General features: G+C 60.3%; 110 protein-coding genes and 4 pseudogenes (2 of these 114 only partly in view). 64 read left to right on the top strand and 50 right to left on the bottom strand.

What is annotated here, in order from left to right; genetic code table 11:
* Positions 1-267, bottom strand: partial view of a LysR family transcriptional regulator gene (locus tag ATY80_RS03875; RefSeq protein WP_088691126.1) — the 5' end (the start) only. 639 nt of this gene lie to the left of the window's left edge; only the first 267 of its 906 coding nucleotides appear in the window; it begins with the start codon at positions 265-267; its stop codon lies beyond the left edge, outside the window.
* Positions 268-397: 130 nt separating this feature from the next.
* On the opposite strand from ATY80_RS03875, the gene ATY80_RS03870 reads away from it, so the two are divergent.
* Together ATY80_RS03870 and ATY80_RS03865 are read left to right on the top strand one after the other, a co-directional pair.
* The gene (locus ATY80_RS03870) at positions 398-1162 is read left to right on the top strand and encodes an SDR family oxidoreductase (protein ID WP_088691125.1); all 765 of its coding nucleotides are present in this window, start codon (positions 398-400) and stop codon (positions 1160-1162) included.
* 128 nt (positions 1163-1290) lie between these two features.
* Positions 1291-2040 (top strand): SDR family oxidoreductase, encoded by a 750-nt coding sequence (locus ATY80_RS03865; protein WP_088691124.1) that lies wholly within the window; start codon positions 1291-1293, stop codon positions 2038-2040.
* A 111-nt stretch (positions 2041-2151) separates the two neighbouring features.
* Here the strand turns inward: ATY80_RS03865 and ATY80_RS03860 are convergent, their stop codons facing one another.
* Both ATY80_RS03860 and ATY80_RS03855 read right to left on the bottom strand, forming a co-directional pair.
* Positions 2152-3522, bottom strand: a complete 1371-nt coding sequence (locus tag ATY80_RS03860) for a PepSY domain-containing protein (RefSeq protein ID WP_088691123.1) — start codon at positions 3520-3522, stop codon at positions 2152-2154.
* A 65-nt stretch (positions 3523-3587) separates the two neighbouring features.
* Positions 3588-3995, bottom strand: a complete 408-nt coding sequence (locus ATY80_RS03855) for a DUF2946 family protein (protein WP_088691486.1) — start codon at positions 3993-3995, stop codon at positions 3588-3590.
* A 124-nt stretch (positions 3996-4119) separates the two neighbouring features.
* On the opposite strand from ATY80_RS03855, the gene coaBC reads away from it, so the two are divergent.
* Positions 4120-5328, top strand: a complete 1209-nt coding sequence (gene coaBC / locus ATY80_RS03850) for a bifunctional phosphopantothenoylcysteine decarboxylase/phosphopantothenate--cysteine ligase CoaBC (RefSeq protein WP_088691122.1) — start codon at positions 4120-4122, stop codon at positions 5326-5328.
* Here the strand turns inward: coaBC and ATY80_RS03845 are convergent.
* Complete coding sequence (locus tag ATY80_RS03845) at positions 5318-6127, bottom strand: class II glutamine amidotransferase (protein WP_088691121.1); 810 nt, start codon at positions 6125-6127, stop codon at positions 5318-5320. The two genes, coaBC and ATY80_RS03845, sit on opposite strands and share 11 nt — an antisense overlap.
* A 263-nt stretch (positions 6128-6390) precedes the next feature.
* On the opposite strand from ATY80_RS03845, the gene ATY80_RS03840 reads away from it, so the two are divergent.
* The 6 genes from ATY80_RS03840 to otsA all read left to right on the top strand — a co-directional run bounded on the left by ATY80_RS03840 (position 6391) and on the right by otsA (position 13634).
* Complete coding sequence (locus ATY80_RS03840) at positions 6391-7302, top strand: pirin family protein (protein ID WP_088691485.1); 912 nt, start codon at positions 6391-6393, stop codon at positions 7300-7302.
* A 450-nt stretch (positions 7303-7752) separates the two neighbouring features.
* Entirely contained in the window at positions 7753-8430 is a 678-nt protein-coding gene (locus tag ATY80_RS03835; RefSeq protein WP_088691120.1) for a FadR/GntR family transcriptional regulator, read from the top strand.
* Complete coding sequence (locus ATY80_RS03830; protein WP_088691119.1) at positions 8427-9719, top strand: MFS transporter; 1293 nt, start codon at positions 8427-8429, stop codon at positions 9717-9719. Before ATY80_RS03835 ends, ATY80_RS03830 begins: the two co-directional genes overlap by 4 nt.
* A gap of 147 nt (positions 9720-9866) precedes the next feature.
* Positions 9867-11318 (top strand): carboxypeptidase, encoded by a 1452-nt coding sequence (locus tag ATY80_RS03825; protein WP_245306768.1) that lies wholly within the window; start codon positions 9867-9869, stop codon positions 11316-11318.
* Positions 11319-11420: 102 nt separating this feature from the next.
* The gene (gene otsB / locus ATY80_RS03820; RefSeq protein WP_088691117.1) at positions 11421-12215 is read left to right on the top strand and encodes a trehalose-phosphatase; all 795 of its coding nucleotides are present in this window, start codon (positions 11421-11423) and stop codon (positions 12213-12215) included.
* A gap of 42 nt (positions 12216-12257) precedes the next feature.
* Positions 12258-13634: an alpha,alpha-trehalose-phosphate synthase (UDP-forming) gene (otsA, locus tag ATY80_RS03815; RefSeq protein ID WP_088691116.1), complete on the top strand. Its 1377-nt coding sequence runs from the start codon at positions 12258-12260 to the stop codon at positions 13632-13634.
* 12 nt (positions 13635-13646) lie between these two features.
* Here otsA and ATY80_RS03810 read toward each other — a convergent pair whose 3' ends face one another.
* Positions 13647-14549, bottom strand: a complete 903-nt coding sequence (locus tag ATY80_RS03810; RefSeq protein WP_088691115.1) for a LysR family transcriptional regulator — start codon at positions 14547-14549, stop codon at positions 13647-13649.
* Between the two features lie 190 nt (positions 14550-14739).
* Between ATY80_RS03810 and betC the strand changes: the two genes are divergently transcribed.
* Positions 14740-16254, top strand: a complete 1515-nt coding sequence (gene betC / locus ATY80_RS03805; protein WP_088691484.1) for a choline-sulfatase — start codon at positions 14740-14742, stop codon at positions 16252-16254.
* A gap of 62 nt (positions 16255-16316) precedes the next feature.
* On the opposite strand, the gene tsaA is transcribed toward betC, so the two are convergent.
* On the bottom strand, positions 16317-16838 hold the full coding sequence (gene tsaA / locus ATY80_RS03800) for a tRNA (N6-threonylcarbamoyladenosine(37)-N6)-methyltransferase TrmO (RefSeq protein ID WP_088691114.1): 522 nt from the start codon (positions 16836-16838) through the stop codon (positions 16317-16319).
* Positions 16839-16887: 49 nt separating this feature from the next.
* Positions 16888-18471 (bottom strand): peptide chain release factor 3, encoded by a 1584-nt coding sequence (locus ATY80_RS03795; RefSeq protein ID WP_088691113.1) that lies wholly within the window; start codon positions 18469-18471, stop codon positions 16888-16890.
* Positions 18472-18561: 90 nt separating this feature from the next.
* Here ATY80_RS03795 and dut point away from each other — a divergent pair, with 90 nt between their 5' ends.
* Both dut and ATY80_RS03785 read left to right on the top strand, forming a co-directional pair.
* On the top strand, positions 18562-19032 hold the full coding sequence (gene dut / locus ATY80_RS03790; protein ID WP_088691112.1) for a dUTP diphosphatase: 471 nt from the start codon (positions 18562-18564) through the stop codon (positions 19030-19032).
* Complete coding sequence (locus ATY80_RS03785; protein ID WP_088691111.1) at positions 19029-19931, top strand: GNAT family N-acetyltransferase; 903 nt, start codon at positions 19029-19031, stop codon at positions 19929-19931. Before dut ends, ATY80_RS03785 begins: the two co-directional genes overlap by 4 nt.
* On the opposite strand, the gene ATY80_RS03780 is transcribed toward ATY80_RS03785, so the two are convergent.
* Positions 19932-20393, bottom strand: coding sequence for an Lrp/AsnC family transcriptional regulator (locus tag ATY80_RS03780; RefSeq protein ID WP_189637077.1), 462 nt, complete (start codon positions 20391-20393; stop codon positions 19932-19934).
* A 112-nt stretch (positions 20394-20505) separates the two neighbouring features.
* Here ATY80_RS03780 and ATY80_RS03775 point away from each other — a divergent pair, with 112 nt between their 5' ends.
* On the top strand, positions 20506-21402 hold the full coding sequence (locus ATY80_RS03775) for a DMT family transporter (RefSeq protein WP_088691109.1): 897 nt from the start codon (positions 20506-20508) through the stop codon (positions 21400-21402).
* Positions 21403-21417: 15 nt separating this feature from the next.
* Here the strand turns inward: ATY80_RS03775 and ATY80_RS03770 are convergent, their stop codons facing one another.
* Positions 21418-21936, bottom strand: coding sequence for a DNA starvation/stationary phase protection protein (locus tag ATY80_RS03770; protein WP_088691108.1), 519 nt, complete (start codon positions 21934-21936; stop codon positions 21418-21420).
* 216 nt (positions 21937-22152) lie between these two features.
* Between ATY80_RS03770 and ATY80_RS03765 the strand changes: the two genes are divergently transcribed.
* Entirely contained in the window at positions 22153-22770 is a 618-nt protein-coding gene (locus ATY80_RS03765; RefSeq protein ID WP_088691107.1) for a LysE family translocator, read from the top strand.
* Between the two features lie 132 nt (positions 22771-22902).
* A complete protein-coding gene (cysK, locus tag ATY80_RS03760) occupies positions 22903-23865 on the top strand; it encodes a cysteine synthase A (RefSeq protein ID WP_088691106.1) in 963 nt (320 codons plus the stop codon).
* A gap of 55 nt (positions 23866-23920) precedes the next feature.
* Here the strand turns inward: cysK and ATY80_RS30110 are convergent.
* Positions 23921-24257 (bottom strand): annotated as a pseudogene (locus ATY80_RS30110) (ATP-binding protein); the annotation flags it as partial.
* Between the two features lie 233 nt (positions 24258-24490).
* Between ATY80_RS30110 and ATY80_RS03750 the strand changes: the two are divergent.
* Positions 24491-25468 (top strand): HWE histidine kinase domain-containing protein, encoded by a 978-nt coding sequence (locus ATY80_RS03750; RefSeq protein WP_088691105.1) that lies wholly within the window; start codon positions 24491-24493, stop codon positions 25466-25468.
* A 7-nt stretch (positions 25469-25475) separates the two neighbouring features.
* Positions 25476-25850, top strand: a complete 375-nt coding sequence (locus ATY80_RS03745) for a response regulator (RefSeq protein ID WP_088691104.1) — start codon at positions 25476-25478, stop codon at positions 25848-25850.
* Positions 25851-26550: 700 nt separating this feature from the next.
* Here ATY80_RS03745 and ATY80_RS03735 read toward each other — a convergent pair.
* On the bottom strand, positions 26551-26961 hold the full coding sequence (locus ATY80_RS03735; protein ID WP_088691102.1) for a GFA family protein: 411 nt from the start codon (positions 26959-26961) through the stop codon (positions 26551-26553).
* A 1047-nt stretch (positions 26962-28008) separates the two neighbouring features.
* Between ATY80_RS03735 and ggt the strand changes: the two genes are divergently transcribed.
* The 3 genes from ggt (at position 28009) to ATY80_RS03715 (ending at position 32791) form a co-directional block, all read left to right on the top strand.
* On the top strand, positions 28009-29592 hold the full coding sequence (ggt, locus tag ATY80_RS03725) for a gamma-glutamyltransferase (RefSeq protein ID WP_088691101.1): 1584 nt from the start codon (positions 28009-28011) through the stop codon (positions 29590-29592).
* A 161-nt stretch (positions 29593-29753) separates the two neighbouring features.
* On the top strand, positions 29754-31490 hold the full coding sequence (locus tag ATY80_RS03720) for an adenylate/guanylate cyclase domain-containing protein (RefSeq protein WP_088691100.1): 1737 nt from the start codon (positions 29754-29756) through the stop codon (positions 31488-31490).
* Between the two features lie 968 nt (positions 31491-32458).
* Positions 32459-32791 (top strand): hypothetical protein, encoded by a 333-nt coding sequence (locus ATY80_RS03715; RefSeq protein WP_189637076.1) that lies wholly within the window; start codon positions 32459-32461, stop codon positions 32789-32791.
* 174 nt (positions 32792-32965) lie between these two features.
* Here the strand turns inward: ATY80_RS03715 and ATY80_RS03710 are convergent.
* Positions 32966-34089 (bottom strand): annotated as a pseudogene (locus ATY80_RS03710) (IS630 family transposase).
* Positions 34090-34122: 33 nt separating this feature from the next.
* Here ATY80_RS03710 and ATY80_RS03705 point away from each other — a divergent pair.
* Positions 34123-34431, top strand: coding sequence for a helix-turn-helix domain-containing protein (locus ATY80_RS03705; RefSeq protein WP_245306745.1), 309 nt, complete (start codon positions 34123-34125; stop codon positions 34429-34431).
* Between the two features lie 255 nt (positions 34432-34686).
* Here ATY80_RS03705 and rpsU read toward each other — a convergent pair whose 3' ends face one another.
* From rpsU to rsmI, 11 genes and pseudogenes are all read right to left on the bottom strand, one after another.
* Positions 34687-34929 (bottom strand): 30S ribosomal protein S21, encoded by a 243-nt coding sequence (rpsU, locus tag ATY80_RS03695; protein ID WP_088691099.1) that lies wholly within the window; start codon positions 34927-34929, stop codon positions 34687-34689.
* A gap of 28 nt (positions 34930-34957) precedes the next feature.
* Positions 34958-35248 carry a cold-shock protein gene (locus ATY80_RS03690; protein WP_088691098.1) on the bottom strand — a complete coding sequence of 97 codons (291 nt, stop codon included), beginning with the start codon at positions 35246-35248 and terminating at the stop codon, positions 34958-34960.
* A 112-nt stretch (positions 35249-35360) separates the two neighbouring features.
* Entirely contained in the window at positions 35361-35570 is a 210-nt protein-coding gene (locus ATY80_RS03685; RefSeq protein ID WP_088691097.1) for a cold-shock protein, read from the bottom strand.
* Positions 35571-36002: 432 nt separating this feature from the next.
* Entirely contained in the window at positions 36003-36947 is a 945-nt protein-coding gene (gene gshB / locus ATY80_RS03680) for a glutathione synthase (RefSeq protein ID WP_088691096.1), read from the bottom strand.
* Positions 36948-37043: 96 nt separating this feature from the next.
* Complete coding sequence (locus ATY80_RS03675) at positions 37044-37553, bottom strand: cupin domain-containing protein (protein WP_088691095.1); 510 nt, start codon at positions 37551-37553, stop codon at positions 37044-37046.
* Between the two features lie 103 nt (positions 37554-37656).
* Positions 37657-38754 (bottom strand): sn-glycerol-3-phosphate ABC transporter ATP-binding protein UgpC, encoded by a 1098-nt coding sequence (gene ugpC / locus ATY80_RS03670; protein WP_088691094.1) that lies wholly within the window; start codon positions 38752-38754, stop codon positions 37657-37659.
* Positions 38755-38765: 11 nt separating this feature from the next.
* Positions 38766-39608 (bottom strand): sn-glycerol-3-phosphate ABC transporter permease UgpE, encoded by an 843-nt coding sequence (gene ugpE / locus ATY80_RS03665; protein ID WP_088691093.1) that lies wholly within the window; start codon positions 39606-39608, stop codon positions 38766-38768.
* Between the two features lie 9 nt (positions 39609-39617).
* A complete protein-coding gene (locus ATY80_RS03660; RefSeq protein WP_088691092.1) occupies positions 39618-40499 on the bottom strand; it encodes an ABC transporter permease subunit in 882 nt (293 codons plus the stop codon).
* A gap of 76 nt (positions 40500-40575) precedes the next feature.
* Positions 40576-41874: an extracellular solute-binding protein gene (locus ATY80_RS03655; protein WP_088691091.1), complete on the bottom strand. Its 1299-nt coding sequence runs from the start codon at positions 41872-41874 to the stop codon at positions 40576-40578.
* Positions 41875-41961: 87 nt separating this feature from the next.
* Positions 41962-42301, bottom strand: a pseudogene (locus tag ATY80_RS03650) (YraN family protein).
* Between the two features lie 42 nt (positions 42302-42343).
* Positions 42344-43246 (bottom strand): 16S rRNA (cytidine(1402)-2'-O)-methyltransferase, encoded by a 903-nt coding sequence (gene rsmI, locus ATY80_RS03645; RefSeq protein WP_088691481.1) that lies wholly within the window; start codon positions 43244-43246, stop codon positions 42344-42346.
* A gap of 270 nt (positions 43247-43516) precedes the next feature.
* On the opposite strand from rsmI, the gene dnaN reads away from it, so the two are divergent.
* The 6 genes from dnaN to ATY80_RS03610 all read left to right on the top strand — a co-directional run bounded on the left by dnaN (position 43517) and on the right by ATY80_RS03610 (position 48045).
* Positions 43517-44635, top strand: a complete 1119-nt coding sequence (dnaN, locus tag ATY80_RS03635) for a DNA polymerase III subunit beta (RefSeq protein ID WP_088691089.1) — start codon at positions 43517-43519, stop codon at positions 44633-44635.
* A gap of 122 nt (positions 44636-44757) precedes the next feature.
* Entirely contained in the window at positions 44758-45351 is a 594-nt protein-coding gene (gene pmtA, locus ATY80_RS03630) for a phospholipid N-methyltransferase PmtA (protein WP_088691088.1), read from the top strand.
* A 4-nt stretch (positions 45352-45355) separates the two neighbouring features.
* Positions 45356-45943: a histidine phosphatase family protein gene (locus ATY80_RS03625; RefSeq protein WP_088691087.1), complete on the top strand. Its 588-nt coding sequence runs from the start codon at positions 45356-45358 to the stop codon at positions 45941-45943.
* Position 45944: 1 nt separating this feature from the next.
* The gene (gene pyrF / locus ATY80_RS03620) at positions 45945-46640 is read left to right on the top strand and encodes an orotidine-5'-phosphate decarboxylase (protein ID WP_088691086.1); all 696 of its coding nucleotides are present in this window, start codon (positions 45945-45947) and stop codon (positions 46638-46640) included.
* Positions 46641-46664: 24 nt separating this feature from the next.
* A complete protein-coding gene (locus ATY80_RS03615; RefSeq protein WP_088691085.1) occupies positions 46665-46952 on the top strand; it encodes a DUF1330 domain-containing protein in 288 nt (95 codons plus the stop codon).
* A 112-nt stretch (positions 46953-47064) separates the two neighbouring features.
* Complete coding sequence (locus ATY80_RS03610) at positions 47065-48045, top strand: complex I NDUFA9 subunit family protein (RefSeq protein WP_088691084.1); 981 nt, start codon at positions 47065-47067, stop codon at positions 48043-48045.
* Positions 48046-48590: 545 nt separating this feature from the next.
* Here the strand turns inward: ATY80_RS03610 and ATY80_RS03600 are convergent.
* Positions 48591-49388, bottom strand: coding sequence for an undecaprenyl-diphosphate phosphatase (locus tag ATY80_RS03600; RefSeq protein WP_088691083.1), 798 nt, complete (start codon positions 49386-49388; stop codon positions 48591-48593).
* A 249-nt stretch (positions 49389-49637) separates the two neighbouring features.
* Here ATY80_RS03600 and ATY80_RS03595 point away from each other — a divergent pair, with 249 nt between their 5' ends.
* The 3 genes from ATY80_RS03595 to ATY80_RS03585 are packed head-to-tail and all read left to right on the top strand — an operon-like array spanning position 49638 to position 52363.
* The gene (locus tag ATY80_RS03595; protein ID WP_088691082.1) at positions 49638-50330 is read left to right on the top strand and encodes a glutathione S-transferase family protein; all 693 of its coding nucleotides are present in this window, start codon (positions 49638-49640) and stop codon (positions 50328-50330) included.
* 12 nt (positions 50331-50342) lie between these two features.
* Positions 50343-51491 (top strand): tRNA epoxyqueuosine(34) reductase QueG, encoded by a 1149-nt coding sequence (gene queG / locus ATY80_RS03590; protein ID WP_088691081.1) that lies wholly within the window; start codon positions 50343-50345, stop codon positions 51489-51491.
* Complete coding sequence (locus tag ATY80_RS03585; RefSeq protein WP_088691080.1) at positions 51491-52363, top strand: SDR family oxidoreductase; 873 nt, start codon at positions 51491-51493, stop codon at positions 52361-52363. The genes queG and ATY80_RS03585 overlap by 1 nt, the downstream gene beginning before the upstream one ends.
* 7 nt (positions 52364-52370) lie before the next feature.
* On the opposite strand, the gene ATY80_RS03580 is transcribed toward ATY80_RS03585, so the two are convergent.
* Entirely contained in the window at positions 52371-53585 is a 1215-nt protein-coding gene (locus ATY80_RS03580) for an MFS transporter (RefSeq protein WP_088691079.1), read from the bottom strand.
* A 602-nt stretch (positions 53586-54187) separates the two neighbouring features.
* Here ATY80_RS03580 and ATY80_RS03575 point away from each other — a divergent pair.
* The 7 genes from ATY80_RS03575 to ATY80_RS03545 all read left to right on the top strand — a co-directional run bounded on the left by ATY80_RS03575 (position 54188) and on the right by ATY80_RS03545 (position 61688).
* Positions 54188-54550: a septal ring lytic transglycosylase RlpA family protein gene (locus ATY80_RS03575; protein WP_088691078.1), complete on the top strand. Its 363-nt coding sequence runs from the start codon at positions 54188-54190 to the stop codon at positions 54548-54550.
* A gap of 153 nt (positions 54551-54703) precedes the next feature.
* Entirely contained in the window at positions 54704-55993 is a 1290-nt protein-coding gene (locus ATY80_RS03570; RefSeq protein ID WP_088691077.1) for an RsmB/NOP family class I SAM-dependent RNA methyltransferase, read from the top strand.
* A 128-nt stretch (positions 55994-56121) separates the two neighbouring features.
* Positions 56122-57402, top strand: coding sequence for an imelysin family protein (locus ATY80_RS03565; RefSeq protein ID WP_088691076.1), 1281 nt, complete (start codon positions 56122-56124; stop codon positions 57400-57402).
* 46 nt (positions 57403-57448) lie between these two features.
* Positions 57449-58987 carry a di-heme oxidoredictase family protein gene (locus ATY80_RS03560; RefSeq protein WP_088691075.1) on the top strand — a complete coding sequence of 513 codons (1539 nt, stop codon included), beginning with the start codon at positions 57449-57451 and terminating at the stop codon, positions 58985-58987.
* Entirely contained in the window at positions 58987-60081 is a 1095-nt protein-coding gene (locus tag ATY80_RS03555) for an imelysin family protein (RefSeq protein WP_088691074.1), read from the top strand. The genes ATY80_RS03560 and ATY80_RS03555 overlap by 1 nt, the downstream gene beginning before the upstream one ends.
* A 4-nt stretch (positions 60082-60085) precedes the next feature.
* Positions 60086-61174 (top strand): DUF1513 domain-containing protein, encoded by a 1089-nt coding sequence (locus ATY80_RS03550; protein WP_088691073.1) that lies wholly within the window; start codon positions 60086-60088, stop codon positions 61172-61174.
* Between the two features lie 61 nt (positions 61175-61235).
* Entirely contained in the window at positions 61236-61688 is a 453-nt protein-coding gene (locus ATY80_RS03545) for a TspO/MBR family protein (RefSeq protein WP_088691072.1), read from the top strand.
* Positions 61689-61720: 32 nt separating this feature from the next.
* Here ATY80_RS03545 and ATY80_RS03540 read toward each other — a convergent pair whose 3' ends face one another.
* Together ATY80_RS03540 and ATY80_RS03535 are read right to left on the bottom strand one after the other, a co-directional pair.
* Positions 61721-62296, bottom strand: a complete 576-nt coding sequence (locus ATY80_RS03540) for a dienelactone hydrolase family protein (RefSeq protein ID WP_088691071.1) — start codon at positions 62294-62296, stop codon at positions 61721-61723.
* A gap of 44 nt (positions 62297-62340) precedes the next feature.
* Positions 62341-63402, bottom strand: a complete 1062-nt coding sequence (locus ATY80_RS03535) for a GH25 family lysozyme (protein ID WP_088691070.1) — start codon at positions 63400-63402, stop codon at positions 62341-62343.
* Positions 63403-63649: 247 nt separating this feature from the next.
* Here ATY80_RS03535 and ATY80_RS03530 point away from each other — a divergent pair, with 247 nt between their 5' ends.
* The 4 genes and pseudogenes from ATY80_RS03530 to ATY80_RS29395 all read left to right on the top strand — a co-directional run.
* On the top strand, positions 63650-64099 hold the full coding sequence (locus ATY80_RS03530; protein ID WP_088691069.1) for a PaaI family thioesterase: 450 nt from the start codon (positions 63650-63652) through the stop codon (positions 64097-64099).
* Positions 64096-64734, top strand: a complete 639-nt coding sequence (locus ATY80_RS03525) for a 5'-methylthioadenosine/S-adenosylhomocysteine nucleosidase (protein WP_088691068.1) — start codon at positions 64096-64098, stop codon at positions 64732-64734. Before ATY80_RS03530 ends, ATY80_RS03525 begins: the two co-directional genes overlap by 4 nt.
* Positions 64735-64827: 93 nt before the next feature.
* The gene (guaA, locus tag ATY80_RS03520) at positions 64828-66390 is read left to right on the top strand and encodes a glutamine-hydrolyzing GMP synthase (protein WP_088691067.1); all 1563 of its coding nucleotides are present in this window, start codon (positions 64828-64830) and stop codon (positions 66388-66390) included.
* Between the two features lie 146 nt (positions 66391-66536).
* Positions 66537-66866: pseudogene (locus ATY80_RS29395) on the top strand (integrase); the annotation flags it as partial.
* Positions 66867-67448: 582 nt separating this feature from the next.
* On the opposite strand, the gene ATY80_RS03505 reads toward ATY80_RS29395, so the two are convergent.
* Both ATY80_RS03505 and ATY80_RS03500 read right to left on the bottom strand, forming a co-directional pair.
* On the bottom strand, positions 67449-68696 hold the full coding sequence (locus ATY80_RS03505; RefSeq protein WP_088691066.1) for a HipA domain-containing protein: 1248 nt from the start codon (positions 68694-68696) through the stop codon (positions 67449-67451).
* The gene (locus ATY80_RS03500) at positions 68689-69024 is read right to left on the bottom strand and encodes a helix-turn-helix transcriptional regulator (RefSeq protein WP_088691065.1); all 336 of its coding nucleotides are present in this window, start codon (positions 69022-69024) and stop codon (positions 68689-68691) included. The genes ATY80_RS03505 and ATY80_RS03500 overlap by 8 nt, the downstream gene beginning before the upstream one ends.
* Positions 69025-69384: 360 nt before the next feature.
* Here ATY80_RS03500 and ATY80_RS03495 point away from each other — a divergent pair, with 360 nt between their 5' ends.
* Complete coding sequence (locus tag ATY80_RS03495) at positions 69385-69675, top strand: LysR substrate-binding domain-containing protein (RefSeq protein ID WP_210190809.1); 291 nt, start codon at positions 69385-69387, stop codon at positions 69673-69675.
* Positions 69676-69713: 38 nt separating this feature from the next.
* On the opposite strand, the gene ATY80_RS03490 is transcribed toward ATY80_RS03495, so the two are convergent.
* On the bottom strand, positions 69714-70274 hold the full coding sequence (locus tag ATY80_RS03490; protein ID WP_088691063.1) for a methylated-DNA--[protein]-cysteine S-methyltransferase: 561 nt from the start codon (positions 70272-70274) through the stop codon (positions 69714-69716).
* 342 nt (positions 70275-70616) lie between these two features.
* On the opposite strand from ATY80_RS03490, the gene ATY80_RS29390 reads away from it, so the two are divergent.
* The 4 genes from ATY80_RS29390 (at position 70617) to ybaK (ending at position 73042) form a co-directional block, all read left to right on the top strand.
* Positions 70617-70979, top strand: a complete 363-nt coding sequence (locus ATY80_RS29390) for a hypothetical protein (RefSeq protein WP_245306744.1) — start codon at positions 70617-70619, stop codon at positions 70977-70979.
* A gap of 179 nt (positions 70980-71158) precedes the next feature.
* Positions 71159-72214, top strand: coding sequence for a succinylglutamate desuccinylase/aspartoacylase family protein (locus tag ATY80_RS03480; RefSeq protein WP_088691062.1), 1056 nt, complete (start codon positions 71159-71161; stop codon positions 72212-72214).
* Positions 72215-72565, top strand: a complete 351-nt coding sequence (locus ATY80_RS03475; protein ID WP_088691061.1) for an ArsC family reductase — start codon at positions 72215-72217, stop codon at positions 72563-72565. It begins immediately after the preceding gene.
* A gap of 3 nt (positions 72566-72568) precedes the next feature.
* The gene (gene ybaK, locus ATY80_RS03470; RefSeq protein ID WP_088691060.1) at positions 72569-73042 is read left to right on the top strand and encodes a Cys-tRNA(Pro) deacylase; all 474 of its coding nucleotides are present in this window, start codon (positions 72569-72571) and stop codon (positions 73040-73042) included.
* Positions 73043-73044: 2 nt separating this feature from the next.
* Here ybaK and ATY80_RS03465 read toward each other — a convergent pair whose 3' ends face one another.
* On the bottom strand, positions 73045-73494 hold the full coding sequence (locus ATY80_RS03465; protein ID WP_088691059.1) for a MarR family winged helix-turn-helix transcriptional regulator: 450 nt from the start codon (positions 73492-73494) through the stop codon (positions 73045-73047).
* A gap of 77 nt (positions 73495-73571) precedes the next feature.
* On the opposite strand from ATY80_RS03465, the gene ATY80_RS03460 reads away from it, so the two are divergent.
* Together ATY80_RS03460 and ATY80_RS03455 are read left to right on the top strand one after the other, a co-directional pair.
* Positions 73572-74288 (top strand): glutathione S-transferase family protein, encoded by a 717-nt coding sequence (locus ATY80_RS03460; RefSeq protein WP_088691058.1) that lies wholly within the window; start codon positions 73572-73574, stop codon positions 74286-74288.
* A 118-nt stretch (positions 74289-74406) separates the two neighbouring features.
* Positions 74407-75660, top strand: a complete 1254-nt coding sequence (locus ATY80_RS03455) for an aminopeptidase (RefSeq protein ID WP_088691057.1) — start codon at positions 74407-74409, stop codon at positions 75658-75660.
* Here the strand turns inward: ATY80_RS03455 and ATY80_RS03450 are convergent.
* Positions 75608-76516, bottom strand: coding sequence for an EamA family transporter (locus ATY80_RS03450; protein WP_088691480.1), 909 nt, complete (start codon positions 76514-76516; stop codon positions 75608-75610). The two genes, ATY80_RS03455 and ATY80_RS03450, sit on opposite strands and share 53 nt — an antisense overlap.
* 100 nt (positions 76517-76616) lie before the next feature.
* Between ATY80_RS03450 and ATY80_RS03445 the strand changes: the two genes are divergently transcribed.
* Positions 76617-77099 (top strand): MarR family transcriptional regulator, encoded by a 483-nt coding sequence (locus ATY80_RS03445; protein ID WP_088691056.1) that lies wholly within the window; start codon positions 76617-76619, stop codon positions 77097-77099.
* 77 nt (positions 77100-77176) lie between these two features.
* On the opposite strand, the gene ATY80_RS03440 is transcribed toward ATY80_RS03445, so the two are convergent.
* Together ATY80_RS03440 and xseA are read right to left on the bottom strand one after the other, a co-directional pair.
* On the bottom strand, positions 77177-78286 hold the full coding sequence (locus ATY80_RS03440; RefSeq protein WP_088691055.1) for an endonuclease/exonuclease/phosphatase family protein: 1110 nt from the start codon (positions 78284-78286) through the stop codon (positions 77177-77179).
* Between the two features lie 85 nt (positions 78287-78371).
* The gene (gene xseA, locus ATY80_RS03435; RefSeq protein ID WP_088691054.1) at positions 78372-79961 is read right to left on the bottom strand and encodes an exodeoxyribonuclease VII large subunit; all 1590 of its coding nucleotides are present in this window, start codon (positions 79959-79961) and stop codon (positions 78372-78374) included.
* Between the two features lie 548 nt (positions 79962-80509).
* Here xseA and ATY80_RS03430 point away from each other — a divergent pair.
* On the top strand, positions 80510-80746 hold the full coding sequence (locus ATY80_RS03430) for a hypothetical protein (protein WP_088691053.1): 237 nt from the start codon (positions 80510-80512) through the stop codon (positions 80744-80746).
* Between the two features lie 2 nt (positions 80747-80748).
* Here the strand turns inward: ATY80_RS03430 and ATY80_RS03425 are convergent, their stop codons facing one another.
* On the bottom strand, positions 80749-82590 hold the full coding sequence (locus tag ATY80_RS03425) for a hypothetical protein (protein ID WP_088691052.1): 1842 nt from the start codon (positions 82588-82590) through the stop codon (positions 80749-80751).
* 154 nt (positions 82591-82744) lie between these two features.
* On the opposite strand from ATY80_RS03425, the gene ATY80_RS03420 reads away from it, so the two are divergent.
* Genes ATY80_RS03420 through ATY80_RS28845 form a run of 4 tightly spaced genes read left to right on the top strand, consistent with a single transcriptional unit; the run spans position 82745 to position 85233 of the window.
* Positions 82745-83746: a glycosyltransferase gene (locus ATY80_RS03420; RefSeq protein WP_088691051.1), complete on the top strand. Its 1002-nt coding sequence runs from the start codon at positions 82745-82747 to the stop codon at positions 83744-83746.
* A 29-nt stretch (positions 83747-83775) separates the two neighbouring features.
* Positions 83776-84480 (top strand): class I SAM-dependent methyltransferase, encoded by a 705-nt coding sequence (locus ATY80_RS03415; RefSeq protein WP_088691050.1) that lies wholly within the window; start codon positions 83776-83778, stop codon positions 84478-84480.
* On the top strand, positions 84477-84854 hold the full coding sequence (locus ATY80_RS03410; RefSeq protein WP_245306743.1) for a transporter: 378 nt from the start codon (positions 84477-84479) through the stop codon (positions 84852-84854). The genes ATY80_RS03415 and ATY80_RS03410 overlap by 4 nt, the downstream gene beginning before the upstream one ends.
* A complete protein-coding gene (locus tag ATY80_RS28845; RefSeq protein WP_189637074.1) occupies positions 84847-85233 on the top strand; it encodes a GtrA family protein in 387 nt (128 codons plus the stop codon). The genes ATY80_RS03410 and ATY80_RS28845 overlap by 8 nt, the downstream gene beginning before the upstream one ends.
* 2 nt (positions 85234-85235) lie before the next feature.
* On the opposite strand, the gene ATY80_RS03400 is transcribed toward ATY80_RS28845, so the two are convergent.
* On the bottom strand, positions 85236-86222 hold the full coding sequence (locus ATY80_RS03400) for a Gfo/Idh/MocA family oxidoreductase (protein WP_088691048.1): 987 nt from the start codon (positions 86220-86222) through the stop codon (positions 85236-85238).
* Positions 86223-86401: 179 nt separating this feature from the next.
* On the opposite strand from ATY80_RS03400, the gene ATY80_RS03395 reads away from it, so the two are divergent.
* On the top strand, positions 86402-87349 hold the full coding sequence (locus ATY80_RS03395) for an aldo/keto reductase (RefSeq protein ID WP_088691047.1): 948 nt from the start codon (positions 86402-86404) through the stop codon (positions 87347-87349).
* Positions 87350-87362: 13 nt separating this feature from the next.
* A complete protein-coding gene (locus tag ATY80_RS03390) occupies positions 87363-87806 on the top strand; it encodes a GNAT family N-acetyltransferase (protein ID WP_088691046.1) in 444 nt (147 codons plus the stop codon).
* Here the strand turns inward: ATY80_RS03390 and ATY80_RS03385 are convergent.
* On the bottom strand, positions 87796-88413 hold the full coding sequence (locus ATY80_RS03385) for a hypothetical protein (RefSeq protein WP_088691045.1): 618 nt from the start codon (positions 88411-88413) through the stop codon (positions 87796-87798). The genes ATY80_RS03390 and ATY80_RS03385 overlap by 11 nt on opposite strands.
* A 69-nt stretch (positions 88414-88482) precedes the next feature.
* Positions 88483-89373 carry a LysR family transcriptional regulator gene (locus ATY80_RS03380; protein ID WP_088691044.1) on the bottom strand — a complete coding sequence of 297 codons (891 nt, stop codon included), beginning with the start codon at positions 89371-89373 and terminating at the stop codon, positions 88483-88485.
* Between the two features lie 126 nt (positions 89374-89499).
* On the opposite strand from ATY80_RS03380, the gene ATY80_RS03375 reads away from it, so the two are divergent.
* The gene (locus ATY80_RS03375; RefSeq protein WP_088691043.1) at positions 89500-90495 is read left to right on the top strand and encodes an aldo/keto reductase; all 996 of its coding nucleotides are present in this window, start codon (positions 89500-89502) and stop codon (positions 90493-90495) included.
* Between the two features lie 99 nt (positions 90496-90594).
* Positions 90595-90954: a nuclear transport factor 2 family protein gene (locus ATY80_RS03370; RefSeq protein ID WP_088691042.1), complete on the top strand. Its 360-nt coding sequence runs from the start codon at positions 90595-90597 to the stop codon at positions 90952-90954.
* A 51-nt stretch (positions 90955-91005) separates the two neighbouring features.
* On the opposite strand, the gene pheT is transcribed toward ATY80_RS03370, so the two are convergent.
* The 5 genes from pheT to infC form a co-directional block, all read right to left on the bottom strand.
* Positions 91006-93429 (bottom strand): phenylalanine--tRNA ligase subunit beta, encoded by a 2424-nt coding sequence (pheT, locus tag ATY80_RS03365; protein ID WP_088691041.1) that lies wholly within the window; start codon positions 93427-93429, stop codon positions 91006-91008.
* 15 nt (positions 93430-93444) lie between these two features.
* Positions 93445-94527: a phenylalanine--tRNA ligase subunit alpha gene (gene pheS / locus ATY80_RS03360; RefSeq protein ID WP_088691040.1), complete on the bottom strand. Its 1083-nt coding sequence runs from the start codon at positions 94525-94527 to the stop codon at positions 93445-93447.
* 262 nt (positions 94528-94789) lie between these two features.
* The gene (gene rplT, locus ATY80_RS03355) at positions 94790-95194 is read right to left on the bottom strand and encodes a 50S ribosomal protein L20 (protein ID WP_007529269.1); all 405 of its coding nucleotides are present in this window, start codon (positions 95192-95194) and stop codon (positions 94790-94792) included.
* A 39-nt stretch (positions 95195-95233) separates the two neighbouring features.
* A complete protein-coding gene (gene rpmI / locus ATY80_RS03350) occupies positions 95234-95437 on the bottom strand; it encodes a 50S ribosomal protein L35 (RefSeq protein ID WP_007529267.1) in 204 nt (67 codons plus the stop codon).
* Positions 95438-95730: 293 nt separating this feature from the next.
* Positions 95731-96267 carry a translation initiation factor IF-3 gene (gene infC, locus ATY80_RS03345; protein WP_088691478.1) on the bottom strand — a complete coding sequence of 179 codons (537 nt, stop codon included), beginning with the start codon at positions 96265-96267 and terminating at the stop codon, positions 95731-95733.
* Between the two features lie 179 nt (positions 96268-96446).
* Here infC and ATY80_RS03340 point away from each other — a divergent pair, with 179 nt between their 5' ends.
* The gene (locus ATY80_RS03340; protein ID WP_088691039.1) at positions 96447-97247 is read left to right on the top strand and encodes an alpha/beta hydrolase; all 801 of its coding nucleotides are present in this window, start codon (positions 96447-96449) and stop codon (positions 97245-97247) included.
* A 151-nt stretch (positions 97248-97398) separates the two neighbouring features.
* Positions 97399-97998 (top strand): transglutaminase-like cysteine peptidase, encoded by a 600-nt coding sequence (locus ATY80_RS03335; RefSeq protein WP_088691038.1) that lies wholly within the window; start codon positions 97399-97401, stop codon positions 97996-97998.
* A gap of 95 nt (positions 97999-98093) precedes the next feature.
* Here ATY80_RS03335 and mbfA read toward each other — a convergent pair whose 3' ends face one another.
* Positions 98094-99077, bottom strand: coding sequence for an iron exporter MbfA (mbfA, locus tag ATY80_RS03330; RefSeq protein WP_088691037.1), 984 nt, complete (start codon positions 99075-99077; stop codon positions 98094-98096).
* Positions 99078-99393: 316 nt separating this feature from the next.
* Here mbfA and ATY80_RS03325 point away from each other — a divergent pair, with 316 nt between their 5' ends.
* The gene (locus tag ATY80_RS03325; RefSeq protein WP_088691036.1) at positions 99394-99762 is read left to right on the top strand and encodes a helix-turn-helix transcriptional regulator; all 369 of its coding nucleotides are present in this window, start codon (positions 99394-99396) and stop codon (positions 99760-99762) included.
* 7 nt (positions 99763-99769) lie between these two features.
* On the opposite strand, the gene ATY80_RS03320 is transcribed toward ATY80_RS03325, so the two are convergent.
* From ATY80_RS03320 to ATY80_RS03300, 5 genes are all read right to left on the bottom strand, one after another.
* Complete coding sequence (locus ATY80_RS03320) at positions 99770-99979, bottom strand: hypothetical protein (protein ID WP_088691035.1); 210 nt, start codon at positions 99977-99979, stop codon at positions 99770-99772.
* Between the two features lie 146 nt (positions 99980-100125).
* Complete coding sequence (locus ATY80_RS03315) at positions 100126-102018, bottom strand: tetratricopeptide repeat protein (RefSeq protein WP_088691034.1); 1893 nt, start codon at positions 102016-102018, stop codon at positions 100126-100128.
* Between the two features lie 212 nt (positions 102019-102230).
* A complete protein-coding gene (gene dnaJ / locus ATY80_RS03310; protein ID WP_088691033.1) occupies positions 102231-103358 on the bottom strand; it encodes a molecular chaperone DnaJ in 1128 nt (375 codons plus the stop codon).
* A gap of 85 nt (positions 103359-103443) precedes the next feature.
* The gene (dnaK, locus tag ATY80_RS03305) at positions 103444-105360 is read right to left on the bottom strand and encodes a molecular chaperone DnaK (protein WP_088691032.1); all 1917 of its coding nucleotides are present in this window, start codon (positions 105358-105360) and stop codon (positions 103444-103446) included.
* A 235-nt stretch (positions 105361-105595) separates the two neighbouring features.
* The gene (locus tag ATY80_RS03300) at positions 105596-107944 is read right to left on the bottom strand and encodes a transglycosylase domain-containing protein (RefSeq protein WP_088691031.1); all 2349 of its coding nucleotides are present in this window, start codon (positions 107942-107944) and stop codon (positions 105596-105598) included.
* A gap of 234 nt (positions 107945-108178) precedes the next feature.
* On the opposite strand from ATY80_RS03300, the gene ATY80_RS03295 reads away from it, so the two are divergent.
* Together ATY80_RS03295 and ATY80_RS03290 are read left to right on the top strand one after the other, a co-directional pair.
* Positions 108179-108505, top strand: a complete 327-nt coding sequence (locus ATY80_RS03295; protein WP_088691030.1) for a hypothetical protein — start codon at positions 108179-108181, stop codon at positions 108503-108505.
* A 181-nt stretch (positions 108506-108686) separates the two neighbouring features.
* A complete protein-coding gene (locus ATY80_RS03290; protein ID WP_088691029.1) occupies positions 108687-108869 on the top strand; it encodes a hypothetical protein in 183 nt (60 codons plus the stop codon).
* A gap of 517 nt (positions 108870-109386) precedes the next feature.
* Here ATY80_RS03290 and ATY80_RS03285 read toward each other — a convergent pair.
* A complete protein-coding gene (locus ATY80_RS03285; protein ID WP_088691477.1) occupies positions 109387-110775 on the bottom strand; it encodes a M20/M25/M40 family metallo-hydrolase in 1389 nt (462 codons plus the stop codon).
* A 201-nt stretch (positions 110776-110976) separates the two neighbouring features.
* On the opposite strand from ATY80_RS03285, the gene ATY80_RS03280 reads away from it, so the two are divergent.
* A protein-coding gene (locus tag ATY80_RS03280) for an EAL domain-containing protein (protein ID WP_088691028.1) crosses the window boundary here: on the top strand, positions 110977-112293 show its 5' portion. 1068 nt of this gene lie beyond the right edge of the window; 1317 of the gene's 2385 nt are visible here — the first part of the coding sequence; its start codon is at positions 110977-110979; its stop codon lies beyond the right edge, outside the window.

The raw sequence follows: 112293 nt of genomic DNA, 5'->3' as shown, positions 1-112293 counted from the left end.
CGTGCCGCGGCGTACCGCCATCTCGGCGGTGGCTTCCTCGATTTCCTGAACGATCCGCGTCGCGCGTTTCAGAAAGGCCGTGCCGTCTTCCGTCAGGGTGAGTTTTCGCGTGGTGCGATGCAGGAGCACACCGCCAAGCGATCGTTCGAGCTCCGCCAGCCGCTCGCTGACGACGGACTTTGACAGCCGCAGGCGCCGGGCGGCCTCACTGACCGAGCCGGATTCCACAATCGCCACGAAAGCCGTTATTCCCTCAACCCTGATCATCGTTCGGCAAATCCGAATTCGAGTTCCACCATTTGGAGACTAATCCGAACGAATGGAAAATGCCATCTTCTGCCCATCGAAAGGGACGGCAATCGCCATCCCAACCCAACCCACCACTGGAGATGGAACAATGAACCGTTTGAATGGAAAAATCGCCATCGTCACCGGCGCGAGTGCCGGCATTGGCCGTGCAACCGCCAAGCTCTTTGCCGCCGAAGGCGCAAAGGTCGTTGTCGGCGCGCGCCGCCAGGCCGAACTTGATAGCCTCGTCGAAGAGATCAAAGCAGCTGGCGGACAGGCCGTGGCTGTTGCCGGCGATGTACGCTCGGAAGACTATCACAAGGCGCTGGTTGCTACCGCGGTTGGCCGCTACGGCAAGCTCGATGTTGCCTTCAACAATGCCGGCATCCTTGGCGAAGCAGGCCCCAGCACCGGCGTTTCGGAGGCTGGTTTCGCTGAGGCGCTGACGATCAACCTGACCGCGTCTTTTCTGGCTGCCAAGCACCAGATCGGGCAGATGGAAGAGAACGGCGGCGGCTCAGTCATCTTCACCTCGACCTTCGTCGGCTACAGCTTCGCCTTCCCGGGCGTCGCCGCTTATGCCGCCAGCAAGTCGGGCCTCATCGGCCTGACGCAGGCGCTCGCTGCCGAGTTCGGCCAAAAGAACGTGCGCGTCAACGCGGTTCTGCCGGGTGCTGTCGACACCGACATGTATCGTGAGATGAACGACACTGAGGACAAGCAGAGCTTCATCACCAATCTGCATGCACTGAAACGTGTCGCAGCGCCTGAGGAACTTGCCCGCTCCGTGCTCTACTTCGCATCCGACGACTCCAGCTTCGTCACTGGCACGGCTTCGCTGGTCGACGGTGGCGCATCGATTACCCGCACCTGAGGCCACGGATTATCCGCTCTGACTGTGGACGCTCTCCGAAAGAGCGGATTATCGTAGCCGACTTTTCGTCTCATTCTCCCAGACATCAAAGGGCCGCTGGCCCGCCCAAATCACAAGGACCCACGACAATGGCACGCCTACAAGACAAGACGGCCCTCATCACTGGTGGCACCAGCGGCATCGGCCTCGAAACTGCCCGTCAATTCATCGCCGAGGGCGCTCGTGTCGCTCTCACCGGCAGCAGCGCAAAGAGTGTCGAGGCGGCCCGCGCCGAGTTCGGCGATAAGGCGTTGGTCATCCAGGCGGATGCCGGCAATGCCGCCGGCCAGAAGACCGTCGCCGGCGCGATCAAGGATGCCTTCGGACATCTCGATATCCTCTTCGTCAATGCCGGCGTGGCCGAATTCGGCCCGCTCGAACAATGGAGCGAGGAAGCCTTCGACAAGTCGATCGCGATCAACGTCAAGGGCCCGTTCTTCCTGATCCAGGCACTGCTGCCGCTGTTTTCGAAGCAGGCTTCGATCGTCCTCAACACGTCGATCAATGCCCATATCGGCATGCCGAACTCAAGCGTCTACGCCCTGACCAAGGGCGCGCTGCTGACGCTTGCAAAGACGCTCTCCGGCGAACTGATCGGCCGCGGCATTCGCGTCAACGCGGTTAGCCCCGGTCCGATCGCGACACCGCTCTATGGCAAGTTCGGCATGTCGGAAGCCGACTCCAGGGCGATGGCTTCGCAGATCCAGTCACAGATCCCGGTCGGCCGCTTCGGCGATGCCGGCGAAGTTGCCAAGACCATCATCTTCCTCGCCTCCGACGAGGCTGCCTACATCGTCGGCAGCGAACTCGTCATCGATGGCGGGATGAGCAACCTCTAGGACAGGGCAGCTATCAGAGGTGCGTGAAAAAGGCTGCGGATCCTCTCATCCGCAGCCCTTCTGCTGTCTATCGACCGGAGGCGACGCGAGCGTGTCCGCCTCCCAGCGATGTCAGGTCGATCGTAATTTTCTGCACCTGATGTAGAGCCAATCCAAGCCGAGCATAACGATGAGCAACAGGCCAACGAGCGGGAAGATCACCCCGCCGACAGCGAGTATCGCGATCAGACCGCGAAACACGCGCTTGTCAGCAGGTAAAGGCGGGACGCCGAGCGAGCCCGCCGGGCGCCGCTTCCACCACATGATCGCAGCCGAAACCGCAAGCAGGATGATCGCCGCACAAGCGGCAAGCAGCACGAGCTGGTTCGCAAGCCCGAATTGCTGGCCGAGATGGGTATTGATGCCCCACTCGAGCGACTTTCCGAGCGGGCCGTAGTCGGCGTAGCTCATGTCGATCAGCGGCGTTCCGGAATACTGGTCGAGATGTACGACCCGCTGCTTGGTAAGGTCATCGGGATAGACCGATCCGGTAAACACGCCATCCGCTGTGGTCGGTATGTTGACGGCGTAGCCACGATGCAGGTCAAGACGGTCGAAGGTGGCGACGGCGGCGTCGAGACCGATCGGCTGTGCATGATGCGCGTGCCCGGGAGACTGCGGGACCTGCGCCGGCTCCAGCGACCACGAGGTCTTGGCAATGTGATCGAGGTGCTCGTCGGACATCGGTACGGCGACGCGGACGCCGGCGGGATAGCCGAAGTTATTGCCGTTCGCCCATTCATTGACCTTGCCGCCCCAGATGCCGGACCACGGCATGCCCGTGATGGCCAGGAAGACGATGAAGAAGCCGACGAAGATGCCGGTCACGGCATGCATGTCCCGCCAAAAGACCCGCCGCTTCGGCGTGCCGCGAACGGAAAAAACGCCCCCGGTCTGCCGACGAGGCCACCACAGATAGATGCCCGTGGCAACCAGCAGGATCGACCATCCGGCGGCGATCTCGATCAGCATGCGTGCGTAGCTTTCGAAATATTTGAAGCTGTGAAGGTAGCGGATCGTCCACATGACGGTGCCGCGATCCGGCAATGCACCCAGCACTTTAGCGGTGTAGGGATTAACGTAGACGGCAAGTTTGCCTTCCGCCTCGGTGCCGACGGTGATTTCGGCAGAGGCGTCGGGCGTGGCCGGGTCGGTGAACTTGACCGCGATCCCGGGGTGGGCAGCAAGGGCGGCAGCCACCATCGCTGAAGGCGCTGCGCAGTTTACGCCCGGCTGCACTGCGACGCGCTTGAGATCGGAATGGATCGCCGCATCGATCTCATCCTTGAAGAGATAAAGGCCGCCGGTGATTGCCAGCGTAATCATGAAAGGCAGGACGAGAAGGCCTGCGTAGAAATGCCAACGCCAGACAGCGCGGTAGAGGTCGGAGGCGGAGCGCACCGAAGCGCCAACACTCTCGCGACCGATAATAAGATCGGACATGGAGGACTCCCAACGTAAGAAAATCGACCTCTGCGCAACAGGCGTGGAGGCGGACGACGACGACGTCAGGCCATGATGGGAGGCGCACGCGGTTCGGCGATTCGTCCGCGTAGAGCAAGAGAAACGACCTCATCCGCTCGGATCGTTGTGTCGATCGCGGTCTCGACCGCGACATAAAGAGGACCCGCCTGCCCGCCGAGAATTGCCGGCATGGCTGCAGATGCCAGGCGGCAGAGCGTGCCGCACGGGCATTCCGGCGCTTTCTTCGCCGGCAAATTACCGTGTCCGGCATCATTGACGGAACCGTGTCCGTCCGAGGAGCAAATGACGGTGAAGGGATCAGCGGCGGACGCCGCCATGGCACCTTGGGCAGTACCGCTCAGCAGCCCCTGGATCAAAAGCAGACAGGCGAACAACAGCGCGACGGCGCTGGCCGACACCCGATCGCGCAAGATGCTCCGCATGGTCCCCATGCTTCGCTCCATGCCACAGAAGGGCGGCATTGTCACTGCGACCGATAACGCTTCCGGTGCCGATTGCTTATTGTTCCCCAAAGGCTTAGGGTTTGATGCAATCAGATAGTCGATGGAAAAAGCCATGGTTCTCAGCGGCAAACGCATCCTCCTCATCATATCAGGCGGGATCGCGGCCTATAAAAGCCTGGACCTGATCCGGCGGCTCAGGGAGCGCGGCGCGTCGGTGCGACCGCTGATGACCAAGGGCGCCCAAGAGTTCGTGACGCCGCTTGCCGTCGGCGCGCTTGCTGCCGACCATGTGTTCACCGACCTTTTCTCACGGCAGGACGAGCAGGATGTCGGCCATATCCGGCTGGCGCGCGATTGCGACCTTGTCGTGATCGCGCCGGCGACGGCAGACCTGCTCGCCAAGCTGGCAAACGGGCTTGCGGACGATCTTGCCTCAACCGTTCTGCTCGCGACCGACCGACCGGTGCTTGCGGCACCCGCCATGAACCCGCATATGTGGGCGCATCCCGCGACGAAGCGTAATGTCGAGACCCTGCGCGGCGACCGCATTCGCTTCATCGGACCCATGCCAGGCGAGATGGCGGAGAGCCGCGAAGCGGGTGTGGGCCGCATGGCCGAGCCGCTGGAGATCGTTGCTGCGGCAGAAACTTTGCTCAGCGATCGGCCGAAGCCGCTGGCCGGTCGTCGGGCCATCGTCACTTCCGGGCCAACGCATGAGCCGATCGACCCTGTGCGCTACATCGCCAATCGCTCCTCCGGCCGTCAGGGACATGCGATCGCCGCAGCACTTGCGACGCTCGGCGCGGATGTGACGCTTGTTTCCGGACCGGTCTCCATTCCGGATCCGGTCGGCGTAAAGGTGATCCATGTCGAGCGAGCGGACCAAATGCGGGATGCCGTGCTTGCCGCGCTGCCGGCCGATGTTGCCGTGATGGTTGCGGCCGTCGCTGACTGGCGCGTTGCATCAGCCGCCGACCAGAAGATCAAGAAGCATCCGGGCGAATCCATTCCGACGCTCGCGCTGACTGAAAATCCCGATATTCTAAAGACGGTCGGCCATCACACGATGCGGCCAAAACTGGTGATCGGCTTCGCGGCCGAGACCCAGGATGTCGAGAGTAACGCCAGGGCAAAGCTTGATCGTAAGGGTGCCGATATCATCGTCGCCAACGATGTTTCGCCGGCAACAGGCATCATGGGCGGTGTCCGCAACAGGGTGAAGATCGTCACCCACAGTGGCATCGAGCTGTGGCCGGATCTTGCGAAGGAAGAGGTCGCAACGAGGCTGGCGGCAATGATTGCCGAAAGACTCAAGCAGTGATCGCCAGCGGGCCGGTCCTTGCCACCGCCTGTACTGGACGAAACGGTGCGATATCGAGACCATTGTCGCCGAGCGTAACCGCGCTGCCGTCCGGGATTTCCGCCCAGGCATCGACGTCATCATTGAGCGGTTCCGACACCAGGCAATAACCCTTGCCGAGCGGTGAGGCGTAAAGCGTCGGCGCCTTGCAGTCCGTCGCGTAGCGGATCGCATAGAGCGCCTTGCCATCGGAGAAGGCCGCGGTATAGCGCAGCAGCACCGATCCAAGCAGCTTCTCGGCAAGGCCTTCAACGCAGCGGATCATCTCCGCCATCGCGGCCACCGGCGTCTGCTGCAGACCGAACTGCAGGGCGAGCAGGAACATCAGTTCGGAATCGGTCGTCCCGCCGCGGGCGGTGAAGAGTTCGTCATCCAGCATGGCCTCCATGGGACGGCGCAGCCGTTCGAAGCCCGAAATCTGGCCGTTGTGCATGAAGGACCAGTTGCCGAAGGTGAAAGGGTGACAGTTGTCACGACGGGTGCCGCCACCCGTCGCCGCGCGCACATGCGCGAGGAACAAAGGTGAGCGGATCTGCCGCGCAAGGCTCTTCAGATTGCAGTCGGACCATGCCGGCAAGGTATCGCGATAACGGCCCGGTTCCGGGCGGTCGCCATACCAGGCGATGCCGAAGCCGTCGCCATTGGTTGGGGTCTTGGCCCGGGTGGCGCAATGCGACTGCTCGATCAGGGAGTGCGCGGGCGAGGACACCAGCTCCTCCAGATAGAGGGGGTCTCCGCGATAGGCTGCCCAGCGACACATGCTCTTTCCACTCCGGAATCCGCTCCGTTGGAGGCGGAAGAAATGCTGAAACGCGACAACAATTGTCGAATCTGATGGTTAATAAGATCTGAACCGCGTTGTGGCTTGCAAGCAGAAGATGACAAATTTCTGACGGTTGGCGTGATCACATTGCGCGATGCCGCATCTTCTTTTGTGAACAGTGCGTTCCCGCCTCCGCTGGTTTCGCAGAGGCCGGATCGATGGCTATATTTCCGGTCAAGTTGAACCTTCGAGAGGATGCCATGTCGATCCGTCCCGTAAAGCATATGAGCACTGCAACTCCGACCATGGAAGGCGCCGGCGTGAAGCTGCATCGCGTCTTCGGCTTCGGAGATCCGTCGATGACCGATCCGTTCCTGATGATGGACGATTTCCGCAACGACAATCCGGCGGAATATATCCGCGGCTTTCCCTGGCATCCGCACCGCGGCATCGAGACGATCACCTATGTGCTCGCCGGCACGGTGGAGCACGGCGACAGCCTCGGCAATCGCGGTCTGCTGGGCGCCGGCGACATCCAGTGGATGACGGCCGGGAGCGGCATCATGCACCAGGAAATGCCGAAGGGCGATTTCGCCGGACGCATGCACGGCTTCCAGCTCTGGGCCAACCTGCCCTCGTCGCTGAAGATGACGGCGCCGCGCTATCAGGACGTCAAATCCGCCGACATTCCCGTTGTGGTCGATGACGACGGCACGGCCGTTCGCGTGATCTGCGGCGACTTCTGGGGCAAGGCAGGCCCGGTCGATGGCGTGGCAGCCGAACCGATCTATCTCGATGTCTCGGTGCCGCCAGGCAAGAAGAAGCGCCTGCCGGTCGACACCTACCGCAACGCTTTTGCCTATGTCTTCGCAGGCTCCGGCACGTTCCGCGACGCCTCCAAGCCGTTCGGCGTCCGTGTCGAGAAGGAAGTCAACGGTGAAGAGTTGAACATCCGCGATATGTCCGGCAACCGGACGCTCGTCGTCTTCGACAGCGGTGACGAGGTAACCGTGCAGGCCGGCGACGAAGGCATTCGCTTTCTGCTCGTCTCAGGCAAGCCGATCGAGGAGCCCGTCGCCTGGCACGGGCCGATCGTCATGAACTCCCGCGAGGAGATCATGCAGGCGATGCGAGAACTGCAGAACGGCACCTTCATCAAAGCAGCACATTGAGCCGGCTTAATCCACAGGCCTTGATGTTGAAGCCGCACTTCGATGCAATACGGCAATATACCATTGTAAACATTGCAGTATTGCCAGCGGCGCGGAGATGAAATCGCGTAGCCCGAAAGTTGTGGCGAGACCTTGGTCGGGATTTTTTCTTGCATCGCGGGCGAATCATCCTACCTTCTTCTCATCTACAACAGAACGAAAGGAAGGTGATCCAATGTCTAATGAGATTTCAGACCTCGTAAAAGGCATGGAAGTGGTGATGAAAGCGAGGCAGCCCTCGCTCTAAGCCAACCTTCCTGGGATCGCTTTGACGGTCCGGCCATTTACAGGGCCAGAACTCATGGAAAGGGTCGCTTCACGCGGCCCTTTTCCATTTTCAGCACTGCATTGACGAAGGCCATACTCCGGGAGTATTCGTAAAGTCATCAGATGACCTTACGAATACGGGCGATGGAACCACTTGCAAAAACGAAGCTTGCGGACACGGCCATTGAGGCAATCCGCGCCGACATTCTGAAAAAGCGGTGGGCCGTTGGCGAGAAATTGCCCAACGAGGCAACGCTATCGTCCATGCTCTCCGTCAGTCGCGGCACTGTCCGCGAGGCGGTGCGGGTGCTGGTGTCGCAAGGGCTGCTCGAGACGCGCCAAGGCTCTGGAACCTACGTGCTCTCGACCACGGATACGAGGCTGCCGCTCACGATGGCGCGCCGCGCTGGTCTGCGCGACCTCTTCGAAGCCCGATGCGCGCTCGATGTTGAGGCCGCGAGACTGGCGGCGGTACGACAAACCCCTGAGATCATTGCGGAGTTACGGGTACTTCTCGCCAAGCGAGGCAATTTCGAAGGTGGCGACAAGAGCGCCTTCGTCGAACGAGATCTTGCCTTCCACAAGGCGATTATTGCTGCCAGCGCCAACCGCGCGATGATCGAAATCTATCAGTTCTTTTCCGCCTCGATTGCCGAAACAATTGAGGCGACGTTGGATGCCGAGATTCCCGAACCTGATATGCGGGCGCATGCCGACATCATCGACGCGATCGCCACCGGCGATCCGCAACGGGCCGATGCAGCCGTTCGCCGCTTCATGGCCCCCATCATCAGCGCTCTCGACCGGATGCTTCATTCATGACAACACCCCTTCAGGATTCCGCCTACGCCTACGATCTGGCGGACGAACAGCTTATCGACGCCGAAGCCGATAGCGTCCCGCAGCCGCAACCGCCGGTTGGCAGTAGCACCGCGGTGCGATTTCTGCTCGGGGCAAGCCTTGTTCTGATTGCTTTCAATTTGCGTCCTGTCTTTTCCAGTGCCTCCGCTCTGTTGCCCGAAATCAAGACCGAACTCGGCCTCTCGTCGCTCGGCGCCAGCCTGCTGACCACGCTGCCCGTCGTCTGCCTCGGCGCCTTCTCGCCACTGGCGCCGCGGCTTGCTCAGCGGATCGGCGCAGAGCGCACGCTTCTCGGCGTGCTCGTTCTGCTGGCGCTTGGGACAGCGCTGCGTGGCTTTTCCTCGATTCCGCTGCTCTTCGCCGGCACCGCTCTCGCCGGCGCTTGCATCGCTGTCGGGAACGTGCTGCTGCCGGGCCTGGTCAAGCGTGACTTTGCCGATCGTGCCGCATTGATGACCGGCTTCTACACGATGGCACTGTGCGCCGGCGCGGCAAGCGCCGCGGGCTTTACGCTGCCGCTCGAGCGCATTCTCGGCGGCTCTCTCTCCGGTGCGCTGGCAGGATGGGGACTACCTGCGCTGATCGTCGCGATCATCTGGTTGCCGCAAGTGCTGTCCACCAAAAATCAGGTCAAGCGCGGCGGCTTTTCCGTCCAAGGGCTCTGGCGCGACCGCCTGGCCTGGCAGGTCACGCTCTTTATGGGGCTGCAATCAGCCCTGGCCTATTGTGTCTTCGGCTGGCTCGTTCCGATCCTGCGTGAGCGCGGGGTTGACGCTGTTACCGCCGGAGCGATCGTTTCAGTATCGGTAATGGTTCAGGCCGCGGCATGCTTGGTTGCCCCGCAGGTCGCGGTACGCGGCAAGGATCAGCGCGTGATCAACGCGTCGCTTTGCGCCGTTGCCGTCGTTGCATTGTTCGGCCTGCTGTTTGCGCCGCTCTCAACCGTCTGGGTCTGGGCCGTGCTGCAGGGCATCGGTCAGGGCGGCCTGATCGCTGTCGCCATGACGACGATCGTGCTGCGCTCGCGCGATCCGCATGTGGCCGCCCACCTTTCGGGCATGGCGCAGTGCGTCGGCTACCTGCTTGCTGCGATCGGTCCGCTCGTGGTCGGGCTCATCCGGAGCTGGACCGGCAGCTTTGCATGGTCGGCGGTGCTTTTCGTGGTGCTTGGTGCCGGCGCCGCCATCAATGGCTGGAACGCTGGTCGGGCGCAATATGTGAATGCGCGCACGATTGAGAAGGCGGACTGACGTCCGCCTCACCATCTGTTGATTTCCTCCCCAATCGCGCGATGCTAGGTTGACGCCTCCCATGCCGCTTCTGCTGGAGGAGAAGTCTTGCGTTTCCTGTCCGCCATTCTGCTTGCAATAGCGCTGCTTGCGCCGCTGGCTCCTGCTATGTCGCAGGACGGTCGGGACGAACCTAGCACACAAGCCTCACCGGGCGTGCTGAAGTTGCTGCCTGATGACTCGGTCACCCACCACACAATAAAGCTCGGCGACCGGCCCCTCGACTATGTGGCCACAGCCGGGACGCTTGACCTCTTCGCACAAGACGGCACCAAAACAGGCGCCATATTCTACACGGCCTATGTCGCCAAGAACGGCGCCCCCGACCGCCCGCTGACCTTTGCCTTCAACGGCGGCCCGGGTGCGGCGTCGGCATTCCTGCATCTCGGCCTTATGGGGCCGCGTGTCCTCGATTTCGGCCCGAAAGGCGACGACGGGGCCGACGCAAGATTGATCGACAACCCGCACACTTGGCTCGACTTTACCGATCTTGTTTTTATCGACCCGATCGGAACGGGTTGGAGCCGGACCGCCAAGGCCGACGACGCCTCCAAATACTACAACGTCAATTCCGACGCGGAGAGCATCGCAAAGGCGATCGCTCTTTATGTCGCACACAACAACCGATCCGGCTCGCCCAAGTATCTTCTCGGCGAGAGCTATGGCGGCTTTCGCGCCGCCAAGGTGGCTGGCGCTCTAAAGGACAGCCAGGGCATCATCATCTCCGGCGCGATCATGCTTTCGCCGCTGCTCGAGGGGCAACTGATGTTCAATGCCGATCAGTTTGCACTTGGCGCGGCACTCGAATTCCCGTCGCTTGCCGCAGCGAACATGGACAGACGCAACGCGTTTGATGAAACACGGCAAAGAGAAGTGGAGAAATTTGCGCTTGGCGACTATCTCACGACGCTCGCCGGCCCTGCACCGACCGGTGACGCGGCCAAAGCCTTCTACGGGAGGATTGCCGGCATGACCGGCATTCCCGAAGATGTCGTGGCGAAGAACCGCGGCTTCCTCGGTAATGCTTATGCCAAGAAATCAGGCCAGGACGGCCGAGTTGTCAGCCCTTACGACGCGGCGTTCTCGACGCCCGATCCTTATCCGGAGTCAGATTCCGACCGTGGCGACGATGCGATCCTCGACGGCTTCACCCGAGCCTATGGCGGAGCCTTTGCCGACTACGCACGGAATGAACTCAGCTTCAAAACCGAAATGACCTATTCGCTGCTGGACTCCGATATCGGCCGCAGGTGGGAATGGGGCGAGCGCGGCGGCGGCTCGAGGCTGCAGGCGAGCGTCACAGACGACATCCGCCAGCTCCTCGCCTCCAATCCGAAATTCCGCCTGCTGATCGCCCACGGCTACAGCGATCTCGTCACGCCCTATGGTGTCAGCCGTTATGTCGTTGATCACCTGCCACCTTCGCTTGCCGGTGAACGCGTGGCGCTGAAAGTCTATCGAGGCGGCCACATGTTTTATACGCGAGCAGATCAGCGCGCAGCGTTCACGGCCGATGCCAAGGCTTTCTTAGGGCATTCCGCCGCAATGCCAGCTGAGTGAACGTGCGCTTGCTTTCGGGATTGCACGAGGAAATCTGAGATTTCCTCGCAACATTTGATCACTCGGGTTGCCTTCGCTGGATACCGACATAGGTAAGACACCATGTCATACCCCGGTGAGCCATTTCCTGCCACGGTGCCGAAGCCGGCGTCAGCGCAGATGGAATTGCTGAGCGCTCTTTCGTCCTCCCTTCTAGATTGCGCTCTCTTTCTGGATATCGATGGGACCTTGCTCGACCTCGCCGACATGCCGGATGCGATCGTCGTTCCGCCGTGGTTGCCGACGGCGCTCGATGCCGCGTCGCAGAGGCTCGGCGGAGCGCTTGCCTTGGTTACAGGACGGGCACTCGCCTATGCCGACGAGTTGTTCTCGCCATTCCGATTTCCGATCGCCGGCTTGCACGGCGCCCAACTGCGCCGACCCGACGGCAAAGTCGCCAAGGCCGAGACAACAGCCGCATTCGAGGCTCTGAAGACGGATCTCCGCAAGGAGACCGAAGGCCTGGAAGGCGTGCTTGTGGAAGACAAGGGAGCGGCCGTCGCCGCCCATTACCGTCTGGCGCCGGAGAGGCAGGCGCAGGTCGAGCCGATCATGGAGCGACTGCTATCCAGGGCCGGAGCGAACTGGACCTTGCAGCGAGGCAAGATGGTTCTCGAAATCCGACCGGCCAGCGCCGACAAAGGTCACGCCGTTGAGGTGTTTCTGTCGATGCCGCCCTTTGCCGGCAGGCGTCCGATCGCCATAGGTGACGACGTCACGGACGAGGCGATGTTTCGCGTCGCCAACCGCCACGGCGGCCACTCCGTTCGGGTCGGCTCGCCGTCTGAAACCGCCGCCACGCTGACGTTGCCTTCCGCGTCGGCGGTGCGGGAACTGATCGCGCAGTTCGCCGTTTGATCCCAAGCACGACGTGCTGCCCCTCCCAGGAAAGGAATTTTTGTGTCCCGTCTCGTCATTGTTTCCAATCGCGTGCCAGCCCCGACAAAGGAGGGCGCAGCCACCGCCGGCGGACTGGCGGTGGCGCTGAAGGCGGCACTCGAGGAACGGGGCGGTATCTGGATGGGTTGGTCCGGAAAGTCGAGCGGAAACGACGAGCCGGGCCCGCTGTCCCTGACGGAAGAGGGCAAGATTACCTACGCCCTGACCGATCTTACCGGCAAGGACGTCGAGGAATACTACTACGGCTTCGCCAATCGCGTGCTTTGGCCGATCTGTCACTATCGGCTGGATCTTGCGGAATACGGCCGCAAGGAGATGGCGGGATATTTCCGCGTCAACCGGTTCTTCGCGCATCGACTGGCGCCGCTGCTGCGGCCGGACGACATCATCTGGGTGCATGACTACCATCTGATCCCGCTGGCCGCCGAACTACGGCAAATGGGCTTCAAGAACCGCATCGGCTTCTTCCTGCACATTCCCTGGCCGCCGGCGGATGTGCTCTATACCATGCCGGTTCACGAGGAGATTATGCATGGTCTGGCAGCCTACGACCTCGTCGGCTTTCAGACGGACCATGATCTCGAAAACTTTGCCGGGTGCCTTCGCCGCGAGGACATGGGCGATGCGATTGGGGACGGCCGGTTCACGGCAAACGACAAGGTTTTCAAGGGGGGGGCCTATGGCATCAGCATCGAGACGGCCGCATTCGCCGAATTCGCCAAGAAGGCCGGCAGCCACCATCTGGTGCAGAGGGCGCGGCAGAGCATCAGGGACCGCGACCTCATCATCGGCGTCGATCGGCTGGACTACTCCAAGGGCATCACGCAGCGCCTCGATGCCTTCGAGCGTTTCATCCTCAATAATCCGGCTCATCAGCGGAAGGTGACCTATCTCCAGATCACACCGAAATCCCGCTCGGAAGTGCCTGAATACGAACAGATGCAACGCACCGTCGCTGAGCAGGCTGGCCGGGTGAACGGTGCGCTGGGGACGGTGGACTGGGTACCGATCCGCTATATCAATCGCTCGGTCAGCCGCCCGATCCTCGCCGGTCTTTACCGCCTGGCAAAGGTCGGATTGGTCACGCCGCTTCGTGACGGCATGAATCTCGTTGCAAAGGAATATATCGCTGCCCAGGACCCCGAGGATCCCGGCGTGCTGGTGCTCTCCCGCTTCGCCGGCGCGGCCCGCGAGCTGAAGAACGGCGCCTTGTTGGTCAATCCCTACGACATCGAGGGAACAGCCAACGCGCTGGCACGGGCTTTGAATATGCCGCTTGAGGAACGCCAGGAACGTTGGCAGCGGATGATGGATCACCTGCTGGTGCACGACGTATCGCGCTGGTGCGAAGATTTCCTCGATGACCTCGTCGCTTGAGGGCGGGCAGCATCACGCGATGCCGGCCTCTGCCATCAGCCACTTCGCAAGCAGATCACTCTGGGCGTCGCGCGCGCGTGGTGGGAGTAGCCAATAGCCCCGATCGGGCGCTTCCAGTGCGGGACCAGCGGTCTTCAGCATGCCGGTCGCGAGCAGCGAGTCGACGAGCCCCATCCATCCAATGGCGACGCCCTGTTCGCCAATCGCCGCCTGCACCACCAGCGAGTAGGTGTTGAAGCTTAGGTCCCCCTGCCCCGCCTGACTATCGCGACGGACACCGAGCTCCGCTAGATAGTGCCGCCAGTCGAACCAGGGCGACGGTTCCTCGGTGTCGAGATGTATCAAACGCGCCCGCGCAAGGTCATCAGGCGTTGAGAGGAGGCCGTAGCGATCAAGGAAGCCTTGGGTGCAGACCGGCGCGACCTTTTCCGGCAAGAGCAGAACCGCGCCGCGATCGAACTCCGATCGCCGACCAAAAACCACGGCAACATCGCCGTCGTTAGAACGACCTTTCTCCGTTCGTTGTGTCGCGACAATCTGAATGTCGACATCCGGGTAAAGCGTGCGAAACGCGTGCATCCGTGGGATCAGCCAGAGCGAAGAAAACGCAAAGTCCGTGCGCAGTCGTATCGTTGGCCTGTCCGCTTCACTACGGAAGCGCCGCGCCAGCTCGTCGATTTCGCTGACGCTTCTTGCCACAACATCGAGCAGGCGCTGGCCTTCCGGCGTCAACTCAACGCCGCGATGCTGTCGTTTCAGCAGACTGACGCCAAGTTGTTCCTCCAGTCGGCGGATCTGATAGCTGACGGCAGGCTGCGTCAGGCCGAGAACGCCTGCCGCGGCCGACAGACTACCGGCCTTTCCGATTTCAGCGAATAAGCGCATCCAACCAAGCTCGACGCGGCGGCTTTCCATAAAAAATCCTTAGAGGGGATATCAAAAAATGCCAGCTTCACAGGTCATTCGATATCGATAATCAATAAAGCAATCAAATGGCATATGCGAGATGAGGCCGAGATTCCTGTCGCGCCTTCCGGTCGAGGCGGACTGGCATGGCTCCGCAGACGCGGCTAAGTTCCCGATCCCGAACCCAAGGACGACATGCATGGCGCGCCCGAATATTCTCATTCTGATGGTCGATCAGTTCAATGGCACGTTGTTTCCCGACGGACCGGCCGATTTCCTTCATGCGCCGCATCTGAAAGCCTTGGCGGAGCGCTCGGTACGCTTTGCCAACACCTATACGGCAAGTCCGCTTTGCGCGCCGGCTCGTGCATCCTTCATGTCGGGGCAGCTGCCGAGCCGGACTCGCGTTTATGACAACGCCGCCGAATTCGCATCCGATATCCCGACATTCGCGCATCATTTGCGCGCGGCGGGTTATCACACGGCCCTGTCGGGAAAGATGCATTTCGTCGGCCCGGACCAGTTGCATGGCTTTGAGGAACGCCTGACCACCGATATCTACCCCGCCGATTTCGGCTGGACGCCCGACTACACCAAGCCCGGCGAGCGCATCGACTGGTGGTACCACAATCTCGGCTCGGTCACGGGTGCCGGTGTTGCCGAAATCACCAACCAGATGGAGTATGACGACGAGGTCGCCTACAACGCGACCCGCAAGCTTTACGACCTGTCGCGCCGTCACGACGAACGCCCCTGGTGCCTGACGGTGAGCTTCACTCACCCGCACGATCCCTATGTCGCGCGCCGCAAATATTGGGACTTGTACGAGAATTCCCCTGCTCTCGATCCTGATGTCGATGCTATTCCTTTCGACCAGCAGGATCCGCACTCCCAGCGCCTGTTGAAGGCCTGCGACTATGATGCGTTCGACATCACGCCGAAGCAGATCCGGCGCGCACGCCAGGGCTACTTCGCCAATATTTCCTACATCGACGACAAGATCGGCGAAATCCTCAATGTCCTCGATCGCGGGCGGATGGCGGACAATACGATCGTGCTTTTCGTTTCCGACCACGGCGACATGCTCGGCGACCGTGGCCTCTGGTTCAAGATGTGCTTCTTCGATGGTTCGTCGCGGGTGCCGCTGACGATCGCGGCGCCGGGCTGGGCACCGGCTTTCATACAGCAGCCGGTCTCGACGCTCGACGTGACGCCGACGCTCGCGGCGCTGGCGGGTATCGACATTGCCAAGCTGGCTCCGTGGACGGATGGCGAGGACCTGACGCCACTCGCAACTGGCACCGGCGGTCGTGGTCCGGTGCCGATGGAATATGCCGCCGAGGGGTCGGAAGCCCCGCTCGTCTGTCTGCGGGACGGTCGCTTCAAGCTGACGCTCTGCGACAAAGACCCGCCGATGCTGTTCGATCTCGAGGCCGACCCAAGAGAATTGAACAACCTCGCATGCGATGCGGGATATGCCGATGTTCTCGCGGGGCTCACGGCCCAGGCCAAGAGACGCTGGAACTTGCAGAATTTCGATGCCGCCGTGCGCGAAAGCCAGGCCCGCCGCTGGGTGGTCTACGAGGCGCTGCGGAACGGCGCTTACTATCCCTGGGATTATCAGCCGCTGCAGCGGGCTTCCGAGCGCTACATGCGCAATCACATGGACCTGAACGTGCTGGAGGAAGGCCAGCGCTATCCGCGTGGCGAGTGAGATTGCGGCGGAGGCTCCAGCTGCGACAGTGCCCGAATGTCATGATCGCCGTCGACTGATCGTCAGGCTTTCTTGCAATAATGCACCGCGTCGTCGCCGGTCTGGAAATCTCCGGGCTGCGGCGGCGCTATCGGCTTGAACAGCGTACGGTCCGGCTTCAGATCGAGAAGCGGCGTACCGTCAAGGCAATCCAATCCGCGAACCAGCAAGACGCCACCTTCGACCCCTTCCAGCTTGACGATCGAGGTACCGATCGGATTTGGCCGCACCGGTGAGCGGAGAGAAAAGGTGCCATGCACCTTCCCGCTGTTGGCCGGGCTTTGCAGAACGAGGTCGCGCCGCGATCGATCCAGCCAATAGAGCACTTCCAGCCGCTCGAAGGCCTCCACACCTTGGAGGGCCTGCTTCCACGGTTCGAAAATCTCGATCCTGCAGAGCGGACCGTCGTGCCGTCCCTGGCGCGGCGTCTCCCTGCGCGAGGTCCAGGGCGTCAGAATACGCCCGATGAACACCAGACCGGCATCGGTCGCCGGCGGCAGTTCGACGGCGACTTCGTTTTCTCTGATTTCATTCTCTCGAACCATGAAACGCTCCAAAAGGGCATCATGGCAGATCGCTATATCCGATCCAATATCACGCCGCCTTGATGGCGTGATATTCCTTGAGGGCGGCCATCTTGATCGCCGGATAGCGCTCGGCTTCATAGCGAAGCGAGAAGCTGTCCTGCGCCAGGAATACCGGGTCGTTGTCGAGGTCCCGCGCGATATCGCCGCGACGGGCGGTCACGAATTTGTCGAGCTCAGCAGGCTGATCGGCGGAAATCCAGCGGCAGACGGAGAAGCGCGACATTTCAAAGGAGACCGGCAGGCCGTATTCGGCCATCAGGCGTTCCTTGAGAACATCGAGCTGCAGCGCGCCGACAACGCCAACGATAGCCGGCGAACCATCCTCCGGCTGGAACAGCTGAACGACGCCTTCTTCCGCCATCTGCTGCAGCGCTTCCTTGAGCTTCTTCGCCTTCATGGCGTCTTCAAGGCGCACGCGGCGCAGGATTTCGGGCGAGAAGTTCGGCACACCCTGGAACACCAACGACTCGCCTTCCGTCAGCGTATCGCCGATGCGCAGTGTGCCGTGATTGGGAATGCCGACGACATCGCCGGCATAGGCCGTGTCGGCAAGCTGACGCTGCGAGGCGAAGAAGAACTGCGGCGCGGTGAGGCCAAGCTGCTTGCCGGTGCGCGACAGCCTCGCCTTCATGCCGCGCTCGAGCTTGCCGGAGCAGATGCGGGCAAAGGCGATACGGTCGCGATGGTTCGGGTCCATGTTCGCCTGGATCTTGAAGACGAAGGCGGTCATCTTGTTGTCGGTTGCCTGCACGGTGCGGATGTCGGCGACCTGATCGCGTGGTGGCGGGGCGAACTCGCCGAGCGCATCGATAAGGTCGCGAACGCCGAAATTGCGCAGCGCCGAGCCGAAGAAAACGGGCGTCAAATGGCCTTCCAGGAAGGCCTTCTTGTCGAAGGGTTTACAGGCCTCGATCGCCAGCGTCGTCTCCTCGACGAAGGCGTCGCGCTCGTTTTCCGGCAGGCGGTGGGACACCATCTCGGGATCGGTGACCTTGGTCATGATCTCCTGCGTGTCGGAGGCGCGCACCTCGTTGTTCGCCAGATGATAGGTGCCGCAGAAGGTCTTCGAGCGACCGATCGGCCAGGTGACCGGCGCGCAATCGAGCGCCAGCTTTTCCTCGACCTCATCCAGGATTTCGAAAGGATCGCGGCTTTCACGGTCCATCTTGTTAATGAAGGTGATGATCGGAATGTCGCGCATACGGCAGACCTCGAACAGCTTCAGCGTCCGCGGCTCGATACCCTTGGCGGCGTCGATCACCATGACCGCAGCATCGACGGCCGTCAGCGTGCGGTAGGTGTCATCCGCGAAGTCCTCGTGGCCGGGCGTGTCGAGGATGTTGAAAACGTTGTCGTTGTATTCGAACGTCATCACCGAGGTGACGACTGAGATGCCGCGCTCGCGCTCGATCTTCATCCAGTCGGAGCGCGTCTGCATGCGATCCTTCTTTGCCTTGACTTCGCCGGCAAGCTGAATGGCGCCGCCGAACAGCAGCAGCTTTTCGGTCAGCGTGGTCTTACCCGCGTCCGGGTGCGCGATAATAGCGAATGTGCGGCGGCGGGAGACCGCCTCGGCGAGACTTTCAGCCATGATGTGAATCCTGTGGAATTGCGGCGTATCTAGCGATTAAAGCCCGGCATTGCAATTGACCTTGGCGCTTCGGACGCAAACTAATGCCCCATGACAATCAATACCGATACGCGCCCGACGCTCAACATCATCCGCCTCGCCAACGGCCAGGATCTCGATCTCCCCGCCTACGAAAGCAGGGGGGCGGCCGGCATGGACCTGCGCGCCGCCGTTGACGCAGGTGCGCCGATGATCATCGAGGCCGGAAAGCGCGCGCTAGTGCCAACTGGCTTTATCTTCGAAATTCCCGAGGGATACGAAGGCCAGGTGCGTCCGCGCTCCGGGCTGGCCTTCAAGCACGGCATCACCTGTCTCAACACACCCGGAACAATCGACAGCGACTACCGCGGCGAAGTCAAGGTTCTACTGGTCAATCTCGGCGAGGGGCCGTTCGAGATCACCAGAGGCATGCGCATCGCGCAAATGGTGATTGCCCCGGCGATCCAGGCACATATCTCAGAGATTTCCGAGGCGAGCGCCACCGCACGCGGCGCAGGCGGCTTCGGATCAACCGGAGTATGAGCTCCAAGGACATCGATCATTCCGGCCTAACCTTCCGTCGCGATTATTTCGACGATCTCAAGGCCTGGCAGGCGCTGGTCGATCTCCTGAAAGACACGTTCGACATCGACATCGGCCCTCTGCAGCAAATGGGCAGGCCCGACCCGAGCAGCATGCCATTCGGCTGGTTTGCCGCTGATGGCCGGCTTGCTGCCAATCTTTCGGCCTTCGCCATGCCGCTTGTCATCAACGGCCGCACGGTGAATGCCGCCGCATTCCAATCCGGTGCGGTTCGGCCGCCCTGGCGCGGACTTGGCCTCTATCGCGACCTGACCCAAAAGGCGCTCGCCTGGTGCGAGGAGAAAGGCTTCGAAGCGATCGTCCTCTACACGGATAAACCGGCGCTATATGAACCTTACGGATTCCGCTCGCTTTCGCTGCATGCTTATTCCGGCAACGCGCCGGTTGCGTCGAAGGCGCAGCTGCCGGCCCGACATCTCGATCCGCTCACTAAGACAGATCTCGAACTATTGCGGGCCGCCCTGAAGACACGTGAACCAGTCTCGGACGTGCTCGCCGTGCGTGAGAGCGCCGCGATGTTTCTGATCAACACGCAGCTCGATCCCGGCGTCAGGATCAGTTGGCTGAGACGGGAACAGGCGGCAGTTGCGTGGAAGATGGAAGCGCCGGGACATTTCAGGCTGCTCGACGTCGTCGGCGCCGATATCCCTTCGCTTGCCACAATCATCGCAGCGCTCGATATCGACGCGGGAGTCGTCGATGTGCTGTTTTGCCCTGACAAGCTCGGGTGGAGTGGGCAGGCACAACCCCTCGAAAGCTACACGCATCTCATGATCCGTGCGCCCCGGGCCATCGCATTCGATCGACCGGCCATGCTCTCCCCGATGGCCGATTTTTGATTATTGCTGCCGTGAGAGCGGTGGCAGACGACGCTTGACCGGCGATGCCTTGACCATCGAGGTGCTTGTTTCGGCCTTCTCCGCCACCTTATCGAGGATCGTGTCGAGCTCCGCCATCGAGCAAACGACAAGCCGGGCAATGAAGCAATCGTCGCCCGTGACCTTGTCGCACTCGACGAACTGAGGCGTGTCCTGGATGATCCGTTGAACGACATGCAGCTGCCCCGGCAGCGGCCGAACCCGCACGATCGCCTGTAGCGGATATCCGAGTGCCGTGGCGTCGATATCGATGGTGAAACCGGCGATGATCCCGCGCTCTTCCAGGCGACGGAGGCGTTCGGCGGCGCTGGGCGAAGACAGCCCGCCAGCCTGCGCCAGCTCCTTCAACGAGATGCGCGCATTCTCGGCCAGTGCTTCCAATATTCGCCGATCGACATCGTCGATAACATTATCATTAGCCAAAATAGACATTACTCCTCACAATGATAGGTCATTGACACGATCAACCTCATGCAACCTATATAAATTGCGGCGCGACCACAATAATCTTTCTCCATCGAGATGGAGAGACGTGATGAATGGCGAGATTCGCACCGGCACCGCCCAGATGACCGCGGCAATGCTGATATCGGGGACAATCGGCTGGTTCGTAGTGATGTCGGGTCAACCGGTGAGTGGCGTGGTGTTCTGGCGCTGCCTCTTTGGCGCAGTCAGCCTGCTCGTCGTCTGCGCCGGTATGGGGCTTTTGCGTCCGGGCATCATCAGCTTGAAATCGGCGGGCATCGCTGTCTTCGGCGGCGTCGCCATCGTTCTCAACTGGTTGCTGCTCTTTGCATCCTACAGCCATGCATCCATTTCGATCGCGACGACCGTCTATAACACGCAACCCTTCATGCTGCTTGCGCTGGGCGCCTTGTTTCTTGGCGAAAGGATCACCGCCACAAAGCTGTTCTGGCTGACTCTGGCCTTTGCCGGCATGGCGGCTATCGTCGAAGCAAAGCCGGCCACCGCGGGCGGGCACGAGGGTTACGGCCTCGGCATCCTGCTGGCACTCGGCGCCGCGTTCTTCTACGCCCTCGCGGCGCTCGCAGCGAAACGGCTGAAAGGCACGCCGCCACATCTTATCGCGCTGATCCAGGTTGCCACCGGCGTGCTGATGCTGCTGCCGACCATGAATTTCTCTGACCTGCCCGGGGACAGTCAGTCGTGGTCGATCCTGATCACCATGGGTGTCGTACATACCGGGCTGATGTATGTGCTGCTCTACGGCGCGATCCAGAAGCTGCCGATCCATCTGACAGGGGCGCTGTCGTTCATCTATCCGATCGCCGCGATCCTTGTGGACCGGGTAGCTTTCGGACATGCGTTGCAGCCCCTGCAACTGGTCGGTGCAGCCGTCATCCTTGTCGCCGCGGCAGGCATGAACCTCGGCTGGACGCCTGCGCAGCTGTTGCGCGCGCGGGCGGGCTGATCATTGCCAGCGAAGCTACTTCGACTGCCGCGTCGTCTCGAACAGGAACCAGGTGCGGCGCTCGGCTTCGTCAATCCAGACTTCCAGCAGGCTCGTGGTGGCGAAATCATTATGCTCGGAGCAGACATCGTGCGTCTCGCGCAAGAGCGATACCAGCTGCTTGTTGTCGTCGCGCAATTCCGCCAGCATGTCCTCCGGCGTGACATAGTCGGCGTCATTGTCGTTGATGCGCTGCAGGCGGCCGATATGGCCGATTGAGCGCAGCGTCGTACCGCCGATCTTGCGGGCGCGCTCGGCAATCGCATCCGTCGTGGCGAAGATCTGCTCGGCCTGCTCGTCGAGCATGAGATGGTAATCGCGGAAATGCGGTCCCGACATATGCCAATGGAAATTCTTCGTCTTGATGTAGAGCGCGAAGACATCAGCCAGCAGCGCGGCCAGAGCGGCCGAGATATCCTGAATGGCATTGCTCTTCAGATCCGTCGGTGTGGCAAGCGGGGCGAGTCTGCGCTTTTCGGCTGCGGTGGGGCTCATCGGGTGTCTCCTCCTTTGGCGAGCGGCGGACATTGGCAGGTGTCGGAGCAGAGATCGCCTTCGATTGTCAGCTTCCACCAGCCGTAATCACCGCCTTGGAACTAGAACCACAATCGCGAGCGTCAATAGCGGCAAGCGCAACCCGGCGACAGAACTCGGATGCTTGAAACCAATGGGGCCGAGGCGTAGAAGGCGACTGAAGCAGGAGCTCATGTCATGTCGTTTACCGCCCTTTTCGCATACGCAGCGGCGCTCTTTATTGCGGCGGCAATTCCTGGACCGGGCATCACGGCGATCGTCGCCCGTGCGCTCGGCTCGAGTTTTCGCGAGACGTTTTTCATGGGCCTCGGCCTTGTGCTTGGCGATATGACCTATCTCACCGCCGTCATTCTCGGGCTTGCCTTCGTGGCACAAACGTTCACCGAAGTCTTCATTGTCATCAAGATCGCCGGTGCGCTCTATCTCTGCTACATCGCGTACAAGCTCTGGACGGCCGGGCTGCTGCCCCAGCACATCGCAGCCAAGAAGGCGAGCAATGTCGGCATGAGCTTCCTGTCCGGCCTGCTGGTGACGCTCGGCAATCCCAAAACCATGCTTTTCTACGTCGCACTGGTGCCGACGTTGATCGACATCAACAGCATCGGGCTTCGCGAATATGGCGTCCTTTTGGCGACCACCTTCGTCGTCCTGCTGGTGGTTCTGATACCCTATATGCTGCTTGCGTCACGCGCCCGGCTGATGCTCAAGCAGCCGCGTGCGCTGGCGGCGCTGAACAAGACGGCCGCAGGTATTCTCGCCGGCACAGCAGCCTTCATTGCCACCCGCGCGGCCTGAAAAATTCATTCGGCTAAGCCTAGTTCCTAAAGGATTTTTTCTCGCCTGACCGCGTCTGGCGGATGAAGCCGCACTGGCCTCCATCCGTCTTTGACCCTATTCTCTCCGCACATTTCACCAAGGGAGAGCCTCATGTCGAAGAAACCGGGCCGCGGCCGCATCTATTCCTCGATCACCGAAACCATCGGTGACACGCCGATCGTGCGGCTCGACAAGCTCGCCAAGGCGAAGGGCGTCAAGGCCAACCTCCTCGCCAAGCTGGAGTTCTTCAATCCGATCGCTTCCGTGAAGGACCGTATCGGCGTCGCAATGATCGAGTCGCTGGAGTCGCAGGGCAAGATTTCACCCGGCAAGACGACGCTGATCGAGCCGACATCGGGCAATACCGGTATCGCGCTGGCCTTTGCCGCGGCTGCCAAGGGATACAAACTGATCCTGACGATGCCGGAAACCATGTCCATCGAGCGCCGCAAGATGCTGGCGCTGCTCGGCGCCGAACTCGTTCTCACCGAAGGTCCCAAGGGAATGAAGGGGGCGATCGCCAAGGCCGAGGAGCTGGCGGCGACCCTCCCTGACGCCATTATCCCCCAGCAGTTCGAAAACCCGGCCAATCCGGAAATCCATCGCCGCACGACAGCCGAGGAAATCTGGAATGACACCGACGGTGCGGTCGATATCCTGGTTTCCGGCGTCGGCACCGGCGGCACCATTACGGGCGCGGGCCAAGTGCTGAAATCGAAGAAGCCCGGCCTCAAGGTCGTCGCCGTCGAGCCGGCGGAATCTCCGGTTCTTTCCGGCGGACAGCCGGGGCCGCACAAGATCCAGGGCATCGGCGCAGGCTTTGCGCCGGCAATCCTCGACACACATATCTACGACGAAATCGTCACTGTGAGCAGCCCTGAGGCGCTGGAACTTGCCCGCGAGGTCGCCAAGCTAGAAGGTGTGCCGGTCGGCATCTCCTCCGGCGCGGCACTGATGGCCGCGATCAAAATCGGCATCCGCGAGGAGAATGCCGGGAAGAACATCGTCGTGATCATTCCGTCCTTTGCCGAACGCTATCTCTCTACCGCACTCTTCGACGGCCTCGGCAGCTAAAAGGCCGTTCCTTGCTCTGAAAGTTGGGGCGCCTCCTGGCGCCCTTTGCGTTTGAGGCTGCCGTTGTCAATCGCTCTCCCACGATGCGATAGGAAATCGACTGGCCGAGATGAATGCGACCCACTATTTCATCGCCGTCGAGATCCGCCAAGGTGCGCCACTTACCACACGCGGTGAGAACTTCACTTTCTCGGCGGCGTCGCGGAGCAATTGCAAGCCGGCCGAAATGCGCGAGGCGCACCTGTCGATTTTCGCCGTCGAACACCTAGCGTCAGTGCCGCCACCTGCCCCCTGCAAGTTAAGAACGTTCTTGCTCGATGCCGCGGGCGGGTGACGCGGCGGGCGAAATCTGCGCTCTTCTCCGCCGGCGTCGGTCGGATGAGATCAAAAGCGGGACGGCAGGCACATCGTCCCACGCGAGATTGACTATGAGGCCGCAGACCCTGAGGGGCGCCGGCTAAAAGGCGTCGTTAAAATCTCGGGTTGCGCTTGTTCGCGTGGGTCGACTGCTTGCGAAAATCTCGTCACAAGCGGTCATGCGGCCAATGGCATCTGTCCCTTGCCGGGTTGGCTCGCGGTATTAATTATCGACCATGACCGCAGCGCGCTACCGAAGGAATTTTGCATGTTGTTGGAAGACCTTTACCGGTTGTTGAGGGCCGGACATGTCCAGGCGCAAGGCATTGTCGACACAATGACCCAGCCGGTTATCGTTCTCGATCAAGGCATGTGTGTGTCGACTGCAAACCACGCCTTCTTGAAGACGTTCCGGGTCGAGCGGGATGACATCATTGGAGAGAGCTTCTTCACCCTTGGCAACGGGCAATGGGACATTGATGAACTTCGGCGACTCATCGAGTTAGTTATTCCGAAAGCGGCAGCTGTCATCGGTTTTGAGGTACGGCACAACTTTCCCATGATTGGAAAGCGCACGATCCTCGTTGATGCGCGACGACTGGCTCATCCCGACGACAATAGCATGAGCATCCTCGTTATCTTCGAGGATGTCACGGAACAACGGCGTCACGAAGCCGAGCATGACTTCATCCTATCGGAGATGCGGCACCGCATGAAGAACCTCTTCTCGGTGGTGCGGGTCCTCGCCAGGGCGACGCCGGCGGAAGGTCGCACCGGCGTCGACTACCGCGACAGCTTCTTGGCGCGGCTTGAAGTGACACTTCGCGCCCAGGAGATAGCCGCGACCGTCGATACCGCTGATCTCGACGAGCTTATTCGGCAATCGGTCGGCGAGCATGCCGCAGAACGTCTCCATTGCGAGGGCCCCTCCGTCGAGATCAATCCTTCGAAGGTCGTTTCGATGAGCATGATATTTCACGAATTGGCGACCAATGCCGCGAAGTACGGCGCGTTGACCGTTCCCGATGGCAGTTTGTCCGTAGAATGGTCTGTGGAAAGTGGCCCAAGGAACCGGCCTTACGTGAAATGCGTGTGGCGCGAGGAAAATGGGCCTCCGGTAACGCCGCCAAGGCACAAAGGGTACGGCACCGAACTGATTGAGGGAACGACCGCACACATTGGCGGGAACGTGGAACTTAACTACGCCGCCCAGGGTTTAACCGCGATATTCAGATTTCCGATTTAGGGCTACCATGAGCACACCTGCCGACGGCGGAACTGAACGCAGGATCGTCCTTGTCGTCGAGGACGAGTACATTCTTGCCGTGGAACTGGAACGCGCATTGATCGACGTTGGCTTCGAAGTGCTGGGACCGGCAAGCTCGGTAGATCATGCGCTGGACCTTTTGAGCGAACAGCGTCCCGACGCAGCAGTCCTGGATGTCACCCTGGGAAGGGAGACCGTCACACCTGTTGCGCTCCTCTTGAAGTCACTGGAGGTGCCGTTCGTTCTCGCAACCGCTCTTGATGCATCAGAGCTTGCAAGGCACGCCGTCTTTGCTGACGTGCCTAATCTTGGAAAGCCAACGGATATGACTCAATTGGTCAATGTTGTCCAAGGCCTCTGAAGTTTGGATTAGCAGTTCGTATATTGCCGCATAGTTTTTCCGCCTTGGGGCCGAAAGCAGTCGCTCTGGAGTTGTGCCAATTGCGAACCTCACGCGATCGTGGTGAGCGGATCCTTGACTGAGGCGAGCCGAACCTTGGACTGCGCCGCCGCGACAAGGCCAGGTTCCCTAGTGACCAATGCGTCGGCGTGAAGCAGTGTTACGGCGTATATTCGGCGCAATAGGGATTCGTCAATCAAGTTTACTGGCGATAGTCCATGCGTACCGCTGTAGCACCCGGTCACTGAAAATAATCAAGCTGTATTTCAGCTTCTCTCTTAGCAAGATCGCCATTGCGAACGGCCGAATAGAGGCGGGACACGACCTGGGACCGCAAGAGCGTCGGGGCCACCATGGCGTGATTGGATGGACCCTGTGCGGCCTTTTCGCCAGCAGGAGCGCAGCGTCAACCGCTATCGCAAAGCGCTTCATCACCATCTCCTCTCCCGGCAAAGCTAATAGGATCCAGCCTGCGCCGTTGCATCATCATCTTTTCAGTGCCGACAGCTAAAAATGTCTTGAACTCCCCGATCGATGAACGGCGGCGGCAATAAATCCGTTCCGCCGCGTCTCAATGCCTGGCCAGTTCACGATGGCGGGCGAGGGCAAATGCGGGCAAGGGTGCCTGCACAGCGGCAACTTGCAACAAGAAGGTGTTCCCCTAGCTTTGGCGGGCTGAAAGACCTTCGAAATGCTCTAGCGCGCCCTCAAACTGCACCCACGGATGTTTCGATTGCTCAAAGACTGACATAGAGGGCGGCGTATAGGCCGGGTCGGCAAATGAACCGACCGCCACACCGATCCAGGACGGCGCGGCGTCGGCTTTCCAATAGACGGTCGAACCGCAGGTGGGGCAAAAATACATGCGGACCTTGCGACCACTATCGGCGGTGCGACTATATTCCGTCGACGCTCCCGATACTTCGACACAATCGATCGCGTAAAATGCGTTGGCGCTGAAAGGTGCGCCTGTTCTTCGCTGGCATGCAAAACAGTGACAGAGCGCCGTCAATTGCGGCCGTCCTTTAAGCAACAGTCTGAGGGCACCGCAGGCGCATTGAGCATCGGCCATGGAAACTCCTTCCACGTGTTGCAACCACGTTGAATTGTGAGGGGAAGTGCAGGCACCGACCGCAGTTCTTTCGGCTGCAACACGAAGGGACCAGACCTTGTGCAATGTCAGGCTCACCGCGACAGTAACGTAGACCGCGTAGATGCCGGAGTCCAGGTGGTGACCGCTTCAGGCCCGACAATGGTCATCGACAGGAATGCGCCACGAAGAATAGTCTGTTCAGACGCAACCGCTATAGTGTTGCGGCTATAGAAGCGTGTAACTGAGACGAGTCGAGGGATGCCGAAGGCACATGCCGTCTAACTTCGTCACCAAAGGTCCGGAAGCTTATGACGCCAGCATGGGGCGCTCGAGCCAGCGTCTTAGTGGCAGCCATACTCTGCCACTGGCAGCCCATCCGGGGGTGGAAACCCTCGAGGCGGAAGACTTCGAGGAAGACTCCTTGACAGCCCTGCGCTTGCGGCGGCAGACAGATGTCTGTGCCTTGCCTTACCGAGGCAACGATTTTCGATGGCATCTATTTTCTCCCGGTGCTTCATTTTGTGGCGGGTGCACGTCTCGCCCTGCAGGAAATGAGCCGTGTTATGAAGCCGGGTGCCGTCGCCGCGGCAGCGGTTTGGGCTGTCAGCGGTATACCGAGTTGGCGCTTGTTTTGGGATGCTGTGCTCGCGCTCGAACCGGAAGCGGCAGGCAAAGGGTTGCCATCTGCCAGGCGGCCGCGAAAGGCGAGTTGCGTCAGGTATTTGAGGACGTGGGCTTTAAACACATTACCGACACAATGTTCTCAATCACGATGACGTACGCCGATTTCGAAGATTTCTGGCATCCGATGTTTAGGGGCAAGGCACTTTCGCAGCATTTTCGATGCATTGCCCCAGGCACGGCGTGATCGGATCAGACAGGCGGCGAGAGCAGCTTCTCTGGGTGGCGATGACGACGACGGGCCGCAGGCAATTTCCAGCTTGGCCTGGGCTGGTCCACGGCCCGGGCATAAATCGCCAGAGATGATCGCTTAGAGATTGCCAGCAATGAACGACGGAGAAGACGATGCGTGATTTTCAGTTTCCCGGACGATCTCCCGTCCGCGCTATGGAGGCCATGGTGGCGACATCGCATCCGCTGTCGACATTGGCTGCAATCGAGATGCTGAGATCGGGCGGCAACGCCATGGACGCTGCGGTCTGCGCTTGCGCAGTGCAGGCGGTCGTCGAACCGCAATCGACAGGCATCGGCGGCGACTGTTTCGTGCTGTTTTCTTGCGGGGGCGGCGGCACCGTTCGGGCGTTCAACGGCTCTGGCCGATCGCCGGCGGCCGCGACACTCGATTGGTACCGCAGCAGGAACTTCCTCGAGGTTCCAACTTCGGGACCGCATTCCGTCACAATTCCCGGTGCCATTGACGCTTGGTGCAGGTTGCTGGAGGACCATGGAGAAAAGGGAATCGCCGAGGTGCTCGCGCCGGCGATAGCCTATGCGGAGAACGGATACGTCGTCCACGACCGCGTCGCCTTTGATTGGCGGGAAAGCGTTGCGACGCTTTGCGACGAGCACGCCGCGCGCATCTTTCTGAAGAGCGGAGCGGCCTATGCGCAGGGCGATGTCCATGTCCAGCCGGAACTTGCTGCAACCCTGCGCACGATCGCGGCGAAAGGCCGCTACGGATTCTACGATGGAGAAGTGGCCGCTGACATCGTTGAGCGGCTCCGAGCTCTGGGCGGCTTGCATACAATGGACGATTTTGCCGCGACGTCAGGAGACTATGTTGAACCGGTCAGCACAAACTACCGCGGCTACGACATCTATCAGATGCCGCCGAACAATCAGGCCATGACGGCGCTTCTGATGCTGAACATTCTCTCGAATTTCGATGTCGGGGCGCTGCGTGCAGATAGCGCGGAGCGCCTGCACCTCGAAATAGAGGCCGGCAGGCTCGCCTATCGCGACCGCGATCTTTATCTGGGGGACCAGGACAAGATCCATGTGCCGGTCAAGCAGCTGCTCTCACGACGATATTCCGACGCACTCGCTGGAGAGATCGATTCCATGCGAGCGATGACACATCTTCCAAACATGAACCTGCCGTCGAGCGACACGGTATATATCTCGGTCGTCGATCGCGACCGCAATGCCGTGTCGTTCATCAATTCGACCTTTTCGTCGTTTGGCAGCGGTATCGTCGGCCCAAGGTCCGGCGTGCTGCTTCAAAATCGCGGAACCAGCTTTCGCTTGATAGGGGGGCATCCGAATGCGATCGCGCCACGGAAGCGGCCGCTGCATACAATCATGCCCGGCATGGCCGCGAAGGACGGGCGCGTAATCATGCCATTCGGCGTCATGGGTGGCGGCTACCAGCCCTTCGGGCATGTCCATCTCCTCTCCAACCTCATCGATTTCAGCATGGATCTGCAGTTGGCAATCGATGCAGCGAGGGTCTACTATCAGAACGGCCGCGTCGAGGCGGAACGAGGCGTGGACGCGTCGATCATGGCAGATCTCCAAGAGCGCGGCCACGTGGTCGTGACTGCACCCAAGCCTCTCGGCGGCGGCCAGGCGGTGCTGATCGATTGGGAAAAAGGAACTCTTACCGGTGCGTCGGATCCACGCAAGGATGGCTGTGCAATCGGTTACTAGCTGCCCAAGCGTTTCGACCGCGTCTTTGGCAAAGCGGGATATTGGGGCGGGCCATCCGAGGAACGATTAATAGTCCCCGGGTGCCGATCCAAACGCCTTGTTGGAAACCTCACAGAACGATAGAATTGGCCCGTCAGCGGTTGCCCCATTGTGGAGGGCCAATGGAGCGGAGACTATCAGCTATCCTGGCCGCGGATGTCGTTGGATATTCCGCCCTGATGGAGCGCGACGGAGCCGGAACCTTCGACCGCCTACGGACCATCCGCGTCAAGCTACTCGAGCCCGAAATCGCGGCGCACCGGGGACGAATTTTCAAGTTGATGGGCGATGGACTCCTCATCGAATTCGGCAGCGTGCTCGACGCGGTCGAGTGCGCAGTCGCCCTGCAACGAGGGATGGCCATCGCAAGCCGCGATTTTCACGAGGGCGATCGGTTTGAAATGAGGATAGGTGTCAGTCTGGGAGAGGTGATTGTCGAGGGGGAGGACCTTTACGGTGACGAGGTGAACGTCGCGGCGCGGCTCCAGGAGCTGGCAGAGCCGGGCGGTATCTGTATTTCGAACAAGGTGGCCAATGAAGTCAGGAAACGATTAGATTTAGGACTTCAATCGCTCGGCGAGAAACGACTGAAAAACATCTCAGAGCCAATCGGAGCCTATTACATCGATTTCGAACACCCCGCGGGTAAGCCAGCTCGCCTTGGAACATCGAACATCAGCAACAAGCCGTCTGTTGCGATCCTGCCTTTTACGAGCTTTGGATTTGACGACGACTATTTTCCCGACGGCCTCGTCGACGACATCATTACTGCTTTGTCGAAGAACTCGGCGCTTTGCGTCGTCGCAAAGCACTCGAGCTTTGCTTATAAGGGGAAGGCCACCGACATCAGGCAGGTTGCGCGAGACCTTGGGGTTGGTTATGTTCTTGAGGGTAGTATCCGAAAGGCAGACGGCCGATATCGTATTACCGGGCAACTCCTATCCGGCGTCTCAGGCGTTCACATTTGGGCGGAAAAGTTCGAGGGCGGTCTGACGGACATCTTCGACTTACAGGACAGGCTCACGGATAGTATCGTCGGCGCAATCATCCCATCGGTGCAGCGGGCAGAGATAGAACGGGCAAGGCTGAAACGGCCGGAGAGCCTCGACGCTTATGACTTTTATCTCCGAGCGCTCCCCCATGCGTTCGCAAACACGCCGCGGGACACAGACCAAGCTATCACGCATCTTGCTGAAGCAGTTCGCCTCGACCCGGATTACGCGGTTGTGCATGCCTATTTGGCCTGGTGCTACGAGCAGCGATTTCTTCGTGGTGGTTATCATCCGCCGGATCGCGAGTGCGCGCTGTGGCATGCCAACCTCGCGCTTGACCAGGGACGCGACGATCCGCAGGTCCTGAGCATTGCTGGTTTTGTCTATTCAACGATAACCCACGACAATGACACCGCAATGCGGGCACTTGAGCGAGCACTGGAACTCAACCCGGACTCGGCGATCGCCAACAATTTCGGCGCTATGGTGGCAATGTTCTGCGAGCATTTCGATCGATCATGCCAATATGCCTGCAGGGCACTCGAATTGAGTCCTCTCGATCCACTCAACTACCACGCCCATCTTGCACTTTCGTGGGTCTGCTTCTTCCGCCGAGAGTATAAACAAGCCATCCATTGGTCGGAAACGGCACTTCGGTCGAACCCCGCATTCACGATTCTTCACGCCACGATGATCGCAAGCCAGGTGAATGCCGACCATTTGCAGAGTGCTCTGACATCCGCCAAGCGACTGCTTGATGTTGCTCCAACATGGACGATCAGCGGTTTCACACAGATGCGAGTGGTCCGTTCAGAACTGATGGACCAATTTGCCTTTGCCCTGCGCCAAGTAAATTTGCCGGAGTGACCGGTGCAGCATATCCGAAGGGTCAGAAGGCGACAAGCGGCCCTGGCCAGAATGCGCCATGAGCATGTGTAATCGGGCGGTCCCACAAGGGTCAAGCTCCCACGACAGTCCCGGCGTTGCCGAGATGAAGGGAGACAACGATGTTTTATGCTGCTTTAGACGTCTACTGTCGCTGCGTCAGTGGCGATCTGCATCATTGATCAGGAAGGAAACGTTCGGTTTGAACGGTCCGTTGCATCGGACGTGCCTGACCTGGTCCGGTGTCTGTGCGAGGTTGGCGAACCGATTCACCAGGTGGGCTGGAAGCTGGTACTCTTACCCAGCATCTCACCTACGGACTGAAAGAAGCAGGCTTTCACGTGGTGTGCATGGAGGCCCGCCAGGTCAATGCTGCTCCCTTGGCCATGCGCAACAAGATGGACAAGCACGACGCCCGTGGCATTGCACGAATCCTGCAGTCGGGTGGTATAGTCGGGTGCATGTAAAAAACGTCGACCAGCCATTACATTCGTGCACTGCTTACCAGCCGCAAGGTCAAGCAGCGGAAATGCATCGATCTGGAAAACGACATTCGAGGGCTATTGAAGGTCTTCGGTGTCAAACTGCCGATGCATCTCTCGCGCGGTTCATTCGATGCGGCTGTCCAGGACACGATAGAAAGCGATCTTGCTCTCTGCAACGCCCTCCTGCCGATGCTGCAGGCCAGGCAGATGCTTCTTGAAAACCTTCCTCGAACTTGATCAGCGTGTCCCAAGGGCAGCCCGCGAAGATGCTATTTGTATGCGCTTCATGAGCATCCTAGGCGTCGGCGAGATCACGGCTCTAAGCCGACGGGATCAGAAGGAGCTTGACCCAAATGCCCGATTAGAGAAGCGGTCATTCTACGCTTCGCGCCACGATAGAATTCCACGGGGTGCTTTGAGGCGCGACGTGTAAGCTGGCAATATTGAAGACCATGGAGGTGGCTCATGCCCCGTTTCCTTGCCGTTTACACCATGAAGCCAGAAGACTTCGCGTCTTTTCGAAGCCTGCCCAAAGTCGAGCAGGACGCTGTCGATGCTATCGGCATCAAACAGTGGGCGGCGTGGGAGGAAAGAAACGCTGCGTCTATCCTTGATCGTGGCGGCATGGTGGGAAAGACGACGCGCATCACCAGGGACGGCATCACCGACGCGGTCAATCCATTCTGCGGCTATCTCGTGGTCGAGGCCGAAACCGCAGATGCCACCGCAAGGCTTTTTCAGGACCACCCTCACACTACCGTCTTTCCTGGCGACGGCGTGGATATCATGCCCTTTTAACCTGACCTCCTCGACGGACCTTCTCATGATAGCGATGGGCGGGCGGCGGAGGCCTGCCTGGGGCCGGAAGGCAACAAATGATCCTAGCCGGTGCGCCGGCAGCAGTCATAGCAACCCGGGTAACGCCCGGAATATTGGCCCCATGGGACAAGGGCTAGTACCTCAGCACAGAGATTATGACTCTTTGGCGGTTGGGTTTGGGTAAGCCTTTGCGAGTTTGACGCGGGCCTGTTCGGTGGGGAACATCCATTTGATGCGAGCGCCGGTTTGGTTGCGGCGACCTTCCCAGGCGGCGACTTCGGCGATGAGACGATCGTGGCTTTCGATGCGGCGGCTGAGGCATTGGCTGCGCAGGACGCCGATTTCGATTTCGACCATATTGAGCCAGCTGGCATGCTTGGGCGTGTAATGGAACTCCAGCCTTCTGAGGATGCGACGCGCCTCTGCGGCCGGCAGGGCTTGGTAGAGGGCGGCCGACGTGTGGGTCGATAGATTGTCGAGTACGACACGGATGGTCTCGGCCTCAGGATAATGCAGATCGACGAGATCGCGCATGCAGTGGGCGAAGTCGCTGGCTGTACGCCGGGCGGTGACTTTTACCTTGCGCCAGGATCGATGGGCATCGAGGAAGACGAACAGGTTTGCAGTGCCATTGCGCTTGTATTCGCAGTCGTAGCGCTCCAGCCTTCCCGGTGCGGCCGGGATCGGCGCCGCACTTCGCCGATGAGCTGGGTCGGGCTTTCGTCGAAGCAGACCACCGGCCGCGCCGGGTCGGGCGCTTCAGCATAGAGGTCGAGTACATCCTCCATGCGCGCGACATACTCGGCGTCGATCTTGGGGATGCACCACATGTCTTTGCGCCATGGTTTGAGGTCGTTCTCGGCCAGGCGCCGGCGCACTGTCTCGCGCGACAACTGCTCGTGCTCGCTCAAGGCGACGAAGGCGTCGGCCAGCAACTGCAACGTCCAGCGGCTGCAACCCGGCGGCGGGCTGGAGCAGGCTGTGGCCACCAGCAGCGCTTCCTCCTTACCGGTCAGCTTGCGCTCCGCGCCCGGACGCGCCTCTTCGCTGAGCGCCGCCTCCAGACCCTGCTCCACGAAGCGTCGCTTGGTGCGGTAGACCGTGGAGCCGCTGGCCACCACGGTGGCGGCAATGGCCTCGTCACCCAGGCCCGCATCGGCGGCGAGCAGAATTTGTGCCCGCTTGAGCCTGCGCGCCGCATGCTTGCCGCCACTCAGCATGCTCAAAAGTGCGTCGCGTTCGGATTGGTCGAGATCGACACGATAGCGTATGTTCATCCGCAAGGCCTCCTTTAGGTATGGAGGTTCCGGATGAATCGAAAAATGAATCAATTACTTGACGGGCAGTCGACCAAAACACCCCGCTTCACCGACAAGCAGGGCCAGTATCTCGCCTTCATCTGGGCTTATAGCCAGATCAACAGCCGCGCGCCGGCCGAACGCGACCTGCAGCGCTATTTCGGCGTCACGCCGCCATCCGTCCACCAGATGATACTCACGCTCGAAAGCAACGGCTTGATCCGCAGGCAGCCCGGAACAGCCCGCAGCATAGAGTTACTCGTCGACCACAATACCCTGCCAACCTTGCAACCCGTCAAATCCTCTGTGCAGAGGTACTAGTTTCGGTTCTTATTTGCCCTTTTCGGTTTGGGAGGTGCTTCGGTCGCTGCCTCCGCCAAGCGGAGTGCACGGAGTTTTTCCGTCTTCTTCTGCCGGGCGGGTCGCCTCTTCGGCGAGAATGTCACTAGCGACCGACGTCGTTTGGTCTGATTTGGCCTGAGCGGAAGGCTTTTCAGGCTTGAAGAGATTGTCTTTCGTCGTGATCATGTTTCCTCCGTTTCGGCAAGCGTCGACTTGCCGATAGACTGGCAGGCGTCAGCGGCTTGGGCGAAGAACCTTCTTCTTTGGAGCCGGCAAGAGACCTTCGCGCTGGGCTTGCTTGCGAGCAAGCTTGCGGGCGCGGCGAACCGCCTCGCCTTTTTCGCGAGCCCGCTTCTCGGATGGCTTTTCATAAGCGCTTCGGGCCTTCATTTCGCGGAACAGTCCTTCGCGCTGCATTTTCTTCTTCAAGACGCGGAGGGCTTGATCGACGTTGTTATCCCTGACGAGTACCTGCAAAACTTCTCCTTAATCAGCCCTGCGGCTGTTATCTCTTGGTGCGGATCGCATCCGAATTGATCCAGCTCGATTTCGAGTTTTCCGGAATGGCTTGCGTTTCGATCGGCGAAAACGACGAAGGGGATGCCAGAACGTCGATGTCATCCTGGCGGATGCTCCGCTCGTAATTTTCGTTCTGGAACCGGACGCGATAGTGAACAAAGCCCTGGGCAGCAGGCAGGACAGACAGAATGCTGCCAGGACCGAGGGGTTGGGCGCTCCCGAGTATGCCTTGCTTCAGGACAATACTGTCGCCTGCTCTGTAATGACGGCGTGCCATGTCGTCCTCTGTATCAAAAGAAAAACAAAAGGCCGGGAATGTCCCGACCTTTCTTAGTCATCGCCTCCGCGCGCCAGTACATCCGTGGTCGCGTGAGGTCATGACGATTACCTTATTCTGCCCGCAGGTTATCCGCTGAGCTCTTGCCCGAGCGCTTGTCCTGCACGAGGTCGTAGCTGATCTTCTGGCCGTCTGCGAGAGAGCGCAAGCCAGCGCGTTCGACGGCGGAAATGTGGACGAAAACGTCCGCACTGCCGTTATCCGGCTGGATAAAACCAAAACCCTTGGTGGCGTTGAACCACTTGACTGTACCTGTATTCATAACGATTTCCTTTCAAAGCAACCGTTGTTTCTTCCGCGATACCTGCGGACCTAGATCGATTATTTGGAAGGAAATCTGGCGAGAGCGCGGCTCCCGAACGACGTCACAAGCAATGGTCGATACGGCTTATATAAGCTCAATTTCAGATTTGGCAACTGATAGTAATCAAACATTCGCGGGTTCACCGCACAACCACGACACCGCAGTTGGACGACGTGTCAGTCATCAATTGCGATCTTGCGTAGAAACCGGAATGAACCAAGAACAATAAAGGAACAGATTCGAGCCAGCGATGTGGTCAGGTTGTGGCAGGTTGCAGCGGCAGAACAAACCGGGCGATTTATCCGGATCGCGTAGAGTGGGAAATATGCAGACGGGCGATTACCCTCGAAAAACCGCGCCCCGTTGTGGCACGCGGTTACGAGGAGACGCTTAGCGCTTCCGCTCGATCGCGTCCCACAGCAGGGCGGCAATATCGGCGCCGCCGAATTTGCGGACCTCACGAATGCCTGTCGGCGACGTGACGTTGATCTCCGTCATGTAGTCGCCAATGACATCGATGCCGACAAAGAGGAAGCCGCGTTCCCTGAGCGCAGGGCCGATGCGCTTGCAGATTTCGATTTCGCGTGCCGTCAGTTCAGTCGCCTCGGCGCGTCCGCCGACATGCATGTTGGAACGGCTGTCGTGCTCAGCGGGGACGCGATTGATGGCACCGACCGGCTCGCCGTCGACGAGCAGGATGCGCTTGTCGCCGTTGCGCACATCAGGCAGATACTGCTGTGCGATGAAGGGCTCGCGGAAGAGCTGACCGAACATTTCGAGCAGCGACGACAGGTTGCGGTCGTCCCTGGTGGAGTGGAAGACGCCGGCGCCACCGTTGCCGTAGAGCGGCTTCAAGATGATGTCGCCCATCTCGTCGCGGAAACGGCGAATCTCGGCCGCATCCTTGGTGATCAGCGTCTTCGGCATCAGATCGGCAAATTCGGTGACGAAAATCTTCTCGGGAGAATTCCGAACCCAGGCCGGGTCATTGACGACGAGCGTCTTCGGGTGGATCCGCTCCAGCAGGTGCGTCGAGGTGATATAGGCCATGTCGAACGGCGGGTCCTGGCGCAGCAGGATGACATCCATCGTCGAGAGATCGACGCGTTCGGGCGCTCCGAGTTCGAAGTGATCGCCCTTGACGTCGCGCAGCACCATCGGCTCGACGGTGGCGTACAGATTGCCATCTCTGAAGCTCAGGCGGTCAGGCGTGTAATGGAAGAGCTTGTAGCCACGAGCCTGTGCTTCCAGGCTCATCGCAAAGGTGGAATCGCCCGCAATATTGATGCCGGCAACATGGTCCATTTGGACCGCTACATTCTTGATCTTGGCCATTTCCGTCCCTTAGCTGATGCCGGACAGATGTAGGCTGCAGAGGCATCGAAAGCAACGCCAATCAATGACGTCCGGCGCGGCGGATGGGCGAATTCCTCAGGCCGCGATGCCGCTCTTCGGCGCCTCGCCGCGCAACAGGCTGCGGAGCCAATAGGCAAGCGCAACCGGCTTCGGAAACGGCTTTCTAAGGAACGCGACCTTGCGGACATAATTGTCCACGCGCCAGCTTGCCCAGGTGCCCGCCGCGAAGAACGCGACGTCGCCCGCCTTCAGCGTGCGCTCCGTGCCGTCCTCGGCAACGATATGGACGTCGCCTTCAAGGATCATCACCGTTTCGTCCCAATAGAAGTACCAACGGAATTCGCCGGCGGTGCAGTCCCAGATCGCCGTATAGGCTGCATCGTCGTTGCTGCGGGAATGTTCACCGGTGCGCGCCTGCGGATTGCCGCTGACAATCCAGTCCGGATTGATCGGTGTCGCGTGCATGACGAAGTTGTCCCCGGACTTCGCTACGAATGTCTTTGCTTCTGGCTGCGGCAGATTCGGGAAAGGCACCACTCGCGCGGCCATCGCGACCACGCTTGCCAGCATCATATGAATACCCATGAGCAACCCCCGCCGCTATCAAACCCGCGTCGGGATAGCAGAGAGTCGTAAAGGCACCGTACAGGCGGTCCGTACAATTTGAGCGATCGATCAGCAGAAGACGTCAGGCGATTTCCGTTTTCACCGCGACGGTCCGCGAAGACGCCGTTTCGCCGATGCGCTTCCCCGTCTCATGGTTGAAGAAATGCAGTCTCTCGGCAGCCACGATCAGCCGCAGTTCGGACTTCAACTCTATTTCAGGAGACAGGACTGCCGTCAGCTGCTGATCGCCAAGATTTCCGTGCACGAGACGCTGGGAGCCGAGTTCCTCCACATAGTCTATCGCGACGGTCATGGCATGTTCGCCAGGACCCGCAAGGCGCAGGTCCTCGGCACGAATGCCGACGGTCACGGGCCCGGATGCGGGCGCATGACCCGCAAGGTCGATCACGCTTGGCCCCAAGGCGAGCTTGTCGCCATGCAGCTCACCCTTGAGCAGGTTCATGGCCGGAGAACCAATGAAGCTCGCGACAAAGGTGGAGGCCGGGGTATGGTAGACGTCGAGCGGGGCACCAATCTGCTCGATTTCGCCTCCGTTCAAAACCACCAACCGGTCGGCCAAGGTCATTGCTTCCAGCTGGTCGTGGGTGACGTAAATCGAGGTCGTGCCGAGACGGCGCTGCAGCCGCTTGATCTCGCCGCGCATCGAAATACGGAGCTTGGCGTCGAGGTTGGAGAGCGGTTCGTCGAACAGGAAGGCGGCCGGCTTCCGGACGATCGCGCGCCCCATGGCGACGCGCTGCCGCTGACCGCCCGAAAGGGCGCGCGGCTTGCGCTGGAGATAGGCTTCAAGCTGCAACATGCGGGCGGCTTCAGCAACGCGGGCGTCGATCTCCGCCTTCGGCGTCTTGCGGTTGCGCAGGCCGTAAGCGAGATTGTCGTAAACGGTCATATGCGGATAGAGCGCGTAGTTCTGGAAGACCATGGCGATGTCGCGTTCGGCAGGGTCAACCTTGTTGACGGCACGGTTGCCGATCTTGACCTCACCCTTGGAGATTTCCTCCAACCCAGCGACCATGCGCAAAAGCGTCGACTTCCCGCAGCCGGAGGGACCGACAAGGACGATGAATTCACCGTCCTTGATGTCAATGTTCACGGACTTCACCGCATGGACGTCCCCGGTATAGATCTTGGAGACCTGATTGATTTCGATGGCGGCCATCGGCGTTTCCTTTACTTGTCGCTTTCGGTGAGGCCCTTGATGAACCAGCGCTGGAATACCACGACGATGATGACAGGCGGCAGCATCGCGAGGATCGCGATGGCGAAGGCTTCGTTGTAATCGGGAATCTGCGCACCGACCCAGACCAGCAGGATCTGCTTGATGCCGCGCACCAGCGTGTAGAAGCTCTCGTCGTTGGTCATCAGCATCGGCCAGAGATACTGGTTCCAGCCGTAGACGAACATGATGATGAAGATGGCGGCCACCATCGTCTTCGAGAGCGGCACGATCACGTCGAAGAAGAACTTGATCGGACCGGCGCCATCGATGCGCGCTGCCTCGAGCAATTCATCCGGGATCGACTTGTAGAACTGCCGGAAATAGAAAGTGCCTGTGGCCGACGCCAAAAGCGGCACAATCATGCCGGTATAGGTGTTGATCAAGTGCAGCTGGTGCATGACCTCGTATGAGGGAAGAATACGGACTTCGAGCGGCAGCAGCAGCGTCGTGAAAATCATCCAGAAGAACAGAGTTGCGAGCCGGAAACGGAAGTAGACGATCGCATAGGCTGCGAGCATCGACAGGATGATCTTGCCGATGGCAAAACCAATCCCAAGGATCAGTGAGTTCACCAGCATGCGCATGCCTGTCACCTGTCCGGTGAAGCCGCCTTCGCGATTGAGCACGGTGCTGTAGGTCTCGGCGAAATGGTTGCCCCAGGTGAGGGTCAGACCCTGGCGATGGATTTCGGCGGCATCATGCGTTGAGGTGAAGAAGGCAACGACGACGGGCGCCATCATCACGAAGACGCCGCAGAGCAGGATGACGTGGTCGAATATCTTGAGACGGTACATCCGCGCTCCTCAATTGTAGTGAACGCGCCGCTCAAGGAAGCGGAACTGGAAGACGGTGAGCACGAAGACGACGATCATCAGGATCACCGACTGGGCCGAAGAGCCGCCGAGGTCGTTGCCGCGGAAGCCATCCATATAGACCTTGTAGACGAGCGTGATCGGGTTGTTGGCGGCCTTGTCCTTCACCATCACGTCGACGATGCCGAAGGTATCGAACAGCGAATAGGTGACGTTGATGACGAAGAGGAAGAAGGCGGTCGGCGCCAGCAGCGGCAAAATCACGGTCCAGAACCGGCGGAAGCCAGAGCGGCAGTCGAGCGCCGCGGCTTCGCGAACGGAAACGGGAATGCCCTGGAGGCCCGAGAGGAAGAAGATGAAATTATAGGGGATCTGCTTCCAGACGGAGACGACCACCATCGCAAAAGCCGTGTCGAAGTAGTTGAGGCCAATCTTCATGTCCCAACCGAACAAGGCGGCGAAACGCACGAAGGGGCCGATGTGCTGGTCGAAGAACATCATGCCGATCAGGCCCGCAACCGGCGGAGCGATCGCATACACCGAGATCAGCAGCGTCTTGTAGGTCGAGCTGCCGCGGATGACGGCATCGGCCTTGACGGCAAGAAGCAGGCCGAGCGAGAGCGAGAAGATGGTAACGAGCGCCGTGAAAATGGCGGTGAAGCCGGCGATCGAGCGGTACTCAGCGCTTTGCAGAACGCCCTTGTAGTTGTCGAAGCCGACGAAGCTGGAGCCGAAGCCGAACGGATCTTCAAGGAAAAACGAGGATTTGACCGCCTGGACGGACGGCCAATAGAAGAAAATGAAAATGACCGCCATCTGCGGCAGCAGGAAGAGATAAGGCAGCGTTGGCGACGAAAACTGCACGCGCTTCATGACGGGACCTTTTTTTGCAAAGCGGTTCCGGAGACGGCGGGCGCCTCCGGAACCGTTGTTTCAGCAATCGGCTAGATCAGCCGGCCGTCTTGGCGAAACGCTCGAGGAGCTGGTTGCCTTCCTTCTCGATGGTGTCAAAAGCGTCCTTGACGGAGGTTTCGCCCGAGAAGATGCGGCCGTATTCGCGTTCCATGATTTCGCGGATCTGCGGGTAGAAGCCGAGGCGGTAGCCCTTCGACCATTCGCCGTCTTCCAGCTTCAGCTGCTTGATGCCGACTTCAGCGACCGGCTCCTTGTCGTAGTAGCCTTCCTTCTTGGCGAGCTCGTAAGCTGCCTCGGTGATGGCGACGTAACCGGTTGCCTGGTGGTAGAACTTCTGGATCTCAGGCGAGGTCAGGAACTGGAAGAAGTCTGCAACGCACTTGTTCTCTTCAGCCGACTTGCCGGACATCGCAAAGAGTGCAGCACCGCCGATGAAGCTGTGGGTGCCGGCACCCTTGATCGAACCCCAGTATGGCAGGAAAGTTGCCGAGAAGGGCATCGTAGCCGTCTTCTTCAGGCCGCCGAAGGAGCCCGAGGAGCCAACCCAGAGGGCGACCTTACCTTCTTCGAAGGGCTTCTGGTTGTCGCTCCAGCCGGCACCGTAGTACTTGAAGTAGCCCTCATCGGACCAAGCCTTCAGCTTCTCGAACATCATGATGAGGTTCGGGTCGGTGACCTTGAGCTTGGTGTCGACGACGCTGTCGTAGCCGTTGTTGTTGCTGGCGAACTGGATGTTGTTGCGCGAGAAGAAGTTCTCGGTGAACTCCCAGGTCAGCTGAGACTGGACGAGCGGGATGTAGCCGGCTTCCTTGAGCTTCGGCGCAATCGCCTCGAACTCTTCCCAGGTCTTCGGGGCTTCGACGCCAGCCTTCTTCAACGCTTCCGGATTGATGTACATGATCGGAGCGGAGGAGTTGAACGGCATGCCGACGAACTTGCCGTCAGCGGCAGCGTAGAAATAACGAACGCCCGGAATGAAGGCATTGCGATCGAACTTGTAGCCGGCGTCCTTGATCAGATCTTCGGCAGGAACGACAGCACCCTTGGCGTTGATGATGGTTGCGGCACCCGCGTCGAAGACCTGCAGGATGTTCGGCTGCTCGCCGGAGCGGAAGGCAGCGATGCCGGCAGCAAGCGCTTCTTCGTAGGTGCCCTTGCTGACCGGGGTCAGAGCGCAGGACGACTGCGCGGCGTTGAACTTCTGTGCAACCTCATTGATGACTTCGCCGTTGCGGCCGCCCATACCGTGCCACCAGGTGATGTTGGTCGCAGCAAAGGACGACGAGGCCGAAAAGCTGACCGCCATTGCGGCCATGGAAATCTTCTTGAACATGGCTAATCCCTCTCCACCAGTTGTTGGGGTGAGGAGTGCAATAGAGGCCTTCCATGACGCCTCCTTAATGGTTTGATGACAGGAGTGTTACAGTGGAGGCTTTTTGCACGCGATTGCAAGCAGCTCAGAAGGCATTCGGAAGTGGCGCGGCAGGCGGCCAGGCAGGATGGCCACAATGTCGTAACGCTGCGAAAGCACAGCATAATCGCGTTGCCTCACCAACCACAGATCGCTGGCAGCTTTGCGCCGTTGGCGACACCGCGTCGATGGCGCTCATGTGGTCACGGCGCGCCATCACTTCCACGAAAATCGCCAGATTGCGCTTGCGTGCAATGATGTCGATCTCACCGAGCTTCGTACGGTAGCGCAGGGCGACGATGCGATAGCCCTTCAGCATGAGATAGATCGCGGCGAGATGCTCGGAGATATAACCCCGGCGGAGAGCCTGCGGCGGTCGCTGGCGGCAGCCCTATCGCCCATCGCCACCCTTCATGTCGAGGAGGCGCTGGTAGAGCTCCTTCTTGGAAATGCCCGTGAGCCGCGAGGCTTCGGCGGCGGCCTTGGAGGTGGATAAAGTCCTGGCCAGGTCGGCCAAGATCGCATCGACATCCGCGGCTTCGACAACGCGCTCGGGAGGCGGACCAACGACGAGCACGATCTCGCCTTTGACGCTGTCGACGTCGGCATAGTGGCCAGCAAGCTCCGCCAGCGTGCCACGCCGAAACTCTTCGTAGGTCTTCGTCAATTCACGGCAGACGGATGCGGCGCGATCACCGCCGAGCACATCGGCGGCGGCGGCCAGCGTTGCGGCTATACGGTGCGGCGATTCAAAGAACATCAGCGTTGCGGGAACGGCCTCGAATTCGGCCAGCCGATCGCGGCGGGCCTTGTCCTTGGTCGGCAGAAACCCGGCAAAGAGAAAGGCGTCATTGGGCAGGCCGGAGCCGACCAAAGCGGCAAGCGGCGCCGAAGCCCCGGGGATCGGCACGACACGATAGCCGGCCTCGATGGCGTTTTGCGCAAGACGATAGCCGGGATCCGAGACCAGCGGCGTCCCGGCGTCGGAGACGAGAGCGACGGACTTGCCGGCTTCCAGCGCCTGCAAGAGCCGTGGCCCGGCCTCGTCGGCATTGTGTTCATGGTAGGGATAGGGCCGGTTTTGAATACCATAGCGGTCAAGCAGGACGCGGGTGACGCGGGTGTCTTCGCAGGCCAGCACATCGGCGCCGGCAAGTGTTTCCAATGCACGCAGCGTGATGTCGCCGAGATTGCCGATCGGCGTCGCGACGAGGTAAAGCGCCGGCTCCAACGGCCGTGCCGGAATGGGCATATTGTGCAGGCGAAAGCTGCGTTGCCTGCCACCTTCGGCCATCACATCGTCATTGCTCAAGACAATTTCACTTTCTTTGACTTCGCGCCTTTATGGGCGAGGCCTTGCAGTTCGGCAAGGCCGCTGCGATTTCTGTGAGCATTGCGCGGGAAAACGGCAATTGCATTGACGCTTCCGCTGGTACCTCTTGCAATCGGTCGCAAAATCCTGCCATTTTGCCTGTCCACTCTCTGGTCCCTCTTGGGCAAAAGCATTCCTTGCGGCGCGCAACATGCGCGCTCAAGCAGTAACGGTCGAAAGCGGTAGCATCCCATGCGTATTACAATTGAGCGGTCCAACCTTTTGAAGTCGCTGAACCACGTGCATCGCGTGGTCGAACGCCGGAACACGATCCCGATCCTGTCCAACATCCTGCTGCGCGCCGAGGGCCAGAACCTCGACATGAAGGCGACCGATCTCGATCTCGAAGTGACCGAAGCGACACCAGCCAATGTCGAACAGGCCGGCGCAACGACCGTTCCCGCCCATCTTCTTTACGATATCGTGCGCAAGCTGCCGGATGGTTCCGAAGTCCTGCTGGCGACCAGCACCGATGGCGGCTCGATGTCGGTTCAGTCCGGCCGCTCGAAGTTCTCGCTGCAGTGCCTGCCGGAATCCGACTTCCCTGACCTCACTGCCGGTACCTTCAGCCACACCTTCAAGCTGAAGGCGACCGACCTCAAGATGCTGATCGATCGCACGCAGTTCGCGATCTCGACCGAGGAAACCCGTTACTACCTCAACGGCATTTTCTTCCACACCATCGAGAGCAAGGGCGACCTGAAGTTGCGCGCCGTCGCAACCGACGGCCACCGCCTCGCCCGCGCCGACGTGAATGCGCCGTCCGGCTCGGAAGGCATGCCCGGCATCATCATCCCGCGCAAGACCGTGGGCGAACTGCAGAAGCTTGTCGATGTGCCGGATGCGATCGTGACCGTCGAAGTTTCCGACGCCAAGATCCGCCTCAGCATCGGCTCGATCGTCATGACCTCGAAGCTGATCGACGGCACCTTCCCGGATTACCAGCGCGTCATTCCGGCCAACAACGACAAGGAAATGCGCGTCGATTGCACGACGTTTGCGCAGGCCGTCGACCGCGTCTCGACGATCTCTTCCGAGCGCGGCCGGGCAGTCAAGCTCGCCATCTCCGACGGCCAGCTTCTGCTTACCGTCAACAATCCGGATTCGGGTAGCGCGACCGAGGAAGTCGCGGTCGGCTATGATACCGACTCGATGGAAATCGGCTTCAATGCAAAATATCTGCTCGACATTACGGCACAGCTTTCCGGCGAGGAAGCGATCTTCCTGCTTGCCGATGCCGGCTCGCCGACGCTCATTCGCGACACGACCGGCGACGACGCTCTCTACGTGCTGATGCCGATGCGCGTCTAATCGCGCGTCGCATTTGCCGTACAAACTTTGCCAATTGCGACGTCCGGTCTTGTTTTTCGGCCCGACTAACTGCAATTAAAGACCGGGCTGCTTTGTTGCTGCATATCTAGGAGGATGGTGGAATGGCGTTGCGCCTGAAGGAACGGCTGGGCAAGAAGTTTGACGAAGAGATCCGCTTCTTCAAGGGAATGATGCAGGGGCCGAAGACTGTCGGTTCGATTGTTCCCACCTCCTCCATTACCGCACGCAAGATGGCGAGCATTGTCAACCTGCACTCCGGATTGCCAGTCCTCGAGCTCGGACCTGGCACGGGCGCGATCACCAAGGCAATTCTCGGACGGGGCGTGAAGCCGGAGAACCTGGTCGCCGTCGAGTATTCAACGGATTTCTACGAGCACCTGGTTCGACTCTATCCGGGCGTGAACTTCATCAATGGCGATGCGTTCAATCTCGACAAGACGCTCGGCGCCATGAAGGATCAGAAGTTTGATTCCGTCGTGTCTGCCGTCCCGCTGCTGAACTTCCCGATGCAGGCCCGCATCGCGCTTCTCGAGAGTCTGCTCGACCGTCTGCCGGCTGGCCGCCCCGTCGTCCAGATCTCTTATGGCCCGGTCTCGCCGATCATCGCGCGGCCGGATCGCTATCACATACAGCACTTCGACTTCATCGTGCGGAACATTCCGCCTGCGCAGCTTTGGATTTACCGGCGCGGCTGAACCTTTGTTCGGCCTCTATATCACCCATCCGCAAGTGAAGATCGATCCGGCTGTCCCCGTACCAAAATGGGGGCTGTCGGAGATTGGCGCTACGCGCGCCCACAAAGCGGCCGAAAGCGACTGGGCAAAGCAGTTGCGACGCATCATTTCCAGCGACGAGACGAAGGCGATCGAGACCGCCGAGATCCTTGCCGCCACGGCAGGGCTGACCATCGAGATCGTCCACGGCATGCATGAAAACGACCGCTCGGCAACCGGCTTCCTGCCGCCGCCGGAGTTCGAGAAGGCGGCCGACTGGTTCTTTGCGCATCCCGCAGAGAGCTTCAGGGGCTGGGAACGCGCCATCGACGCGCAACGGCGGATTGTCTCGGCCGTCACCGATATTCTCGCGTCGCACGATCCCACCTCGCCTGTTGCTTTCATCGGGCATGGGGGTGTCGGCACGTTGCTGAAGTGTCATCTGCAGGGTCGCCCCATCCAACGCGACGGCGACCAGCCGGGCGGCGGTGGCAATCTCTATTGTTTGAGCCTTGCGGATCAGCGGCTATCGTGCGACTGGACGCCCATCGAAGAGTGGCAGGGATGGATGTGAGATGGATGCACGCGAACGCCTGATCGTCGGGCTGGATGTTCCAACGCTTGGCGAAGCCGAAAAGATCGTCGATACGCTTGGCGACGACGTCGTTTTCTACAAGGTCGGCTATCAGCTCGCCTTTGCCGGTGGCCTGGAGTTCGCGCGCGACCTTGCCAAGAGCGGCAAGAAGGTCTTCCTCGATATGAAGCTGCTCGACATCGACAACACCGTCGCGTCAGGCGTTGAAAACATCGTCAAGATGGGCATGTCGATGCTGACCCTACACGCCTATCCGAAGGCCATGAAGGCCGCGGTCGAGGCCGCGAAGGGCTCTGATCTCTGCCTCCTCGGCGTCACCGTGCTGACATCGATGGACGAGCAGGATCTGATTTCCGCCGGCTACGAATACGATCCGCATACGCTGGTCCTGCGCCGCGCCGAACAGGCTCATCTCGCCGGCATGGGCGGCATCGTTTGTTCCGCCGAGGAGTCCTCGGCCGTACGCAAGATCATCGGCCCCGACATGGCGCTTGTCACGCCGGGCATTCGCCCTGCCGGTGCCGACAAGGGCGATCAGAAGCGCGTGATGACGCCGGCTGCCGCGCTGCAGGCCGGCTCCAGCCATCTCGTCGTTGGCCGCCCGATCGTCAAGGCAGCCGATCCGAAGGAAGCTGCCCGGGCGATCCTCGCCGAGATGTCGGCTGCCCTTCAATAAACAGTGAGCCAGGGAGCATCTAAGATGGCAAAGGGATATTGGATTGCGCGCGTCGATGTTCGCGATGCGGAGCGTTACAAGGATTATGTCGCGGCGGCGAAACCGGCCTTCGAAAAGTACGGCGCCAACTTCCTCGCCCGTGGCGGCGCGATCACCGAGCTTGAAGGCAAGGCGCGGGCACGCAACGTGGTGATCGAGTTTCCTTCGATGCAGCACGCCGTCGATTGCTACAATTCGCCGGAATACCAGATCGCGGCGAAAATCCGCCAGGAAGTCGCCGACGCCGAGATGGTCGTCGTCGAAGGCGTCTAGAACGGGTTCTCAGCGGTGAGAACTGCGGCGCGATAGCCCTTTTCGTCGCACCGCGATTGGTCTAAGACGAAACCAGATCGACCAAACAATTGAGCCTTTCGAGGAGCCTGCCATGACCCTTGCCAACCTGCCGCCACTCGTCACCGTGTTCGGAGGGTCCGGCTTCATCGGCAGGCATATCGTCCGCGCGTTGGCAAAGCGCGGCTACCGCATTCGTGTTGCCGTCCGCCGGCCTGACCTCGCCGGCTTCCTGCAGCCGATCGGCAATGTCGGCCAGATATCCTTCGTCCAGGCGAACCTGCGCTACCGCAACTCGGTCGACCGCGCCGTCGAAGGCGCCGACTTTGTCGTCAACTGCGTCGGCATCCTGCACGAGGCCGGCCGCAATTCCTTCGAAGCAGTCCAGGAGTTCGGTGCACGTGCCGTCGCCGAGGCGGCCCGCGGCGTCGGCGCGAAACTGATCCATATCTCGGCGATCGGCGCGCACGCGCATTCCGATTCGGGATATGCCCGCACCAAGGGTCGCGCCGAGGCGGCGATCCACGCGATCAAACCGGATGCCATCATCTTCCGCCCGTCGGTCGTTTTCGGTCCCGAGGACAGGTTCTTCAACAAGTTTGCCGACATGGCCCGTATCTCGCCCTTCCTGCCGTTGATCGGTGGCGGCAAGACGAAATTCCAGCCAGTCTATGTCGTCGACGTCGCCCAGGCCGTTGCCAAGGCCGTCGAGGGCAAGGTGACCGCAGGCGAAGTCTTCGAACTCGGCGGACCCGAAGTGCTGACGTTCCGCGAATGTCTCGAAATGATGCTCAAGGCAACCTGGCGCAAGAATCGCCTGGTCTCGCTTCCTTTCAGCATTGCCTCGCTAATCGGCAGTGTTGCCTCGCTCGTTCCGTTCGTCACGCCGCCGATCACCGCGGATCAGGTACGTCTTCTGAAGAAGAACAACGTCGTCTCGAAGGAAGCGGAAGCCGAGGGCCGCACCTTGAAGGGCATCGGCGTCACGCCAACCCTGGTGAGTTCGGTCATCGGCTCGTATCTTGTGCACTATCGTCCGCACGGCCAGTATACCGGATCGGGCAAGGCCGCTTGAGGCCAACTGCTTATCGTCTAATCAGCAGTGCCGCTTGCGAACTCGCGGGCGGCATTTTTCTTGGAAGAGTTTTCCGGAATCGCGCAAGTTGTGGATGCTTTTTTCTCCATGTCCGGCAGGCACTCGTTGCATAAAAGCCGCACGAAAAAATTAGCGGAATTAACACCAAATTTAGCAGGAACATTTATTGCTATTTGTCATTCCACTGACTACACACCCCGCGCGTCTCCCAATGGACTCAGCGCCTTGACGGCGCGCTAACGACTTTTGAAAGGCTTTCTTCGATGGGTAGGTCAATCGCGCTTCTGTTTGCGTGCGCGGCGCTGGTTATTCTGGCAGGGTCTTTCATTGCACCCGGTTCGGTTGCAGCGGTGAAGGGTGAGTGCTCGCCAGCCTACGGCATCGATCCCTGCGAAACCGGCTCCATCAGCCGATAACAGAACCGGCGCTTTCGCGCCGGTTCTTTTTTATCCGCAGTTCGATCAATGGCTGAGACCCGCTATATCCACACGGTCGTTGGGCGACTGCGGCAATCAGCACGCGTCTCAGGCAATCGCCCCAGTCGCCGCCATGCCGAGCAGAATGCCGCCGAGAATGATGCGGTAGATGGCAAACATCGTAAAGCGGTTGCTGCGGATATAGGAAAGCAGCCATTTTACAGCGACGAAAGCAACGATCGTCGAGACGACGAAAGCGATCCCGAGGCTCGTCCAGTCCTCGTTTGCCGCTCCACCATCCTTAAAGGTCTTCAGCAGTTCGTAGGCGCTCGCTGCATACATGGTCGGGATACCGACCAGAAACGCGAACTCGGTCGCTGCCGCACGATTGCCGGTACCAGCCAACATCGCGACGAAAATCGTCGCACCCGATCGTGATGTTCCCGGGAACACGCCGGCAACCACCTGGGCGATGCCCACAAGGATGGCGACGAGCCAGGTGATCTCCTTATGGGGTGGTCGGCGCGCCGCGGCCCATTCGGCGAAGATCATCCAGATACCGCCGATGATCAGTGCCCAGGCAATCGGCGTCGCTGTCTCGGGTAGCTCGAAGCCGAGCTTCTTGACGACAAGTCCGAGGATCGCCGTGATGAGAAATGCGACAATCAGCTTGGCGGCGTAGGAACGGTTGCGCGGATCGCGCCAGCCGAGAACCAGGTCCAGCAGGCGGCGCCAGTAGATGATGGTGACGGCGAGGATCGCGCCGGCCTGAATAACAATGTTGAACATATCCGAGCGGTGGCCGAGCCATTGCTCCGCGATGATAAGGTGTCCGGTACTCGAAATCGGCAGAAACTCGGTAATTCCCTCTATTATGCCTAGAATTATAGAGTTCACATATTCCATGAATTGTCTCCGTGGAGTTTGGTCGGGGGCGTTCGGTGGGGTTATGGCGTCTGGAAGTGACGAAGGCAGGGCGAAAAAGTAAAAAACAGTTTCCGGGCAGGTCGACGTCCTTTGTCGGGCAGTCCGCAACCCGACTCGCTTGTATTGGAAGGGCCAAGCTCCTATAGCTTCAACGAATGAGTCATGACTAGGGCGCTATAATGATCGCGCTCTTGCAACGTGCCACACCCCTCAAAAATCCGAGAATCGATGCCCACGCTCTATCATCACCCCATGTCATCCGCATCACGCTTCGTTCGGCTGATCCTGACGGAGTACGGCTATCAGGCAGATCTGATCGAGGAACAGACATGGGAGAAGCGCCGGGACTTCCTCGCGCTGAACCCGGCTGGAACATTGCCGGTCTACGTCGATGACAGTATGCGGGCGCTGTGCGGCGCTGCCGTGATCTCCGAGTATCTCGACGAGACGCATGGCGTGCTCAAGCGTGATCGCCGCCTACTTGCCGAAGATCCGTTTCAGCGCGCCGAAATCCGCCGACTGACGGAGTGGTTCATGCAGAAGATGGAAACCGACGTGACCAAGCCGCTTGCCCGCGAGCGCGTCTACAAGCTGCAGATGACGGCGGACCAGGGAGGCGGCGCGCCCGACTCGAAGATCCTTCGCACGGCGCGGGCGAATATCCGCCAGCACATGAAGTACCTCACATGGCTCGCAGGCTCGCGCCAGTGGCTGGCGGGTGACCGCATGAGCTATGCCGATCTGGCGGCGGCGTCCGCCGTTTCCATTCTCGATTATCTCGGTGAGATCGACTGGTCGGAAGCTTCTGTCGTCAAGGAGTGGTATCAGCGCTTGAAGTCACGCCCATCCTTCCGGCCGTTGCTTACCGAACGCGTGCGCGGTCTGACACCGGTTTCGCACTACGCCGATCTGGATTTCTGACGAGGGCCTTCGATGGCCACGGAAAACAAGGAACAGAAACGCCGCGACACTCTCACCGCCTTCGTTCGCTCGGAGGCGAAGGCTCTCGGATTCGACCTCTGTCGCATCACCCGACCCGATGCCATACCGGAGGCCAAAGAGCGGCTTGGCGAATTCATCGACGCGGGGCGGCATGGCACGATGGAGTGGATGGCGGAAACCCGCGACCGGCGCGGCGATCCGCGCACGCTTTGGAGCGATGTCCGGTCGATTCTCGTCTTCGGCCTCAATTACGGGCCTGACGAGGATCCCCGCGAAATTCTGACAAAGCCCGACAAGGCCGCGATCTCCGTCTATGCGCGCAACCGCGACTATCATGACGTCATCAAGGGACGGCTCAAGGAGATCGCGACGCGCTTTGCGGCGCGCGCCGGGGCTGATGTGAAGGTCTTCGTCGATACTGCTCCGGTGATGGAGAAACCGCTGGCAGCCGCCGCCGGCCTCGGCTGGCAGGGCAAACATACCAATCTCGTCAGCCGTGAGCTTGGTTCCTGGCTCTTCCTCGGCTCGATGTTCACGACCGCGGATCTGAACATCGATAGTCCCGAAGTCGACCACTGCGGCTCCTGCCGCGCCTGTCTCGACATCTGCCCGACCAATGCCTTTCCGGCCCCCTACCAGATCGATGCGCGGCGCTGCATCTCTTACCTGACCATCGAGCACAAGGGCCCGATCGATCCAGCTTTGCGTCCGCTGATCGGCAATCGAATCTACGGCTGCGATGACTGCCTCGCCGCCTGCCCGTGGAACAAGTTTGCCCACGAGGCATCCGAAATGAAGTTGCAGGCCCGCGAGGATCTGAAGGAGCCATCGATCGAGTATCTGCTCAGCCTCGACGATGCCGCCTTTCGCATGTTCTTCAGCGGTTCGCCGGTCAAACGCATTGGCCGCGATCGGTTCATCCGTAATGTACTCATCGCCGCCGGCAATTCGGGCGACCGCCGATTTGTCGAGCGATGTCAGGCACTGTCGCAGGACCCCTCGCCCGTCGTGCGGGGCATGGCGGTGTGGGCGCTTTCGCGCCTTCTCGAGGCTGGTGAATTTTCTGCCTTTGCGGCACAAAGGCCAGATGAGTCGGACAGCGATGTCCTGAACGAATGGCGGCTAGCAGGAGCTGTGTGATGGATGTGATGATTTTCGGCTGCGGCTATTCGGGCAAGGCAATCGCCAAGGCCTTCATAGCGGATGGAGTGCGCGTATCCGGGACCACACGGACGGACGACAAGGCAGCTGCCCTGCGCGCCCAAGGCATTAACGCGTTCCTTTTCGATGGCGAAACCCTGGGGAACGACTTGCGCGCGGCAATGCGCGATACGACGCGTCTCGTTCAATCCATTGCCCCGCGGGAAAGCGGCGATCCATTGATAGGACTGACGCGCAACCGGTTGCGCGAGATGATGCCCAAGCTTCGGTGGATCGGCTACCTCTCGACTGTCGGCGTCTATGGCGATCACAAGGGAAACTGGGTCACCGAGGACACGCCCTGCACGCCGGTTTCCGGCCGGTCGAAGGAGCGGCTGGAAGCGGAAGATGGGTGGATGGCCATCGGCACCGAGGTCGGTATCCCGGCGGCGGTTCTCCGACTCTCCGGTATCTACGGCCCGGGCCGCAATGCCATCTGCAATCTGGAACGTGGCACCGCGCGACGGCTGATCAAGAAGGATCAGGTTTTCAATCGGATCCGGGTCGAGGATATCGGCGCAGCGACGCAGTTTCTCGCCGCGCACGGGCTCGGCGGCATCTACAACGTGACAGACGACCTGCCCGGCCCACCACAGGACGTCATTGTCGAGGCCGCGCGCCTTCTAGGCGTCGAGCCCCCGCCGGAGCAGCCTTTCGAGACTGCCGAACTCACGGCGATGGCGCGGTCCTTCTACGGCGAGAACAAGCGGGTCTCGAACGCCAAGCTCAAGGCGGCGGGCTTCACATTCGCCTTCCCGAATTATCCCGCCTCCCTCGCACAGCTGATGCAGAGCAACAGCTGGCGAGGATAGCGGCGCCTCAGGCCGAGGCGCTGAGAGCCGGTTCGGTCGTCTTTGCCCGTGAGAGCGGTGGGAACGCCAGCGCGATCGCCGCCGCTCCGAGCCCAACCAGCGCGGATCCGATGAAGAGCCACGAGTAATTGTGGAACGTGTCGAAGATCCAGCCGCCGATCAGCGGACCGAATGCCATGCCAAGGCTGGAGAGCATGGTCGCAGCGCCGAACACTGTACCGATGATGCGAGGGCCGAAATATTCCCGCGCAAGCACAGCATAGAGCGGCATGATGCCGCCATAGGCGCTCCCGAAGATGATTGCCATAACATAAAATTCACCGAGCCGGCTGACGAAGAGGTATGTTGCCAGCGCAATCGCCTGGACAAGCAGGCCGGCCACAAGCACGGGCTTCACGCCGATCCTGTCTGCAAGCCCGCCATAGAGTAGCCGTCCGCCCAGCCCCGCGAGCCCCTCGACGCTGTAGATGCTGACGGCAGCCATCGGTGCAATGCCGCAGATAGTGGCATAGCTGACCATGTGAAAGATCGGGCCTGAATGCGCCGCACAACAGGCGGCGAATGTCAGCCCGAGCACAATGAATTGCGGTGAGCGGAACACCTGCGAGAGCTTGGGTTGCTCGCCGTTCGATATGAGGGCGGCGGCGGCGCCTGCTTCCGCCGGCGGACGGCGAACGAGCAAGGCTGCCGGTATCAGTAGCACCCAGGCGGTGACGCCAATCAGCAGCATGGCGGTTCGCCAATCATAGGCGGAAATCAGCCAGCGTGCGAAGGGCGAGATCGTCATCGGCGCGACACCCATGCCGGCCGACACCAGCGAGACGGCAAGGCTGCGGTTCTGCTCGAACCAGCCGGTCGTCGTCGCGATCATCGGTGCAAAAAAGGTGCTGGCGGCAAGTCCGACCAGAATGCCGTAAGTCAACTGAAATTGCAGGAGCGACTCCGCGCGGCTTGCCAAGACAAGCGCCAGGCCAAGGCCGCCAGCGCCGATCAAAACGACAATGCGCGGACCGAAGCGATCGCTTGCGGTGCCCCAAAGGAAACCACCAATCCCCATGACAATAAAATTCAGTGTCATCGCACTCGCGATGCCCGCGTGCGACCAACCGGTTTCGATTGCGATGGGCTCCTGGAAAATCGCCAGCGAGAACATCGCGCCAAGCGCAACGCAAGTCATCAATGCGCCGGCGGCAACAATAATCCAACGATAGGGTATGCTCATAACTTCGCAGCCTCCCTGCCAAAACTAAACGAGGCGCATCGCAGCTAGCGCGTTGCGGCCTTGCAAGGTAAAGACGCCTGAGGTCTGTCGTTTTCGACAGGGCCTGCGGATTTTTATCTGATGTAGGGGCGGTCGGTATCACTTTGCGCATCGGAGCCCGGCTTGCCAAGCGGGAGCAGGTTGCAAAATTTGCGTCCTTCGGTTGCTAAATCCCGTCATGGACAAATCGGTAAAAGGCAGAAAAATTCTACCTCGCTCGCTTGCCGCACAAAATTCAGCACTGGTTTATGGTTAACAGCCCCTGAATTTGCTCAAATGGGGCAGTAATTATGGCAATCACGCAAAATTATTTTCGTTAATTTTGTGATCTTGAGTTGCGTGGATACGGTCTTGCAAAAAACGTTCGAATTTTACTTGATTTCATTATCTTTTTTCCCATTTCCTTGATTTTCAACGGCGCCCTGCCGCGCATCTAGCCATCACAAATGTTACGCTCTGTAATATTCCGTGATAATTGGGGGCACTTTTTCGCCACACTTGGCCGGATTCAACCCTCCCACCGCCCACAAGGCGCGAGTTCAACAGTTGAGGGACAATCCGTTTTGAAGAAAATCTGCCGTTCTATTGTCGCCGCAACAACTATTGCAGCCTGTTCTACCATCCTTCCCGTTGAAGGATTTGCTGCAAATGGTTGTGGTGGTGCTTCATGGTACGCACTTCGCTCCAAAACCGCTTCCGGGGAACGTATGAACCCCGCCATCAATACTGCAGCACATCGTTCACTGGCATTTGGCACGAAGCTGAAAGTTACCAACCGCAACAACGGCCGCAGTGTCGTCGTTCGCGTCAACGATCGTGGCCCGTTCATTCGCGGTCGCGTGCTCGATCTCTCCCGCGCTGCCGCCCAGAACATTGGTATGGTCAGCACCGGCACGGCAAAGGTCTGCTACGAAGTCATAGGCTAAGCGTTCTCCCGCACTCGAATGGGTCGCTTGCTCTTGCCGCCAATCGCGTTTACGACGCGGTCTAGACTTGTGTACCATCCGCTGCGTCTGTCGCGCTTCCTGCGGATTGTTCACAAGCCCGGTATTTTGATCCAGGCGATAGGAGCTGTTTGAATGCGGTTGGGCGGACGGCTTGAAGGGGCGATTTCGGTTCTTGCAGATATCGATGCCCGCAGACGGCCTGTTGCCGATGCATTGAAGGACTGGGGCCTCGCCCATCGGTTTGCCGGGTCCGGCGACCGCGCCGCGATCGGCAACATCGTCTACGATGCACTTCGCATGCGCCTGTCCCACGCCTGGCTGATGGACGACGACAGTGCCTCCTCCATCGCTTACGCCGTCATGTTCCGGCAGTGGGGCTTCACACCGGAAACGCTTGCGGCGGAGCTCGCGGACGACAAGTTCGCACCTACCCCACTTTCAGAAGCGCAACTCTTAGCTTGCAACAGCCGTCGCTTGACCGACGCTCCAGCTCATATTCAGGGCGATATCCCTGAATGGGTCCAGTCCTCCTTCGAAAGTGCCTTCGGCGACAGCTGGCTTGCCGAGGCACAGGCTCTCGCAGGGCGTCCGACGCTTGATCTGCGCGCCAACATCCTCAAGGCCACCCGCGACAAGACGGTCAGGGCGCTCGAAAGAGCCGGCGCAAAAGAGGCTGCGATCGCGCGATACGGGATCCGGATTCCCGCCGGCGAAGGAGCCTCGCGGCTCCCAAACGTGACAGCCGAGCTTTCGTTCCAAAAAGGCTGGTTCGAAGTGCAGGACGAGGGATCGCAGATCGTTGCCGATCTGGTGCTCCCCAAGGACGGCGAACAGGTGCTTGACTATTGCGCCGGCGGGGGCGGCAAGACGCTCGCCATGTCCGCGGCCATGCACAACAAGGGCCAGGTCCACGCCTACGACGCGGATCGCAAACGTCTCGCGCCGATCATCGAACGCTTGAAGCGTGCCGGAACCCGCAATGTGCAGGTCCATGACGACGCCAAGGCGTTGAAGGGCCTGAGCGACCGCTGTGACAAGGTGCTCGTCGACGCGCCTTGCACGGGAACCGGCACCTGGCGGCGGCGGCCCGATACAAAATGGCGGCTGACCGCAAAGAATCTCGACGAGCGCACCGCCCAGCAGCAGGATGCCCTAAAGCAGGCGAGCGCCTTTGTACGGCCGGGCGGGGAGCTGATCTATGTCACCTGCTCGGTGCTGCCACAGGAAAACGAGGAGCAGGTCCGGCGCTTCACCACCGAGAATGGCGATTACGAGATCGTCAGCGCCTTGCCTGCCTGGGATGGTCTCTTCGGAAAGGGCAGCCCACGCCCGCGCTCCTCCGACGGCAAGACGATCACGCTGACACCCGCTTCCACCGATACGGACGGTTTCTTCTTCTGTCGCATGCAGAGGAAGGGCTGAGCATTCGCTCAGGTAACGGCGGCGAGTACTCTTAAAATCATTCCAAACTAGAGCGTTTGACACCAGTTTACTTTTGCGCGAAGAGATTTTCGCCGGACCTCAGACGGAGTTCCGCACTGGAGAGGATCATGAAACTCAACAAGAATTTCTGCGCAGCCGTGGCGCTGGCGGTGGCCCCAGACGCTCTGCTCGCCATTCCCGCCTACGCGGCACCGGACGCTGCTGCAGTCGTCAAGCATTACACCGACGTTGCGCATGCCAAGTACGAAGACTCGCTGACGACGGCAAAGGCCCTCGACGCAGCCATCGACGCCCTGCTCAAGAACCCGACCGATGAAACGCTGAAAGCTGCTCGCGCTGCCTGGATCAAGGCACGCGTGCCTTACCAGCAGACGGAAGTTTACCGCTTCGGCAACCAGATCGTCGACGACTGGGAAGGCAAGGTCAACGCCTGGCCGCTCGACGAAGGCCTGATCGATTACGTCGATCCGTCCTACGGCACCGAGAGCGACGAAAACTCGCTCTACGTCGCCAATGTCATCGCCAACAAGACGATCAAGATCGACGGCAAGGATGTTGACGCATCCAAGCTGACGCCCGAATTCCTGTCCGGTACGCTGGCCGAAGCCGGCGGTGTCGAAGCCAACGTCGCGACGGGCTACCATGCCATCGAATTCCTGCTCTGGGGCCAGGATCTGAACGGTACCGGTCCCGGTGCCGGCAATCGTCCCGCCACCGACTATGATCTCAAGAATTGCACGCACGGCAATTGCGATCGCCGTTCGGAGTATCTGAAGTCCGCTTCGACGCTGCTGGTGTCCGACCTTCAGGAAATGACCAACAACTGGGCTCCGGACGGCGAAGCCACCAAGCACGTCCAAGCCGATTCGAAGGCCGGTCTCGTTGCCATCCTGACCGGCATGGGCTCGCTCTCCTACGGCGAACTGGCCGGCGAACGCATGAAGCTCGGCCTGCTGCTGCACGATCCGGAAGAAGAGCATGATTGCTTCTCCGACAACACCTACAACTCGCACCTCAACGACGCGATCGGCATCGCTGCCGCTTATACCGGCGATTACACCCGCGTCGACGGCACGAAGATGACGGGTCCGTCGCTGCATGATCTCGTCGCAGCCAAGGACAAGAAGCTCGACAAGGAAATGCAGGCGAAGCTGAAGAAGACGCTCGACGCGATGCAAGTCATGGCGAAGCGCGGTCAGAACGTCGAGAAGTACGACCAGATGATCGGCGAAGGCAACAAGAAGGGCAACGCCGTCGTTCAGGCTGCCATCGATGGCCTCATCGACCAGACCAAGACCGTACAGCGTGTTATTGCCGCACTCGATCTCGGCACGGTGAAGCTTGAAGGTTCCGACAGCTTGGATAATCCTAGCGCGGTCTTCCAATAAGTGAAAAGGCGGGCCGCTTCGTTCAACGAGCGGCCCGAACTCCAGCATGCCTCCCAGACCGGTTCGTCGTCTTCTCAGTAGCGCAGCATTCTGCGCCGCGATTGCCGGATTTTCTGTCGCTCTGGCCTCCGGTTTCGATCTTCCGACACAGCGAACCGACCTTTCCGACGCGGATATGAGACGCGTCGCCGATGTGACGCGACCGACCACCGATTTTTCCAAGGCCGAGCAATACGAAGCGATGCAGGCCGGTGGTGCGACGTCCATCGATCCGGTCACCGAAGACTCCTTTTCGCATATCTCGGCGACGATCCCGTTTGAGGAAGAGCAGCCCTTCCGGCTCGGAAATGCGCTCTTCAAGAAGCTTTGGGTCTCCGCTCCGTCCTCGACACAGGCCTCGGATGGCCTGGGGCCGCTCTTCAATGCCCGTTCCTGCATGAGCTGCCACTTGAATGACGGTCGCGGGAAGCCGCCGGAAGGCGGCATCAGCGCCACCTCGATGTTCCTGCGCCTCGCGCGCCGGGCGACAACGCCTGACGAGAAGCATGCGATCGCCAACGCTGAGATCATCAACTTCCCAGACCCGGTATATGGCCACCAGTTGCAGGATCTTGCGGTTCCGGGCCTTCCCTCCGAAGGCAAGATGGCGATCCGCTACATCGAGAAGCCTGTGGCGCTTGGCGACGGCGAGACGGTCTCGCTGCGCCGCCCGACATACGAGGTGACCGACCTCGGCTATGGGCCGCTCGACCCGGAAACAACGATCTCGCCGCGTGTTGCGCCCGCGATGATCGGGCTCGGCCTGATCGAGGCAATTCCCGAGGCGGACATCCTGGCTCACGCCGATCCGGAAGATACGAACGGGAACGGCATCCACGGCAAGGCGGCGATCGTGCGCGACCACCGCACCGGCAAGATTGCCCTCGGTCGCTTCGGCTGGAAGGCGCAGAATGCAAGCGTGCGCGACCAGAGCGCGGATGCCTTCTCCAGCGATATCGGTATTTCGACGCCGGACCGACCCGACCCCTATGGCGATTGCACAAAGGCCGAATCCACGTGCCGGGAGATGCCGACGGGCGTGCAGAAACGGCTTGGCAAGGAGGAGGCGCCCGGGCCGATCCTCGACCTCGTTACCTTCTATTCCGCCAACCTCGCCGTCCCTGCCCGGCGAAAGGCAAGTTTCCCGGAAACCCTGCAGGGGAAGAAGATCTTCTATGAAGGCGGCTGCATTTCCTGCCACGTGCCGAAGTTCGTCACGCGCCGCGACAGCGCCGACAAGGCCCAATCCTTCCAGCTGATCTGGCCCTATTCCGACTTCCTGCTGCACGACATGGGCGAGGGTCTTGCGGATGGACAACAAGTCGGCAGCGCGAACGGAGGTGAATGGCGCACGCCGCCGCTATGGGGTATAGGTCTGACCCAGACTGTCAGCGGGCACAGCTTTTTCCTCCACGACGGCCGCGCCAGAAATCTCACCGAAGCGATTCTCTGGCATGGCGGCGAGGCCCAAAAGGCGCGTGACGCTTTCGCATCCCTGCCGAAGGATGACCGGCAGGCACTGATTACATTCCTGGAGTCCCTTTGATGCGCCTTTGGCAACCTCTTCTTCTTTCCCTTGCCCTTGCCACCTCCGCTGCCGCACAGACCCCTGCACCGCAAGCCGGCTTGAACGAGGAGGCGGTATCAGCGGTGATGCAGCGGGCAGTCGATGAGGTGATACGCCCCGGCTATCGCAATGCCCAGCAATCGGCCGCGCGCCTGACGACGGCGATGAAGGACCTCTGCGACGACGCGACCCAGCAGAAGCTCGACAAGGCGAGGTCGGCTTTCGATGACACGGTCCGCTATTGGTCGGTCATCGAAATCGTTCAGACTGGGCCGGTTATCCAGGACAATCTTTTCGAGCACATCCTGTTTTATCCCGATCGCAAGGGTGTCGGTCTGAAGCAGGTTCAGGCCTTGATCGCCAAGGCCGATCCCAAGGACACGACGGTCGACGCGATTGCCGGAAAGAGCGTGGCGCTGCAGGGACTAACCGCGCTTGAATACGTGCTCTATGGCACCGGCGCCGAAAATCTGACCACGCAGAAGAACAGCTTCCGGTGCCTCTATGGCGCGGCGGTCGCGGGCAATATCCAGCGCGAGGCCGGCGAGGTCGTCGCGGCTTGGGAAAAGCCTGACGGCGTGCAGGCAAGCTGGAAACACCCCGGCCCGCAGAGCGCCGACTTTATGGACAACAAGGAGGCGGTGACCGCGTTGCTTGGGATCCTCGTCCACGGCGCGGAGACCGTCCGCGATCAGCGGCTCGAGCAGTTCTACAAGGGCAAGGACACCACGCCGCGTCCGCACATGGCGATCTACTGGCGCTCGAAGAACACCTGGAAGTCGATGGCGGCGAACCTGGAGGGATTGCGGACACTCTGGCAAAAAGCCGGCATGGCTGAACTTCTGCCTGCCGACAAGAAACCGGTCGCCGACGCGATCGATGCCAGCTTCAAGTCGCTGCTGGAAACGGTGCCGAGGCTCAACCCGGATATCGAAGCCGCGACAAGCGCCGCCGAGAAAGAAAAACTCGATGCACTTCTTGTCAGCACGCGTGAGCTGATCACCAAGATCAGCGATGACTACGGCTCGGCGATCGGCCTGTCGGCCGGCTTCTCCTTCTCGGACGGCGATTGAAGCCATGTGGAATAGTTCGGCGATCGACCGGCGCAGTTTCGTGAAGGCCGCCGGGCTGACCTTCCTGGCCACGCTTCAGCCGCGAGTGCTTATGGCATTGGAGCGGGCGGATGCTGTCTATGCATCTGGTATGCGAACGGCAAACGCAACCTATGCCATTGCCACGATCTCGGAGCGCGGCGAAATCATCGACCAAGTCGCGCTTCCGGCACGAGCGCATGGCATGGCCTTCAGTCAAAAGACCGGAAGAACGGTCGCATTTGCTCGTCGCCCCGGCACCTATGCAATGATCTTCGACCCTCGCGGCAAGAACGAGCCCATCACCATTGCCGCCGCCGAGGGACGCCACTTCTATGGCCATGGCGCCTTTTCGCCGGACGGCCGCCTCCTCTATGCCAGCGAGAACGCCTTCGACGCCAATCGCGGCGTGATCGGCCTTTACGACGCGACGAGCCGTTTTGAGCGCATCGGCGAATTCGAGACCTATGGTGTGGGTCCGCATGACATGACGGTATCCGACGACGGACGCATGCTGATCGTTGCAAATGGCGGCATTGAAACGCATCCGGATTTCGGCCGCATCAAACTCAATCTATCCAGCATGCAGCCGTCGCTGACATTGATCGATGCGGCCACGGGAAGTCTAATCGAAAAGCACTCCCTGCCATCGCAGTGGGCGCAACTCTCCACCCGACATGTCGATGTCGATGCGAGCGGCCGCATCTGGTTTGCCTGCCAATATGAGGGGCACCGCAACGATCTGCCGCCGCTCGTCGGCTCCTTTGCGAAAGGAGAAGACCTGCGCTTCGTCGATCTGCCGGAAGAGACGACACGTCGGCTTGCCAACTATGTCGGCGCGATCGCGATCAAGCGAGCCGAAGGATTGGTCGGCGTCACCTCGCCCAAGGGCGGAGCCTCCGTGACGATCGACGCGAGGACCGGCCGAGTGCTCCGCGAAGAGATCGTGCCTGACGCTGCAGGGATTGCTGCAGCCAAGTCCGGCTTTGCCGTGTCGTCCTATGAAGGCGAATTTTTGTCGACGCGGAGCGACGTTGCCTGGGACCAGCATATCGTCCGCATTGCGGCCATCTGAATTGTGCGCAAAAGATCGCTAGCGATCTGGTTGGAGGGGGCCGCCGCCCTATCTCCAGCGGATGAGCAAAGCCCTGACCTACGTCGTCTTCATCGCCGTCACGCTGGGCGGGGGGCTCGCCATCGGCGTCAACAATCTGCCGACGGAATGGTACCAATCTCTCGCCAAGCCGCCGTTCAATCCGCCTGATTGGATATTCGGACCTGTCTGGCTTGCCCTCTACGTTTTGATTGGTATCGCGGGCGGGCGAACGTGGTTGCGTGGGCACCTCTCGGTCGGCATGCTCATCTGGGCCTGGCAGATGGTCTTCAATTTTTTATGGTCACCGTTCTTCTTCGGCTTGCGGATGTTGTCGGCCTCGCTGGTCGTCATCGTCCTCTTGCTGGCACTGATCCTCGCCTTTGCTGCAAACCGCTGGAATTCGGATCGCACCGCCGCACTGCTTTTCGTGCCTTATGCAGCCTGGGTCGGCTTCGCGACCTTGCTCAATGCCTCGATCGTCTATTTGAACTGAGGGGCAGCCTAATACCGCGACGGGTCGAACCGCTATCTATTGGCGAGAAAGTCGAGCAATCGCCGTTCAAGAACGGCTGCCGCGGCTGGATCAAAAGCCGCGAGCGACCGGTCGGAAAAGAGGTGCGCATCGCCGGGATAGAGGAAGAGCCGGACGTCAGCCGACTCGGCAAGCAGCGCCTTCGCCGCCTCGATATCACCGTCTTCAACGAAGAACGGGTCAGCGTCCATTGCATGGATCTGGGCAGGCAGGTCCTCCGGCCAGGCCGAGCCAAACTCCGAACGCGGCAGGCAAGCATGAAGAAAGACCGCCCCCCGCGCGCCGGCGCGTGTCTGAGCCAAATACTGTGCCGGGAGGACTCCCAGGGAAAGACCGACATAAACGAGCTCACTTGCAAGCCCATCCACGGCGCGGGCTCCGCGTTGGATAATCTCGCCGAACCCAATCTCCTGAGCATGCTGCACGCCCTGGTCCAAAGTGTCGAACACCCGGCCGGCAAACAAGTCAGGCGCATGGATAACGTGCCCTGCGGCCCGCAGGTCTTCTGCAAGGGCGATAACGCCTTGCGTCAATCCAAGCGCGTGGTGAAACAGCACAACTTCTGCCATGGCGGACCTCCCGATTGTCTCTTGCGGGCAGGACCGGCAGCGTCTCAGTTTGATCTGGCGACCCAGTCGTGCCAGTCGTCTTCGCTGCCGTGGAAGACATTCAGGTCGATCCGTCCATCGACGCCATGCGAGATGCCGGAGCCCGAATACTGCCAGAATACCCACCGGCGTCCGGGATAAACCTTCGACGGGTGCGCCGCAACCGAACGCAGCCAGAAAGGATAGTTCAGGAAGGCGCCCTTCAGATTGTCACGGTAGAAATCAGGCGCCGTGTAAATGATCGGTCGCTGACCATAGTGCTGCTCAAGCTTGTCCATGAAGACCTGCATCTTCTCGCGAACCTTCTCGGGCGAGACCCGCCGCTTGCAGCTGGACTCGCCGTTCCATTCGACGTCGATGACCGGTGGCAAGGCCCCGGCTTCCCGGGGAACGTTGCGGATGAACCAGTCCGCCTGTTCGCCCGCCGTGCGGCACCAATAGAAAAAGTGATAGGCACCGCGTTTTATCCCGGCCTGCTTGGCGTCGCGCCAGTTCTTCCGGAACATCGGATCCAGATGGTCGCCGCCGTCGGTCGCCTTGATGTAGACGAAGTTCGCGCCCTGCGTTCTGAGTTTCTGCCAGTCGATGTCGCCCTGCCAGCGCGAAACATCGACGCCGTGCACGGCGAGCTTTCTGGGCGACGAGGAGCCAAAATTGATCGGTTTGACGTCGCGGAAGCGATGATTGTAGATCCGCGAACGGGTCGGCGGCTCCTCGTCGATTTCAGGTTCTGCTGGCGCCAATACCGCCGGCGTCACTGAAGCAGCCGGCCTTTCCAAAGGCATCGGCGCAGCGGCCACTCCGGGCTGCGGCGTGATGGCCTGCGGCTGAGGCACCGGGCCGGCCCAGGCCAATTCCTCCGATCGCGGCGCGGCTGGCGCTGGCGTCTCCGCGACATCGGCCGACGGCACAGCCGTTGCCGGCACGGGCGCGCTTGGGCGCGCTACCGAGCTGGTCGTCTCCCGCGATGGCACTCCTGCAACGAGGCTGTCCGGTCCCAAACCGGACGTGCAGCCCGACAACGCGAGGCAAGCAAGGAAGAAAGCTGGCGTAGCCGATAGACGCATAAGAACCCGCACGCAAAACAACTATCGACGACAGATTCGCTGCCGCCGGGGACCCATCGAAAAGCAATGGCTAACGGAGATTTACCAAAAAAGACTGAATCCAATCTTTACGCCCGGCGCTGGCACAGCGCCGGCAAACGACAGCCATTAGCGGCAACGCGAGAGCGCTCTTTCAACTGATTTCCGCGAACCGCTTGTCTGACGCGGCGCACCATGCCACTTTCGCGCTCGCAAGAAAGGCGCGACGATGACTGACAACGACAGCGGCGATTTCCACGAGCGAATCCGCCAGAATTTTGCCCGCCAGGCGGCGCTGCATACCCTGGGGGCCGAATTGACCCGCGTCGAGCGGGCGATGGTCGAGATCGAACTGCCGTTCGACGTCAAGCTCACCCAGCAGCACGGAATTCTGCATGCTGGCGTGATTTCCGCCGCCCTCGATTCTGCCTGCGGCTTCGCCGCCTATAGCGTCATCGATGCCGAGGCCTCCATTCTGACAATCGAATTCAAGGTCAATCTGCTGTCGCCGGGCCGTGGCGACCGTTTCCTCTTTCGAGGCGAGATCACCAAGCCAGGATCGAACATCATCGTCGCGGACGGGCGCGGCTACGCGATCGGCGACGGACCGGCGAAACTGATTGCTTCCATGACAAGCACCATGATGATCATCCGTGGCAGAGAGGGCATTTCGGGATGAGGTTTGAGCTGAAGTCGGTCGCCGGCAAGTCCATTCTCTTCGTGATGGCGGCAGAGGCCGAGTACGGCCCGTTCCTGCGCTCTCGCTTCGAGCCGCTGATGACCGGCGTCGGTCCGGTCGAGGCGGCCATCGTTCTCACCCGCGCGCTGGCGCGATTGGAGCAGGCCGGCGAGTTGCCTGATCTCGTCGTGTCGCTCGGCTCGGCCGGCTCGGCAAAGCTCGAACAGACCGAAGTCTATCAGGCCACGTCGGTATCCTATCGCGATATGGATGCATCGCCACTGGGTTTCGAGAAGGGACGCACGCCATTCCTTGAGCTGCCCGCCATCGTCGATCTGCCGCTCAGAATCCCCGGCATTCCGGAGGCGAGCCTTTCCACCGGCGGCAATGTCGTGTCCGGGCAGGCCTATAACGGTATCGCCGCCGACATGGTCGATATGGAGACCTTCGCAATCTTGCGCACCTGCCAGGCCTACAAGCTGCCGCTGATCGGCCTGCGCGGGATCTCCGACGGCGCGGAGGAACTGCAGCACATTTCCGGTTGGACGGAATACCTGCACGTCATCGACCGCAAGCTGTCTTATGCCGTCGACAGCCTGTTTACGGCGCTGGAGGACGGCGTATTCTGGTTCTAACCCCTGCCAAACAGGGACAATCAGCACAATAAAATCCTCCAGCGGAGGATTTCGTACATTGCAAGACCGGGTGCTTTTCATTAAAGGCTCGCCATGACCCAGACAGCACATCCAGACAGCGTACTCATCGTCGATTTCGGCAGCCAGGTAACCCAGCTGATCGCACGCCGCGTGCGCGAAACGGGTGTCTACTGCGAGATCGTTCCTTTCCAGTCCGCCGAAGAAGGCTTCAAGCGCCTGCAACCGAAGGCAGTGATCCTGTCCGGCAGCCCGGCCTCGACGGTCGATGAAGGATCGCCCCGCGCACCCCAGATCATCTTCGACAGCGGCCTGCCCGTCTTCGGCATCTGCTACGGCCAGCAGACGATTTGCATGCAGCTCGGCGGCAAGGTCGAGAGCGGCCACCACCGCGAATTCGGCCGCGCCTTCCTCGAAGTCGATGAAGATAGCGAACTGTTCGAAGGCCTGTGGTCGAAGGGCTCGCGCCACCAAGTCTGGATGAGCCACGGCGACCGCGTCACGGCACTGCCTGAAGGCTTCAAGGTCGTCGCGACTTCGCCGAACGCGCCTTATGCCTTCATCGCCGATGAGAAGCGCAAATATTACGGCGTGCAGTTCCATCCTGAAGTCGTGCATACGCCTGATGGTGCCAAGCTGATCGCCAACTTCATTCACAACATCGCCGGTATCAAGGGCGACTGGTCGATGTCGGCCTACCGCCAGAAGGCGGTCGAAGCGATCCGCGAGCAGGTCGGCGACAAGCGTGTCCTCTGTGCCCTCTCGGGTGGCGTCGATAGCTCCGTTGCGGCGTTGCTGATCCACGAGGCCATCGGCGACAAGCTAACCTGCGTGCTCGTCGATCATGGCCTGATGCGCAAGGACGAGGCGGCCAGCGTCGTCGCCATGTTCCGCGAACACTATAACCTGCATCTGATCCACGTCGACGCTTCCGACAAGTTCATCGGCGAGCTCGAAGGAGTTTCCGATCCCGAGACGAAGCGCAAAATCATCGGTCGCCTCTTCATCGAGACCTTCGAGGAAGAGGCGAAGAAGCTCGGCGGCGCCGACTTCCTCGGCCAGGGCACGCTTTATCCCGATGTGATCGAAAGCGTTTCCTTCACCGGCGGCCCGTCGGTGACGATCAAGTCGCACCACAATGTCGGTGGCCTGCCGGAGCGCATGAACATGCAGCTCGTCGAGCCGCTGCGCGAGCTCTTCAAGGACGAAGTGCGCGTGCTCGGCAAGGAACTCGGCCTGCCCGACTCATTCATCGGCCGCCACCCCTTCCCCGGCCCGGGTCTCGCGATCCGCTGCCCGGGCGGTATCACCCGCGAAAAGCTGGAGATTCTGCGCGAAGCCGACGCCATCTATCTCGACGAAATCCGCAAGGCCGGCCTCTACGACGCGATCTGGCAGGCGTTCGCCGTGCTGCTGCCGGTCCAGACTGTCGGCGTCATGGGCGACGGCCGCACCTACGAATTCGTCTGTGCGCTCCGCGCCGTGACCTCGGTCGACGGCATGACCGCCGATTTCTACCACTACGACATGGAATTCCTCGGCCGCGCCGCGACCCGCATTATCAACGAGGTACGTGGCATCAACCGCGTCGTCTATGATGTGACGTCAAAGCCGCCCGGCACGATCGAGTGGGAATGATTTTTACCTATCCGACAGTATCCCATTGTACGCCACGGCACTACATAAATCATTGATATGTAGTCGAAAATGCTCCGGCATCTATCGCGATCTATCGAGGGGCAAGCCTCGCACTTGACGGTATAGGGGACGGTATGGGCTAACTTGTTCGGGATATCGTGACGCTGATTTTTGCTTTTGCGATCCTTCATGGCGAGAAGATCGCAAACCCCGCGGACGAGGTTGGACCTGCATCAATCGCGACCTTCGTACCCAAGGACCGATCACTTTCCCCCTCGGAGATACGTGTCATGCTCGGGCAGCTTGAGCATGTTCCGACGCTGCCGACAATACGGCTGGGAATGAAGCTGTTTCTTCTGACGATGGTTAGGAAGAGCGACCCGGAGGATGCGACATGGGACGAGATTGATCTCGAGAACGCAGTCTGGTCGATACCCAAAGAGCGTATGAAGCGATCCAAGGCGCACAATGTACACCGGCCGCAGATTGAGGCGCGCAAGCGACTCCTGATCGCCGGGCGTGACGTCCGTGTCCGTCACCGGACCGGCGCGGGTGACGATCCCGCCGACCAGCCCGCCCATGGCTGCTGTTTTATCCACTTCTCCTACCGGAGCTGCGTCCTTGGCTTCGGTGACTGTCAGTGAGGACAGATCGGAAGCGCTGGCGATCCAATCGGGCAGGTCGCCGCGCGGCAGCCGCTTGATCTTGACCTTCCGCCGGCGGTCCAGATCGATCGTCTGGCTGCCCAGATGCGCGAAGATCGAAAGGTTGAAGTAGCGCTCGAGATAGGCACGGGGCGACGAAGCGCCCGAAGAGACCCGACAGGGCAACCTTCATCTCGCGCGCCTGGCCGAGCGGTTCACGGAAAATGAAGGGAGTGCCCACGCCGGTTGGCGTCAGGAGCGCGTCGAGAATAGACCATGCGCCATAGGCGGCGCCCGGCGTCTGAAGCACCTCGCGAATGCCAGCGTCCTCGATATCCGCCACGTCCAGGTCGACGGTGGCAGCGTTGACGGGGCTGGCGGACGGTGGATCGAATGTGTGAAGGAAGGTTCTCGTCATAGGGCCAGCGCTCGCGTTAAATCCTCATGCTCGAAGGCGCTGGCCATGCGGTTGATCTCGGTCGAGCGTGCGCCGGCCGCCTTTGCGGTCTCGCGCCACGTTGCGGTCACGGTCGCCACATCCTTGATGACCGTGCGAGCCTGCGCCAGCGTCAGGGCGAAGAACTCTGAGGCCTCCTCCAAGAGGTCGAGCGAGCAGGTGCCCTCATCGAGATCGATGTTGGTCGTCAGCACTCGCGCCTTGATATCGGTCGGCACCGGATTGAGGTCATAGGCGGGGGACAGCGACCATCCGGCCTTGCCGAACCAGAGGAAGCCGTGATTGCGCAGATGATCGTCGACATTGGAGATCAGCACATTGAAAACCACACGGCGATAAAGGGCGTGGGCATCGGTCTTTCCATGCGCGCCATGCTCGGCCAGAGCGTCGACGATCTCGGGATAGCTGCCGCGCTCACCATCCTTGGCGCCCATCATCGCCATCGCCGACAGGAAGGGAATTCGGACCGCGCCATCGCGGTCGAAGCGTCGGGACAGCATGACCTTCTTGCCGGCGACATCGATCAGTTCGTGGAGCGGCGTGGCGATGCCGGCCTGGCCGGCCAGTCGCAGGGCGATCTCCTCCCATGTCTCCATGCTGTAGTCGTCGGTCTCCTTCGGGAATTTGGCGATCGAGAGATGACCATGCTGGTCGACGACCGATGCCTTAGGTCGTGCTCCGCCAAGCGACGAACCGGGCGCGAAGATGAGTTGGAGGTCCTCGTCAGTTTCCTCATCGCGCAGGATGCGTTCGGTGATCTGGAGCAGTCGGCCGAGTTCGATCAGGGCGGGCACACCGGCGCGGATCGGCGCTTGGAATTGTTCTTCGTCGACCCAGCGGAAGCGAAGCGCGCCAAGTCGGGTTTCGTCGGCGACACCGAGCAGATAGTCGCTTTCGACCAGGGTACGCACGGCGCGTCCATCGCGGTCGGCGCTGCGCCGCTCCGAACGTTGCATGAGGCGGCGGCCCCAGGTGTCGGGCGCGGAATCACCGATGGAGCCGAAGGTGGCGAGACCAGCGGGTGGCGCGAAGGCGCCGCGTGTCAGGGCCAGAGCCGGCTCCAGCGAGAAGCGATCCGGGTCCTCAAGCCAGGCGCGATCATATTCGAACATGATGGTCTCGGTGCCACGGACGCGGCTGCTCCGCGCCAGCCCGATCGGGCGCGTGTGGCCGTGAAGGTCGAGATGAACCTCGAAATCAGCCATCGCGCGACGCTCCGGACGGCCGCTTGGGGTGGGCGTGTTTCGGCAATTCAGCGCTGGCCAGCGCTTGGCCAACGCTGTCGTTGCTGATGTCGGCGATCTGGCTCAATCCTTCGAGGAGACCGAGCGCCTGAAGGACGCCGGCATAGATGCCGATGCTGACGTTGGTATCGCCGGCCTCGATCTTCTGGAGGGTCGAACGCGACGTGAAGGCTCGCTCGGCCACGACGGACATCGGCAGCCGCCGACGCCGACGGGCGTCGTGGATGTCCGCGCCAAGCTTGCGCAACGCGCGCCGCACCGCGGCGGGAGGATTGTGAGGTGTCGGCATTTGCCACCTTCGCACTACATATTGGAGGAATGTGTAGCACGAAGCTTACAATTGTTCCATAGGAGGATTTGGGCCGATTGGTTCGTCGCCCGATTGGAAAAAACACCTATGACGGTATAGCTCTAAAAGGCGCGAATGCCGGCCAGAGTACAGTGGCGTAGAAGCGGCGAGGCGCACGGAATGAGCAGTTTGCGCATCGCGGTTCCGTCGTCGGCGATAGATGGCGGAACCGCATATGGCCAAAAAAAGCCAATGATTTCATAAGCGCCGCATTTTGTCGGTGTCCCCAACGGTATAGCTTTGGGCGAAAAATATTTTTCCTAGCGAATTCAAATGGTTAGTATTCTAGGAAACAATCGAGTGGGCGTGACCGACGACGCTCTGACGAAGGTCGGAAGAGAGCGCCGAGCCGTGCTTTCGGTCAATAGCTTCATGGCGCTCACCGAGGTGCTGCGTAGAACCGATCTGATCGCCGTCGTTCCCCGCCGGCTGGTGTCGGGCGGCGACGGCCTCGTTGCGTTTGAACCTCCAGTCGATTTCCCTGGCTTTACCAAGCTCGCCGTGTGGCACGAGCGCACGCATCGTGATCCGGGCCACCGCTGGGTGCGATCGATCCTCTTTGAGGCCTGCGGTGCTCTGGGGAGCGAATGACGGCCCTGTTTGAGATCGAGATTGTCCGGCAATTTCGATCAGAAATCGAGCGACTGCTGGCTAGGCTTCGGCGGTGCCAGGCTCACACCTTCGAGTTCAAGCATCCTCTGCTTGGACGATGATCCGCCTGGAGCGGAGAAGCCCCCGATCTTGTTTCCGGCCGCCAGAACACGATGGCAGGGGATGATCAGCGCAACGGGATTTTTCGCCATCGCCTGACCGACGTCGCGGGCGGCCTCGGGACCTGCGCCAAGCTGCTTTGCAAGAGCACCATAGGTGGTCGTTTTACCCCAGCCGATCTGGCGTGCGGCGTCATAGACTTGCTTGAAGAACGCATCTTGACCAGCAAGGTCGACCTTCACGGTCGAGAAATCCGTGGGCTCTCCGCTGAAATAGCGCTTCACGGCCACGACAGCCTCGGCGACGGCAGACGGCGGCGTCGCGGGCTCAGCACCCGGAATGCGGCGCAGAAGCAGCCGTTCGGTTGCCTCTGCACTCGACGTCGGCAGCTGAAACCGCGTGATGCCGACATCACTCCAGGCGATGCCGCAGAAGCCGCCGGCCGTTTTGAAAATCAGATAGTGCATTGCCTGTGGCATGGGTCATTGCCTCCCTGCTGGGTCACTCCGAAGATCGTGCCGCGACAGCCTGAATTCAACCCGTTTCTTGCGCAGGGCAAGCTTTGTCGTATCGATCACTCGAAGTTATGTTCTCTTTTTGTTCTTGTCGTTTCAAGATCAAATGTTACGATCCAGGTCTTCCATGACGAATGAGGAACGGGCCGTTGCCCAGGAACCGATCATGCGCGAGAGCTTGCAGGCATCTTTCGATTTCGCTGCGCCGAAGACGCGCCAACAGCCATCGCGCTTCGACAGGGAGAGTCTTTTCTTTGCGATACTGCCGGACGCACAGTCGCTCGACGAATGCGTGGCGATCCAACAGTGGCTGCAAGCAGGATTACCTTCCCCTCGCATCGCTACGGCCGCCGGCGGTCGTCCCACGTCTCGCTCTATTGTGTCGGCAAGAGCGCCCGCATTCCGGATGCGATGATTGCGGCGGCACGCCGGGCTGGAACGGCCATCGAGGCATGTCAATTCGAGCTGGCCTTCGACCATGTCATCACCTTCCTGCAGCCGCAAAACAACGCGATCGGGCTTGCCGGCAATGGCGGGCGGGAGCTGTTGCGGCAGCTGCATGTGCAGATCGCGATCGAGATGCAGCGATTGGGCGCAGACGCCAATTTGAACCCGAACTTCAACCTCATGCCACCCTGCTCTACGACAAGGACGTGGTGCCGCGGATAGCCCTGCAGAAGCCGGTCGTGATGGCTGCGCGCGAATTCGTTCTGCTGCACAATCGCCGGGGTCAAGCTAGCTACCAAGAACTCGGGCGCTGGCCGCTTCATGCGCGCGGATAACACCTTGCCTCAGCCTATCGAAGTCGCTTAAAGCTCCTGCGACAAGGCATGAGAGCGGAGACCGACATGAACACGTCCGAGATCGTTATTGCCGGCGACACGGCGGGCATCGAGTGGCGTTTGCCGGTTCTTCGTTTCAAGGGCAGCGACCCGAAGGCACCGAAAGTCTACATTCAGGCGGCCCTGCACGCCAACGAGCTGCCGGGTACGGCATTGGTCCATTTCCTGTGCGAGAAACTGCGGCAGTCGGAAAGTGCCGGCCAGATCAAGAGCGACATCATCGTCGTCCCGCATGCCAATCCGATCGGAGCCGCACAGTCTCATTTTGGCGAGCTTCAGGGCCGTTTCGATCTTGGATCGCGCACCAATTTCAACCGGGAATTTCCGCTGATCTCGGTGAAGGATCGCGACGGGCTGCTTGAGGACCTCGAGCGCCTTTCGGCCGTCGACAAACTGAAGCGCCAGCTGCTGCATATGGCGCTCGGCTGCGATCTTGTGATCGATCTGCATTGCGATGATGAATCGCTCGAATATGCCTATATCGACGAGGCATTCTGGCCGGAGGCGGCCGATCTCGCATCAGCGATGGCAATGGGGGCCGTACTTCTGTCCGATGGCGAGAGTTCCGCCTTCGAGGAGGCCGTCGGCTTTGCCTGGAAATACGAGACGCCGGAGAAGCAATCGCGCCTGCCAGGTAAGCTGTCCGTAACCGTCGAGCTTCGCGGCCGCCGTGATGTCTATCCTGAGATGGCGAAAAAGGATGCCGACGGATTGTGGAAATTCCTGGCGAGCCGCGGCGCAATCGACGCCGCCATCTCGCTGCCCGCCTTCGATGGTCCCGCCGTGCCGCTCGACAATATCGAGATGGTCCGTGCGCCGGAGGCCGGCACGGTTCTCTTCCATCGCAACATCGGCGAATGGGTTGGCGAAGGCGATGTGCTTGCCACGTTGATCACCCGCCCCGGCATGGCTGACGGCTGCATCGAGATTCGCGCGCCGCAGGCTGGCCTGATCGTGATGCGCAGCTCTCAGCGGCTCGTTCGCCGCGGCGCCGACATGATGAAGATTGCTTGCAAGACCGCCAGCAAGGCGACGCGCAAACCCGGAACGCTGGAGAACTAAGTGACCGTCACCATCTACGGCATCAAGAACTGCGATACCATGAAGAAGGCCCGCAGCTGGCTGGAAGAACATGACGTCGCCTACCGGTTCCATGACTACAAGGCTGTCGGGATCGATCGCGCGCACCTGCGGGCCTGGACGAAGGAAGCCGGGTGGGAAACGGTGCTCAACCGGGCCGGCACGACCTTTCGCAAGCTGCCTGAGGCCGAGCGCGAAAATCTCGACGAGGGCAAGGCGATCGCGTTGATGCTGGAGCAGCCATCGATGATCAAGCGGCCGGTTGTCGAGGCAGACGGCAAGTTGCTCATCGGCTTCAAGCCCGAGACCTACGGCAGCTTCTTCAAGGCCTGATCCATGTCCAAAACCACGCGCGCCACACAGGTTCTGAGCAAGGCCGGGATTGCCTTCACGGTCCATACCTACGACTACGACCCGAATGCGGAGCGCGTCGGCCTGCAAGCTGCGGAAGCGCTTGGCGAGGAGCCTCATCGCGTGTTGAAGACGCTGATGGCGGAGGTCGACGGCAAGCCCGTCTGTGTTGTCGTGCCGTCCGATCGCGAGGTCAGCATGAAGAAGCTCGCAAGCGCCTTCGGCGGAAAGTCGGCCAACATGATGAAGCCTGCCGATGCCGAGCGCCTGACCGGCTATCACGTCGGCGGCATCAGCCCGTTCGGACAAAAGAAGCTCGTCCCAACGGCAATCGAAGAGGGGGCGCTTGCCGAGGCGCAGGTCTATATCAACGGCGGGCAACGCGGGCTGCAGGTTCGGCTTGACCCGAAGGACGCGCTGAAGACACTGAAGGCTGCAGCGGCGCCCCTCATTGCCTGAAGTCAGCTGAAGCGTGCCAGCAAAGAGGTCAGCGTCGCGGCATCGGCCTCGCTCAGCTTGGCGCCAAAGTTATCCTCGATGGCCTTGGCATAGACCGTCCACATGCGCTTCTGCAGCGCCCGCCCCTCCTCGGTGACGACCACCCACTGCCCACGCCCGTCCTGATCGAAGGTCTGTCGCTGCACCAGCCCCGCCTTCTCGAGGCGGTCGATCAGTCGCGAAAGATTATACTGGGCAAGCAGCGTTCGCTCTTCGATCTCGAAGGGCCGTAATCTGCCCTGCGGCGATCGCACGAGTTCCCAGAGCACGTCGTACCAGCCGAGCGGCGGCAGTCCAGCCGATTTGAGATCTGCTTCGATCTGACCGAGTAGCCGCTGCTGAGCCCGCATCAGCCCGATCCAAGCATCGACCACCGTATCGGAGGGCGTCGCATTGTTCGTCTTTTCATTCATACATGCATTTACATCTATCTTGAATCTTGGCGCAATGGCTATTACATGCAATTGCATCTACAATGGAGATTGCCACGATGGATCATCTACTACCTAAAGAATCCGGCTCGGCTCTGCTGCTCGTCAGCCACCATCTTTGCCCCTACGTACAGCGCGCCGCGATCGTGCTCGCGGAGAAGGGAGTGCCGTTCGAGCGCGTGAATATTGATCTCGCCGACAAACCGCGCTGGTTTCTGGAGATCTCGCCTCTCGGCAAAGTGCCTCTGCTTTGCATTCGCGACGGCAACGGTAATCTAGATGTGCTCTTCGAAAGCAGCGTGATCTGTGAGTATTTGGAAGAGACGCAGGACGGCCGCCGCCTTCATCCGGCCGACCCGCTCACACGCGCGCGCCATCGCGGCTGGATGGAGTTCGGCTCTTCAATCCTGTCCGATCTCTGGGTCTACGAAACGACACAGGATCGCGGGCAGTTGGAGGCGAAGCGGCAGGTGCTCGCATCAAAGTTTGCGACCATCGAAACGGAACTGAAAAACGGCCCCTACTTCGCGGGCGAGGACTTCAGCCTGGTTGATTCGGTGTTTGCGCCGATCTTTCGCTACTTCGACGTCTTCGACGCCATCGGTGATAGCGGCATCTTTGCCGGCCTGCCCCGCGTCCAGGCCTGGCGGACAGCATTGTCCGATAGACCAAGCGTGAAGGCCGCGGTCGAACCCGACTATGCCGACCGGCTGATGGCCTTCCTGAAGCGCCACGACGCGGTGCTGTTGCAGCAACCGTCCGCCTCGGCGGCCTGATCCCGGCGAAGGCCGATGGCGGCAAAGAGCTGCCATCGGCCGACAAGCAAGCTTCAATTTCGCCGCAAAGGGGTCTAAGTCTACCGGCCAATACGTTTCGTTCAAGGAGTGACCGATCATGAACTTCATGCCGCAAAGCCAAACCTCCGTGGACCCCGTAAAGCTTGAGAAATTGGCGGAAGTGGCCGTCAAGGTCGGGCTTCAGTTGCAGACGGGCCAGGATCTCGTAATCACGGCCCCCGTCGTCGCCCTGCCTCTCGTCCGCCTGATCACCAAGCATGCCTATATGGCAGGTGCTGGATTGGTGACGGCATTCTATTCCGACGAGGAGTCGACGCTCGCGCGCTACCGATACGGCAACGATCAGAGCTTCGATCGCGCTTCCGACTGGCTCTACGCCGGCATGGCCAAAGCCTACGCGAGCGGCACTGCCCGCCTCGCCGTTGCAGGCGACAATCCGATGCTACTTTCGGAGCAGGATCCGGCCAAGGTTGGCCGTGCCAACCGGGCGAACTCTGCCGCCTACAAGCCGGCATTGGAGAAGATCTCGAATTTCGACATCAACTGGAACATCGTCTCCTATCCCAATCCGTCCTGGGCGGCGCTGGTCTTTCCTGACGATCCGGAGGCCATCGCGGTTGCCAAGCTCGCCAAGGCGATCTTTGCGGCATCACGCGTCGATGTCGAAGACCCGATCGCTGCCTGGGTCGAGCACAATGCCAACCTTGCCAAGCGCTCGAACTGGCTGAATGGCGAACGCTTCGCCTCGCTGCATTTCACCGGCCCCGGCACCGATCTGACGGTTGGCCTTGCGGACGGCCACGAGTGGCACGGCGGCTCATCGACCGCCAAGAACGGCATTACCTGCAACCCGAACATTCCAACCGAGGAAGTCTTCACGACGCCGCATGCGCTGCGGGTCGAGGGCCACGTTTCGAGCACCAAGCCACTGTCTCATCAGGGCACGCTGATCGACAATATCCGGGTTCGCTTCGAAGGCGGCCGGATCGTCGAGGCAAAGGCTTCGCGTGGCGAGGAAGTTCTGAACAAGGTGCTGGACACCGACGAAGGGGCGCGGCGTCTCGGCGAAGTGGCGCTCGTGCCGCATTCCTCGCCGATCTCGGCCAGCGGCATTCTCTTCTACAACACATTGTTCGACGAAAACGCCTCGTGCCACATCGCGCTCGGCCAATGCTATTCGAAATGCTTCGTCAATGGCGCGAACCTGACGCAGGAGCAGATCAAGGCCCAGGGCGGCAACTCGAGCCTGATCCACATTGACTGGATGATCGGCTCGGGCCAGGTCGATATCGACGGCATCAGGCCGGACCGGTCGCGCGTTGCGGTGATGCGTCAGGGCGAGTGGGCCTGACGGTCATCGTTCGCTGGCTGAGCCAGACGCTTGCCAGCACCATCGCAAAGCCGAAGAGCTGCGCGGACGTCAGGCTTTGTCCCAGAGCCAGCCAACCGAGAAGGGTGGCCGTCACCGGGCTTAAGAAACCCAATGAGGCCGCAGCGGACGGCTCGATCCGCGCGAGCCCCCGAAACCACAGCAGATAGGTGATGGCAGCGCCGATCAGGCCAAGATAGGCCATGCCGAGCACATTGGCTGTGGTCGGCACCGGCAGTGCGGGTTCGAAGAAGAAGGCGACGGGCGCGAGCAGGATGCCGCCGGCCGTGAGCTGCCACGCGGTAAAGGCAAGGTTCGATACCGGCGGGACCCAACGTCGCGTCAGTACCGTACCGAACGCCATCGAGACCGCACCGGCGATGCCGGCGACAACACCGATCGGGTCGAGCGCCGCATTGGGCGTGAGCACGAGAAGCGCCACACCTGTCATACCGACCATGCCGGCCCCAACCGCAATAGCGTGGATCGGCCTGCCGAGGAAGATCCGCGATAGCAGGATGACGATGAGCGGTTGAATGGCCCCAATGGTCGCGGCGACACCGCCCGGCAGGCGATAGGCCGACACGAACAGCATTGCCCAGAAGAACGAGAAGTTGAGGCTGCCGAGCAGGAATGCGCGCAGCCACCAGATCCCGTGCGGCAGTTGCCGGACGATTGCAAGCAGCAGGAGCCCGGCCGGCAAAGCGCGCAGGAAGGCGACCGTCAGCGGATATCCGTGCGGAAGCAAGGAGGTAGTGACGACATAGGTGCTGCCCCAGATCGTCGGCGCCAGCGCCGTGATCAGCACATCGGAAAGCGGCGTTCCAGTTTTCTTCATCTCAAGAATCTTTATATCAAGATAAATGCAGTGTAGCGCCATTTATCTTGACGTCAAGATATGCCGTGATAACAGTCTCCTCAGAAGAACGGGCTGGCCGATGGATCGCGTCGACAAGATACTTGCGCAATGGAAAAAGGAGCGTCCCGACCTCGATACCGAGGCGATGGGCATCATGGGCCGGCTGAAACGGCTGACGACGCATCTCGCCCGCGAGGTGGACCAGGTGCTGCAGCAGCAGGGGCTTTCCTCCTCGTCCTTCGATGTGCTGGCGACCCTCAGGCGCTCAGGCGCGCCGTACCGGCTCTCACCTGGCGATCTGCTCTCGATGACGATGGTCAGTTCCGGCACCATGACCAATCGGATCGACCAACTGGAGAAAGCCGGGCTGGTCGAGCGCGTACTCAATCCCGACGATCGGCGAAGCGTCCTCATCGCCCTGACTGAAGCGGGACTTGCCGCCGTGGAAACTGCCGTCGGAGCCCACGTCGCCAATCAGCAGCGGTTGACGCAGAGCTTCAGCGTGGAGGAGAAGGCGCAGCTCGACACCCTGCTGCGCAAGTTTCTGGCGACATTCGAGTAGCCGGGCCTGTCGCGCCCATCACCGGCGTCGGCCCTTAGCCATCGGCGCGGAAGACAACGGCCTTCCGGTCTTTGGCCTCAAATGTTCAGGTCGACCCAGATGGCCGCATGATCCGATGCCGCGTGTTTCGGCTCGGTCAGTTCCGGATAGGTCTCCCAGCGTTTTGGTCGACTTCCAGGCCAGGCGCCTTTGCGGAAAACGCCGCCGCGCTCAACCTTCTCGAAAAGGTTCGGCGACAGGAAAAGATAGTCGATCTTGTTTCCGACGTTGCCAAGCCCGAAAGTACCGGGAAAGCCGCCATCGTCGAACGCCGGATGCGTAAAGGCATCCCGGAGCGTGCTGTCCTTCAGCGGCGCCAGAGGAGCGCTGTCCGGCGTATCGTTCAAGTCGCCGATCAGCGCGATGTGATCCAATCCTTCGGCAATACGCTTCTCATAGATCTCTCGCGCCCGTTGCGCTTGCGAATGCCGGCGCGCGTCGGAGGACTGGGCGCTGCCGAAACCCTTGCTCTTGAAGTGGTTGACCATGACAAGCAGTGTCGTTCCCTCGGGCGTTGTCACGTAATATTCGGGGCAATCGCGCGAGAAGATCGGGTTGCCTGCCGCGTCCCTATCGTCGACATGGCTGCGCATAATGTCGAGCGCGAAACCCTTTTGCGTCATCAGCCCGACATCGATACCGCGCTCGTCATTGCCGTCGATCACCATGACCTGCGTGAACGGGTTGCCACCAACGGCCGGCAGTACCTGCGTGTTGAAGGCCGTCAGGACCGGCCGGCTCTCGACTTCGACGATGCCGAGAATGTCGGCCTTGAGATCGCTCATGACACGCGCGGTGTTTTGCATGGCGATCTCGTTGATCGGCTCGTCACGCAATTCCAACGATCCCACCCAATCAATGCGGCCATTGGCAGTGATGACCACACCGCCGGCCGTTGGCCGCTTCAAAAGACTGCCCCGATTACGGCGAAGGATGACAAAGGGGCCAGTATCGCTCCTCTCCATGCCAAGTTCGACAATGAGCGTCGCCATGCGCGCTTTGTCGGCGTCGCTGTAGGTCACCTGACCCAGCAGCTTCTCCAACTCGGCAAAGCGGTCAAGAACAGCCCGGCCGTCCGCCCACGTATCCAAATTCATCGCCTTTGCGCGGTCGAACAGGTTTTCGACGTTGAACGATGCAAGCCTCATGTCTTTCCCTCCCGTTCAAGAGCAGAATGACACGCATATGTTGCATTTCAATGATGTCGGCGCTGGAATGGACCGCAACGACTACCTAAAATAGGCTTCCCTGCTTCGGCGGGACTTGTTCATCTTGCGGCTTGGCGGCTCGCTTCTTGGACGTGGAGGGCGCAGCCCCGCCTTCGGTCGTCATCGCGCCCACATGGCCATCCGCAAACTCGATGGAAATGCCCATGCCCGGCGACAACATCGCCGCCTGTGACACCGGCTTGTTTTCGTCGTCGCGAATGACCGCGTAACCGCGCTTCAGCACATTCTTGTAGGACAGCGACTGCAGCACGCGATCCTGAGCCGTGACGTCGCCGCGTGCGCGCGTCAGCTGGTGCCTTACCGCCGTATCGGCGTGGCGCGACAGATTGGCGAGGTGGTCGCGCAGGCGAGCGGTCTGCGTTTTCAGGCGTGCCGGGAGTGCCGCAAAAGTAGCGTCGGCGCGGCCAACCCGTGCTCTCGATCGATCGATAAGGCGCTCGATCGTCCGCTCGGCGCGGGTCATCCGTTCATTCAGAAATTGGCGACGCTCGGTGATGCGGTTCGACAGGACATCCGGACGCAAGTGCGCGGCGGTGCGCTCGAAGCTACGGCGCTTGTTGATCGTGTTGAGTTCAAGGCCGCGACCAAGACCGGCGGCCGCCTCGTCGAAGCGGCGACGCGGCAGTGCCAAGAGTTGATCCAGAGAGGGCAGCGCGCGGACCAAAGCCCGTACGGACTGACGATGATGATCCATGCGGCGGCTCATGCAGCCCTGCAGACGCGCGGCAAGCGCCGCCGTCTGGGCCTCCAGTTCGGCCTTCACGGGAACCGCCATCTCGGCCGCACCGGTCGGCGTCGGTGCACGGACATCGGCAGCGTAGTCGATCAGGGTCCAGTCGGTTTCGTGACCGACTGCCGAAATCAACGGAATCTGGCTCTCCGCCGCGGCGCGCACAACGATTTCGTCGTTGAAGCTCCAGAGATCCTCGAGGCTGCCGCCACCACGCGCGACGATCAGGACGTCCGGACGCGGCATGTCCCCCCGCACATCGAAGCTGTTGAAGCCACGGATCGCATTCGCGACTTCCTCGCCGGAGCCGTCACCCTGCACTTTTACCGGCCAGACAATGACGTGAACCGGGAAACGATCGGAGATGCGGTGGAGAATATCGCGAATGACAGCACCCGTTGGCGAGGTCACGACACCGATCACCCTCGGCATGAACGGCAGCCGCCGCTTGCGGGACGGGTCGAACAGGCCTTCGGCGCCAAGCCTGCGCTTGCGCTCTTCGATCAGCGCCATCAGCGCGCCAGCGCCAGCCGGCTCGAGCGTTTCGATGACGATCTGATACTTCGATGAGCCTGGGAACGTGGTCACCTTGCCGGTGGCAATCACCTCCATCCCTTCCTCGGGACGGAATTTCAGCCTGGAGAAATTGCCCTTCCAGACGACGGCATCAATACGCGCGCGATCATCCTTCAAGGAAAAATAGGCATGGCCGGACGAGTGGGGGCCTCTGTATCCGGAAATTTCGCCACGCACGCGCACCTGGTCGAAGGCAGTCTCGACGGTGCGCTTGATCGAGCCGGAAAGTTCCGAGACCGAGTACTCGGTAAGATTGCTCGGCGAATCATTCTCGAAGACATTGCTCATCGTTCTGTTCTAGCCGATGAGGCGACAAAGAGCAGCCTCCAAAAGGGGACGATTTTTCTTGGCATTCCGGTAAAGAGAAGGGTGGCGCAGCCATTTTCTCATACATAGTAGAGACTTAGGCGTATTAACGACTTAGTCCTGGCGATCAGGAAAGTCGACGATCGACTACCTCTCGGTTCTACCCGGTAATCCCTGCCAAGCGATGATCGGACAAATGACAAGAGGAGTGGCCATCTCTGACCGCTTCGCCTCCCATGCGCCCTCGCTCACCGGTCCTGCGAGCGCCGGCTTCGCCCTCCCCCCAATGACCATGTCGACCTCGTCGAAATCACGAGGGCACTCTAAGTCGGCATTGGAGGACACCTGGTTCGTCAAAAGGGCAGCCGGACAGACCCTCATCAAGCATTCTCGGGCTGATTTAGGGCGTCCGCCATGGCAGCAGATTGCGACTGTGTCGATTACAAATACTGGGGAAAGCGGTAACAAGCGGCTCGATTAATTGTTCGAAAAGACAGACGGAGCTATACTGCGCGAACGAGGAGATGGTGATGATCGCTCTGACGGCCACCACACTGGGTTTCGTTACTGCACCAATGCGCTCGATATTTTCGATGGTGTTGGTCGGTTTCCTTGTGTGCGCGGTCTATGCCTGCGCAGCCTGGGTCTCGACCACATCCATTCTTGATCTCACAGCGGCTATTGGCTGCTACGACAGCGGCCTTTTGATCTGCCTTCTCGGTCTCTACACTCTCGACCGCGTCCGCGATCGTCGGCGCTTCGTCTAAATCTACGAGCCAGCAGGCACATAACGGAAGAACCGAATTGGCGCGCCATCAGGCGTCGGCATGGGCTTCAGATAAGCCGGGACGAGGCCTTTCTCCAGTTGCGCGTAGAGGCCATCCGGCTTCATCTTGGCAAGCTCCTTTGTCTGCGGATTGTCGGCGCAAAAGGCGAGAACGGTGACGCCCGCGCCTTTTAGGAACGCCTCCGCTTCCCGTGGCTCCGCCAAGCCGATATGCAGTTCCGTCAGCATGCCTCCCTGGTTTCGATGGTAAGGCGCGGCCAGTATCCGATTGTCCGTAAAGCGGAGAATCGAGACACCGACGTCGGACGGCGCAACCACAAGGCCCGCGGGCACTTCAGTCAACGGCGCCAGAGACGACTTCGATGTGCAGGACGGTTTTGTGGATGCTGGCTGGAGGATGCTTTCGCCATTCTCCACCTGCATGCCGATAAGTCCTCCGACGAGCCCCCAAACCGCCGCCACGCTCATGAGAACCGTGGAAAGATAGCAGAAGGCGGCGGCAACATTTTCGCTATCGCCGGCCGACATCCCGCGCAGGTCGATGATCAGCAATGTCAGCGGCAGGATTGCAAGAAGATTGGAAAACATCGTGCCGCGCACCTGAACGGCGGCGATTGCCAAACTCACGCCGAGGAGAAAAAGCAAGACCAGATGGACCCGCACCCGATCCCCGTGAGCGAGGCGGAAGACACAGACGGCAAGTGCGAAGACACCGGTCGAATAGAAGAAGCCTAGCGTAAAGGGCTCCTGCCTATTGAGTGCAAGGATCGACTGTGCCTCTTGCACGCCGTCCAGCCAGAGCTTGACAAGAAGCGGGTCAAGATCAGCGAGCGGATTGCGGAGGCATTGGGGAGCGATCGTGATGGCGGAGGCAAGCACAACCGCGCCGATCGCGCCCAGGGCGGTGATTCGCAACAACCGGTTTGCATTGCTCGCAAAAGTAGCAGCAAAGAGCAGCAGCCCGCCGCCGATCGCAGCGAGACTGTAATAACCGAGCGACAGGTTATCGCAGGTGACCGCCGAATAGAGACGCGGCGGAACGGTGCCGAAGAAAAGCAGGCTGATCGACAGAGCCAATGCGAGCCCGAAAGCCTTGGCTGCACGCGCAAACGGCTCGCCTTCCCAGGCCCACGAAACCGAGACAACAACGCATACCGATGCTACGAAAGGCGTCGTTTCAGCCCCAATCGCGATTGCAGTCGCGGCCGCCAAACCGGCTATGGCATAGTTCAGCGGCCGATAGTTTTCCTCGAGCAACATCGCAGTCATGATGGCGACCAACGCGAACTGCGCGTTGTGGTGGTCGATTGCGCCCGGCAGAAATCGGTTGCTCGGAACCAAGAGAAATGCGGTCAGGCCCAGCGCGATGTGCATTCCGAACGTGCCGCCGATGCGGCGGCCAGCAAGTCCCATGGCCCACAGGCTGGGGATGGTCAGCGAAAGCGGCCAGACGGCGAGTGCAAGCGCTTCCGCGCGCTGCGGCGACGCAAGCATGCCGAAGAACCTGATCAGCATCGCGATTGGGAGATCGATGAGCCGGGACCAGTGCATCAAAGTGCCCGCGCCGAGCCCCATGCGATACTGCATCAAGTCGAACCATCCCTGCCCGTTCAGGAAGTCGCGCACCTCGACCAGCCGCATTCCGTCATCGTTATCCGCGCCGACATAGTCCGTTGCGCCGGGCAGTTTCAATGCGAGGATCGCAGCAATAAGAAAGGCGCTGTAGAGCAGCACCGATGGCCATAGCCCGGTCATCATGGTGCGCAGTTTGGCAGCCGACCATACCGATGCGGGAGCATCAACCACCTGGGCAACATTTGTCATGAAGCAGATCTCACTGTTTGAGCGCCGAAATCCTACCCCTCTCCTCTCAAGAAACCGTAAAAGCCCTGCTGACAGCCGGTTTTCGTGGATTTCATAGCTACTTGTTAACGGCCGCCATCTATTCTCGTCCGGATTTCTCGCCACGGGTGTGATCATGACTGGATCGCGTATCGACAATCTGAATATTGCCGTGCTCTTGCCCTGCTATAACGAGGCCGCGACGATCGGCTCCGTTGTTCGGGGCTTTAAGTCCGCGCTCCCGGGCGCTCCCATTTATGTCTACGACAACAATTCCACGGATGGCACCGCGCTCCACGCGATGCTTGCCGGCGCCCATGTCGTTCGCGAACGGCGGCAGGGCAAAGGTCACGTTGTCCGGCGCATGTTCGCCGACATCGATGCCGACATCTATATCATGGCCGATGGCGACGGGACGTACTCGCCTGACGATGCCGAGGAACTGATCCGTACGCTGCTGACCGAGCGCGCCGATATGGTCGTGGGCACGCGGCGCGGCGTGCATGCGGATGCCGGCAGACAGGGTCACGCCTTCGGCAACAAGATCTTCAACATGCTGTACCGAACGATCTTCGGCACTGATTTCACTGATATCTTCTCAGGCTACCGCGTGTTCTCGCGGCGCTTCGTCAAGAGTTTCCCCGCCGTCTCGGCAGGCTTCGAGATCGAGACGGAAATGTCCGTGCATGCGTCGCGCCTGAAACTGCCCGTCAGCGAGCTGGAACTGGATTACGGCCGCCGACCCGAGGGCTCCCACTCGAAGCTTTCAACCTTCAAGGACGGCGCCAAGATCCTCTGGATGTTCGCCATGCTGATGAAGGAAACGCGGCCGTTCGCCTTCTTTGGGATCATAAGCGGCTTTTTCATGCTGTCCAGCTGTGCTTTCATGACGCCGGTGCTGATGGAATACTTTGAAACAGGTCTGGTCAACCGGATGCCGACCTGGGTCCTGTCCATGGCACTGATGATGATCTCCTTCATGGTCTTCACCGCTGGTCTCATTCTCGATTCCGTTGCGCGCTCGCGCTCCGAACAGCTACGCATCTTCTATTTGAATGTCGCAGCTGGCAGTGACGGATCGACGGCGTCTGCGCCCAAGACAACCCCGCACAACAGCAAGACGGCCCGCATCGCATGATCGCTCGGTGTAACACGGCACAAATTTAGATGAACAGAGAAACCACGAACCGCATTCGCTTCGTTCTCGAAGATGTTCTGCCGCCATTCTTGCGGGACTCCGGCGTCTTTCGCTGGGCCGCGAAACGTGTGTGGGGTGATCATATCAGCCACCTCGCGAAATTTCGCGAGCGGGCGCCATTTCTGTCCGCGGAGGAGTATGCCGAGCTCTACCGCAATCACCCGCGTGTACACGAAGGGACCGACAACTCGGCGGCGTGCATCAACCGGATTGTCGGATCGATCGAAGGTGAAAGCGTATGCGACGTCGGCTGCGGCACAGGAGCCTTGCTAAGCCGCATCCTGAAGTCACATCCGAACCTTGCCCGGCTCGTTGGTGTGGATTTCGTGATCGACGATGCGTCGTCACTCGCTGGGATCGAATACGTTGCCGCGAAGGTGGAGACATTGCCCTTCGCCAACGGCGAATTCGACACCGTGATCTGCACGCACGTCATCGAACATATTCTCGACTATCGGCAAGCGATCGCTGAGCTGCGGCGCATCGCCAAGCGACGGCTGATTATCGTCGTGCCGCGCGAGCGCGAGTATCGCTACACATTCAACCCGCATTTCAACTTCTTCCCGTATACACACTCGTTTCTGAGGGCCGTTCATCCAGTTCCCCCGACGTTTGTCTGCGAAGATATCGGGCGTGACATTTTCTACGCGGAAGACCGGCAATCTGCGAAATGAAAGACAGGCTCATGCTCTCCAACCTTTCGATCGGCAACTGGGTCGGCCTTATCGGTACGCCGCTGCTCATCGCCTCCGGCCAGGTTCTCTTCAAAATGACCAGCGCGACGGCTGGCGAACTTAGCCTGCGCAATCTGATCGCGCTGTTTCTGAACCCGGTGCTAATCGCAGCACTTCTGCTTTACGGTCTTGGAACGATTATCTGGATCTACGTCCTGAAAGCCGTGCCGTTGACGATGGCCTATTCGTTCATGGGGCTGACCTTCTGCTTCGTGCCGCTTTTGGCGCAGGCCTTTCTCGGCGAAGCCCTGACGCTGCGCTACGCCATCGGAGCGGCCTGCATCATTGCGGGCATGCTAGCGATCAATGGCTGAGAGTTCTGGCAGAGCATTGTTCTTGCGCTTCATTGCCTTGTCGATCCTCGGGGTGGCAGTAGATGCGCTGCTCTACGCTTTGCTGGATGCTGCACTGAGCCCGTTCTTCGCCCGTGCGCTTAGCCTGTTTTCAGGGCTCATCGCAATGGGGATCCTGTTGCCTCGGATCGATATGACGGCCGGCGGCAGATTGGCGGTCGGTGACGCCGGCATAATCGCCATCCTAACGGTAGCCGCCCTTCTGAACTACGGGCTCTTCGCCGCACTGCTTGCGTTTTCGCCATCGCTGCAGCCGTTGGCAGCAATGGCATTTGCCACGGTCATGTCCCTGAGCTTTGGCTGCTTCGGCTACCTCAGGCTTTTGCGCAGCAGCGACTGACGTCAGACCGGCTCCCAGCCGTCCTTTTCGCTGGCGCGATAGATCGCGTCGATGAATTTCTGGCTGAGCTTCGAGCTTTCCAGCGTCACGACCTCTTCATTCTCACCCTTGGCAGCGCGCGCAAAGGCCTCGGCCTCGCGCTTGTACTGGCGGCTGTCCGGGAAGCGGAAGATCGTCGATTCATTGTGGTTGCGGTTGGTGAGTTCGATCTCCTCGGCGCCCCAGCGGTCGGCGTTGAACGGCGACTTGACCTCGATGAAGCCATCGGTGCCGTGGAAGACCATGACCTGGCGGTTCGCCATCTGCGTGGCGACATAAAAGGTCAGCTCGAAATCGCCGAAATCGGCCTTGACGCTGGAATAGATGTCGGTTCCGAACTCCGGGTCGCGGCGGGTGACGGCCTGAACGCGCAGCGGCTCCTTGCCGGTCGAGAAGCGCGTGCTAATCGTCGGATAAACGCCGATATCGGGAAGCGCGCCGCCGCCAAGCTCCGGAATGTTGCGCATGTTGCCGGGGTCGCGGTTGAAATAGGTGAAGGCGCCCTGGACATGCAGGAGCGTGCCGATCGCGCCGTCCGATATCAGCGAGCGAACCTTGCGCCAGACCGGCGCATAGGTGACCATATAGGCCTCGGTGATGAGAACCTTGTTGCGATCGCGGGCAGCAATCAGGCTGTCGATCTCATCGGCCTTGAGCGCGATCGGCTTTTCGCACAGCACGTGCTTGCCGGCATCGGCGGCTTTGATCGTCCACTCGACGTGCTGCGAGGTCGGCAGCGGGATATAGACGGCATCGATCTTGTCGGAGGCCAGCATTTCCTCGTAGGAACCGAAGGCGTGCGGAACGGAAAAGCGGTCCGCCATCTCCCGGGCTCTTGCCAGATCGCGGCTGGCAATCGCCGTCACGACGCAGTTTTCCGCGTCCTGGATGGCGGGGACGACGAGTTCGCGGCCGATCTTCGCGGTCGAAAGAATACCAAAACGCAGCATAGCCTGGGTCCTCCTGGTTCGATTTTTGCGCAGCTTAGTAAGGCGACGACGGCGGCGCAATGGCGTGATCACAATTCAAGGAGCAGGTTTCCATCGGGTGTCGGCCGCGCTAGGTTAACTCCCGGCGGCGTTCTGCCGCGCCAGCGATTTCAATCAATTCAGCACTTTAGGAGAGCGCCATGGACATGCGCCGTCTTGGAAAAACTGGCCTTTCGATCGCCCCGATCGTCTTCGGCGGCAACGTCTTCGGCTGGACCGCTGACGAGAAGACCTCCTTTGACATTCTCGATGCCTTCTTTGACGCAGGTTTCAATACGATCGACACGGCCGACGTCTATTCGGCCTGGGCGCCGGGCAACAAGGGCGGCGATTCCGAAGAGATCATCGGCAAGTGGCTGAAGCGCGGCAAGGTCTCCCGCGACAAGGCTGTTGTTATCACCAAGGTCGGCTCCGACATGGGCCAGGGCAAGACGCTGAAGGAGACTTATATCCTGAAGGCGGTCGAGGATTCGCTGCGCCGGCTGGAGACCGACTATATTGACCTCTACCTCTCGCATTGGCCGGACGAGAACACGCCCTACGAGGAAACGCTTGGCGCTTTTGCCAAGCTGAAGCAGCAGGGCAAGATTCGCGCAATCGGCTGCTCCAATCTCGACGCCACGCAACTCCAGGCCTCCTTCGATGCCGCCGAAAAGGCCGGCGTGCCGCGCTACGATGTGATCCAGCCGGAATACAATCTCTATGAACGTGCAAGCTTCGAGGGACCGCTGGCCGATCTCTGCCTCAAGGAAGATATCGGCGTGATCACCTATTTCAGCCTTGCTGCCGGCTTTCTCTCCGGAAAGTACCGCACGAAGGCCGATACGCAGGGTCGCGCCCGCGAGGGACGGGTGGCGCAATATCTCGACGACAAGGGGTTCCGCATCCTGACCGCACTCGACAAGGTTGCTGCGGAAACCGGCGCCAAGCCGGCAGAGATCGCGCTGGCCTGGCTGCTCAGAAAGAAGGGCGTGACGGCGCCGATCGCCAGTGCTACCAGCCTGTCCCAGCTTGAGAGCCTGACCAACTCCGCGACGCTTTCGCTGTCCGACGACGCGATGGCGCTGCTCGACAAGGCCGGCGCCTGACGGGGGAGAGGCAATGACCCTAAAAATCCGCGATGCGAAACCGGAGGACGAAGCGCGCTGGCGCGAGCTTTGGGCCGACTATCTCGCCTTCTACGAAGTCACGGTCGAGGCTGACATCACGGATGCTACATGGCGCCGGGTCTTCGATCCGGCGTCGGCGATCTTCATGCGCGTCGCCGCGGTCGACGACAGGGTGATGGGCTTCACACTCAGCCTGACACACGAAGGCACGTGGATCCGCGGCAAGGACTGCTATCTGGAAGACCTCTTCGTCGATCCGGCTGCACGCGGAAAGGGTGTGGGGCGAGCCTTGATGGACGACCTCGTTTCGCTCTGCACGAAGAACGGCTGGTCGCGGCTTTACTGGCACACCAGTGAGCAGAACAAGACGGCGCGTGCGCTCTACGACAGCTATGTCAAAAGCGACGGGCATCTTCGCTACCGCATCAATTTCTAGGCGGCGGGAAGCCCTCATAGAAGCTGGCGTGACTGCCCTGCCAATTCGCCATACCTGATTTCGTCAATATGCCGCGCGGCCTCACATAGCTCTGGATGACACGCCGCGGCCGCTCGTGCCACTGGATGTTGAAGGCCCAGAGCTTCGGGAAGAAGCAGAGCGACGCATAGGGCAGATGGTCGTGGATCCACCAGGCAAGTCTCTGCCAGTCCTCTTCGTTGCTATAGTTGTCGATCATCCACGGGACGACGACGCAGGCCGTTGCCCCCATGCAGCCATCGAAATCGCGAAGGTCCCAGATGTGGTCGGCGGCCGTCGCGGCGTTTGACGAGCAGTTGAGGCTGTTGCGGTTGCCGAACTGGTTGACCTCAGGGGAGCGATAGCCGGAGCGGATGTGCAGCCGACCGAAGGTCGACTGCAGCGGCTCCAGCAGTTCCTCGCAGAGCCGCTTTCCTGCTTCAATCGCCAGATCGGGATTCTCGGGGATGTTCGGAATGCGATAGAAATCGGCAATTTCGGAATGCAGGAAATCGCGGAGGAAGAAATTCTTCGAAAGCCGCGCGCGTCCGAGGTCCTCCAAACCCTTCATCGATCCAGGTTTCTTCATGCAACGCCTCCTGCTTCCATGCGATCCTCCCTGATCGGCGCGCTGCAGACCACCCGTTTTTCGACAAGCCTATGGGCTATATCGGAAGAAGTCGATGAAGGCTCGCAGGGCCGGCCGCATCTGGCGCCGGCTCGGATAGTAGATGAACGGTCCCGGATAGGGCGCGCACCAGTCCTCCAGCACACGAACGAGCTTGCCGCTCGCCAGTTCATCCTCGACACGCAGATCGAACAGATAGGCGAGCCCCGCGCCATTCAGCGCAGCAATCAATCCCAGTCTGTCCTCGCTGACAATCAACGGCCCATCAACCGCGACGACCAGTTCCTGGCCGTCCTTTTCGAATTCCCAGCGATAGATCGTACCGTTGGTGAAGCGCCGCTTGATGCAGCGGTGGTGGACGAGATCGGAGGGGTGCAGAGGTTTGGGGTAGCGTTCGAAATACTCCGGGGAACCGGCAATCACCGTCGTCAGGTTCGGCGAGGCCCGCACGGCGATCATATCCGCCTCTAGGCTTTCCTCCAGACGGATGCCGGCGTCGAATCCCTCACGCACGATATCGGTGAAACCATCCTCATTGGCGATTTCGAGGGTGATATCAGGATAGCGGTTCAGGAATTCGCCGAGCCGCGGCGCAAGCAGGATGTCCGAGGCAAAGCGCGGCGCGCTGATGCGCAGATTGCCGGCCGGTCTTCCGGCGGCTTCGGTGACCGCCTCCAGGGCGATCCCGATTTCGTCCAGAGCCGGCTTCAGGCGCAGCAGCAGAAGACGCCCCTCTTCCGTCGGCGCGACACTGCGGGTCGTGCGCGCCAGAAGCCGGACGCCAAGGCTCTCCTCCAGGCTGGAGATCGCATGGCTGACGGCCGATGGCGCAATCTCCAACTCCTTGGCGGCCGCGCGAAAACTTCGTCGTTCGGAAACGACGGCAAGAACGGCGAGTTGGGCGAGCTGTGTCCTATTCATTGATCTAACTAATAGAACAGCCTGTTATGTATTGCACGTATTTTTTGATGACTGGCGGGGCACTAAGTTTTCTCCGTACCCGGCATGGACCGCGGTTTGAACTTCGCTCGACAGAGGAGCCTCCGCATGAAAACCCGCAAACTCGGAAACAACCTTGAAGTCTCTGCCGTCGGCCTCGGCTGCATGGGCATGAGTTTCGCCTATGGTGCCAGCGACGAAAACGAGTCGCTCAAGACGCTGCACCGCGCCGTCGAACTCGGCGTCACCTTCTTCGACACGGCCGAGGTATACGGCCCCTATACCAATGAAGAGCTTCTCGGCCGGGCGTTGAAGCCGGTGCGCGACCGCGTCGTCATCGCCACCAAGTTCGGCTTCAAGCTCGACCTCCAAAAGTCAGGACCAGCAGCAATTGTGGGCGTCGACAGCCGTCCGGAAAACGTCAGGCGCGTCGCCGAAGCCTCGCTGAAGCGCCTCGGCATAGAGACGATCGACCTTTTCTACCAGCATCGCGTCGACCCCAATGTGCCGATCGAGGAGACCGTCGGCGCCATGGCGGAGCTGGTGCGCGAAGGCAAGGTGCGCGCGCTCGGTCTTTCCGAGGCCGGCAGCGCCACAATCCGCCGCGCCCATGCGGTCCACCCGATCGCGGCGCTGCAGAGCGAATATTCGCTCTGGTCTCGCGACCCTGAAAATGGTGTTCTCGATACCTGCCGTGAGCTGGGAATCGGCTTCGTGCCCTATAGCCCGCTCGGGCGCGGCTTCCTGACCGGCACGATCCAGAAACCGCAGGACCTTGGCGCGGACGATTTCCGGCGCCAGCTGCCGCGCTTCCAGTCCGATAATTTCGATGCCAATGCCGCGCTCGTTGCCAAGCTCGAAACGCTCGCGACGGAAAAGGGCGTGACCGCAGCGCAACTGGCGCTCGCCTGGGTGCTACATCAGGGCGACGACATCGTGCCGATCCCCGGCGCCCGCAAGATCCATCACCTGGAGCAGAATGCAACGGCGGCCGATATCGTGCTCGATGCGTCCGAACTGGCAGAGATCAACGAAGCGGTCCCACTGGATCAAATCGCTGGCAAGCGCTACTCCGACGCATCGCTGGCGATGACGAACCTTTAGCCGAACGGTTGAAGCTTCAAACGCGTGCAGCATCCTTCGGCGACCTTGCCGCACCCATTCGCTGCACTATGCTATGGAGATGTTCTGGCGAGGTGAGACATGTCGGATCAGCAAGCAATCGAAGCAGTCGTTCATCTCTATGTCGAAGGCATGACCTTCGCCAACGAAGCTGCATTGCGGAAAGCCTTTCATCCGCAATGCGACATCATCGGGCACTACGAGAACACGGTCGAATGGTTGAACCGGGAAGAATTCATCGCCGCGATCGTCGCCGAAGGTTCGGCGCCGCCCACAACACAGCCGCATATGGACATACAGATGCTTGACGTCGTCGGCGATGCGGCGTGTGTGAAGGTCAGCGACGATTTTGCCGGCATGCGCTTCACCGACTATCTCTCGATGCTGAAGATCGAGGGCCGCTGGATGATCGTCAACAAGCTCTATTATCTCCACACATAGAAAAGCCGGCGAGACGATCGCCGGCTTCCAATCTTACGGGATGCTTGCGCTTTAGGCTCTGAGGACGCCGCCTGTGAACTTCGTCACGCTGGCAACGATCTTCTCAGTCAGCGCCTCGAAATCGTCGTCGGTCAGCGTGCGTTCGACCGGCTGGATCTGCACCTCGATCGCGACCGACTTCTTGCCTTCACCGAGCGACGGGCCTTCGAAGATGTCGAAGACGTTGACACCGGTGACGAGCTTGCGGTCGACGCCAGACGCGGCCTTGATGATTGCACCGGCTTCAACCGACTTGTCGACGACGAAGGCGAAGTCGCGCTTGACGGCCTGGAAGGGCGAAAGCTCCAGCGCCGGCTTGGTGCGGGTCGCCTTCTTCTTCGGCTCGGCCATCGCGTCTATATAGACCTCGAAGCCGCAGAGTGCGCCTGACACGTCGAGGGCTTCCAGCGTCGAGGGATGGAACTCGCCGAAATAACCGAGAACGATTTTCGGACCCATCTTGATGGTGCCGGAACGGCCCGGATGATACCAATCCGGTCCACCCTGCTCGATCTGGATATTGCCCATCGGCAGTCCGCAAGCCTCGATCACGGCGAGCGCATCGGCCTTGGCGTCGAAGACGTCGACCGGCTTGCCGCCGCCCTTGGCAGCGTTCAGCCACATGCGGCCTGCGCCGGCAAGTGAGGCGGTGCCGCGGCGGACACCGCCGGCAACGCGGCGCTGGCCCTCGGGCCGATCGTTCTCATAGGTGCCGGAGACTTCGAAGATCGCGACGTCGCCATAACCCTTGTCGGCATTGCGCTGGGCAGCGCTGAGCAGACCGGGCAGCAGCGACGGCCGCATGTCGGACATATCTGATGCGATCGGGTTGGCAAGCTTCAGAGCCGGCGAGCCGCCGCCGAAGAGCTTTGCCTGATCCTCGGAAATGAACGACCAGGTGACGGCTTCCAGCATGCCGCGCGAGGCAAGCGCGCGCTTGGCCGTGCGGGTGCGGATCTGCAGCGTCGTCAGGATCCTGCCGTTGACCGCCGCATGGCTTTCCAGCGGCGCCGGCTTGATGTTGTCGACGCCATGAATGCGCATGACTTCCTCGACGAGGTCGGCCTTGCCGTCGACATCGGGACGCCAGGACGGAACGGCGACGGAAACCCGTTCGCCCGAACCGAACACCTTGAAGCCAAGCCGCGTCAGGATCTCGGTGCTCTCCTCGGTGGAGATGTCGAGACCGGTCAGGCGTTTCACTTCCGAATAGGGGAAATCGACGATGTCAGGTTCATGGCCCCTGTAGCCGACGACATCGGTCTTGGCCGCCGTCCCGCCGCAAAGCTCGAGCACCAGCTCCGTCGTGCGTTCGATGCCGGGAACCATGTATTCCGGATCGACGCCGCGCTCGAAGCGGTAGCGGGCATCGGTGATGATGCCGAGGCTGCGACCGGACTTGGCGATGTTCATCGGATCCCAGAGAGCACTCTCGATCAGGACGTCGGTGGTGTTCTCGTCGCAGCCGGAATGCTCGCCGCCCATGATACCGCCGATCGACTCGATGCCATCGGCGTCCGCGATCACGACATTGTTGGGTCCAAGCTTGTATTCGCGCTGATCGAGCGCAAGCACCGTCTCGCCATCCCTGGCGCGGCGGACGGTCAGATTGCCCGTGACCTTGGCAGCGTCGAAGACGTGCATCGGGCGGCCCTGGTCGAAGGTCATGTAATTGGTGATGTCGACGAGCGCGTTGATCGGGCGCAGGCCGATCGCCAGCAGACGCTGCTGCATCCACTTCGGGCTCGGGCCGTTCTTGACGCCGCGCACGATGCGCAGCGCAAAGCCCGGGCAAAGCTTCTCGTCATCGAGGTCAAGCGTCACCTTGACAGGCGTGTCGCCTTTAACGGCGAAGGACGGTGCCCGATGCGTCTTCAGCGTGCCGAGACCGGAGGCCGCGAGGTCACGGGCGATGCCATAGATCGAGGTGCAATCCGGACGGTTCGGCGTCAGGTTGATCTCAATGACCGGATCGTCGAGGTGCGCGTAGGCGGCGTAGCTCTGGCCGACCGGTGCGTCGTCAGGAAGATCGATGATGCCGTCGTGGCTGTCGGAGATCTGCAGCTCCTTTTCGGAGCACATCATCCCGTGGCTTTCGACGCCGCGGATGTTGCCGACGGCAAGCGTCACGTCGATGCCAGGAACATAGGTGCCAGGCGCCGCGAAGGCGCCGATCAGGCCGGCGCGCGCATTCGGGGCGCCGCAGACGACCTGAACCGGCGCGCCCTTGCCCGTGTCGACCGAGAGAACCTTCAGGCGATCGGCCTGCGGATGCTTTTCGGCCGAGAGGACCTTGGCGATGACGAAGGGCTTGAACGCCGCCTTGTCGTCGACATCTTCGACCTCGAGCCCGATCTCGGTGAGACGCTTGCAGATTTCATCGAGGGTCGCATCCGTTTCCAGATGATCCTTCAGCCAGGAGAGTGTGAATTTCATGATCTTAATCCTCGCTTACGCGCTCAAGCCGCCGAACAGCGTCGGCATGTCGAGCGGGCGGAAGCCGTAATGGGTCATCCAGCGGACATCGGCGTTGAAGAAGTCACGCAGGTCGGGCATGCCGTATTTCAGCATGGCGATGCGGTCGAGGCCCATGCCCCAGGCAAAGCCCTGGTATTCGTCGGGATCGAGACCGCCTGATCGCAACACGTTCGGGTGCACCATGCCGCAGCCCAAAATCTCCATCCAGTCGGTGCCTTCGCCGAACTTGACGATCGGGCCGGAGCGGTCGCACTGGATGTCGACCTCGAAGGAGGGTTCGGTGAACGGGAAGAAGGACGGGCGGAAGCGCATCGTCACGCTGTCGACCTCGAAGAAGGACTTGCAGAACTCTTCCAGCACCCAGCGGATATTGGCGACATTCGCCTTCTTGTCGACGACCAGGCCTTCGACCTGGTGGAACATCGGCGAGTGGGTCGCGTCCGAATCCTGTCGATATGTCTTGCCGGGGATGATGATGCGGATCGGCGGCTTCTGCGCCTCCATGGTGCGCACCTGCACCGGCGAGGTGTGCGTGCGCAGCACCTTGCGCTCACCGTTCTCATCCGGATTGAAGAAGAAGGTGTCATGCATCTCCCGGGCTGGGTGGCCCTCAGGGAAGTTCAGCGCCGTGAAGTTATAGTAGTCGGTCTCGACATCGGGACCTTCGGCGATCGAGAAGCCCATGTCGCCGAAGATCGCGGTGATTTCGTCGATGATCTGGCTGATCGGATGGATGCGGCCGCGCTCGGCAGGCGAAGAGCGCACCGGCAGGGAGACATCGACCGTCTCGGCCTTCAGGCGGGCATCGATCGCCGCTTTCTTCAGTTCCGCCTTGCGCTCCGTGATCGCGTCGGTGACGGCGTTCTTCAGCGCATTGATCGCCGCGCCGCGGGTCTGGCGCTCTTCCGGCGTCATCGCGCCTAGCGTCTTCAGGAGCTCGGAGACCGAGCCCTTCTTGCCGAGCGCGCCGACGCGCACGGCTTCGATCGCCGGCTCGTCGGCAGCGGCTGCCACATCAGACAGAAGTTGCTTTTCCAGAGTTTCGAGTTCGGTCATCTTTTCCTGCCTCACAGGGCGTCAGTCTTGTCGATAATTCACGAAAACATGCATCGGATAGCTGGTGCGCCACGATGAAGCGTCGCAGATCACTACCCATGTGCACGCGGCCAATCAACCGGGCACACCACAAAAAGGCCACGACGTCGAAAGAGGAGCGGCCAAGCCGTCTCAATCGCCATCGTGCCAATGCAAAGAACCCGCGCAAGCCTGGCCAGCGCGGGTTCTAAATCATCGAAGCAAAAGTTCGATTGGCGCCGGCTTAGTTGACGGCTGCTTCAAACTCGTTCTTCGTACCGGCGTCCTTCAGGTACTCGAGGGCCTTCTTGGAGGCAGCAACGAGTGCACCGAATGCTTCCGGCTCATGGATTGCCATGTCGGAGAGAACCTTACGGTCAACTTCGATGCCAGCCTTGTTCAATCCGTCGATGAAGCGGCCGTAGGTCAGGCCGAATTCGCGGACGGCAGCGTTGATACGCTGGATCCAGAGGGCGCGGAAGTTGCGCTTGTTGACCTTGCGGTCGCGGTAAGCGTACTGCTTCGAACGATCGACAGCAGCCTTCGCAGCGCGGATGGTGTTCTTGCGACGGCCGTAAAAGCCCTTGGCGGCCTTCAAAACCTTCTTGTGCTTGGCGTGGGCGGTAACGCCTCTTTTTACACGTGCCATTTCATGATCTCCTTAATCTAAAGCGTTCGCGGAATAGTCTTAGAGACCGTTCGGCAGGTAGTTCTTTACGACCTTGCGGCCATCCGGTTCTGCGAGAACCATGGTGCCACGTGCATCGCGGATGAACTTGTTGGTACGCTTGATCATGCCATGGCGCTTGCCAGCAGCTGCAGCCTTGACCTTACCGGTCGCGGTGATCTTGAACCGCTTCTTGGCAGCAGACTTCGTCTTCATCTTGGGCATTTTGCTACTCCGTTTCTGGACCCCCGGCTCTTCATCAAAGAAGCCTTCTCGCGATGCCCGGTTTCCGGCCGTCGCAACAAGGTGCGGGAGCGTTTGTTGTTGATCTGCGGCTCCGGTGACGAACCGTTCCGCAAGCATTCGAAACTGCCACGGCATGCCCTGCCGGTCAGTTCGGACGCGCGCTTATAACCGCAGCGTCATAAAAGTGCAACGGGGCGGCCAATGAATCTTCTGGGACCAAAATACAAAAGCCGCCCTCGCGGACGGCTTTGATACGAGAGTGACAACGCGCCTCACTTCGGCGCGAGCACCATCATCATCTGGCGGCCTTCAAGCTTGGGCTCGGCTTCGACCTTTGCATACTCGGTCGTGTCGGCCTTCACCTGCTGCAGCAGCTTCATACCAAGTTCCTGGTGCGCCATTTCGCGGCCGCGGAACTTCAGCGTCACCTTGACCTTGTCACCTTCTTCAAAGAAGCGGCCCATCGCCTTCATCTTCACCTCGTAGTCATGGGTGTCGATGTTGGGGCGCATCTTGATTTCTTTGACTTCGACAATCTTCTGCTTCTTGCGCGCCTCGGCGGCCTTCTTCTGGTTGGCATATTTCAGCTTGCCCAGATCGAGGATCTTGCACACAGGCGGTTCGGCATTTGGGGAGATTTCCACCAGGTCGAGGCCGGCTTCCTCAGCCATTTTCAACGCCTGGTCGGTGGGCACGACGCCCAAGTTCTGTCCGTCAGCATCAATCAGCTGAACTCGGGGGATGCGGATTTCCCGGTTCGAGCGCGGCCCTTCCTTCACGGGCGCGTCGGCTTTAAAGGGTCTGCGAATGGTCGTATTCTCCTCGCGTTGTTTCGGATCGCTGCAGCCTCGGCACTCCCAATAATGGGAGCACAAACGAAGTTTCACCATTGCTGCAACGGAGTCGGTAACACTCTTTAGCGGAAAAAACACCTGCTGTCAGCCTGTCAAGAATCTGTTTTATAGGCCAAAACGACTGGAGTTCCGCGATGTTTGACGCAAATCTCATCCATGAGCATCAATATCTGACCGTTGGTGAGGGCGAGGCCGCCCGCGCGATTGCCTATATCGCGCGCAGCCAATCCGGCCAGACGACCGGCCCAACTCTCGTTTGGTTATCCGGATACCGCTCCGACATGAGCGGCAGCAAGGCGATCGAGCTCGACAAGTTCGCGGCGGAAAACGGCTTCGCCTGCCTGCGCCTCGACTATTCCGGTCATGGCGCATCCGGCGGCAAATTTGAGGACGGGACGATCTCGCGCTGGCTGGAGGAAGTGCTTGCGGTGATCCTCCACACATCACCCGAACGCATCCTCCTCGTCGGCTCGTCGATGGGTGGATGGATTGCCTTGCGGCTCGCTCAGGAACTCGCCAAGCGACAGGACGGACCAAGGCTGGAAGGCATGGTCCTGATTGCGCCGGCTCCCGACTTCACCTCCGATCTGATCGAACCGAACCTCACGAAGAAGGAGAAAGCCTCCCTGGCAGAGCGCGGCTACTTCGAAGAGCGGTCAGCCTACAGCCCGGAGCCGAACATCTATACGCGGGCGCTGATCGAGGATGGGCGCGACAACAGCGTGCTCAGGGGTATCGTCGAGACCGGGTGTCCGGTGCATATCCTGCAAGGGATGAAGGACCCAGACGTTCCCTATCAGCATGCGATGAGGCTCGTGGAGCATCTGCCCGCCGATGACGTCGTGCTGACCTTCGTACGCGATGGCGACCATCGGCTGTCGCGACCCCAGGACATCGAGCGCATGCTTGCCGCGGTCAAAGGGCTGATACGCTAAACGAAAGGGTGCCACCTGTGCCAAATCCTAACGGATTTTAACCATGTTGGTGGGTAGCAGGCCCCTCCCTAGAAGTAACGATTGACTCTCCGAGCCTCCGTCCGTTAACTTTTTGTTAATAATACATGGGCGATGCAAGGGAAGAGCGGGCGTGCGGATCAAGGGTTTCCTCGTGGCCATGATGGCCGTGTTTGCTATGGCTACAGCCGCGACGCCGGCTTCCACCAACAACCTCTCGATGGTTACCGGCGCAGCCACTTCCCAGCCGATCGGCCATTATGACTTCTGCCAGATACACCGCGATGAATGCGGCCCGAACCGCAATACCTCGCCGGCCGAGATGTCGGATGCCAAATGGGGAATGGTGCGGTCGGTCAACACCATGGTCAACAACAGCATCACGCCGATGACCGATAAGGAAATCTACGGCAAGGATGAGGTCTGGGCTTATCCGACGACGGCTGGCGATTGCGAAGACTTCGCCCTTTTGAAGCGTCGCATCCTGATCCAGCGCGGAATTTCGCCGGCCAACCTTCTGCTCACCGTGGTTCGCAAGCCTGACGGCGAAGGCCATGCCGTCCTGACGCTGCGCACCAACAACGGCGACTTCGTGCTCGACAACCTGGCATCCAGCGTCAAGCCGTGGTTCGATACCCCCTACTCCTTCATCAAGCGCCAGTCGAGCGCCAATGCCGGTCGCTGGGTCACCATCGAGAATGGCCGCGACGTCCTCGTCGGTGCTTTGAAGTAGGCGAGATCGAATTGAACAAGAAAGGCCGGCGAGAGATGCCGGCCTTTTTTGTTGGGACTGGGTTGATTTGCTCTGCCTCACGCGGGAGCCGCAAGTCAGCCATTGCCGATCAGGATGCCGGCACCGAGGACGAGGCCGCCGCCGACGACCACCTGTAAAGCAGCACGCAAGAACGGCGTTTCCATAAATCTGTTCTGAATGAACGCGATCGCCCAGAGCTCGACGATCGCGATGATCACCGCCATCGTCGTCGCGGTCCAGAAGTTTGGGATCAGATACGGCAGGGTGTGGCCAAGACCGCCAAGCGCCGTCATCACACCACAGGCGAGACCGCGCTTGATCGGTGAACCGCGGCCTGAAATCTTGCCGTCATCGTGGGCAGCTTCGGTAAAGCCCATCGAGATGCCGGCGCCGACGGAGGCGGACATGCCAACCAGAAACGTCTGCCAGGTATCTTGGGTCGCAAAGGCAGCGGCGAAGATCGGCGCCAGCGTCGACACCGAGCCATCCATCAAGCCGGCAAGCCCCGGCTGCACATAGGTCAGAACCAGCTGCCGGCGCGCGGCAACATCTTCTTCCGTCTTCACACTCTCGGGTGTGTGCTTGTCGCCCAATGTATAGGTGATCTCTTCATGGCCTTGCTCGGCCAGCGCCAAGTCTCCGAGCAACTGCCTTGTGTTGGCATCGGTCACGCGGCTCGCCGCTTCGACGTAGAAGCGATAGGCCTGCTGTTCCATGGCCGCCGCTTCACCCCGGATTCTCTCCAATGACAGATTGCGCCGCAGCCAGTCGGGCTTACGCTCATAAAATCCGCGAACATGCTCCCTGCGAATGAGCGTAATGCGCTCGCCAAACCGCTGGCGATAAATTTCGATCAGGGACTTTCTATGAGTGTCCTCCACCTCCGCCATTTCCTCGAAGACCTTGGCGGAGGCGGGGTAATCGTCACGCAGCATGTCGGCGTAGGCGAGATAAATACGCGCATCGTCCTCTTCGGAACCGATAGCGAGCGCGAGTATTTCCTGCTCGGACAAAGAGTCAAAAGAACGCTTGGATGATCCAAAGAGCCTACGCAGCATAACAACCTCATTTTTAGAATTATTCTAAAATAGGCGCAGCGCTAGCTCTGGTCAAGTTACCCGCCGCGAGCCGAATGAGAAAACGGCGGGCGAGCCCCATAAGTAAAAATGGAGTGCGGCTCGGGCCGACCGCCCTCCCTTAACTGGTATCCAAAATAATGTGCACGTTGCGGTCGATACCTACGCCGAATGGCTAGGCATGCACACCGAAAAACCACAGAAAAGGCCGGTTGAATCTTGCAACTGAAGGGTTGAGATATTGCAAAACGCGGGCATAGTACTAGCCAAAATAATTGCCTTATAAGGGAACAGCAAGGTGGCAGATCCGGTAGATATTATTGTCGGCAGAAACGTTCGGGCGCTCAGATCCAAAAGACGCATATCGCAACTGGAACTGGGAGAGGCGCTCGGGCTGACTTTTCAGCAAATTCAGAAATACGAAAAAGGCACCAACCGCGTCTCGGCGAGTAAATTGCACCAGATTGCAGTCTTTCTGGGCGTGGCTATCTCCGAATTGTTCGAAGGCGCCAATCCCAACGATGGCGCGAAAAAGCAAGGCCTCAGCCCAGAAGCCTATGAGCTGGCCGTATACTACGACCGGCTTCGCTCCACGGCTGGCAAGGAGGCCGTGAAGACAATTCTCTCCATCATGTCCGGTGAAACTTACGCCGAGGCGCTAGGCTAACCTCGCGTCAGTGCGGGTCGCTTTCATGAAGCGCGACGAGAAGATCGTCCTGCGTTTGATGACCCGCGTGATAGAGATCAATCGCGATGCTTGCAATTGAAAGTCCCTGTTGGCTGCGCATCTTGATATTGTGCTCGGCACACCACGCGTAGAGCGCGCCGGCAAGCACGTCGACGTCATCGGACTGCAAAGACAAGGTAGTGGCTGCTGCCGTCATGGAAGTTGCCCTTATTTTGGTTGATCCCCGAGAGGATACTGGCTGCTTTGTTTGTCGTTGCAAAGCGGCATTCACTGCCTGCGTTAACGCAAGTCAGATGCACCCTTCCGCCTGCTTCATAATGGAACAATTGGCGGACGCCGGCCCTATTCCGAAGCGACCTTGTAGTCCAGCGAGGCCGAACACGCCTCGATCGCATCCAGCATTTTCTCGAACCGTGGGTGATCGCGCACCGAATCCAGGTCCGAATCATGCTTGAACCACAGGATATGATAACAGGACGACTGCGGCAGCAGCTCCTCCAACAAGTCGAGCGCGGCGTCGCATTCGTTCAACAGCGCATAAACACATGCGACGTTGTATTGCGCAACGATATCATCCGGATCGATCGTCTGCGCCCGCTTCACCCACTCCTTTGCTCGCGCCGCCTCGCCCATGTGAGCCAATGCGAGCGCGCCGCGATGAGCCGGTCCCGAGTTTTCCGGATGCCGCTCCAAGGCCTCTTCGGCGCGCTCAATGCACACGCGCGCCCAATGCGCTCGTTCTTTCTCCAACCCAAGCGATCGACATGCACTCATCAAATGGATCGGCGAGAGATAGTCGTCGGGACGTATCTCGGCTGCCCTTATAAAGAAGGTGATCGCGCCCTCGAACTTGCCTTGCATGAAAAGAAAGCGGCCGTAGTGGAAATTCGCTTCATAGAGATCGGGCTCCAGCGCCAGCGCCTTTTCGAACTCGGCAAGCGCCTCCTCGTCTCGCCCATCCTGGTGCAGCGCCAGCCCCCGCGAGGCATGCGCCTCCGCAAGATTTGGATCGAGCGCAAGTGCCTTGGCGCTCAGATTGAGAATTCCCTGTAGGGTGTACTCTCCCGCATGCCAGTCGCGTAGCGCCGACTCGCAGTCGGCCATGCCGGCATAGGCGCGCGCATATTCCGGATCCAGCGCGACTGCCGTTGCAAACATCCGTCGGGCCAAGACCAGGTAAGGCCTTGTCCAGGTGTGAGAAAGCTGCCGGCCGCGCAGATAGTAGGTGTAGGCCTCGACATTGTTTGTCGGTTCCGCTTCGATTGCTCGCCGCTCCTCGGGCAAGAGCTTGATCTTGAGCTGATCGACGATCGCGTGCGTAATCTCGTCCTGGATCGCAAAGATATCGGTCAGGTCACGATCAAAGCGGTCCGCCCAGAGGTGCCCGCCATTCCTAGCGTCAATCAGTTGTCCCGTGATGCGCACGCGCTGCGCCGCCTTGCGGACGCTCCCCTCTAGAACGAAGTCGACACCGAGCTCGGCTGCGACCTGCTTCACCTGCACCGATTTTCCCTTGTAGGTGAAGGCGGTGTTGCGCGCGACGACGTAAAGATTCGAGATCTTCGAGAGGTCGGTGATGATGTCTTCGGTGATGCCGTCGGAAAAATACTCCTGCTCGGCGTCACCACTCATATTGGTGAACGGCAACACGGCGACAAGCTGCTTGTGCTTTTCCCTGGCCGCGGTCAAGGCGGCCTTGTTCACCTTCAGTGGCAGCGCCCGCCGTGGCGAAATCGCGTAGACCCTCACCGGCTCCTTGATGTTCTTGAGTCTGTGCTCGCCCCTGTCCTCGAAGGAAAGGTCGAGCCGGGTTCCGACATGGTCCCTCACGGAAGCGGAGACCGCAATGCCGCCCGGCTCGGCGAGTGTCTCAAGCCGTGCGGCAACATTCACGCCATCTCCGAAGATGTCACCCTCCTCGACGATCACGTCGCCCAGATGAATGCCGATCCGAAATTCGATCCGCTTGTCTTCCAGCACGGACAGATTCCGCTGAGCCGTCTCGCGCTGAATCTCATCGGCGCAAGCGACGGCATTCACGATGCTGGAGAATTCGACCAGCATGCCATCACCGGTGAGCTTGACGATGCGGCCGCGATGCAGGGCAATCTTTGGATTGAGGAACTCGGTGCGGCAATTTTTTACCGCACTCAGCGTCCCGGATTCGTCTGAGCCCATCAATCGGCTGTAGCCGACGATGTCTGCTGCAAGGATGGCTGCGAGACGGCGTTCCAAGTGTCCCCCGGCGCTGCAATGTTGCGAGATCTGCTAATTTAACCTTTTATTATCTTAATGTCCTGCCAATCATTCGGTTGATACAAGATAATAAAGCGATTTTGAATATGGAAGTCACACCGCCGCAACAACCCTGCATAGTCTGGTGAAGACCAAAAAACAAAGGCCCGGTTGCAACAACCGAGCCTTTTCCGCATTTCGTGTCTGATCGATCAGTTCTCGAAGAATTCCTTCATCCGCGCGAAAAACCCGGTCGATTCCGGATTGTTCTCCTTCGAGGAAAGCTGCTCGAACTCCTGAAGTAGCTCGCGCTGGCGCTTCGTCAGCTTCTGAGGGGTTTCGATCTGAATCTGGATGTAGAGATCGCCTGTTTGGGGCGAACGCAGCACCGGCATACCCTTGCCCTTCAGACGGAACTGCTTGCCGGCCTGGGTGCCTTCCGGCACGGTCACACGCGACTTCGTGCCGTCGAGCGTCGCGACGTCGAAAGTGCCGCCGAGGGCAGCCGTCGTCATCGAGATCGGGATGGTGCAGTAGAGGTCGGCGCCATCACGCTGATAGAATTCATGCGGCTTGACCGACAGGAAGATATACAGATCGCCCGCCGGGCCGCCGCGCATGCCGGCTTCGCCCTCGCCCTGCAGGCGGATGCGGGTGCCGTCTTCGATGCCGGCCGGAATGTTCACGGAAAGCGAACGCTCTTCAGTGACGCGGCCCTGGCCATGGCACTTCGTGCAGGGATCGGGAATGATCGTGCCGCGACCGTGACAGGTCGGGCAGGTCCGCTCGATCGAGAAGAAGCCCTGGGCTGCGCGTACGCGGCCGGAACCCTGGCAGGTGCCGCAGGTCTTCGGCTGGGTGCCCGGCTTTGCGCCCGAGCCGGAACAGACGTCGCAGGTAATCGATGTCGGCACGCGAATCTGTGCCGTCTTGCCGGAGAAGGATTCCTCCAGCGAAATTTCCATGTTGTAACGAAGATCGGCGCCACGCTCGCGGCCGCCGGACGAGCGCTGCCGCTGACGACCGCCGCCCATCATCTCGCCGAAGATATCCTCGAAAATGTCGGAGAAGCCGCCGCCGCCGAAACCGCCGCCGCCACCGCCCATGCCGCCGTGTTCGAAGGCTGCGTGACCATACCGGTCATAGGCCGCGCGCTTCTGCGGATCCTTGAGCGTCTCGTAGGCTTCGTTGATTTCCTTGAATTTGCGTTCGGCGTCATGGTCGCCCGGATTCTTGTCCGGATGAAACTTCATGGCAAGTTTGCGGAAGGCGCTTTTCAGCTCTTTGTCGTCCGCCGTCTTGGCGACACCCAGCGTTTCGTAAAAATCGGCTTTTGCCATTAAGGATTAGACCCCGGAAATGGTTTTCCGGCTGCCATGGTGAGCAGCCGGAACGTCAGTTTCAAGCTAGACCGCTTGGTCTCGCTTACGCGGACTTCTTGCGGTCGTCGTCCTTGACTTCTTCGTAGTCGGCATCGACGACATTGTCATCACCGCCTTCAGCCGAAGCGTCCGCAGAGCCGGCTTCAGCCTGCTGGGCTTCATAAATCGCCTGACCGAGCTTCATGGAAACTTCCATGAGGGTCTGGGTCTTTGCCTTGATGTCTTCAGCATCCGGCTCGGTTGCTTCGACGGCAGACTTCAGAGCGGCGATCGCATCGGAGATCGCGGTGCGGTCGGTCTCGGAGACCTTGTCACCATAATCCTTCAGCGACTTTTCCGTGGAGTGTATCAGGCTTTCGGCCTGGTTCTTGGCTTCCACGGCTTCGCGACGCTTCTTGTCGGCTTCGGCGTTGGCTTCGGCATCCTTGACCATCTTCTCGATATCGGCGTCGGAGAGACCACCCGAAGCCTGGATGCGGATCTGCTGTTCCTTGCCGGTGCCCTTGTCCTTGGCCGAAACCTGCACAATGCCGTTGGCGTCGATGTCGAAGGTCACTTCGATCTGCGGAACGCCACGCGGTGCCGGCGGCAGGCCAACGAGGTCGAACTGGCCGAGCAGCTTGTTGTCGGCAGCCATTTCGCGCTCGCCCTGCGAAACGCGGATGGTGACGGCCTGCTGGTTGTCGTCGGCGGTCGAGAAGGTCTGCGACTTCTTCGTCGGGATCGTGGTGTTGCGCTCGATCAGACGGGTGAAGACGCCACCGAGGGTCTCGATGCCGAGAGACAGCGGGGTTACGTCGAGGAGCAGAACGTCCTTGACGTCGCCCTGAAGAACGCCGGCCTGGATGGCGGCGCCGAGGGCTACGACTTCATCCGGGTTGACGCCCTTGTGCGGCTCCTTGCCGAACAGCTGCTTGACGACTTCCTGGACCTTCGGCATGCGGCTCATACCACCGACGAGAACGACTTCGTCGATCTCGGCAGGCGTGACACCGGCATCCTTGAGGGCTGCCTTGCACGGTGCGATGGTGCGCTGGACGAGATCGTCGACCAGGCTTTCGAGCTTGGCGCGCGTCAGCTTCAGCGTCAGGTGCTTCGGGCCGGTCGCATCAGCGGTGATGAACGGCAGGTTGATTTCGGTCTGCTGAGCGGACGACAGTTCGATCTTCGCCTTTTCAGCAGCTTCCTTGAGGCGCTGCAGAGCAAGCTTGTCGCCCTTGAGGTCGATGCCGTTATCCTTCTTGAACTCGGCAACGAGGTATTCGACGAGACGCATGTCGAAGTCTTCACCGCCGAGGAAGGTATCGCCGTTGGTGGACTTCACTTCGAAGACGCCGTCGCCGATTTCGAGGATCGAGATATCGAAGGTACCGCCACCCAAGTCGTAAACGGCGATGGTCTTGCCGTCCTTTTTGTCGAGACCGTAGGCAAGGGCTGCCGCCGTCGGCTCGTTGATGATACGGAGAACTTCGAGACCAGCGATCTTGCCGGCATCCTTGGTTGCCTGGCGCTGTGCGTCGTTGAAGTATGCGGGAACGGTGATGACGGCCTTTTCGACCTTTTCACCGAGATAGGATTCGGCGGTTTCCTTCATCTTCTGAAGGATCATCGCGGAGATTTGTGCCGGAGAATAGGACTTGCCCTGGGCCTCGACCCAGGCGTCGCCGTTGTCACCCTTGACGATGTGGAAAGGAACGAGGCTCTTGTCCTTCTCAACGGTCGGATCTTCGTAGCGGCGGCCGATGAGGCGCTTTACAGCGAAGAGGGTATTCGTGGGGTTGGTGACAGCCTGGCGCTTGGCCGGCTGACCGACGAGGCGTTCGCCATCATCGGAAAACGCCACCATGGAAGGGGTTGTGCGCGCGCCTTCCGCATTCTCAATGACCTTTGCGTCTTTGCCGTCCATGACCGCGACGCAGGAATTTGTCGTTCCGAGGTCGATACCAATAACTTTTGCCATGTCATTCTCTCCTTGAAGCAAGCTGTCGGAACCCCGAGAAGGCATTTCCCTGACAGCCCCTTACGGGATGGGTCTTTAAGATTAACGCAATCGTGATTGCGGTGATGCCGCGTATATAAGGAGCGGTTTTCGGGACTGCAAGGCGAGAAATAGCCAGAAAACCAGCAAAACAAGCGCCCAGCGATTAATTTCGACAGGCGCAGGAAAATGGCATTTTTCCGGCCAAACGCTTTGGCTACTGCCCCATGATCAAGTCGAGCAATGTCGTCCGTCTCGGCTTGCCTGCCGGCGACGGTTCAGGCTCGCCGATATCACCAGGCGGCAGCGCATCGCCGTAGCCATCATCGCCGTCCTGAGCGATGTCGGCGGGAGGCACCGGACCGCCATTAGCCGGCGCCATCGGCTGACGTCTCGGTCGATCGGTCGCCTGTGGATTGCGCTCACGAACATCAGCCCCGCCTCCGAAGACACCGGAAAGAATGCTGCCGATCGTCGTCGGCTCTTCAAGCGGTGGCGCCGCACCAGGCTCGACAGACGCCATCGGCTGATCGCCAACACCGGGATTGGCTGCGGGATCAGCCATGAACTGCCCGTTGCCGAACAGCGGTGCCGGCGACAGTCCCTTGTGTGCAGCGACCATGAATTCCTGCCACGCCTTGGCCGGCAAGCCGCCGCCTGTCACCTTCCTCATCGGCTTACCGTCGTCGTTGCCGAACCAGACGCCGGTTGTGAGATTGCTGGTGAAGCCAACGAAGAGCGCGTCCCGCGAATTCTGGGTGGTGCCGGTCTTGCCGGCTGCCTGCCAGCCAGAAAGCTTGGCGCTCTTGCCGGTTCCCTGGTTGATGACGCCCATCATCATCGTGTTCATGTTGGCGGCAATCGCTTCCGACAGGACACGCGGCGGATTATCGTAGGTGTTCTCGTAGAGCACCTTGCTGCCGTCGGCCGTCGTCACGCGACGGATCACATGCGGCGTTGCCTTGTAGCCGCCATTCATGAAGGCGGCATAGGCGCCGGTGAGCTCCATCAACGACACCTCGGACGTGCCCAAAGCGATCGAGGCATTCGGCTGCAGCTCCGATTCGATGCCGAGGCGGTGTGCCAGCTTGATGACCTGATCCGGTCCATCATACATGACCAGCTGGGCAGCGACCGTGTTCAGCGACTTTGCGAGCGCCGTCGCGAGGGTCACTTCGCCATTATACTTCTTCTCGTAGTTCTCAGGCGTCCAGTCGCCGATCCGAATCGGCGCGTCATTGAATACGGAGAACGGCGTCAGGCCCTTTTCGAGTGCCGCGGCATAGACGAACGGCTTGAAGGACGATCCGGGCTGGCGCTTGGCGGTGACGGCGCGGTTGAACTGACTGTCGGCATAGTCCCTGCCGCCGACGAGGGCACGGATCGCACCGGTCCCGTCGAGAGAGACCAGTGCTGCCTGAGAGGCATCGAGCTTGGCGCCGTCCTTTCCAAGGACGTCATTCAGCGACTGCTCCGCGCGCTTTTCCAGCGTCTTGTCGATCGTCGTGTCGACGACGATGTCTTCCTTGACGTCGCCGATCAGGGCGGGCAGCTGGTCCATCACCATATCGGCGACATAGTGACCGGCGCCCGACCAATAGCGCTTTGCCTTGGCCGGCGTCTGCGACATGGCGGTCTTGACTTCGTCATCGGTGATATAGCCCTGCTCGCGCATCGTCTGCAGCACCACCTGTGCGCGGGCATTGGCGGCCTCGGGATCGCGTGCCGGCGACAGACGCGACGGTGCCTTGACGAGACCGGCAAGAAGGGCTGCTTCACCGAGGTTCACATCGCGTGCGGACTTGTTGAAGTAACGGCGCGAGGCAGCTTCGACGCCATAGGCGTTCGAGCCGAAAAACACGCGATTGAGATACATCGCAAGGATCTGGTCCTTGGTGTATTTCTGCTCCAGCCACAGGGCGAGCAGGACTTCCTGCACCTTGCGCTCCAGCGTGCGGTCCGGCGACAGGAAGAGGTTCTTTGCAAGCTGCTGCGTCAGCGTCGAGCCACCCTGGACCATGTGCCCAGTCGTCAGATTGGTAACGAAGGCACGTGCAAGGCCAAGCGGATCGACGCCGAAATGCGAGTAGAAGCGGCGATCTTCGATGGCGACGATCGCTTCGGGAATGTACGGCGACATGTCTTCGAGCGCGAGGGCCTCGCCGCCCGTCGTGCCGCGATTGGCGATGACGCTGCCGTCGACAGCGGTGATCTTGACGTTCGGCGGACGCTCTGGAATGGCCCAGGTGCTGGCGCTCGGCATACGCGAGCCGTAGTAGATAACGAGGCCGGCGACGCCGATCCCAGCCCAAATGCCGAAAACGATGCACCAGTAGACGATGCGACGGATAAAGCCGAAGAGCCCACCCCCTTCGCGATCGCGGCGGTCGCGTTTGCGACGCTCGGGCTGGCGCGCGCGGGACGGTTTCGGCGCTGCGCGCCTAGTCGAGCGTCCGCGCACCACGCGGTCATCGGCATCGAGCGAGAAATCGTCATCATCGTCACGGTCGTCGCGACCGCTGAAAGAAGGTTCGATCCTGTCGCGTGATTTGCCTCTGCCCGCCATCTAGTACCCGGTACACCCCATCTTCGCTTCTTGCGCGGCGACGCCGCAGAAACCGTGCTTTGCCAAACGGTTCTTCGCCCGGTTGAACTTTAAATGCGGCGATTTAAGGGGTGGTTAAGAAGTGGTTAGAGCGGTCCGCGTTTGCCCCAATAATGTCAAATTTGGTTCAGCCCCCATTCACCGAACGGGCTCTCTAATCGACGCGCAAGGGACTTGCATAACAGAGGTGCAAAGATGCGTATGAGAATGATTGCAGTCGCGATCGCCGTGTGTGGATTTGGCGTTTCCGCGGCTGAAGCGATGCCGGTCGCGCCGATGAACGGCATTGCGGCCCCAAATACGGTACTCGTCGACTACGCTTGCGGGCGCGGATACCACCTGACGCGGTGGGGCAATTGCCGCCCGAACTGGAACCGGCCTCCACCGCCGCGTTACGGCTGGCGCGATGACCGCCGCTATGGATGGGGCGGCCCGCCACGCTATGGCTGGCGCTACGAGCGGTCCTACGGATGGGATCGTCCGCCGCCGTGGGCTCGTGATCGCTATCGCGACTGGCGCTGATTATACTCTGCGAACCAGAGACAGCATCAGAGCCCGGCCTAGCCGGGCTCTGATTTATTTGGCCCGCCAAGCCACGCTTTTTTGGCATGGCTGCCATTCGTTGCGACCGTCACAAATCTGACATATAGCACGTCGAATTGCGCCTAAGATTAGCGCAGAACGCGCACTAGGTAGGCATTTCATGAGCATCGACTTTAGTAACACCGAAGAATTCAGGCTGCGTGAAGTCTGGAGCGTGCAAGAGTTTGCACGCCGCTACCGGCTGACAAAGATGGAAGAGAGCCGCCTGAAGATGCTGCACGGCCCGTTCGCGGAGATGCGCGAGTTGCTGGGCTGTCGTCAGAATTCAGTTTCTCTCTGGTAGCAGGGAACCATTAGGGACGCCGTGAATTAGTTGCGTAGCGAAACACGCCCTACACGTTTCGCTAAAGGTCGGCCGTCTCCCCTCAAACGTGCCGATCACGATCAGGCCCGGTGTCTCTCCCAGAGCGCCGGGCCTTCCCATTTCTCCTGTGAAAGCCCCCACCTTGGCAAGCGCAGGCTGAGCAAATGGCGGTCGCAGCAGCGGTCTCGTCGAACACTTGAAAGCTTAAAAACGCAGAAATCCGTTCGTCCTACTTGAAACCCGAAGTCGGCGTTCCGACATAGGGATCAACATATTGCAGCCGATGGAAAGCTGTGCGCGCAAGCAACGTTGCCACTTCCATCGTTTTGATCGCGGCTCTGCAGTTAACCATACGTTAACCTTTCCCGATCAGTCTGGCTGCAACATTCGCCTCCTCCTTGACCACGGATGTACTGGCATCGAAGTGAAGCGAATGACGAAAGGCCGGCTTGTTCCGGCCTTTTTGTTTTTCGGGCGCTCGCGCGCGCGCTTCCTGTTACTTGGCCAGCGCTTCCAGGATGCGAATCCAGGACCGGATACCCTTGTGATAGGAAGCGAGCTCGTACTTCTCGTTTGGCGAGTGAATGCGGTCGTCGCTGAGGCCGAAGCCGACCAGCAACGATTCCATGCCGAGCATCTTCTGGAAGTCGCCGACGATCGGGATCGATCCGCCCATGCCGATGACCACGGCGGGCCTTGGCCACTCGTCGGAAAGCGCATTCTTGGCCTTCGTCAGCACCGGCGAATCGTAGGAAAGATGGATTGCCGGCGAGCCGCCATGCGGATGGAAATCGACAGAGCAATCGGCGGGGATTTTCGAGCGGATGTAACTGCGGAAGCTTTCCCGGACGGCATCCGGATCCTGCGTCCCAACGAGACGGAAGGAGACCTTGGCGGAGGCCTTGGCTGCGATCACCGTCTTGAAGCCTTCACCGGTATAGCCACCCCAGATGCCATTGACCTCAGCGGTCGGACGCGCCCAGGTCAATTCGAGGACCGACCGGCCCTTCTCTCCCGACGGGATCGACAAACCCACCTCGCCCAAAAAGGTCTCGGCGGTCTTGCCGAGGGTTTCCCAGGATGCCTTTATATTGGCCGGCGTTTCTTCCACGCCATCATAGAAGCCCTCGAGCGTGATGCGACCGGTTTCATCGTGCAGGCCAGCAAGTGCTGCCGTCAGGATATGGATCGGATTTGCGGCGGCACCGCCGAACAGGCCGGAGTGCAAGTCGCGGTCGGCTGCCGTCACGACGACCTCTTCGCCGACGAGACCCCGAAGCGCCGCAGCAATCGCCGGCGTATCGCGGTCCCACATGCCGGTGTCGCACACGAGGGCGTAGTCCGCCTTCAATTCCGCGGCGTTGGCTTCGAGGAAGGGCTTCAGCGACGGTGAACCGGATTCCTCTTCGCCTTCGAAAAGAATTGTGATGCGGCAGGGCAAAGCACCGTTGACGTCCTTGTAGGCGCGGCAGGCTTCGACGAAGGTCATCAACTGGCCCTTGTCGTCGGCGGTGCCGCGACCCGTAAGGATCTTCCGGCCATTGCCGACATCCTTGATCGACGGTTCGAACGGATCATTCTCCCAAAGCTCGATGGGATCGACCGGCTGCACGTCGTAATGGCCGTAAAACAGCGCGTGTGGCGCGTCGGCGCTCGCACCGGCATGATGGGCGACAACCATGGGATGACCGGGCGTATCGCGCACGGAAGCATCGAAACCCAGCGTCTCGAGATAGGAAACCAGCCATTCGGCCGCCTTGCGGCACTCGACCTTGAAGGCCGGGTCAGTGGAGATCGATTTGATCCTCAAGAGTTCAAACAGCTTGTCGAGGCTTGATGGCAGATTCTGATCTGCGCGCGAAAGCACCGGCGTTACGTCAGTCATTTTCGACTCCTTTCGAAATTCCGCGGGACGATAGACCAAAGGTAAATCGCTTTCGAGTTGAAAAAAGATCGAGAGAGGAGGCGATCACGACGGATGGGCGCGTCAGATATACCGCAAGACGAATGCATGAAATCGCATATACAATTTACGGTTATTTAGGGAAGGATAAATAGTATACCGACAATGAGTTCGAGGTGAGATATGTTCTCTGTAGTCACCTGCATTCGCGAGAACCATGACTGGCGTCTGATTGTTGCCGCCGTTATTGTTTGCCTGATCGGCAACCTTGCCTCCATGCTGCTATTGTTCCGCGCTCAGGAATGCGACCCCGGACAGCAACGACACTGGATCATGGCATCGGCATTTGCCTGCGGCGTCGGCATCTGGGCCACGCACTTCATCTCCATGTTGGCCTACGATGGCGGCTTCACGATCACTTATGGTCTTGGCCTGACAACACTCTCCGTCATACTGGCGATATGCGCTTCGTGGCTCGCCATCCTGGTTTCCGTGGAGGGTTCGAGTGAATATTCCTTCGTGCCCGGCGGCATCTTGATGGCACTCGGCATCGGTTCGATGCATCTGACCGGCATGCGGGCGATCGAAGCCCAGGTTGATATCGTCTACGATCTCCAGGCAACGCTGATCGCGCTGTTGATTGGTGCGACACTCGCGAGCACGGCGTTTCTCTCCTTCGAGAGGCTCAAGGGAACGAAACGGCTGCTGGTGTCGGCGATTGCCATGGTGCTCGCCATCGCAGCGATGCATTTCATTTCCATGAGCAGTATTACGCTCATTCCCGAGCCCGGACGAAGCGTGACAACGACCGTTCTGGAGCCCAAAGCGCTGGCAGCGATCATCGTGGTGGTGTCCACGGCCCTGATCCTCGTCGCTCTCGGCGCCGTGTTTCTCGAAAGCCATCTGACCGATCTGCGCGGCCTCGCAAACGCCTCGATGGAGGGGCTTCTCGTTCTGCGCGAAGGAAAGATCGTCGACGCCAACGAACGGTTCCAGCAAATGTCGGGCTGGCAATTGGCCGAGTTGCTCGGGGGTGATCCGACCTCCCTTCTGATGAGCATGGATGGCAGTACGATAGCCTTCCGAGAGGAAACGCAGCTGACCACCAAAGACGACAGCGAGATCCCGGTAGAAATTCTGTCCCGTCGCATGGTCTATCGCGGGCGCAACTGTGACGTCCTGGTGATTCGCGATCTCAGCGAGCGCAAGCGCGCCGAGAAAATGATCGAACATCTGGCGCAGCACGACGTCTTGACCGGCCTGCCGAACCGTTCGCTGTTCGACACGCGCATCCGCCACGCTCTTCAACTGGCCCAGCGCAAGCACGCGCAGATCGCCGTCTTCTGCCTGGATCTCGATCGCTTCAAGGCCGTCAACGACATCTTCGGGCATGCGGAGGGCGACCGCATCCTCTGCAAGGTCTCGACAATCCTGCAGCGCGTGGCCGACGACGGCGACACGGTCGCCCGACTTGGAGGCGATGAGTTCGCGATCATCCAG

The organism is Rhizobium sp. R711 (genome assembly GCF_002211365.1).
Taxonomy (GTDB): domain Bacteria; phylum Pseudomonadota; class Alphaproteobacteria; order Rhizobiales; family Rhizobiaceae; genus Rhizobium.
Note: the sequence above shows the minus strand (reverse complement) of the source record. Positions and strands in the feature narration are given on the sequence as shown.

What these genes read in the sequence shown, in the direction of transcription:
- ATY80_RS03870 (WP_088691125.1), top strand. Translation starts at nt 398, where the DNA reads ATGAACCGTTTGAATGGAAAAATCGCCATCGTCACCGGCGCGAGTGCC.
- ATY80_RS03865 (WP_088691124.1), top strand. Translation starts at nt 1,291, where the DNA reads ATGGCACGCCTACAAGACAAGACGGCCCTCATCACTGGTGGCACCAGC.
- ATY80_RS03860 (WP_088691123.1), bottom strand. Translation starts at nt 3,522, where the DNA reads ATGTCCGATCTTATTATCGGTCGCGAGAGTGTTGGCGCTTCGGTGCGC.
- ATY80_RS03855 (WP_088691486.1), bottom strand. Translation starts at nt 3,995, where the DNA reads ATGGGGACCATGCGGAGCATCTTGCGCGATCGGGTGTCGGCCAGCGCC.
- coaBC (WP_088691122.1), top strand. Translation starts at nt 4,120, where the DNA reads ATGGTTCTCAGCGGCAAACGCATCCTCCTCATCATATCAGGCGGGATC.
- ATY80_RS03845 (WP_088691121.1), bottom strand. Translation starts at nt 6,127, where the DNA reads ATGTGTCGCTGGGCAGCCTATCGCGGAGACCCCCTCTATCTGGAGGAG.
- ATY80_RS03840 (WP_088691485.1), top strand. Translation starts at nt 6,391, where the DNA reads ATGTCGATCCGTCCCGTAAAGCATATGAGCACTGCAACTCCGACCATG.
- ATY80_RS03835 (WP_088691120.1), top strand. Translation starts at nt 7,753, where the DNA reads ATGGAACCACTTGCAAAAACGAAGCTTGCGGACACGGCCATTGAGGCA.
- ATY80_RS03830 (WP_088691119.1), top strand. Translation starts at nt 8,427, where the DNA reads ATGACAACACCCCTTCAGGATTCCGCCTACGCCTACGATCTGGCGGAC.
- ATY80_RS03825 (WP_245306768.1), top strand. Translation starts at nt 9,867, where the DNA reads ATGTCGCAGGACGGTCGGGACGAACCTAGCACACAAGCCTCACCGGGC.
- otsB (WP_088691117.1), top strand. Translation starts at nt 11,421, where the DNA reads ATGTCATACCCCGGTGAGCCATTTCCTGCCACGGTGCCGAAGCCGGCG.
- ATY80_RS03810 (WP_088691115.1), bottom strand. Translation starts at nt 14,549, where the DNA reads ATGGAAAGCCGCCGCGTCGAGCTTGGTTGGATGCGCTTATTCGCTGAA.
- betC (WP_088691484.1), top strand. Translation starts at nt 14,740, where the DNA reads ATGGCGCGCCCGAATATTCTCATTCTGATGGTCGATCAGTTCAATGGC.
- tsaA (WP_088691114.1), bottom strand. Translation starts at nt 16,838, where the DNA reads ATGGTTCGAGAGAATGAAATCAGAGAAAACGAAGTCGCCGTCGAACTG.
- ATY80_RS03795 (WP_088691113.1), bottom strand. Translation starts at nt 18,471, where the DNA reads ATGGCTGAAAGTCTCGCCGAGGCGGTCTCCCGCCGCCGCACATTCGCT.
- dut (WP_088691112.1), top strand. Translation starts at nt 18,562, where the DNA reads ATGACAATCAATACCGATACGCGCCCGACGCTCAACATCATCCGCCTC.
- ATY80_RS03785 (WP_088691111.1), top strand. Translation starts at nt 19,029, where the DNA reads ATGAGCTCCAAGGACATCGATCATTCCGGCCTAACCTTCCGTCGCGAT.
- ATY80_RS03775 (WP_088691109.1), top strand. Translation starts at nt 20,506, where the DNA reads ATGAATGGCGAGATTCGCACCGGCACCGCCCAGATGACCGCGGCAATG.
- ATY80_RS03770 (WP_088691108.1), bottom strand. Translation starts at nt 21,936, where the DNA reads ATGAGCCCCACCGCAGCCGAAAAGCGCAGACTCGCCCCGCTTGCCACA.
- ATY80_RS03765 (WP_088691107.1), top strand. Translation starts at nt 22,153, where the DNA reads ATGTCGTTTACCGCCCTTTTCGCATACGCAGCGGCGCTCTTTATTGCG.
- cysK (WP_088691106.1), top strand. Translation starts at nt 22,903, where the DNA reads ATGTCGAAGAAACCGGGCCGCGGCCGCATCTATTCCTCGATCACCGAA.
- ATY80_RS03750 (WP_088691105.1), top strand. Translation starts at nt 24,491, where the DNA reads ATGTTGTTGGAAGACCTTTACCGGTTGTTGAGGGCCGGACATGTCCAG.
- ATY80_RS03745 (WP_088691104.1), top strand. Translation starts at nt 25,476, where the DNA reads ATGAGCACACCTGCCGACGGCGGAACTGAACGCAGGATCGTCCTTGTC.
- ATY80_RS03735 (WP_088691102.1), bottom strand. Translation starts at nt 26,961, where the DNA reads ATGGCCGATGCTCAATGCGCCTGCGGTGCCCTCAGACTGTTGCTTAAA.
- ggt (WP_088691101.1), top strand. Translation starts at nt 28,009, where the DNA reads ATGCGTGATTTTCAGTTTCCCGGACGATCTCCCGTCCGCGCTATGGAG.
- ATY80_RS03720 (WP_088691100.1), top strand. Translation starts at nt 29,754, where the DNA reads ATGGAGCGGAGACTATCAGCTATCCTGGCCGCGGATGTCGTTGGATAT.
- ATY80_RS03715 (WP_189637076.1), top strand. Translation starts at nt 32,459, where the DNA reads ATGCCCCGTTTCCTTGCCGTTTACACCATGAAGCCAGAAGACTTCGCG.
- ATY80_RS03705 (WP_245306745.1), top strand. Translation starts at nt 34,123, where the DNA reads ATGAATCGAAAAATGAATCAATTACTTGACGGGCAGTCGACCAAAACA.
- ATY80_RS03690 (WP_088691098.1), bottom strand. Translation starts at nt 35,248, where the DNA reads ATGGCACGCCGTCATTACAGAGCAGGCGACAGTATTGTCCTGAAGCAA.
- ATY80_RS03685 (WP_088691097.1), bottom strand. Translation starts at nt 35,570, where the DNA reads ATGAATACAGGTACAGTCAAGTGGTTCAACGCCACCAAGGGTTTTGGT.
- gshB (WP_088691096.1), bottom strand. Translation starts at nt 36,947, where the DNA reads ATGGCCAAGATCAAGAATGTAGCGGTCCAAATGGACCATGTTGCCGGC.
- ATY80_RS03675 (WP_088691095.1), bottom strand. Translation starts at nt 37,553, where the DNA reads ATGGGTATTCATATGATGCTGGCAAGCGTGGTCGCGATGGCCGCGCGA.
- ugpC (WP_088691094.1), bottom strand. Translation starts at nt 38,754, where the DNA reads ATGGCCGCCATCGAAATCAATCAGGTCTCCAAGATCTATACCGGGGAC.
- ugpE (WP_088691093.1), bottom strand. Translation starts at nt 39,608, where the DNA reads ATGTACCGTCTCAAGATATTCGACCACGTCATCCTGCTCTGCGGCGTC.
- ATY80_RS03660 (WP_088691092.1), bottom strand. Translation starts at nt 40,499, where the DNA reads ATGAAGCGCGTGCAGTTTTCGTCGCCAACGCTGCCTTATCTCTTCCTG.
- ATY80_RS03655 (WP_088691091.1), bottom strand. Translation starts at nt 41,874, where the DNA reads ATGTTCAAGAAGATTTCCATGGCCGCAATGGCGGTCAGCTTTTCGGCC.
- rsmI (WP_088691481.1), bottom strand. Translation starts at nt 43,246, where the DNA reads ATGGCCGAAGGTGGCAGGCAACGCAGCTTTCGCCTGCACAATATGCCC.
- dnaN (WP_088691089.1), top strand. Translation starts at nt 43,517, where the DNA reads ATGCGTATTACAATTGAGCGGTCCAACCTTTTGAAGTCGCTGAACCAC.
- pmtA (WP_088691088.1), top strand. Translation starts at nt 44,758, where the DNA reads ATGGCGTTGCGCCTGAAGGAACGGCTGGGCAAGAAGTTTGACGAAGAG.
- pyrF (WP_088691086.1), top strand. Translation starts at nt 45,945, where the DNA reads ATGGATGCACGCGAACGCCTGATCGTCGGGCTGGATGTTCCAACGCTT.
- ATY80_RS03615 (WP_088691085.1), top strand. Translation starts at nt 46,665, where the DNA reads ATGGCAAAGGGATATTGGATTGCGCGCGTCGATGTTCGCGATGCGGAG.
- ATY80_RS03610 (WP_088691084.1), top strand. Translation starts at nt 47,065, where the DNA reads ATGACCCTTGCCAACCTGCCGCCACTCGTCACCGTGTTCGGAGGGTCC.
- ATY80_RS03600 (WP_088691083.1), bottom strand. Translation starts at nt 49,388, where the DNA reads ATGGAATATGTGAACTCTATAATTCTAGGCATAATAGAGGGAATTACC.
- ATY80_RS03595 (WP_088691082.1), top strand. Translation starts at nt 49,638, where the DNA reads ATGCCCACGCTCTATCATCACCCCATGTCATCCGCATCACGCTTCGTT.
- queG (WP_088691081.1), top strand. Translation starts at nt 50,343, where the DNA reads ATGGCCACGGAAAACAAGGAACAGAAACGCCGCGACACTCTCACCGCC.
- ATY80_RS03585 (WP_088691080.1), top strand. Translation starts at nt 51,491, where the DNA reads ATGGATGTGATGATTTTCGGCTGCGGCTATTCGGGCAAGGCAATCGCC.
- ATY80_RS03580 (WP_088691079.1), bottom strand. Translation starts at nt 53,585, where the DNA reads ATGAGCATACCCTATCGTTGGATTATTGTTGCCGCCGGCGCATTGATG.
- ATY80_RS03570 (WP_088691077.1), top strand. Translation starts at nt 54,704, where the DNA reads ATGCGGTTGGGCGGACGGCTTGAAGGGGCGATTTCGGTTCTTGCAGAT.
- ATY80_RS03565 (WP_088691076.1), top strand. Translation starts at nt 56,122, where the DNA reads ATGAAACTCAACAAGAATTTCTGCGCAGCCGTGGCGCTGGCGGTGGCC.
- ATY80_RS03560 (WP_088691075.1), top strand. Translation starts at nt 57,449, where the DNA reads ATGCCTCCCAGACCGGTTCGTCGTCTTCTCAGTAGCGCAGCATTCTGC.
- ATY80_RS03555 (WP_088691074.1), top strand. Translation starts at nt 58,987, where the DNA reads ATGCGCCTTTGGCAACCTCTTCTTCTTTCCCTTGCCCTTGCCACCTCC.
- ATY80_RS03550 (WP_088691073.1), top strand. Translation starts at nt 60,086, where the DNA reads ATGTGGAATAGTTCGGCGATCGACCGGCGCAGTTTCGTGAAGGCCGCC.
- ATY80_RS03545 (WP_088691072.1), top strand. Translation starts at nt 61,236, where the DNA reads ATGAGCAAAGCCCTGACCTACGTCGTCTTCATCGCCGTCACGCTGGGC.
- ATY80_RS03540 (WP_088691071.1), bottom strand. Translation starts at nt 62,296, where the DNA reads ATGGCAGAAGTTGTGCTGTTTCACCACGCGCTTGGATTGACGCAAGGC.
- ATY80_RS03535 (WP_088691070.1), bottom strand. Translation starts at nt 63,402, where the DNA reads ATGCGTCTATCGGCTACGCCAGCTTTCTTCCTTGCTTGCCTCGCGTTG.
- ATY80_RS03530 (WP_088691069.1), top strand. Translation starts at nt 63,650, where the DNA reads ATGACTGACAACGACAGCGGCGATTTCCACGAGCGAATCCGCCAGAAT.
- ATY80_RS03525 (WP_088691068.1), top strand. Translation starts at nt 64,096, where the DNA reads ATGAGGTTTGAGCTGAAGTCGGTCGCCGGCAAGTCCATTCTCTTCGTG.
- guaA (WP_088691067.1), top strand. Translation starts at nt 64,828, where the DNA reads ATGACCCAGACAGCACATCCAGACAGCGTACTCATCGTCGATTTCGGC.
- ATY80_RS03505 (WP_088691066.1), bottom strand. Translation starts at nt 68,696, where the DNA reads ATGGCTGATTTCGAGGTTCATCTCGACCTTCACGGCCACACGCGCCCG.
- ATY80_RS03500 (WP_088691065.1), bottom strand. Translation starts at nt 69,024, where the DNA reads ATGCCGACACCTCACAATCCTCCCGCCGCGGTGCGGCGCGCGTTGCGC.
- ATY80_RS03490 (WP_088691063.1), bottom strand. Translation starts at nt 70,274, where the DNA reads ATGCCACAGGCAATGCACTATCTGATTTTCAAAACGGCCGGCGGCTTC.
- ATY80_RS03480 (WP_088691062.1), top strand. Translation starts at nt 71,159, where the DNA reads ATGAACACGTCCGAGATCGTTATTGCCGGCGACACGGCGGGCATCGAG.
- ybaK (WP_088691060.1), top strand. Translation starts at nt 72,569, where the DNA reads ATGTCCAAAACCACGCGCGCCACACAGGTTCTGAGCAAGGCCGGGATT.
- ATY80_RS03465 (WP_088691059.1), bottom strand. Translation starts at nt 73,494, where the DNA reads ATGAATGAAAAGACGAACAATGCGACGCCCTCCGATACGGTGGTCGAT.
- ATY80_RS03460 (WP_088691058.1), top strand. Translation starts at nt 73,572, where the DNA reads ATGGATCATCTACTACCTAAAGAATCCGGCTCGGCTCTGCTGCTCGTC.
- ATY80_RS03455 (WP_088691057.1), top strand. Translation starts at nt 74,407, where the DNA reads ATGAACTTCATGCCGCAAAGCCAAACCTCCGTGGACCCCGTAAAGCTT.
- ATY80_RS03450 (WP_088691480.1), bottom strand. Translation starts at nt 76,516, where the DNA reads ATGAAGAAAACTGGAACGCCGCTTTCCGATGTGCTGATCACGGCGCTG.
- ATY80_RS03445 (WP_088691056.1), top strand. Translation starts at nt 76,617, where the DNA reads ATGGATCGCGTCGACAAGATACTTGCGCAATGGAAAAAGGAGCGTCCC.
- ATY80_RS03440 (WP_088691055.1), bottom strand. Translation starts at nt 78,286, where the DNA reads ATGAGGCTTGCATCGTTCAACGTCGAAAACCTGTTCGACCGCGCAAAG.
- xseA (WP_088691054.1), bottom strand. Translation starts at nt 79,961, where the DNA reads ATGAGCAATGTCTTCGAGAATGATTCGCCGAGCAATCTTACCGAGTAC.
- ATY80_RS03430 (WP_088691053.1), top strand. Translation starts at nt 80,510, where the DNA reads ATGATCGCTCTGACGGCCACCACACTGGGTTTCGTTACTGCACCAATG.
- ATY80_RS03425 (WP_088691052.1), bottom strand. Translation starts at nt 82,590, where the DNA reads ATGACAAATGTTGCCCAGGTGGTTGATGCTCCCGCATCGGTATGGTCG.
- ATY80_RS03420 (WP_088691051.1), top strand. Translation starts at nt 82,745, where the DNA reads ATGACTGGATCGCGTATCGACAATCTGAATATTGCCGTGCTCTTGCCC.
- ATY80_RS03415 (WP_088691050.1), top strand. Translation starts at nt 83,776, where the DNA reads ATGAACAGAGAAACCACGAACCGCATTCGCTTCGTTCTCGAAGATGTT.
- ATY80_RS03410 (WP_245306743.1), top strand. Translation starts at nt 84,477, where the DNA reads ATGAAAGACAGGCTCATGCTCTCCAACCTTTCGATCGGCAACTGGGTC.
- ATY80_RS28845 (WP_189637074.1), top strand. Translation starts at nt 84,847, where the DNA reads ATGGCTGAGAGTTCTGGCAGAGCATTGTTCTTGCGCTTCATTGCCTTG.
- ATY80_RS03400 (WP_088691048.1), bottom strand. Translation starts at nt 86,222, where the DNA reads ATGCTGCGTTTTGGTATTCTTTCGACCGCGAAGATCGGCCGCGAACTC.
- ATY80_RS03395 (WP_088691047.1), top strand. Translation starts at nt 86,402, where the DNA reads ATGGACATGCGCCGTCTTGGAAAAACTGGCCTTTCGATCGCCCCGATC.
- ATY80_RS03390 (WP_088691046.1), top strand. Translation starts at nt 87,363, where the DNA reads ATGACCCTAAAAATCCGCGATGCGAAACCGGAGGACGAAGCGCGCTGG.
- ATY80_RS03385 (WP_088691045.1), bottom strand. Translation starts at nt 88,413, where the DNA reads ATGAAGAAACCTGGATCGATGAAGGGTTTGGAGGACCTCGGACGCGCG.
- ATY80_RS03380 (WP_088691044.1), bottom strand. Translation starts at nt 89,373, where the DNA reads ATGAATAGGACACAGCTCGCCCAACTCGCCGTTCTTGCCGTCGTTTCC.
- ATY80_RS03375 (WP_088691043.1), top strand. Translation starts at nt 89,500, where the DNA reads ATGAAAACCCGCAAACTCGGAAACAACCTTGAAGTCTCTGCCGTCGGC.
- ATY80_RS03370 (WP_088691042.1), top strand. Translation starts at nt 90,595, where the DNA reads ATGTCGGATCAGCAAGCAATCGAAGCAGTCGTTCATCTCTATGTCGAA.
- pheT (WP_088691041.1), bottom strand. Translation starts at nt 93,429, where the DNA reads ATGAAATTCACACTCTCCTGGCTGAAGGATCATCTGGAAACGGATGCG.
- pheS (WP_088691040.1), bottom strand. Translation starts at nt 94,527, where the DNA reads ATGACCGAACTCGAAACTCTGGAAAAGCAACTTCTGTCTGATGTGGCA.
- rplT (WP_007529269.1), bottom strand. Translation starts at nt 95,194, where the DNA reads ATGGCACGTGTAAAAAGAGGCGTTACCGCCCACGCCAAGCACAAGAAG.
- rpmI (WP_007529267.1), bottom strand. Translation starts at nt 95,437, where the DNA reads ATGCCCAAGATGAAGACGAAGTCTGCTGCCAAGAAGCGGTTCAAGATC.
- ATY80_RS03340 (WP_088691039.1), top strand. Translation starts at nt 96,447, where the DNA reads ATGTTTGACGCAAATCTCATCCATGAGCATCAATATCTGACCGTTGGT.
- mbfA (WP_088691037.1), bottom strand. Translation starts at nt 99,077, where the DNA reads ATGCTGCGTAGGCTCTTTGGATCATCCAAGCGTTCTTTTGACTCTTTG.
- ATY80_RS03320 (WP_088691035.1), bottom strand. Translation starts at nt 99,979, where the DNA reads ATGACGGCAGCAGCCACTACCTTGTCTTTGCAGTCCGATGACGTCGAC.
- dnaJ (WP_088691033.1), bottom strand. Translation starts at nt 103,358, where the DNA reads ATGGCAAAAGCCGATTTTTACGAAACGCTGGGTGTCGCCAAGACGGCG.
- dnaK (WP_088691032.1), bottom strand. Translation starts at nt 105,360, where the DNA reads ATGGCAAAAGTTATTGGTATCGACCTCGGAACGACAAATTCCTGCGTC.
- ATY80_RS03300 (WP_088691031.1), bottom strand. Translation starts at nt 107,944, where the DNA reads ATGGCGGGCAGAGGCAAATCACGCGACAGGATCGAACCTTCTTTCAGC.
- ATY80_RS03295 (WP_088691030.1), top strand. Translation starts at nt 108,179, where the DNA reads ATGCGTATGAGAATGATTGCAGTCGCGATCGCCGTGTGTGGATTTGGC.
- ATY80_RS03290 (WP_088691029.1), top strand. Translation starts at nt 108,687, where the DNA reads ATGAGCATCGACTTTAGTAACACCGAAGAATTCAGGCTGCGTGAAGTC.
- ATY80_RS03285 (WP_088691477.1), bottom strand. Translation starts at nt 110,775, where the DNA reads ATGACTGACGTAACGCCGGTGCTTTCGCGCGCAGATCAGAATCTGCCA.